This is a genomic window from Pseudomonas sp. NPDC079367 (assembly GCF_044542195.1).
In the GTDB taxonomy this organism is placed as follows: domain Bacteria; phylum Pseudomonadota; class Gammaproteobacteria; order Pseudomonadales; family Pseudomonadaceae; genus Aquipseudomonas.
In genome coordinates, this window is the sequence record NZ_JBITTW010000016.1 from 1 (window position 1) to 102,528 (window position 102,528).

At 56.1% G+C, this 102,528-nt stretch carries 95 protein-coding genes, 1 tRNA gene and 4 pseudogenes; 55 read left to right on the plus strand and 45 right to left on the minus strand.

The features are described from left to right. From ACIGDJ_RS14775 to ACIGDJ_RS14815, 9 genes and pseudogenes are all read left to right on the plus strand, one after another. A pseudogene (locus tag ACIGDJ_RS14775) lies at positions 1–536 on the plus strand (sigma-70 family RNA polymerase sigma factor); the annotation flags it as partial. A gap of 124 nt (positions 537–660) precedes the next feature. Continuing rightward, the gene (locus ACIGDJ_RS14780) at positions 661–4,407 is read left to right on the plus strand and encodes a bifunctional diguanylate cyclase/phosphodiesterase (protein WP_397479089.1); all 3,747 of its coding nucleotides are present in this window, start codon (positions 661–663) and stop codon (positions 4,405–4,407) included. A 137-nt stretch (positions 4,408–4,544) separates the two neighbouring features. Beyond that, positions 4,545–4,621, plus strand: a tRNA-Ile gene (locus ACIGDJ_RS14785). 163 nt (positions 4,622–4,784) lie between these two features. After that, a complete protein-coding gene (locus ACIGDJ_RS14790; protein WP_034139553.1) occupies positions 4,785–6,200 on the plus strand; it encodes a site-specific integrase in 1,416 nt (471 codons plus the stop codon). Further along, complete coding sequence (locus tag ACIGDJ_RS14795; protein WP_034139554.1) at positions 6,193–9,429, plus strand: hypothetical protein; 3,237 nt, start codon at positions 6,193–6,195, stop codon at positions 9,427–9,429. The genes ACIGDJ_RS14790 and ACIGDJ_RS14795 overlap by 8 nt, the downstream gene beginning before the upstream one ends. Further along, the gene (locus ACIGDJ_RS14800) at positions 9,426–10,094 is read left to right on the plus strand and encodes a hypothetical protein (protein ID WP_034139555.1); all 669 of its coding nucleotides are present in this window, start codon (positions 9,426–9,428) and stop codon (positions 10,092–10,094) included. The genes ACIGDJ_RS14795 and ACIGDJ_RS14800 overlap by 4 nt, the downstream gene beginning before the upstream one ends. Further along, the gene (locus ACIGDJ_RS14805; protein WP_034139556.1) at positions 10,081–10,554 is read left to right on the plus strand and encodes a hypothetical protein; all 474 of its coding nucleotides are present in this window, start codon (positions 10,081–10,083) and stop codon (positions 10,552–10,554) included. The genes ACIGDJ_RS14800 and ACIGDJ_RS14805 overlap by 14 nt, the downstream gene beginning before the upstream one ends. Next, positions 10,551–12,716: an AAA family ATPase gene (locus ACIGDJ_RS14810; RefSeq protein ID WP_038443833.1), complete on the plus strand. Its 2,166-nt coding sequence runs from the start codon at positions 10,551–10,553 to the stop codon at positions 12,714–12,716. The genes ACIGDJ_RS14805 and ACIGDJ_RS14810 overlap by 4 nt, the downstream gene beginning before the upstream one ends. A gap of 115 nt (positions 12,717–12,831) precedes the next feature. After that, positions 12,832–13,383: a hypothetical protein gene (locus tag ACIGDJ_RS14815; RefSeq protein ID WP_044269470.1), complete on the plus strand. Its 552-nt coding sequence runs from the start codon at positions 12,832–12,834 to the stop codon at positions 13,381–13,383. Between the two features lie 336 nt (positions 13,384–13,719). Here ACIGDJ_RS14815 and ACIGDJ_RS14820 read toward each other — a convergent pair whose 3' ends face one another. The 4 genes from ACIGDJ_RS14820 to ACIGDJ_RS14835 all read right to left on the minus strand — a co-directional run bounded on the left by ACIGDJ_RS14820 (position 13,720) and on the right by ACIGDJ_RS14835 (position 17,355). After that, a complete protein-coding gene (locus ACIGDJ_RS14820; RefSeq protein WP_010203400.1) occupies positions 13,720–15,933 on the minus strand; it encodes a hypothetical protein in 2,214 nt (737 codons plus the stop codon). 94 nt (positions 15,934–16,027) lie between these two features. Further along, the gene (locus ACIGDJ_RS14825; RefSeq protein WP_010203399.1) at positions 16,028–16,195 is read right to left on the minus strand and encodes a hypothetical protein; all 168 of its coding nucleotides are present in this window, start codon (positions 16,193–16,195) and stop codon (positions 16,028–16,030) included. Positions 16,196–16,713: 518 nt separating this feature from the next. Beyond that, a complete protein-coding gene (locus tag ACIGDJ_RS14830; protein ID WP_007246723.1) occupies positions 16,714–16,929 on the minus strand; it encodes a hypothetical protein in 216 nt (71 codons plus the stop codon). An 18-nt stretch (positions 16,930–16,947) separates the two neighbouring features. Further along, on the minus strand, positions 16,948–17,355 hold the full coding sequence (locus ACIGDJ_RS14835; RefSeq protein ID WP_038448081.1) for a hypothetical protein: 408 nt from the start codon (positions 17,353–17,355) through the stop codon (positions 16,948–16,950). A gap of 547 nt (positions 17,356–17,902) precedes the next feature. Here ACIGDJ_RS14835 and ACIGDJ_RS14840 point away from each other — a divergent pair. The 5 genes from ACIGDJ_RS14840 (at position 17,903) to chrA (ending at position 21,885) form a co-directional block, all read left to right on the plus strand. Further along, complete coding sequence (locus ACIGDJ_RS14840) at positions 17,903–18,583, plus strand: competence protein CoiA (RefSeq protein ID WP_033898335.1); 681 nt, start codon at positions 17,903–17,905, stop codon at positions 18,581–18,583. 191 nt (positions 18,584–18,774) lie between these two features. Continuing rightward, on the plus strand, positions 18,775–18,984 hold the full coding sequence (locus ACIGDJ_RS14845) for a hypothetical protein (RefSeq protein ID WP_033898334.1): 210 nt from the start codon (positions 18,775–18,777) through the stop codon (positions 18,982–18,984). Further along, positions 18,981–19,457, plus strand: coding sequence for a hypothetical protein (locus ACIGDJ_RS14850; RefSeq protein ID WP_032894812.1), 477 nt, complete (start codon positions 18,981–18,983; stop codon positions 19,455–19,457). Before ACIGDJ_RS14845 ends, ACIGDJ_RS14850 begins: the two co-directional genes overlap by 4 nt. A 132-nt stretch (positions 19,458–19,589) precedes the next feature. Beyond that, positions 19,590–20,534, plus strand: coding sequence for a chromate resistance protein ChrB domain-containing protein (locus ACIGDJ_RS14855; RefSeq protein ID WP_033898333.1), 945 nt, complete (start codon positions 19,590–19,592; stop codon positions 20,532–20,534). Further along, a complete protein-coding gene (gene chrA / locus ACIGDJ_RS14860) occupies positions 20,527–21,885 on the plus strand; it encodes a chromate efflux transporter (RefSeq protein WP_033898332.1) in 1,359 nt (452 codons plus the stop codon). The genes ACIGDJ_RS14855 and chrA overlap by 8 nt, the downstream gene beginning before the upstream one ends. A gap of 104 nt (positions 21,886–21,989) precedes the next feature. Here the strand turns inward: chrA and ACIGDJ_RS14865 are convergent, their stop codons facing one another. Further along, positions 21,990–22,142, minus strand: a complete 153-nt coding sequence (locus ACIGDJ_RS14865; RefSeq protein WP_223817870.1) for a YHYH domain-containing protein — start codon at positions 22,140–22,142, stop codon at positions 21,990–21,992. A 264-nt stretch (positions 22,143–22,406) separates the two neighbouring features. Here ACIGDJ_RS14865 and ACIGDJ_RS14870 point away from each other — a divergent pair, with 264 nt between their 5' ends. Next, on the plus strand, positions 22,407–23,714 hold the full coding sequence (locus ACIGDJ_RS14870) for an MFS transporter (RefSeq protein WP_034139959.1): 1,308 nt from the start codon (positions 22,407–22,409) through the stop codon (positions 23,712–23,714). A gap of 781 nt (positions 23,715–24,495) precedes the next feature. Here the strand turns inward: ACIGDJ_RS14870 and ACIGDJ_RS14875 are convergent. The 7 genes and pseudogenes from ACIGDJ_RS14875 to ACIGDJ_RS14905 all read right to left on the minus strand — a co-directional run bounded on the left by ACIGDJ_RS14875 (position 24,496) and on the right by ACIGDJ_RS14905 (position 32,618). Continuing rightward, positions 24,496–24,825 (minus strand): DUF2790 domain-containing protein, encoded by a 330-nt coding sequence (locus ACIGDJ_RS14875; protein WP_033902240.1) that lies wholly within the window; start codon positions 24,823–24,825, stop codon positions 24,496–24,498. A gap of 232 nt (positions 24,826–25,057) precedes the next feature. After that, a pseudogene (locus ACIGDJ_RS14880) lies at positions 25,058–26,378 on the minus strand (OprD family porin). Positions 26,379–26,542: 164 nt separating this feature from the next. Continuing rightward, on the minus strand, positions 26,543–27,790 hold the full coding sequence (locus ACIGDJ_RS14885; protein WP_033902317.1) for a TolC family protein: 1,248 nt from the start codon (positions 27,788–27,790) through the stop codon (positions 26,543–26,545). Further along, complete coding sequence (locus ACIGDJ_RS14890; protein ID WP_033902318.1) at positions 27,790–28,092, minus strand: DUF3240 family protein; 303 nt, start codon at positions 28,090–28,092, stop codon at positions 27,790–27,792. The genes ACIGDJ_RS14885 and ACIGDJ_RS14890 overlap by 1 nt, the downstream gene beginning before the upstream one ends. Further along, on the minus strand, positions 28,085–31,171 hold the full coding sequence (locus tag ACIGDJ_RS14895) for an efflux RND transporter permease subunit (protein ID WP_186352427.1): 3,087 nt from the start codon (positions 31,169–31,171) through the stop codon (positions 28,085–28,087). Before ACIGDJ_RS14895 ends, ACIGDJ_RS14890 begins: the two co-directional genes overlap by 8 nt. After that, complete coding sequence (locus tag ACIGDJ_RS14900; RefSeq protein WP_051422214.1) at positions 31,168–32,283, minus strand: efflux RND transporter periplasmic adaptor subunit; 1,116 nt, start codon at positions 32,281–32,283, stop codon at positions 31,168–31,170. Before ACIGDJ_RS14900 ends, ACIGDJ_RS14895 begins: the two co-directional genes overlap by 4 nt. 35 nt (positions 32,284–32,318) lie before the next feature. Further along, the gene (locus ACIGDJ_RS14905; RefSeq protein WP_033902319.1) at positions 32,319–32,618 is read right to left on the minus strand and encodes a metal-sensing transcriptional repressor; all 300 of its coding nucleotides are present in this window, start codon (positions 32,616–32,618) and stop codon (positions 32,319–32,321) included. A gap of 513 nt (positions 32,619–33,131) precedes the next feature. Here ACIGDJ_RS14905 and ACIGDJ_RS14910 point away from each other — a divergent pair. From ACIGDJ_RS14910 to ACIGDJ_RS14920, 3 genes are all read left to right on the plus strand, one after another. Continuing rightward, positions 33,132–33,869: a HupE/UreJ family protein gene (locus ACIGDJ_RS14910; RefSeq protein ID WP_033902320.1), complete on the plus strand. Its 738-nt coding sequence runs from the start codon at positions 33,132–33,134 to the stop codon at positions 33,867–33,869. A gap of 12 nt (positions 33,870–33,881) precedes the next feature. Next, a complete protein-coding gene (locus ACIGDJ_RS14915; RefSeq protein ID WP_034139980.1) occupies positions 33,882–34,523 on the plus strand; it encodes a hypothetical protein in 642 nt (213 codons plus the stop codon). Between the two features lie 92 nt (positions 34,524–34,615). Continuing rightward, positions 34,616–34,744, plus strand: coding sequence for a hypothetical protein (locus tag ACIGDJ_RS14920; protein ID WP_256675350.1), 129 nt, complete (start codon positions 34,616–34,618; stop codon positions 34,742–34,744). Positions 34,745–34,787: 43 nt separating this feature from the next. Here ACIGDJ_RS14920 and ACIGDJ_RS14925 read toward each other — a convergent pair. Continuing rightward, positions 34,788–35,099 (minus strand): annotated as a pseudogene (locus ACIGDJ_RS14925) (potassium transporter Kup); the annotation flags it as partial. On the opposite strand from ACIGDJ_RS14925, the pseudogene ACIGDJ_RS14930 reads away from it, so the two are divergent. Continuing rightward, positions 35,094–35,461: pseudogene (locus ACIGDJ_RS14930) on the plus strand (hypothetical protein); the annotation flags it as partial. The pseudogenes ACIGDJ_RS14925 and ACIGDJ_RS14930 overlap by 6 nt on opposite strands. 59 nt (positions 35,462–35,520) lie before the next feature. Here ACIGDJ_RS14930 and ACIGDJ_RS14935 read toward each other — a convergent pair. Then, positions 35,521–36,552: a GlxA family transcriptional regulator gene (locus ACIGDJ_RS14935; RefSeq protein ID WP_034139979.1), complete on the minus strand. Its 1,032-nt coding sequence runs from the start codon at positions 36,550–36,552 to the stop codon at positions 35,521–35,523. Positions 36,553–36,782: 230 nt separating this feature from the next. On the opposite strand from ACIGDJ_RS14935, the gene ACIGDJ_RS14940 reads away from it, so the two are divergent. Both ACIGDJ_RS14940 and ACIGDJ_RS14945 read left to right on the plus strand, forming a co-directional pair. Further along, entirely contained in the window at positions 36,783–37,673 is an 891-nt protein-coding gene (locus tag ACIGDJ_RS14940; RefSeq protein WP_397504567.1) for an MBL fold metallo-hydrolase, read from the plus strand. Positions 37,674–37,773: 100 nt separating this feature from the next. Beyond that, a complete protein-coding gene (locus ACIGDJ_RS14945) occupies positions 37,774–38,316 on the plus strand; it encodes a cysteine hydrolase family protein (RefSeq protein WP_034139977.1) in 543 nt (180 codons plus the stop codon). 235 nt (positions 38,317–38,551) lie between these two features. On the opposite strand, the gene ACIGDJ_RS14950 is transcribed toward ACIGDJ_RS14945, so the two are convergent. The 4 genes from ACIGDJ_RS14950 to ACIGDJ_RS14965 form a co-directional block, all read right to left on the minus strand. Continuing rightward, on the minus strand, positions 38,552–38,830 hold the full coding sequence (locus tag ACIGDJ_RS14950; RefSeq protein ID WP_038443841.1) for a hypothetical protein: 279 nt from the start codon (positions 38,828–38,830) through the stop codon (positions 38,552–38,554). Positions 38,831–38,883: 53 nt separating this feature from the next. Then, on the minus strand, positions 38,884–39,267 hold the full coding sequence (locus tag ACIGDJ_RS14955; RefSeq protein ID WP_038443843.1) for a hypothetical protein: 384 nt from the start codon (positions 39,265–39,267) through the stop codon (positions 38,884–38,886). 90 nt (positions 39,268–39,357) lie between these two features. Continuing rightward, positions 39,358–39,804, minus strand: coding sequence for a hypothetical protein (locus ACIGDJ_RS14960; protein ID WP_038443846.1), 447 nt, complete (start codon positions 39,802–39,804; stop codon positions 39,358–39,360). Between the two features lie 42 nt (positions 39,805–39,846). Further along, complete coding sequence (locus ACIGDJ_RS14965; protein WP_051903165.1) at positions 39,847–40,239, minus strand: DUF6957 family protein; 393 nt, start codon at positions 40,237–40,239, stop codon at positions 39,847–39,849. Positions 40,240–40,466: 227 nt separating this feature from the next. On the opposite strand from ACIGDJ_RS14965, the gene ACIGDJ_RS14970 reads away from it, so the two are divergent. Continuing rightward, positions 40,467–40,946, plus strand: a complete 480-nt coding sequence (locus ACIGDJ_RS14970) for a helix-turn-helix domain-containing protein (RefSeq protein ID WP_050499464.1) — start codon at positions 40,467–40,469, stop codon at positions 40,944–40,946. A gap of 90 nt (positions 40,947–41,036) precedes the next feature. Here ACIGDJ_RS14970 and ACIGDJ_RS14975 read toward each other — a convergent pair whose 3' ends face one another. Next, complete coding sequence (locus ACIGDJ_RS14975; RefSeq protein WP_038443848.1) at positions 41,037–41,498, minus strand: 3'-5' exoribonuclease; 462 nt, start codon at positions 41,496–41,498, stop codon at positions 41,037–41,039. Positions 41,499–41,964: 466 nt separating this feature from the next. On the opposite strand from ACIGDJ_RS14975, the gene ACIGDJ_RS14980 reads away from it, so the two are divergent. Beyond that, entirely contained in the window at positions 41,965–42,300 is a 336-nt protein-coding gene (locus tag ACIGDJ_RS14980) for a hypothetical protein (RefSeq protein ID WP_038443850.1), read from the plus strand. A 117-nt stretch (positions 42,301–42,417) separates the two neighbouring features. After that, the gene (locus ACIGDJ_RS14985) at positions 42,418–42,969 is read left to right on the plus strand and encodes an arsinothricin resistance N-acetyltransferase ArsN1 family B (protein WP_038443853.1); all 552 of its coding nucleotides are present in this window, start codon (positions 42,418–42,420) and stop codon (positions 42,967–42,969) included. 98 nt (positions 42,970–43,067) lie between these two features. Here ACIGDJ_RS14985 and ACIGDJ_RS14990 read toward each other — a convergent pair whose 3' ends face one another. The 10 genes from ACIGDJ_RS14990 to ACIGDJ_RS15035 all read right to left on the minus strand — a co-directional run bounded on the left by ACIGDJ_RS14990 (position 43,068) and on the right by ACIGDJ_RS15035 (position 48,932). Continuing rightward, positions 43,068–43,250, minus strand: a complete 183-nt coding sequence (locus tag ACIGDJ_RS14990; RefSeq protein ID WP_080727717.1) for a DUF1289 domain-containing protein — start codon at positions 43,248–43,250, stop codon at positions 43,068–43,070. A gap of 2 nt (positions 43,251–43,252) precedes the next feature. After that, on the minus strand, positions 43,253–43,624 hold the full coding sequence (locus tag ACIGDJ_RS14995) for a hypothetical protein (RefSeq protein WP_038443854.1): 372 nt from the start codon (positions 43,622–43,624) through the stop codon (positions 43,253–43,255). Positions 43,625–43,663: 39 nt separating this feature from the next. Continuing rightward, positions 43,664–44,578 (minus strand): CDF family Co(II)/Ni(II) efflux transporter DmeF, encoded by a 915-nt coding sequence (dmeF, locus tag ACIGDJ_RS15000; protein WP_038443855.1) that lies wholly within the window; start codon positions 44,576–44,578, stop codon positions 43,664–43,666. A 19-nt stretch (positions 44,579–44,597) separates the two neighbouring features. After that, positions 44,598–44,873, minus strand: a complete 276-nt coding sequence (locus ACIGDJ_RS15005) for a metal/formaldehyde-sensitive transcriptional repressor (protein ID WP_080725266.1) — start codon at positions 44,871–44,873, stop codon at positions 44,598–44,600. A gap of 284 nt (positions 44,874–45,157) precedes the next feature. Next, positions 45,158–45,580 (minus strand): arsenate reductase (glutaredoxin), encoded by a 423-nt coding sequence (gene arsC, locus ACIGDJ_RS15010; RefSeq protein ID WP_038443859.1) that lies wholly within the window; start codon positions 45,578–45,580, stop codon positions 45,158–45,160. Positions 45,581–45,600: 20 nt separating this feature from the next. Then, complete coding sequence (arsH, locus tag ACIGDJ_RS15015; protein WP_397479091.1) at positions 45,601–46,359, minus strand: arsenical resistance protein ArsH; 759 nt, start codon at positions 46,357–46,359, stop codon at positions 45,601–45,603. 2 nt (positions 46,360–46,361) lie between these two features. Continuing rightward, positions 46,362–46,832, minus strand: a complete 471-nt coding sequence (locus ACIGDJ_RS15020; protein ID WP_003395039.1) for an arsenate reductase ArsC — start codon at positions 46,830–46,832, stop codon at positions 46,362–46,364. Positions 46,833–46,848: 16 nt separating this feature from the next. Next, the gene (locus ACIGDJ_RS15025; RefSeq protein ID WP_007247284.1) at positions 46,849–48,132 is read right to left on the minus strand and encodes an arsenic transporter; all 1,284 of its coding nucleotides are present in this window, start codon (positions 48,130–48,132) and stop codon (positions 46,849–46,851) included. Positions 48,133–48,156: 24 nt separating this feature from the next. Continuing rightward, a complete protein-coding gene (locus ACIGDJ_RS15030) occupies positions 48,157–48,513 on the minus strand; it encodes a metalloregulator ArsR/SmtB family transcription factor (protein WP_032894886.1) in 357 nt (118 codons plus the stop codon). Continuing rightward, positions 48,510–48,932, minus strand: coding sequence for an arsenate reductase ArsC (locus tag ACIGDJ_RS15035; protein WP_038443865.1), 423 nt, complete (start codon positions 48,930–48,932; stop codon positions 48,510–48,512). The genes ACIGDJ_RS15030 and ACIGDJ_RS15035 overlap by 4 nt, the downstream gene beginning before the upstream one ends. A 129-nt stretch (positions 48,933–49,061) precedes the next feature. Here ACIGDJ_RS15035 and arsN2 point away from each other — a divergent pair, with 129 nt between their 5' ends. The 4 genes from arsN2 to ACIGDJ_RS15055 all read left to right on the plus strand — a co-directional run bounded on the left by arsN2 (position 49,062) and on the right by ACIGDJ_RS15055 (position 51,730). Continuing rightward, a complete protein-coding gene (arsN2, locus tag ACIGDJ_RS15040; protein WP_038443867.1) occupies positions 49,062–49,526 on the plus strand; it encodes an arsenic resistance N-acetyltransferase ArsN2 in 465 nt (154 codons plus the stop codon). Between the two features lie 72 nt (positions 49,527–49,598). Continuing rightward, a complete protein-coding gene (locus tag ACIGDJ_RS15045; RefSeq protein WP_038443869.1) occupies positions 49,599–49,967 on the plus strand; it encodes a hypothetical protein in 369 nt (122 codons plus the stop codon). A 61-nt stretch (positions 49,968–50,028) separates the two neighbouring features. Next, on the plus strand, positions 50,029–51,201 hold the full coding sequence (locus ACIGDJ_RS15050; RefSeq protein WP_038443871.1) for a DUF3800 domain-containing protein: 1,173 nt from the start codon (positions 50,029–50,031) through the stop codon (positions 51,199–51,201). Then, on the plus strand, positions 51,194–51,730 hold the full coding sequence (locus ACIGDJ_RS15055; RefSeq protein ID WP_038443873.1) for a hypothetical protein: 537 nt from the start codon (positions 51,194–51,196) through the stop codon (positions 51,728–51,730). The genes ACIGDJ_RS15050 and ACIGDJ_RS15055 overlap by 8 nt, the downstream gene beginning before the upstream one ends. A gap of 268 nt (positions 51,731–51,998) precedes the next feature. Here ACIGDJ_RS15055 and ACIGDJ_RS15060 read toward each other — a convergent pair whose 3' ends face one another. Both ACIGDJ_RS15060 and ACIGDJ_RS15065 read right to left on the minus strand, forming a co-directional pair. Then, a complete protein-coding gene (locus tag ACIGDJ_RS15060; RefSeq protein WP_044271727.1) occupies positions 51,999–53,438 on the minus strand; it encodes a hypothetical protein in 1,440 nt (479 codons plus the stop codon). Continuing rightward, entirely contained in the window at positions 53,435–54,421 is a 987-nt protein-coding gene (locus tag ACIGDJ_RS15065) for a nucleoid-associated protein (RefSeq protein WP_038443875.1), read from the minus strand. The genes ACIGDJ_RS15060 and ACIGDJ_RS15065 overlap by 4 nt, the downstream gene beginning before the upstream one ends. A 329-nt stretch (positions 54,422–54,750) precedes the next feature. Here ACIGDJ_RS15065 and ACIGDJ_RS15070 point away from each other — a divergent pair, with 329 nt between their 5' ends. The 12 genes from ACIGDJ_RS15070 (at position 54,751) to ACIGDJ_RS15125 (ending at position 67,625) form a co-directional block, all read left to right on the plus strand. Then, positions 54,751–55,380, plus strand: coding sequence for a hypothetical protein (locus tag ACIGDJ_RS15070; protein WP_034139560.1), 630 nt, complete (start codon positions 54,751–54,753; stop codon positions 55,378–55,380). Between the two features lie 447 nt (positions 55,381–55,827). Continuing rightward, complete coding sequence (locus ACIGDJ_RS15075; protein WP_313005090.1) at positions 55,828–56,568, plus strand: hypothetical protein; 741 nt, start codon at positions 55,828–55,830, stop codon at positions 56,566–56,568. Between the two features lie 160 nt (positions 56,569–56,728). Next, positions 56,729–57,190 carry an Lrp/AsnC family transcriptional regulator gene (locus tag ACIGDJ_RS15080; RefSeq protein WP_101160908.1) on the plus strand — a complete coding sequence of 154 codons (462 nt, stop codon included), beginning with the start codon at positions 56,729–56,731 and terminating at the stop codon, positions 57,188–57,190. 214 nt (positions 57,191–57,404) lie between these two features. Beyond that, entirely contained in the window at positions 57,405–59,087 is a 1,683-nt protein-coding gene (locus ACIGDJ_RS15085) for a flavin monoamine oxidase family protein (RefSeq protein ID WP_397479087.1), read from the plus strand. 12 nt (positions 59,088–59,099) lie between these two features. After that, positions 59,100–59,894: a carbon-nitrogen hydrolase family protein gene (locus ACIGDJ_RS15090; protein ID WP_313005089.1), complete on the plus strand. Its 795-nt coding sequence runs from the start codon at positions 59,100–59,102 to the stop codon at positions 59,892–59,894. 38 nt (positions 59,895–59,932) lie between these two features. Continuing rightward, a complete protein-coding gene (gene pqqF / locus ACIGDJ_RS15095; RefSeq protein WP_397479086.1) occupies positions 59,933–62,341 on the plus strand; it encodes a pyrroloquinoline quinone biosynthesis protein PqqF in 2,409 nt (802 codons plus the stop codon). Positions 62,342–62,497: 156 nt separating this feature from the next. Next, positions 62,498–62,572 (plus strand): pyrroloquinoline quinone precursor peptide PqqA, encoded by a 75-nt coding sequence (pqqA, locus tag ACIGDJ_RS15100; RefSeq protein WP_003444522.1) that lies wholly within the window; start codon positions 62,498–62,500, stop codon positions 62,570–62,572. A gap of 81 nt (positions 62,573–62,653) precedes the next feature. Continuing rightward, the gene (gene pqqB / locus ACIGDJ_RS15105; protein ID WP_397479085.1) at positions 62,654–63,565 is read left to right on the plus strand and encodes a pyrroloquinoline quinone biosynthesis protein PqqB; all 912 of its coding nucleotides are present in this window, start codon (positions 62,654–62,656) and stop codon (positions 63,563–63,565) included. 138 nt (positions 63,566–63,703) lie between these two features. After that, a complete protein-coding gene (gene pqqC / locus ACIGDJ_RS15110) occupies positions 63,704–64,456 on the plus strand; it encodes a pyrroloquinoline-quinone synthase PqqC (protein ID WP_101160923.1) in 753 nt (250 codons plus the stop codon). After that, positions 64,453–64,728 (plus strand): pyrroloquinoline quinone biosynthesis peptide chaperone PqqD, encoded by a 276-nt coding sequence (gene pqqD, locus ACIGDJ_RS15115; protein ID WP_101160925.1) that lies wholly within the window; start codon positions 64,453–64,455, stop codon positions 64,726–64,728. Before pqqC ends, pqqD begins: the two co-directional genes overlap by 4 nt. Continuing rightward, positions 64,721–65,860: a pyrroloquinoline quinone biosynthesis protein PqqE gene (pqqE, locus tag ACIGDJ_RS15120; protein ID WP_178081227.1), complete on the plus strand. Its 1,140-nt coding sequence runs from the start codon at positions 64,721–64,723 to the stop codon at positions 65,858–65,860. Before pqqD ends, pqqE begins: the two co-directional genes overlap by 8 nt. After that, positions 65,826–67,625 carry a S9 family peptidase gene (locus tag ACIGDJ_RS15125; RefSeq protein ID WP_397479084.1) on the plus strand — a complete coding sequence of 600 codons (1,800 nt, stop codon included), beginning with the start codon at positions 65,826–65,828 and terminating at the stop codon, positions 67,623–67,625. Before pqqE ends, ACIGDJ_RS15125 begins: the two co-directional genes overlap by 35 nt. Before the next feature lie 116 nt (positions 67,626–67,741). On the opposite strand, the gene ACIGDJ_RS15130 is transcribed toward ACIGDJ_RS15125, so the two are convergent. Together ACIGDJ_RS15130 and ACIGDJ_RS15135 are read right to left on the minus strand one after the other, a co-directional pair. Further along, positions 67,742–67,900: a YqaE/Pmp3 family membrane protein gene (locus ACIGDJ_RS15130; RefSeq protein ID WP_003228885.1), complete on the minus strand. Its 159-nt coding sequence runs from the start codon at positions 67,898–67,900 to the stop codon at positions 67,742–67,744. A 193-nt stretch (positions 67,901–68,093) separates the two neighbouring features. Next, a complete protein-coding gene (locus tag ACIGDJ_RS15135) occupies positions 68,094–69,320 on the minus strand; it encodes an aspartate aminotransferase family protein (protein WP_397479083.1) in 1,227 nt (408 codons plus the stop codon). 169 nt (positions 69,321–69,489) lie between these two features. Here ACIGDJ_RS15135 and ACIGDJ_RS15140 point away from each other — a divergent pair, with 169 nt between their 5' ends. After that, a complete protein-coding gene (locus ACIGDJ_RS15140; RefSeq protein ID WP_101160935.1) occupies positions 69,490–70,404 on the plus strand; it encodes a LysR family transcriptional regulator in 915 nt (304 codons plus the stop codon). Positions 70,405–70,632: 228 nt separating this feature from the next. Here ACIGDJ_RS15140 and ACIGDJ_RS15145 read toward each other — a convergent pair whose 3' ends face one another. From ACIGDJ_RS15145 to bioB, 10 genes are all read right to left on the minus strand, one after another. Beyond that, positions 70,633–72,411, minus strand: coding sequence for an acyl-CoA dehydrogenase C-terminal domain-containing protein (locus ACIGDJ_RS15145; protein ID WP_397479082.1), 1,779 nt, complete (start codon positions 72,409–72,411; stop codon positions 70,633–70,635). 155 nt (positions 72,412–72,566) lie between these two features. Further along, positions 72,567–74,363, minus strand: coding sequence for an acyl-CoA dehydrogenase C-terminal domain-containing protein (locus tag ACIGDJ_RS15150; RefSeq protein ID WP_397479081.1), 1,797 nt, complete (start codon positions 74,361–74,363; stop codon positions 72,567–72,569). A 90-nt stretch (positions 74,364–74,453) separates the two neighbouring features. After that, the gene (locus tag ACIGDJ_RS15155; protein WP_041476719.1) at positions 74,454–75,743 is read right to left on the minus strand and encodes a GGDEF domain-containing protein; all 1,290 of its coding nucleotides are present in this window, start codon (positions 75,741–75,743) and stop codon (positions 74,454–74,456) included. 190 nt (positions 75,744–75,933) lie between these two features. After that, a complete protein-coding gene (locus ACIGDJ_RS15160) occupies positions 75,934–77,739 on the minus strand; it encodes a phenylacyl-CoA dehydrogenase (RefSeq protein WP_101160943.1) in 1,806 nt (601 codons plus the stop codon). Positions 77,740–78,013: 274 nt separating this feature from the next. Beyond that, positions 78,014–78,310 carry a pyrroloquinoline quinone biosynthesis protein PqqE gene (locus ACIGDJ_RS15165; RefSeq protein WP_071173831.1) on the minus strand — a complete coding sequence of 99 codons (297 nt, stop codon included), beginning with the start codon at positions 78,308–78,310 and terminating at the stop codon, positions 78,014–78,016. Positions 78,311–78,418: 108 nt separating this feature from the next. Next, a complete protein-coding gene (gene bioD, locus ACIGDJ_RS15170; protein ID WP_313005074.1) occupies positions 78,419–79,099 on the minus strand; it encodes a dethiobiotin synthase in 681 nt (226 codons plus the stop codon). Next, a complete protein-coding gene (gene bioC, locus ACIGDJ_RS15175) occupies positions 79,096–79,905 on the minus strand; it encodes a malonyl-ACP O-methyltransferase BioC (RefSeq protein WP_101161782.1) in 810 nt (269 codons plus the stop codon). Before bioC ends, bioD begins: the two co-directional genes overlap by 4 nt. After that, complete coding sequence (locus ACIGDJ_RS15180; protein WP_101160949.1) at positions 79,898–80,629, minus strand: alpha/beta fold hydrolase; 732 nt, start codon at positions 80,627–80,629, stop codon at positions 79,898–79,900. Before ACIGDJ_RS15180 ends, bioC begins: the two co-directional genes overlap by 8 nt. Beyond that, positions 80,622–81,800 (minus strand): 8-amino-7-oxononanoate synthase, encoded by a 1,179-nt coding sequence (gene bioF / locus ACIGDJ_RS15185; protein WP_397479080.1) that lies wholly within the window; start codon positions 81,798–81,800, stop codon positions 80,622–80,624. Before bioF ends, ACIGDJ_RS15180 begins: the two co-directional genes overlap by 8 nt. A gap of 158 nt (positions 81,801–81,958) precedes the next feature. Further along, a complete protein-coding gene (bioB, locus tag ACIGDJ_RS15190; RefSeq protein ID WP_016772860.1) occupies positions 81,959–83,014 on the minus strand; it encodes a biotin synthase BioB in 1,056 nt (351 codons plus the stop codon). A gap of 90 nt (positions 83,015–83,104) precedes the next feature. Here bioB and ACIGDJ_RS15195 point away from each other — a divergent pair, with 90 nt between their 5' ends. The 5 genes from ACIGDJ_RS15195 (at position 83,105) to rarD (ending at position 88,979) form a co-directional block, all read left to right on the plus strand. After that, entirely contained in the window at positions 83,105–83,839 is a 735-nt protein-coding gene (locus tag ACIGDJ_RS15195; RefSeq protein WP_397479079.1) for a ComF family protein, read from the plus strand. A 173-nt stretch (positions 83,840–84,012) separates the two neighbouring features. Next, positions 84,013–84,777, plus strand: a complete 765-nt coding sequence (locus tag ACIGDJ_RS15200) for a TOBE domain-containing protein (RefSeq protein WP_101160957.1) — start codon at positions 84,013–84,015, stop codon at positions 84,775–84,777. Between the two features lie 70 nt (positions 84,778–84,847). Beyond that, positions 84,848–86,749: a PhoX family phosphatase gene (locus ACIGDJ_RS15205; RefSeq protein WP_101160960.1), complete on the plus strand. Its 1,902-nt coding sequence runs from the start codon at positions 84,848–84,850 to the stop codon at positions 86,747–86,749. Between the two features lie 207 nt (positions 86,750–86,956). Beyond that, positions 86,957–87,931 (plus strand): serine/threonine protein kinase, encoded by a 975-nt coding sequence (locus ACIGDJ_RS15210; protein WP_101160963.1) that lies wholly within the window; start codon positions 86,957–86,959, stop codon positions 87,929–87,931. A gap of 160 nt (positions 87,932–88,091) precedes the next feature. Further along, a complete protein-coding gene (gene rarD / locus ACIGDJ_RS15215) occupies positions 88,092–88,979 on the plus strand; it encodes an EamA family transporter RarD (protein ID WP_101160965.1) in 888 nt (295 codons plus the stop codon). A gap of 223 nt (positions 88,980–89,202) precedes the next feature. Here the strand turns inward: rarD and ACIGDJ_RS15220 are convergent, their stop codons facing one another. Further along, positions 89,203–89,721 (minus strand): glycine cleavage system protein R, encoded by a 519-nt coding sequence (locus ACIGDJ_RS15220; RefSeq protein WP_016772854.1) that lies wholly within the window; start codon positions 89,719–89,721, stop codon positions 89,203–89,205. A 546-nt stretch (positions 89,722–90,267) separates the two neighbouring features. On the opposite strand from ACIGDJ_RS15220, the gene ACIGDJ_RS15225 reads away from it, so the two are divergent. Then, positions 90,268–92,445 (plus strand): malate synthase G, encoded by a 2,178-nt coding sequence (locus ACIGDJ_RS15225; protein WP_397504568.1) that lies wholly within the window; start codon positions 90,268–90,270, stop codon positions 92,443–92,445. Between the two features lie 134 nt (positions 92,446–92,579). Here ACIGDJ_RS15225 and ACIGDJ_RS15230 read toward each other — a convergent pair whose 3' ends face one another. Beyond that, the gene (locus ACIGDJ_RS15230) at positions 92,580–93,026 is read right to left on the minus strand and encodes a response regulator (RefSeq protein ID WP_101160970.1); all 447 of its coding nucleotides are present in this window, start codon (positions 93,024–93,026) and stop codon (positions 92,580–92,582) included. 255 nt (positions 93,027–93,281) lie between these two features. On the opposite strand from ACIGDJ_RS15230, the gene ACIGDJ_RS15235 reads away from it, so the two are divergent. From ACIGDJ_RS15235 to ACIGDJ_RS15270, 8 genes are all read left to right on the plus strand, one after another. Beyond that, positions 93,282–95,216: a putative nucleotidyltransferase substrate binding domain-containing protein gene (locus ACIGDJ_RS15235; RefSeq protein ID WP_305881937.1), complete on the plus strand. Its 1,935-nt coding sequence runs from the start codon at positions 93,282–93,284 to the stop codon at positions 95,214–95,216. Next, on the plus strand, positions 95,213–95,920 hold the full coding sequence (locus ACIGDJ_RS15240) for a PolC-type DNA polymerase III (protein ID WP_101160975.1): 708 nt from the start codon (positions 95,213–95,215) through the stop codon (positions 95,918–95,920). Before ACIGDJ_RS15235 ends, ACIGDJ_RS15240 begins: the two co-directional genes overlap by 4 nt. A 177-nt stretch (positions 95,921–96,097) precedes the next feature. Next, positions 96,098–96,574 carry an RNA polymerase sigma factor gene (locus tag ACIGDJ_RS15245; protein WP_256589921.1) on the plus strand — a complete coding sequence of 159 codons (477 nt, stop codon included), beginning with the start codon at positions 96,098–96,100 and terminating at the stop codon, positions 96,572–96,574. After that, entirely contained in the window at positions 96,571–97,545 is a 975-nt protein-coding gene (locus tag ACIGDJ_RS15250) for a FecR domain-containing protein (protein WP_397479077.1), read from the plus strand. Before ACIGDJ_RS15245 ends, ACIGDJ_RS15250 begins: the two co-directional genes overlap by 4 nt. Positions 97,546–97,780: 235 nt before the next feature. Beyond that, on the plus strand, positions 97,781–100,204 hold the full coding sequence (locus ACIGDJ_RS15255; protein ID WP_397479076.1) for a TonB-dependent siderophore receptor: 2,424 nt from the start codon (positions 97,781–97,783) through the stop codon (positions 100,202–100,204). Between the two features lie 74 nt (positions 100,205–100,278). After that, positions 100,279–101,409, plus strand: a complete 1,131-nt coding sequence (locus ACIGDJ_RS15260; protein ID WP_313005039.1) for a PepSY-associated TM helix domain-containing protein — start codon at positions 100,279–100,281, stop codon at positions 101,407–101,409. Beyond that, on the plus strand, positions 101,406–101,585 hold the full coding sequence (locus ACIGDJ_RS15265) for a hypothetical protein (protein WP_101160989.1): 180 nt from the start codon (positions 101,406–101,408) through the stop codon (positions 101,583–101,585). Before ACIGDJ_RS15260 ends, ACIGDJ_RS15265 begins: the two co-directional genes overlap by 4 nt. A 123-nt stretch (positions 101,586–101,708) precedes the next feature. Continuing rightward, positions 101,709–102,338, plus strand: coding sequence for a glutathione S-transferase (locus ACIGDJ_RS15270; RefSeq protein ID WP_101160993.1), 630 nt, complete (start codon positions 101,709–101,711; stop codon positions 102,336–102,338). The last annotated feature ends 190 nt before the right edge of the window (positions 102,339–102,528 follow it).

The window sequence follows — 102,528 nt, forward strand, 5'->3', positions numbered from 1 at the left end:
GTCTGGCGATCTCTCGCTCGATCTCCGACCAGGCCCGCACCATCAGTATTCCGGTGCACATGATCGAGACGATCAACTAGCTCAACGCTATTTCCCGGCTGATGTTGCAGGAAATGGGTCGCGAACCGACCCCGGAAGAGCTGGGCGAACGCATGGAAATGCCTGAGGACAAGATCCGCAAGGTACTGAAGATCGCCAAAGAGCCGATCTCCATGGAAACCCCGATCGGTGATGACGAAGACTCCCATCTGGGCGACTTCATCGAAGACTCGACCATGCAGTCGCCAATCGATGTCGCCACAGTGGAAAGCCTGAAGGAAGCGACTCGCGAAGTACTGTCCGGCCTCACTGCCCGTGAAGCCAAGGTATTGCGCATGCGTTTCGGTATCGACATGAACACCGACCATACGCTCGAAGAGGTCGGCAAACAGTTTGACGTAACGCGTGAGCGGATCCGTCAGATCGAAGCCAAGGCGCTGCGCAAGCTGCGCCACCCGACGCGAAGCGAGCACCTGCGCTCCTTCCTCGACGAGTGACACCAGAACCCCCGGCCCAGGCCGGGGGTTTTGTTTTATGGCAGATTAAATTCCCCGCTCCCCCCTCCCCGCCGCATACCCCGTCTACACTCGAAACAATCCCCCCAGCCCTGACGAGAGCGTTATGCCCAGACTGGCGCCCGTGCTTTTTCTGCTGTCATTGATGATCTGCACCGCCACGGCTGACGCGCTGACTCTCACCGATGAAGAACGCAGCTGGCTGGCGGCTCACCCTGACTTGCGCCTGGGTGTCGATGCATCGTGGCCGCCGTTCGAATTTCGGGATGATCAGAACCGTTATCAAGGGTTGGCAGCCGACTATATCGACGTGATCCGTCAACGCCTGGCGATCAAACTCACGCCCATCGAACCAGTGAGCTGGACGGTAGTGCTGGAGCAGGTGAAGAAGGGCAAGATCGATTTGCTGCCGGGAATCATGTCGACGCCGGAGCGCCAGAACTATCTGTCATTCACCCGGCCGTACCTCGACTTCCCGATCGTCATCCTCGCCCATGTCGGTGGCGCCCAACCGCGCAAACTTGACGACTTGTACGGGCTGAAAATCGCTGTGGTGGAAAACTACGCCCCCCACGAACTGCTGCGCACTCACCACCCCGATCTGAATCTGGTCGCCATGCCCAATGTCAGTTCAGCGCTGCAAGCGCTGGCGACCGATGAAGTGGACGCGGTAGTCGGCGATCTGGCTTCCAGCGTCTGGAGCCTGCGCCAGCTCAAGCTCGACGGCCTCTACGTCAGCGGCGAAACGCCGTATCGTTATCAACTGGCGATGGCTGTGCCCCGCGACAACAAAGTGCTCGTCGGGATTCTCGATAAAGTCCTCGCCGACATGACGCCAGCGGAAATCAGCAGCATCCAGGAACATTGGGTGGGTAATGTGCTCGACCACCGTACCTTCTGGTCGGACCTGCTGATGTACGGGCTGCCCGGCCTGTTGCTGCTGATGACAATCCTGGCCGTGGTAATCCGCATCAATCGCCGCCTGAGCTCTGAAATCACCCGGCGCATCGACCTTGAGCAGGAATTGCGCAGCAGCGAATATCACTACCGCGGCCTGGTGGAGAGCTTGTCGGCCATCGCCTGGGAAGCGCGTATGAGCGACTTCACCTACAGCTATGTTTCGCCGCACGCTGAGGATTTGCTCGGTTATCCCCAGGCTCATTGGCTGATCCCGGGCTTCTGGCACAACATCATTCACCCCGCCGACCTGACCCGCACGCAGAACTACTGCAAGGAAGCGCTGCGCCAGGGCCGCGACCATATCGTTGACTATCGCGTGATCACCGCCGACGGCCGCTGCCTGTGGGTGCGCGATATCGTCAGCCTGATTGAGCATGGCCACGAGCCAGTGATGCGCGGGTTGATGATCGACATCAGCGAAATCAAGCGCACCGAAGAGGCGCTGCGCCTGTCGGAGCAGAAATTCGCTTCGGTGTTCGAGCAATGCCCGGACATTCTGGTGATCGCACGCCTGTCCGACGGCTGCCTGCTGGAGGTCAACGAGGCCTTCGAAGAGCAGATCGGCCTACGGGCCGAGGACGTGATCGGCCAAACTGCCATCAATCTCAATATCTGGGGCATTCCCGGCGTCGGGCCGGGCCTCTTGCAGCGTTTGCAGGCTGGCAGCATCCGCAATCTGGAAATGCCCTTTCGCCGCAATAACGGCCAAGTGTTCACCGGGCTGATTTCCGCCGAGCCCTTCGACCTCGACACCACCCCGGCGCTGGTGGTTGTAGTGCGCGACATCAGCCAGCTCAAGGAAACGCAACAGCAACTGCAAACCTCGGAGGAGAAGTTTGCCAAGGCTTTCCATGCATCACCGGATGGCTTGCTGCTGTCGCGCCAGAGCGACGGGCTGCTGTTGGAGGTCAACGAAGGCTTCAGTCGCATCACCGGCTTCAACAGCGCCATGTCAGTAGATCGCTCGACGCTGGATCTGGGGATCTGGGTCAACCTCAATGAACGCAAACAGATGCTCGACCTGCTGCAACGCGACGGTTTTGTCCGCGACTTCACTTGTCATATCCGTCGCAGCGATGGGCAGATCCGCCTGTGCGAGGTCTCCAGTCGCCCACTGCCGATCGGCGACGAAGACTGCATGCTGACCATCGCCCGCGACATCACCGAACGCCATCTCATGCAGGAAAAACTGCAACAGGCCGCGACCGTTTTCGAGAGCACCGCCGAAGGCGTGTTGATCACCGATACCCAACAACACATCAGCGCGGTCAATCGCGCCTTCACTGAAATTACCGGCTACAGCGAAAGCGAAGCGCTGGGCCACACGCCACGGCTATTGGCGTCGGGGCTGCATGACAGCGCTTTCTATGCGGCGATGTGGCACCAGCTGACCGATGAAGGCCACTGGCAAGGCGAGATTTCCAACCGGCGCAAGAATGGCGAGCTGTACCCGAGCTGGCTGACCATCAGCGCCGTGCGCAATCGTGACAAATTCATCACCCACTTCGTCGCGGTGTTCGCCGATATTTCCAGCCTCAAGCACGCCCAGGCCAAGCTCGATTACCAGGCTCACCACGACCCGCTCACCGGCTTGCCGAACCGCACATTATTCGAAAGCCGTTTGCAAATGGCCCTCACCAGCCAACAGGAAAATGGCGGCCAGGGCGCCGTGCTGTTTCTCGACCTCGATCGCTTCAAACACATCAACGACAGCCTCGGCCACCCGGTCGGCGACCTGTTGCTCAAGGGCATCGCCGTGCGCCTGAAGGAACAGTTACGGGATATCGATACCGTTGCGCGGTTAGGTGGCGACGAATTCATCCTTCTGCTGCCGGGCTTGCAGCAAGCCAGCGACGCCGACAACATCGCGACGAAACTGCTCAACTGCTTCGGTGCGCCTTTTCAGGCCGGCGAACACGAGTTTTTCATCAGCGCCAGTATCGGTACCAGCCTCTATCCACGCGACGGTTGCGACGTGGCCACGCTGGTAAAAAACGCCGACGCGGCGATGTACCGCTCCAAAGCCAAGGGGCGCAACCGCGTCGAAAGCTACACACGCGACCTCACCGCCCAGGCCAGTGAACGCATAGCGCTGGAACACGAACTGCGCCGCGCCATCGAGCGCGACGAACTGTTTCTCTACTACCAGCCGAAAATCAGCTTGGACGACCACCGTCTGGTCGGTGCAGAAGCTCTGATTCGCTGGCGCCACCCGACCTTCGGCGAAGTGCCACCCGAGCACTTCATCCCATTGGCCGAAGAGAACGGCATGATCCTGCAGATCGGTGACTGGGTGCTGGAAACCGCATGTCGGCAGATGTTCGAGTGGAACCGGATCTACCAACCACTCGGCCCCCTTTCGGTGAACCTCGCCGGCGCGCAACTACGCCAGCCAAATCTGCTGGTGCGCATCGAACAGCTGCTCAAGGAAAACCGCCTGCGCCCGGATTTACTGCAACTGGAAATTACCGAAAATTTCATCATGAGTCAGGCCGAGGAGGCGCTGGCGGTACTGCACCAGCTCAAACACCTCGGCGTGCAACTGGCGATCGATGACTTCGGCACCGGCTATTCCTCGCTCAGCTACCTCAAGCGCCTGCCGCTGGACATCCTCAAGATCGACCAGTCTTTCGTTCGCGGACTGCCCGACGACCCTCACGACGCGGCGATCGTGCGCGCCATCATCGCACTCGGCCGCAGCATGCAGTTCACCGTGATTGCCGAAGGCGTGGAAACCCAGGCGCAACAACAATTCCTTGCCGCGGAAGGCTGTGAACAGATCCAGGGCTACATCGTCAGTCTGCCGTTGCCACCGGACGAATTTGCCGCGACATTTCTGCATGTAACCGTATCGGATTTTTCGGATAGCACAGCCGCGAAACCGTCGCTATAATCCGCCGCCTACTGAGGGCCTATAGCTCAGTTGGTTAGAGCAGAGGACTCATAATCCTTTGGTCCACGGTTCTTATGTGGTACGAATGTTGGTGTGGCATTTGAACCTGATTTTTGATAGCTTTGCACCTTCTCAGCGCCACTGTAGCTCAATTGGTTAGAGCAACCGACTCATAATCGGTGGGTCGCGGGTTCGATTCCCGCCGGTGGCCCCATCTCCCCTTACAATCAAACACTTAGCGCACTCCGCAGACGGCCAACGGCCATGCTGACGGAGCTTTCTGCGTTGGCCTGATTCACCCACTTGAGCCTTTTTCCTTGACAAAGGCAAGTGCGACACCCAAAGCTAATAGGGTGTGGTATTTGGAATAAGAGCTCATGAAAAACTTCATCTTGGTCGAAGCGCCCGTTACGAGCGAGGCTAACTACATCCTGCTTCATCTCGACCCTGGCATGCCCGACGAGGCACGCGAGTTCAAACCGTTCACCGACTACACGACGTGGCTGGCACGTAAGGGCTACGCAGGAAACACCGATAAGCTCTACTCGGAGCACGTTGGCCGCTTCATCGACTACGTATATGAGGCGACGAAAACCCAATTTCCTGCAGATGTCGAGGTCACTATCGAGACCGTCATCTACAGCTACCAGGTTTATCTCCTCTTCGGTACGGACGCCACGAACCCGATAGCGAAGACGCTGGCCCATAGCCTAGGGAAGACACGGCTAACCGGTCAAAACTCAATCGCGGAATCAATAGAGTCGTCTATTCGATGGTTTCTTGAGGTAGCCGAGTCAAAAAACATGACAGCACCTGACCATCTGTTCAGTCGGTTCTGCTCGAGCAAGGCCGAATATCGAAGTCAATATGAGGTTTCGGCCCAAAAAGCTAATTCATGGATGGCAGCAGTCATTCGTGGCTCGCTGAACTCAGTTTTGCCTAAACGCAAGAGAGATAAGCTGTTTGCTAAAGCAGGGCGTAGGAACAGCAAACACGACAAGCAGCCGTTCAAGATCCTTCCATTCCCTATAGAACGATCCATCGACTTTCTCAGACAGGCCAAGCCTGCAAAGTCCACGACATTTTACAGGGATATGACGCTATATGCCCTACTTGCCGCGACAGGTTCGCGTACAAGCGAGGCGCTACAAGTTCGAATGTCCGACATCGACGATGACGATTTTGCAGTGTTCCTACGCGACCCCTTTGCGAGGAAAGCGCCTGGTATTACTGAAGAAGAGCATAAGCTTCTCTCCTGGAAAGGTCGGGAGACCGAGGTCACCTTCATGATTGAACCATTCGCTAAAATATTCTGGGAGAGCCTTGAGAAGTACCTGACCCTAGAATACAACTCTAGCGTTGGACATGATTTCTTGTTTCAGAACTCTGACGGCAGGCCCTTCTTCGCAAGCGACAGGAGCAGCCGTGACAAAACCTTCAAGAAATACTCTTTGAAGGCAGGCTTGCCGGACGTCACAGGCATCAGCACTCACTCTCTGAGGCATATGTACGGAACCTACACGCTTAATTACATGCCAGTTCCTGGTCAAACCCTTCCTGGTCTACCCATTACCTACGTGAAGATCCTGATGGGCCATGCCAGCGTTACATCCACGATGAAGTACGCGAAGCACGACACCGACATCATCGAAGCATACATTCAACATGCTAACCAGTACGTCATGCAAAGAGGCGATGCCTCCTTTACCACAATTCGCGAGGAGTTTTATCTGCGCCAGCTCGAAGTATTGAAGGACGAGGCGAATCGCATTCAAGGGACGCAACATGATTAACCTGACTAAGGATATTCAGATTATCAAAACTGGAGCGCCTCTTGATAGCTCCATTAAAGAGGCGATCACGAAAGCCAAGGCTTGCGTCTGCAAAGAGCTGTTTGGCACGAACTATATCTCTCCAAGTAAGGTAACAAGCGGCGCTCGTAACGAATATTACAACGCGTCCATCGTGCGCCTGTTTGATGACCACCTGAACGTGTCAAATGCACCTATTTATGATGAAGTGTGGGTGCGTAATGCTTTAGCTTGCACGAAAAAGACTGCGCCGATAGAAATTGCGAAGCAGGTCGTTCCGAAGGCCTCTATTGACTGGCTCAACAAGTCTTCCTTGGAGAGGCTGAGTAAAGACTGCGTCTTAATTCTTCACTTTCTCTGGCAGGAGCGAGCTGTCCTGCTCCCGGCTGACCTTAGGAAGCCCACGGTTCACAATCAGGACGAAGGAACCAACTTCTATGAGTTTGCTGCAGCATCCTATACCGAGGTGCTTGCATTTGTGAGCAAACCGTTTGTCTCGCATGTTCCCTACGAAGACATTCCGGACATTACCTCCGTAATGAAGCCTAGTGCCGTCAAAAACTTTGGATGGTACGCATGGCGCATGATTCGTTGCACAGACTGGCATAGAATCGAAGACATCAATCCAGATGACATCGCTGACCTCGCCGACCACTTGGTCTTAATGCGAAGAAATGACGTTGACTGGTTCCAGTACCCCATCGCCCCAGCCGCGTTTTGGAACTATGTTCAGAGGCTGTATTCTGACAGATGTAGCCAGGTCGCCGTCCGCCCTAAAAATGATTTGCACGCCAGTAGAAAAGCTCTGGCCTCTGGCGAATATGACTATCCTGATGAGCACAAGGAAAGTGTCGAGTCGTGGTTGAAATATCAGGACAAATACACCGGCTTACAAAAGTCTCGGGGTATTAAGTCTTTCGACGCTTACAGCAAGAGCTTCTCAGTTCTGAATACCTGGTTGTTTGGCGAATACCCTACTGCCACGGGATTGCTTCCTCCTCACCCAAGTGAGCTTAATCGGACGCACATGGAGGGCGATGGATACATAGGCTTCCTCACTTTTCTTCGCAGAGGCAGGTCAAACTCAACGATCCAGCAGATCATGTACCACATCACCAGCTTTTTCAACTACTTGACGGCTCACTCGAGCGCCGACGAGAAACTTTCTGGTTTTGTTTGCCCCATACTTGAGCTCGATTTCCCCATCGTGCGAAGAAGGAATAGCTCTAATAAGCCTGCATTTCATTCTGAGCATTTCCCATACCTTCTCCAATACTGCTACGCGATAGAGTCTTTCACAACTCACCTAGCCGAAAGGGTATATCACGAACAAATAAACCTATTCGACAAACAATTCAGGGCAGATATTGAAACAAAGGATTGGAACAACACCCAAAAAATCGTTCAAACTGAAAAACTTGGGTACGTTCCAATTGTGTTCTACCGGAACCCATCATTTGACGCTTCGCAGCCTAAATCCGAAGATAATCGCCCCATGAAGTATGAGGCGCTGCGACTTCTTCCAAGGTTTGTCGTGCCAATTATTGAACACTCGGTTGAACGCGAAGGGAAGTGGGTGTTCTATCCTCAGCTCAATTACATCAGACATAATATCATCGCACTGGAGACAGGGGTTCGTAGTATTCACATACGTTGGCTAGAGAGGCGAACCTATGATATGCGAATTGATCGTTCAAGACCCCTGCCTGCGCTTTGCAAGTTACGCATCAACACTGACAAAGTAAACGGCCCCTGGGACGCTACTGTTTCGAAGACGGTAATTGAACTGCTGGATCGTCAAAAAGCCATGATCCCTTGGTTTAACGATCCCGCAATGGATGTCGAAACCTGGTATGACTACCATGAAGAAAATGAGCATGGCAAAATCATCACGCTATTTCCGAAGGGAACAAGTCCTGGCGTGCTGACTCCGGAGGCCTATGCGAAATATTTCAAAAGGCTAATTTATTCTTTTGACTTGTTCTGCAGGTTTCAGCTGGGCATTGAGGCGACGAACGCAATGCCAGAGGCTGTGGGGGATCTGGAATCTATTAATGATCCTCACGACTATCTCACCGTGATCAAACTTGAGGGACAGGCCTGCAAATTAATCGAACATACCCCGCACTCCTGCCGAGTATCAGTTGTATCTGAATACATCCCAATTTTGCCGCCACACATCATCGGCGCATTTATTACCGGCCATGCCAGTGATGAACATGTAATGTATTACGCAAAAGTTGACCCTGCATACCTAAAATCGGTTGCCCAGTATCAAAAATTGAGTATTGAGCATGGATGGCTAGTTGACCGCCCAGCAATGTCTAACATCAAAGCAGAAGACGTTGCATCGAAGCTTCAGCAGGCTTTCCGGCGAGACAAGGAGAAGTCTCTGATTGACTTCGGTGCGATCTCTTTTGACCGTGAGACCAAGGATGATGTGGTTTCGGGTGTCAGGGAGACAAGGCAGCGCCCCATCGACTCGCTGGCCTTTATGCCCACTCATATCTGCCCATTTGGTAATCGCTGCCCAGCGGACGTCGTTAAAGACCTGGGTGCCATTCCTGGGATAAGTATGCCGTGCGGGGGCTGCTATTACTCGGTCAAAACTGTCGACCACCTGCCAAGGATATACGGTCACATTCGTGTGCTAACTGACGAGTGTAGCGAGCTGGAGGCCTATATCGCTGAGTCTAAAAGGAATGGAGCATCGCCTGAAAGCCTTGTGCCAAAAGCCAATCGTCGCAAATTCCTCGCCGCAGAGATCATTTCATGGAGCGTTACTGCTCACTGCCTCGAGCAAATGCATAACGAAATCAAAACGCGTGAAAGCTTCCTGGTAGAAAAACCTGAAATCGTTTCAGAGCACCTGGAGCGCTTAGAGCTCAAGAAAGACTCGCTTTCCAACCTGATTGCTCGCACTGCAGAAGCCAAGTCGCATGCGGAGTATTTCACTCCACAGTTAGACACGCAGGTTAAAGTGGCAAGAAACAAGCTCCTTGCATTCACTGGAGACTTTAACCGCATGCTGCAAGAAGCTCCTACAGGATTCACGTTGATCGATGAATTTAGGGGTCTGATTCGGTCTACGTGTGAAGTTCTGGGTCTTTCACTGCATGATTTGAATGATGCAATGAGTAAGCCCATGGCCTTGGAACGACCTACTGCAATCCTGAAGCTAATTTCGAGCCCAAGAGGTGTTCCTGCATGAGCAAAGGTGCAAAAAAGGGCCAAAACCGCTTTGCAGGCTCTCAAAAGCTGAACCGCGACTATAGAATTTCCCGAATTAAAGACGAAGTAATACCTAAGCTGAAGTCTTTCGTAGGAAAAGCATCATTCGATGGAGTTACGCCTTACTCAAGATTCTGCGCCGAACTTTACAACGATGGGCTTCCTGTAAACGAAAAGAAGATTGGCTACAGAACCTTGGTACAGAGCACTGACTATTGGACTCTGCTCGGGCCAATATTCTTCAAGCACTGGGATGCTGCTGGAAACATGGAGTCCAAGAAGGACAAGCTTGTCGGAAAGCTGGCCGTTCAGCGAGCAGACCAACTTCAAGCTGAGACAGAGAAACTGAGGAAGGAGGTCGAAGCTCTGCGCTCAGCCCTTCGTAGCCATGGTGCTCAGCCAGTAACCCTGCCGGACACAACGCATGTGGATCAAGGATTCATGGCGAAGTTTGACAAAACCTGCCGGGCCCTCAAGTTGGTGCTCGATGCAAGTGATGGGATGTTTACAGTTGACATGCAGGCTAAAAAGATTTGCTGCAGTTTTGACGACCTTGAACCTAGGGAGGGTCTTGTCCCAAAAGAGCTTGTCGAACCTTTCGTCCTTTGGATGAAGGCTAAAGGAAGCGCGCATGGCGACCAGTGATCAAAAGCGCTCTCCGTACGACCGCTACAGGGACTATGTGCTGCAGCTTGAACAGGCTGGAAAAAAGTTTCCTGTGAATCAGTTTGGCGCCGTCAACTTCAGCAAAATCGCTGATGAATGTGGTAATCGTAGGCAGTGGTTTTCTGAAAGCGCCAAGAAGATCTTTTGCTCACAGGGCAAAACCCTTGAGCAGGTCATCGCGAAGGACATTCGCCGCATAGGCAGTGAGTTTGTTGCGGCCAAAGATCCTGAGTCTCTGGCGATTGATATGGCGGATTCGAAAAGTCGCGAAGCGAATCGGTTGCGAGTAATGCTTGAGCAAAAGTCGAAGGAAAACGAACTGCTCCGCGAGCAAGTTGAGCAACTCTCTGCCGAGCTGCGGTTGCTTCGCACATCTGCACAGGAAATCAGTAGCCAGCAGGACTTGATGATCGACTCCGGGCGGTCATTCATCCTATGAGCAATCTGTCGAGCGTGATCCAGGTGAGCTCGGTGAAGCCAGGCAGTTTTGGCGGTGCAGTCTTTTCCGGGCGCATCATTGGCCAAAACAAAATTTACACATGCAGAGCAAGCTATAAAGTCATCACCCGCATTCCTCAACCCGGTGAATGCTGGCAGTTCAAAGGCTCGATCACAGGGCATGATCAGTACAGGGATTTCGTTCTGATCGAAAGCTGTCACATCGTAAACCTGCCCATAGCGGCATATGTGGAAAGATTGCTGATAAAGCATCCTGCATTTCGCGGGCTGTCATTCGGCAAAGCGAAAGTCTCGAAACTGGTCAGGGCATTTGGCGCAGAAAACCTTGCTCAGGCATTGACTGCAGGCAGAGTCAGCCACCTGGCGGAACTGATTAATCCTGATCTCGCCCAAAAGGTCGTGGATGCCTGGAGGACACTGCAGGATGAGATTTCAACAATTGAATTTCTCATGGAGCACGACTTCGATCCTGGGCTCGCCAAAAGCGTTCTCAAGGTTTGCCAGACGGATACGGTAGAGCGCCTGAAGCTTAATCCGTACAGCCTCATTGCGTTTCAAGGCATCCACCCAAACATGTGGAAAATCGTAGACGCCGCAGCAGCCAAGCTAGGCATACCTCGTGATGACCCACGCAGGCTGGCCGGCCTTGTGGAGAATTTGCTCTATGTGCGCTTGGATCAGGGCCATACCGCATACGAAATAGAAGAGCTAAAAGCCGCCCTGATGCAGAAGCTTCCATCCGCCAGACTGGTAGACCAAGCTATCGAATGCGCCCTACAAAGGCGTGCTGTATGCGTTAAGAAGTATCAAGGGACGACGCTTATCCAGCCACTGGGAGCGGCCCTTGTCGAAAGTAAACTCGAGCAGCGAGTCGCGAGTCTACTGTCCGCTCAGGCCTCATTGCTTCACGGTTCTCCGCAGGAACTGGAGCAAGCGATTGAAGATTACTGCGCACACGGTAAGAGCGTGCCTGGACACTCACTCACCCGAGACCAGAAAAGCGCAGTGCTGATGGCGCTTACTAATCGCATCAGCACGCTGACTGGATTTGGCGGTACGGGCAAGACAACGGTGCTGAAAGCCATCGTTGATATAGCCTCTCAGCACCGCCCTGTGCATGTCTTAGCACTGAGCGGAAAAGCCAAGGAGCGGGCCAAGGAGTCTGTTGGCCGAGACACCTACACGATCCACAGTTTCTTGATCAAAATCAGCACTGCAAGCTCAGGGCTCAGCACTGGAGGCGACCCTCTGGTAATTATCGATGAATCCAGCATGGTAGACATCGCCTTGATGCTGAAACTGCTGAATGCCTTTGCGAAGAAAGAACTGTCTCTCTTGCTAGTAGGCGATACCGGTCAGCTATCTCCGGTTGGTTATGGAATCTTCTTCCATGCACTGGCCAAATCGAAGGCGATACCGTCGACCCACCTGATCAAGGTTCACAGGTCTACCGGCAACAGTCATCTTCAGAACATCGCCATGAAGATTAGATCTGGTCACCTGGACACCTTGCCATTCTGGAATGGCGAGAGCGATGGGGTTTATCTGATCCCCTGCACAAACACGCAGGACATGCTGACACACCTCGCGAAGATCAAGCAGATCATCCCTGACGCTCAGATCCTGACGCCACACATGTCTGATCGCATGCCGGATTCCGGGCACAAGATAAACAAACACCTGCAAAGCGCCCTCCAGCATACAGACGAGACGCAGGGTATCTGGATGGGCAAATACTGGCTGCGCGTTAACGACCCCGTCATCGTCACTCAGAATAGCTACGAGCATAATCTGTTCAACGGCAACACCGGGATCATGACTGGCATTACGTCAATCGATGGCCAGACTTCAGGTGTGTTTTTCTTCAATGGGCTCGAAGTGACCCTCTCCAGGATGGACTTGTTCGGGCTGGGAATGAAACTTGCCTACGCCATATCCATTCATAAGGCGCAAGGCAGCGAGTACGAGACGTCGATCCTTTGCACTCTGAGTCAAAGCGAATTTGTGGAACGAAGCATGCTTTACACAGCCGTCTCACGATCTAAGCGGCTGGCCTTGATCCTAAGCACGCATGACATCATGCAGCAGGGGGTAGCTCGCCCGAACCGAAGTGACACCCTCTGTGTGGGCTTCTCGGTTTGAATACCAAACAGGTTGTTAGCCCTACAATATTGTGGGCAGGGCTTTCGCTTCAGGCGCCTTACCTTGCTTGTATGATCGCGGGATCCGCGCCCAATGCCTCAGGTAGGAGAATTCATTGAAGTTGCTCACAACGCTTTGGAGCGTCATCCGCCCCGACCGCCGCCCCGAGCGTGAGAAAGCGCGTGAACGCGAGTTCATCCTAGCGGCGAACTCCTTGAAGACCCTCAAGGTGACACCGGAGGGCGGGATGTCCATCGATCCTGAAGAACTCCGAGATCAGATTATCGCGGCACGTGAGCAGTTGCAGCACCTTGTCCACCAACCGGGAAAATCTAGCAGGCCATTTCAATCTGTGGCAGAGATCGAGGTGGGGCAGAAGGCTGATCACGCTGCTGAGGCCCCTGTAGAGCTGCAGGACTGTATTGAGGTGGTGGCTTGGCGTCGGCTCCATAGTGGCGCTGCTGTGCGCTACGTGTGCCTCCAGTCTACAAGTACGGGGCGATTCGCTGTCGCTACAGCCAGTCTGTTCAGAGAGGCCATGGAGAGTCTCCCGACTTGGGTCGACGGCAATACCAACAGGCAAATCGCGAATGCCCTACAGCTCGATGATCTCCAGTGGTACGCGGCTGTGAGCGAGGCTATGGATGCATGGAATGCGGAGCTCTGATGACCCTGAGTTTTCGGTCACGGCGTGCCCCTGCGGGTAGCGGCTGTCGTGAACCGAGCCTTGGCAAAGCCTGCGTCTCGGCCCTTCGGGCTTTCATCCCGCACGCCTGCGCGCTCCGCTTGCGGTATGCAGAGATCAGTTCCTCCCTGGACAGTGCCTGTAGCTCGCACATTCTGATCCATTGAAAAGTCAAACGTGAGTCTGGCACTGGCTTTCTGAAGGGATAAACGCCCAGATTGGATGCAGGCTGAGAAAAGGGCATTCACCAGTGCGGTGAACAGCTTGATAGGAGTGAACCCGACCGAGGGCGATGCCCTGAAGCCGGGTTTATTCGGATTAAGCGAGCACAGCAGCGGGTTCCGCCGTATCGTCACCGCCTCCCTGTGCCGCTAGATCAGGCGAAACCAGACCTTGGGAGGAAGGGGCATAAGGGTAAAAAGCTTCAAACTTGTCATACGGGAAGAGTGACTGAATTTTGTACACGGCGTTTGTAAGAAACTGAGTCTTCTCTATATCGGCGTAATCACCGCTGTACCTTCCAGAGAAGAAGTTGACCTCCCAATAGCCAGCCTTTGGCCGTATTTCTCCCGCAATCCGAGCGGCCTGCATCCCAGTCATACTTGGGTGACCGAGCTCATCAGGTTTTGGAATGTCCTCAGCGACGAATAACACGCCGTCCTTACCTATGGCCCAGATAAGCTTACTCTCAGAGGATGGGTCGTTAGCCACTGAATCGGCCACTTTCTTGTAGGCCTCGTGAACATCAACCAAACGGATTTGTTGCGGATCCCAGAATTTTTTCGCGGTCTTGTTGGTGCCTTTTCCGTTCCGCGAGACCTCGTTCTCTTTAATGTGGTTGGGCGCACGCAATGTCCCATACATGCTATTGAGATGACTTTCGTAGTCATCTCGGCGCTGCTTCACAGCCCTGGTGAACGCCGGGAAGAAGTGCTGATCATCTAGACCGGCGATCTGGCTCTCCTGCCCCTTGAAGCCGGCCAGCATCGCATCTGCATAAATTGGGTCATGAATGTAAATGCCAGATACAGCGTTGCCCAAGGGAATGTCAGTCGCATCCAAGAACACCTGGAAAGCACACTCGGAATCCCAGTAGACATCAATTTGCCACTGTAAGCGTGCGAGGCTGCCAGTCAAGAAACTGAGTTTTTCCTTACGCCAGCGAATCATTCTCTCTTCATCGAGGGTGTAAGTACCCAACACGTCATTGACCTTGCGGTGGGTGTAATGTTTACGGACATCGTCTCGCGCTTGAGCAATCGATGCCAGTTTGATCTCGTACCTGACCGAAGGAACCGGGATCTCAAGCAGAGGACACATTTCATCTTCCAGGTATCCCAATACCTGATCACGAATACGCTCTGCTGTGCCATGAGCGAACTTGAAGTCGATGCGCGTCTTTCTATCTGCCGGGATGATCGAGATATCTGGAACAATAATCTCATGGGGAGCCACCCAGTTAGTGGCATCCGGTTCTCGAATGGACATCGCCAGCCCCCAACGACCTTTTACGGCCTCAGGAGTGGATTCCCCGAAAAATTCGTCAAGCATGACCATTTCTGCTCGTGCGTACGGCCCGAGTCGGTCGTCATGAACGTATACCCATTTCGAATCACCCCGGAAGTCATAACCAAGGGCGGTAATTGCGTGCCCAGCTTTGACGTACTCACCAGCTTCGTTGGGTTCCACGCCGTATACTTTTCCCGTCAAAATGACGGGCAGGTTGCTATTAATGTGAGCAACGAGGGACTCTCGGAAAGATTCAGGAGTTGATTCCTCAAGGCTATTGTTGTGATATCGCAGCCCCTCAATATCAAGCGTTCGCTGGATCTGCTTATTGGTAAGCTCTTTATTTGGGAATCCATTACTGGAACCGTCCACAAAATTCAGGGCGGCGGTGGTGATCTCACTGCAGGATTTAATGTCCTTAACACTACGACCAGGCGAACTGTGCAACGCTGTCCAAATGGCGGTGGTAGCACACGCGGCAACCACCTTGTCCTGTTCTTGGAATGCAATTGAGTCGATTGTCAGCTTGATGCCAAAGAGATTCACATCATAAGGCTTGTCAATTTTCTTCTTGCCCACACCTCGGTCACCACTGACACGAAGGCAGGTTTTCCCCACGAATGTCCTGGTGAGAGGTTTGATAACCATGAAACCGAGGTAGTGCGACTGGAGTTGCTCTAGAGTTTTTACAGCATTGTCATCCTCAGCATCATCTAACATTTCTCCCACGTCACCCGCCAGTAGAGCGTCGAGCCGCTTGTGAGTCAGATCGCAACTGAAGAAGTGAAGCCGAGCGCACTTGTAGCCATCGTTGCCGAAACGCCCCAGGTAAAAACGCGAGTAGTCCTCGAGGAAGTCTCGGTCGATGTATTCGTGCTCAAGCAGGATGCTTCCTACCGTCTTCTTACCCTTCGGAATCTCGGGCATGAAGGACTTCAAGTAGTTATAGATGTACTTGATCTGAGGTTTTTTGAAGATGTCAGCGTGATCATAGCCGTATGGCTCATGAATCAACGCTGCCATCGTCGCCTCTTCGAAGCTGGTGATGAGGTATGGAGTCATTGTGATCGCGCAAAAAAAAGCAGCCCATTAGGCTGCTTTCGGATGAAGGGATTTATTAGAGGCTGCAGGTCTTGGCAAGCAGCGTCGCAGTGACTTCTTGTTTAGCGAATTCACGTGCCAGACGGTGGTTAGTCGCGGCCATGCGATCACGAGCCGCCTTTAGGCTGGCTTCATGAGAACCGTTACGGTTACGGGCCTCTTCGATCATACGCTCAAGAGTCATAGCTCCATCCTCTAAGAATTTTGTTCCACGGTGCATCAACGAATTCCAATGCGCGACCACTGCTTTCAATGGAAAAAAACGTAATACTGCCTCGCTAGCAAAAGCGGTGCGGATTATCGAGCTCGTTCACCAAGCTTCACAAGCAGTACCTGCCGTCAGCCGACAAGCGGCTTTACGACTATAGTTCAGACTTGGCGAAAGCCCCCAAGGTTCAATAAACAAGCAGCCTCAGAACTCGGCAAACGGCAGCCCCGTCACAGCTCCGCTTCTCAGGAACGCCATTAAGGCTCTTCTCCTGCTAGTCGTTACCATAGCGACTAAAACCTCCATCAGGGAGGTGGCCAAGCTGGGCGAAAAATCGTTGATAACCGAGTATGGCATATGGCAATCACCCACTTAAAGTGTATTTTGCCGTTATTTTCGCCCCGTTATAGGGCGCCGGAGCGACGTTTTTTGAGTCTTCCATGCTCCCAGTCAGCGTTTGCTCGTCTGAATGGAAAGGATAGCCGACTAAAGGCTCAGTTATGCGTCGGCCCCCATGGGCCCCACGATGGCGGATTCTTAACGATGTCGATTGAGGTGCTGAGCTCGTCCTGCATGTGTTCAAAAACTCTGTCGAGACTTGGATGAGCTTTCGACTCTCGCAGGGCATTCACTAACGCCAATAGCTCACGCCCTTGAGCCACCGGCATTTGGATGTCGCAATACACGGTGTCATCGCTGTCTCGTTCCACGTCTATTCTCCGTCTGCATCAATCCAGCTTGGGCTTACTTCTGGCAGTTCTGTGTGCCTCGAGGTGCTGCATCTCTGATTCCCAACAAGCCAGGAATTTATACCAGTCCGCAGCGTAAGGCCCATCTAACAATCTGGTCGACCCGATACTCGCCTGATTGAAGCGCTCCCTCCAGGGCTGGGGGATAGTCTGCTCCAAAATGATGTCGATTCCGGAGTTGTGATGCTGCAGCGTGACACAATCCCGAAGCTGGTTGAGATCAAGTGCCTTGTCAGCATTGGGGGAGTATTTCCGTTCTTGAAGGTCAAGGTCATCAAGGATGGATAAGGCATCGAACGCCTTCGAATCGCCTGGAGATATGTGCGCAAGTATCCACAAAGCCTTTCGTCTCTTGGCCTCCAGTTCGCGCAGTTCATCGTCGGGCATTTGAGTTACCTCTTGTTGGCGTTGATGGCGTGCCGCCTGCGGCGTCAGGCTGCCGTAAATCGAGCCCCGCCAAGGCGTGTCTCGACCCTGCGGGCTCGCATCCCTCACGCCTGCGCGCTCCGCTTGCTTGGTGTTTGCGTCTCTGTGAAACATAGATCGTAACGCACCCTCCCTCGTGACTCGCAGCGGAGCATCGCTATTCAGAGCGTTCTGTTATCGTTCTAAAAGTAATTTAGTCGCTCTTAGCCATCAGCCTTCTGGGGAGCCGAGAATGGACACGACTCGACGCGTACCAGGCAGAGCCTACCAAACGGTTCGCGATCCCGAGCGTCTGCTCATTGAAGAGCGCGCCGAAGCTCTATCTGCTGCAGGCTACCCGCTGCCAGATGATGATCCGGCTATGTACGCTGAGCAATTGTTGAAAGAGGCCAGAGCGACACGACGACTACCGTGTTCAGATATTTGTCTTTCGTCCTGTGGGTCACAAGGTACTGACAACTAGGAAGTTAAGAGCTACCGCCCCTCATTTTTATCATCAAGGAAGAAAATGAAATACTCATTGCTTGAAGGCGCTCGTGTAGAGGCCACTCCAAAAGCACGTGGTGTTTGCAGTTTTTGTGGTTCCCAGACTGTCGCTAAATGCGGGAACCATGTCGTCTGGCATTGGGCTCATAAACGTTTGGACAATTGCGATCCGTGGTGGGAAACGGAAACGGCATGGCATCGCGATTGGAAGAATATGTTCCCAACCGAGTGGCAGGAAGTTGTGTTGCAAGCGTCCTCAGGGGAGAGACATATAGCAGATGTCCGAACGCCTTCAGGGATGGTTATTGAGTTTCAGAGATCGACGATACATCCTGAAGAGGTAATCGCGAGGCAAAACTACTATCAAAATATGATCTGGGTGATCGATGGCACGCGGACTGAGTTCGACAGGTACAACTTCAGAATGGGTTTGTCGAAAGTGTCGGAGAATGGACTGGCTTCATTTAGCTGGCATTCCCGCAGCAAGCTTTTTGCTCGCTGGTGGGTTTCCAAACCCGTGTTCATCGACTTCGGCCCCGATTTCGGTATATGGCGCGTCTTAAGATTCGATCCGACTCAAAAACGTGGAGTGGTGGCTTACACTCACAAGGAAAAGCTGGTCGAATGGATCACCAACGGCACCACCGATTTTAGCTTCAATGGAGGCCCGGCCTCTGATAAATCCGGTACGGCGGGTCAATAAAAACCGACCAAGTGTCTAGCGGGCATCTCTGTCCTTCGGGCTTCTTGCTGTTCTAGCTTGCAAATCAAACACCTTGAGACTACTTAGGGACGGGACGCTCATAAGGTGCTCTCAGGGTATGCCTATACCCGCAAGACACTTGCTGACTCATCATCGAGCTATGCTGGGTCGACATCAAGGAGTCCATGTAGATGCCCAGTGAATACTCGCTATCAGATGTGCTGGAAAGGATGTACCAAAACCAGCTGGCCCTTGAGGCTGCGCTCATGGAGCTGACCCTCCAGGTGGAAGCCCAGGGACATGCGGAAGTCGGCGACAACGTCCGTGGTGCGCTTTACACAATTGGTGAGAACGCTGGTCATATCAAACAGGGGCTGGCCCGGCTCAAAACACTCCCATGAACCAGCCGCTTTTCGATTTTGATCTCAAACGCGTTTCCCGCACGCACTACATCACTGGCAAAGCTGCGATCAATTTTCCAGATCCAGGTAGTACAACGGGAGGATGGCATTTCCTGTCTTACTTCGACCGAAAATCCGGCGTGGCCAAGGTGTCCTTGGCAGGTATTCATTATCCAGATACGACCGATTTCTTTGGAGACGCTGGACTCATCGACGTAACCGACGAGCTTGCGATGAGAGGCTGGTCAGAAGACGGCAAAAGGCTGTTCATGGCGGATCACTACCGTGCCGCAGCAGACATGATTATTAAGTGGGCGGTAGGTGACGCCAAACGCTGCAACGTCGAAATCGCTGATTGGTTCCCTTCAACATGCGAAAGGCAGGGATTGTTGGTGATGTTGGATTTAGGGAAACCGGTGCTTTTACGTAGAGGAAGGTTGCAAAAAATGGAAGCTTGGCTTCGCTCGCAATGACCACCGCAAGTCTGCGTGTCTGTTCCTTCTTCCGAATGCCCTCTGAACAACTGCTTTTGTTGAGCACCGCTTCCCAAGCCTTGCAGCAAGGAGTAGCGTAGCGATTACTACATATCGAGTAGATATTCCTACATGAAAAATTGGCTCGCATTGATCCTTGGCTTACCCACCGCCAACGCCACCGAGCGCATGCGAGCCTGGCGTGCCTTGAAAGCTTCAGGTGCCGCTGTACTCCGTGACGGTGTTTACCTGCTCCCTGATACCAGCGCTTGCCGCGAAGCTCTGACTTCTGTCGAACGAGACATATTGGCCATCAATGGCACCGCCTACCTCCTGCCTGTAGTTGATCCCAACGGTGAGCGCTTTATCGAGTTTTTCGACCGCAAGGATGACTACACCAAACTTGGTGGAGAGATCGAAGGCTGCCGTGAGCAGTTGAATGCTGAAAATGCGCTGGCGACGACCAAACAAATCCGCAAGCTGCGCAAAGCCTACGATCAGATAGCGAGCATCGATTACTTCCCAGGTGAACCAAAGCACCAGATTGATGCGGCTCTACAGGAGTTAGAGACGGCAGTCAGTAGAGCCCTGTCGCCGGATGAGCCGCACAGCAGTAATCAACCGATATCGGTACTCAATCTCAGCGATTATCAGGGCCGTATCTGGGCAACGCGTAAACGTCCCTGGGTCGACCGGCTCGCCTGTGCCTGGTTGATCCGCCGCTTCATCGACCCGCAAGCTCAGATCGTCTGGCTGAACACTCCACAGGACTGCCCAGTCAACGCCTTGGGGTTTGATTTTGATGACGCAACCTTCAGCCATGTTGGTAACCGCGTCACCTTTGAAACCCTACAGGCCAGTTTTCAAATCCAGATACAAGGTCTAGGTCGCATTGCTGCCCTTGTGCATTACCTCGATGTTGGCGATATTCAGCCGGTGGAGGCTGCCGGGATTCAGCGGGTGCTTGCTGGGCTGCGAGAGACCATTTCCGACGACGACCAACTTCTGGCTGCCGCGAGCGCCATCTTCGACGGCCTGCTCGCCGGGTTTGTGAAAGAGGAGCAACCCAATGAGTAAAGTTATGGCACCAGAGGTTGAAGCGAATCCGTTGAGGCCTGAACAGATTAGTCTGCGTGAGGCGTTCTGGTTCTGGTTGAAGCTCGGTTTCATTAGCTTCGGCGGGCCTGCGGGCCAGATCTCGATCATGCATCAGGAGTTGGTGGAGCGGCGACGCTGGATTTCAGAACGCAGATTTCTACATGCCCTCAATTACTGCATGTTGTTGCCAGGGCCCGAGGCTCAGCAACTGGCGACTTACATTGGTTGGCTGATGCATCGAACGTGGGGAGGCGTGGTCGCCGGCGCGCTGTTTGTGCTGCCCTCACTATTCATCCTGATCGCGCTGTCGTGGATGTACATCGCGTTCGGCGAAGTACCCGTGGTAGCCGGACTTTTCTACGGCATCAAGCCCGCCGTGACGGCCATCGTGGTGCAGGCGGCGCATAGAATCGGCTCTCGGGCACTGAAGAATAATTGGCTGTGGGCGATAGCAGCGGCTTCATTTGCCGCCATCTTTGCATTCAATGTTCCGTTCCCGCTGATCGTCTTAGGGGCAGCGTTGATTGGCTATTTCGGGGGGCGAATGGCACCCGAAAAATTCAGAGCCGGTGGCCATAGCGCCGCCAAAAAATCCTTCGGCCCGGCCTTAATCGATGACGACACGCCGTCCCCCGAACATGCTCGGTTCAGCTGGTTGAAATTGGCCTCACTCGCACTGATTAGTGCCGTGCTATGGGCTTTGCCGATGGGTGTTTTGACCGCGCTCTTTGGGTGGGAAGGAACCCTGACCCAGATGAGCTGGTTCTTTACCAAAGCTGCATTGCTGACCTTCGGCGGGGCTTATGCCGTACTGCCGTATGTCTATCAAGGCGCAGTCGGTCACTATGGCTGGCTAACCCCGACACAGATGATCGACGGCCTTGCGCTGGGGGAAACCACGCCAGGGCCGCTGATCATGGTGGTGGCTTTCGTCGGCTTCGTCGGGGCCTATGTCTCGCAAGTGTTCGGGGCTGATCAGGTGTTTCTGGCCGGAGCTGTCGCAGCTGCCCTGGTGACCTGGTTCACCTTCTTACCTTCGTTCCTGTTCATCCTTGCGGGTGGCCCTCTGGTTGAGTCGACCCACAACGAACTCAAGTTCACTGCACCGCTTACCGCCATCACCGCCGCCGTAGTTGGGGTGATCCTCAATCTGGCGTGCTTCTTCGGGTATCACGTGCTTTGGCCGAAAGGCTTCAGCGGCAACCTCGACTGGCCTTCAGCAGTAATCGCCATCGCAGCGGCAATAGCATTGTTCCGCTTCAAGCGCGGCGTCATTCAGGTACTGATGGCCTGTGCGCTCGCTGGTCTAGCAGTACATCTGTTGCGCTAGCTATCACGAGCGGATTAAACAGCGTCCGTCAGACACCCAGGCCCCTTCAGATCTGAAGTGACCAGCTCACACCAAAGCCCAGCCTGACGCTGGGCTTTTGCCATTTAATGGCAGTGGTAGTCGTTGGTTTTATGGTTTCGATGGCAACCTTTTGAATCAGTACCGCCGCTGTGCGAGAAGGCAGCAACGGACGTAATCGAAAGTAAAGCGGCGATCAAAATGGCGGACAGCTTCATCAGGGTCTGCTCCTTGCTCATATTTTTATATCCGTGAGAGGTCTCACGCCCGGCAGCGTATGGCTAAGTGCCTTCACCGAGCAAGCGCATCCTGCTTGATTTCGCAAATATTCGATGAGCGACTGATCGGCTGCTTCTTGAGCTAATGCCGGCTCTAGTTTAGGATGACTTCATATCCCCCCCAGGGGGATACGAATCCTCGATAAGCGAACAACTCGTCGCTTTGTTAATTCGAGAAAAGCTCGGCAACCAACTGGGCGCGTGTGTCCTTATGTGAGATTTCTCATGCTGAAAATCTTAGCCAATCGAACCTACCGCCACCTCTTTCTCGCACAAGTGATTGCGCTTGTGGGGACTGGTCTTGCCACTGTCGCATTAGGACTACTGGCGTTCGACCTCGCAGGAGCCCAAGCCGGCGCCGTCCTAGGTACGGCGTTAGCAATCAAGATGACGGCATACATCGGCGTTGCACCGATTGCAGCGGCTTTTGCAGAACGTCTACCGCGTCGGGCAATGCTGGTTTCACTGGATCTTGTGCGAGCACTGGTCGCACTTGCACTGCCGTTTGTAACGGAAATCTGGCAAATCTACGTGCTGATTTTCGTCCTTCAGTCCGCTTCGGCAGCGTTCACTCCGACGTTCCAGGCGACCATTCCAGACATCCTGCCGGATGAGGATGACTACACCCGTGCCTTGTCACTATCGCGTCTGGCCTACGATCTCGAAAGTGTTGCCAGTCCGATGCTCGCCGCTGCACTGCTGACCGTGATCAGCTTTCATAATCTGTTCGCGGGTACGGTCATTGGTTTCCTTGCTTCTGCGGCTCTAGTCGCTACGGTGCTGCTACCCAAAGCGAAACAGGTACCACGACGCAGCATTTATGAACGAACCACCCGTGGTATGCGCATATTCCTAGCTACGCCCCGGTTACGGGGACTGTTGGCGCTCAATCTTACGGTAGCTGCCGCTAGCGCCATGGTGATCGTCAATACAGTAGTTCTGGTGCAGTCGCGCTTCGCTCTGCCTCAGAGTTCCACTGCTTTGGCCCTGGCAGCGTTTGGGGGAGGGTCGATGGTGTCAGCCTTGGTCTTGCCCAGGCTGCTGAAAAACATCAAAGACCGAACTGCCATGCTGTTCGGCGGAGGGATATTGGTCGCGGGTTTAGCGGTTGGCATTAACGTCACCACTTATAACTTGCTTCTACCACTATGGTTGGTGCTTGGGGTTGGCTACTCCCTTGCCCAGACTCCTAGCGGTCGCATCTTGCGTCGCTCAGCACATGCTGAGGATCGTCCAGCATTATTTGCTGCCCAGTTCGCCTTATCCCATGCCTGCTGGTTAATCACTTACCCTCTGGCGGGATGGTTGGGAGCACACTACGGCCTGGCCGCATCGTTCATTGCGCTAGCGGTCTTGGCAGCAGGCTCGCTTATCATGAGTAGCCTCATCTGGCGACCAGCTCATGATCGAGAAATCGTCGAGCACACTCATGATGAACTATCAGACAATCGTGCCCATGTTGACGACACCAACGCAGAAAGGCATGAACACCCGTATGTGATTGATGATCTACATCGTCGGTGGCCACGCTGATGGAGCGAAGAGTTCTCAAGCCTTCGAGTCCAGAGCAAAATTTAGTGATGCATCGACAAGAGCTGTCACATACAACTGGATGATGATCAGAAAATAGGTAAGCGAGAGGCTTTGGGGGATCATGAACCTCACCCGATTGAAACAGTTTTTTTTGATTTTCTTTTGTACCCGCTACATCGCTCGGCACTACCGGCGACTTGCATTGCTGGAAACGTTAGCCCTGGTAGGCGCGAAACGAAAAGTGCGTGCTATACCGGCAAAGTCGGTTGTCGTAGACACGGAGAAATGACACACGCTTATTCTTGAACGGAGGAACCTACACAATTTTGACCAAACGAAAGGACGCGCTTGTTGCGAGGCAGGCCTCCAATCATGTTGAGCACCACATACGAAACCGCTTCCCGCTGCATGCAAGCCTTCTAGCCTGGTGCTGGCTTAACTGGCCGTCATCAGCTTCGACGCAGCGGACATGGCAGTAAGCATTGGCATCAAGCGAATGGTGCTACTCTTTGTACGGTCTATTTGATGGTAGGGGAGGATCAAATTAGAGGGGAATGTGTTTAGGGGGGATCAGTAAGGCCGAGAACTCACGTCTCCATGCTCGAATTCAAACTAGCGCCAACCGGTATATGGCGAGCCGATAGAAACGCACTGTCGGCGTGCATATGAGCAGTCCGCTAACCCTCGGCCTACCACATGCCATGAAAGGATTTGCGATGGAGGCTGATAACGGCGAAATAGGCAGTGAAGCGTAGCCGAGGGGTCATGGTAAAAAATTGCGTTAACGCTTTTGGGGACAGTCGCCCTGCAGGATATATCGAATGGAGTGAAGCTTTCCTTGAGAGTCCTGATAACTCATATAGCTATCGACATTTCCACAATATTTTACTGGTGGGGAAACATGTATAGTCTTGGCAACGTCTAGCTTCATGCCATACACATAATCCTTAACTTCAGGAACTGGTTCGCCGACTTTGCTGGCATAATTCTCGAGCGCAACCTTGTTGGCGCGCTCAACCCTTTCAACGTCTGTCTTCGATTGCGTTTGCGCATTAATAAATTGCGACGCAAAAGCAAGCGCGATAAAAACTGAAATCTTAATAGTCTTCATGTCGTAACCCACACCCTTTAGTTTGAATTTGCCTTAAACCACAAGATTTGAATTAGAAAGCGCCCAAAGGGCGCTAGCTTTAACAGTGATCTAGACGGCTGAAAGATCAATCAGCCCCCAATCAAACTTGCACGCAAACATTCATAGCTAAAAATCTATAAAAATAGCGACGTGCAAATTAGATCAAGGCCAAGTTCACAATCAAATTTTGTTCCGTTTACGTCTAGCCCGCTTACAAAGAAACAAGAGGGTATTCTACAATTAGCCTAAACTCATCCAGGTCAGACTCAAATTGAGTCGCGCGTGTATTAGACTGGCGTATGCGGAATGACATATCTTTCATTTTTCCAGTTTGAACTACATATTTTGCTTCGATGTCGCGCTCCCACCTCTTTTGATTCACGAGCGGACTGCCCTCGGCATCACGGCGCATGTAGACACTATTCGCACTCGAGTAGTCAATATCACTACCTCGGCCATAACGCGTCATAAAGCTGAGTCCAGGAACCCCGTACGACTTCATGCTCAGATCATAACGCAGCATCCAAGATTTTTCCTTGGGGGCGTTGAAATCACTATATTGTATTGAGTTGTCCAAGAAAACAGAGTCGGATTGTCGTAAATAGTCGAAGTCGTTTTCGCCATTGTTTCGTTGGTGGGTTAAGGCGAGTGTGTGGCCACCAAACTGAACACCAAAACGCCCGCTCCAAATATTGGTATCAAATTCACCTAATAACTTCTTGCCTTCGTCAACTGCACGATAGTAATTAAAACCACCGATCAACGCGAGATTATCTGTGAGAGCGTAGCTGAGGTTCGTACCGAAATACGTTTGATTCCATACATCCTGAAGTTGGCCAGCATGCAACGCGAAACTTACGTTCTCATTTAGAACGTAGTCACCACCGAAATAGCTCATTCCTGGTGAGTTTACAGGGCCTGCGTAGAAGGTCGCAAAACCATCCCTCATATCGCTTGATACAGGCTGACTCATAGAATGGAGCCGGCCACCTTGCAATGTCAGGCCTTTGATGCTGTTATTGGAAAATATAGTACCTCTAAAAGACTCAGGAAGTAGACGCGAATCACCGTAATACACTACTGGGCTGGTAGGAAACACGTCGCCTACTTTGAGCTCCGTATCAAAGGCGCGAATCTTCGCGGCGCCTCCAATTTTAGTGTACTCATCACGGGCATCCCCGTTACTGTCAACTGGAAGAACATCAAACGAACTTCGCCCACCATTGCGTCCGCCACCAGTGTCCAATTTCAAGCCGATCATGGCGAAAGCATCTAGTCCGAAACCAATCGTCCCTTGGGTGTAACCAGAATTGAATTTCGCAATGAATGCTTGAGCAGTCGCCTCAGAATATCCCGCCCCCTGGTGCAGTTTCACCATTACGATTATCCCTGTTGAAATAGAATGTTCTGCTGGTAACGGTAAATTTACTACCTTCAACAAAACCTTCTGACTTCTCTGCACTATAGGCGACTGAGCTAAACCCAGCTATTGCCGCTAATACGCCTGTTGAGATCTTGGTTATCCTAGTCATGTCTGCTCCGAAGATTTGGCAGTTTCTTATGATGACGGCCTTTTTTATAATGGTGATTGCAATGACCGCCACTCATTCTGACCTACAAACATAACCTCAAGATGATTGAAGAATTACAAATTTGAAAGAATTCCGGCAGCTGATTGCGCTGCCGGAATGGTGGCTCAACTGTGATCGAGATCCCAGATCCAGTGGGCATCAATCAGGAGGGATAAGTTTGTCTTTAACGTCTCTACTTGTGCCTCTAGGGCCGTTGTGGCTGCCGAAACGGATTGGCGGCGGGCTAAAAGCAATGATTGAAGATCCGCCTCCCCCAACTCATACGCTCGTTGAGTCTGGCTCTTGTTCGTTTCCATCTCCTGAGCTCCGTCCTTGGCAAGCAGATAGCTTTCAAAGGCGCCTTCAGCCAACGCCAGATTTTGTGTAATCAAGGTCGTAAGTTGTCGCTTAACAAGCGCTGAATCGTGCCTAGTAGCGTCTTCCTGCGCCAACGCTTGAGCATAACGCGCACTACGTGACCGGCTAGGTATTGGCATACTCACGCTGACGCCATAGATACGCTCTCTGTTACCCTGCTCAGAGTTCGTAAATACGCCAAATGTGGGGTCGGGTATTTTATCCGCCCGGGCACGTCCGGACAAACCTTCAGCGCGCCTTGCAGTTGCGATGGTGCGCCTCAGCTCATCGCTTTGCTCAATAATTCTCGCCGTCCAGGACTCATCATTTCCAGTAACTTTTACGGGAGCCGGCAGAGCGACTCGCGCTCGCTCAACGCCAGGAAACTTGGTGGTAAGCGCAATCCAAGTCGTAGTTGCCTTCACCTTTGCATCATTACCCGAGCGTAATTGATCGGAGAGCTCTGCCTTAGCGATATTCACGTCAAGCGTAGATGCGTCCCCCGCTCTGTTGCGTTTCTGCACTGCTGCCAGGCTATCTTTAGCCGACTCTACTCCTCTCGCCGCAATATCTCGGGCCTCCTCAGCAGCTTGCCAATCAAGCCAAGCTAACATCAGTTCACGGGCGGCTTCATGCCTAGCTTCACCATAACTAGCCTCCGCAATTTCAAGGGTTGCGGTACTGATATCCGAGTCAGCACTAGACTTTCCAGGGAGCCGTATGGTGCGCTCTACTCCAGCCGTCCACTCGTTATAGTTAGGCCCCCCCTGGACACGACGCTGCTGAGAGGTACCGTTAACTATCCATTCGTAAGGAGATCTTTTAATAATCCCCGCCTCCTGTATAGCCGCATCCAGACTGGCCCGGGCTGACTCTACTCGTGGATCTGCATCCAATAGCTTTGTCGCAATGCTTGCTGGTAAAATTTGAGCAGGTGGCAATGGCATTTCAAAAGACTGAGGCTGAGCCGCTCCACTGGCACCCAGTAGTAATACTAGAAGTAATAACTTTTCCATCACACCAGAACTCCCGAACGGTAAATAGGGGTCGACCAATAGCGAATACCCGAGCTAGTGAAAAGCCTCTCAAATTCACTAATCCAGAGTTCGAAGCGTTCCTCGTCTACCACGACAACGATTTCCGTTTCTTTAGCGCTTCCCATAACCTGCTCCGCAGAGTTCAACATGGAGTTGGATAGTCCATGTACTGAAACCACCCTGCTCGTAAAGACTCCGATGCTAGGATCACAAAGAAAATAGTCAGAAACCTTCTCTTCAAGACTTAGCGGCAAAAGTAGAGTAATTCGCAAGTTAGGCATTGGAGCTCTCCTTTTTCGAATGAGCAAAACGCAAATACAGTATCGGTAAGAGGAGAAGTGTCAATGCCGTAACAGTGATCAAGCCGCCTATCACTACAATAGCCAAAGGGCGTTGAATTTCTGAGCCAGGGCCCGTTGCAAATAGAAGTGGAACCAGTCCAAAAGCAGTAATAGAAGCAGTCATGAGGACTGGTCTTAACCGGCGCCTTGAACCTTGGATGACTACGTCTTTAATAGCCATCCCTTCATGATAGAGCTGATTGAAATAGCTGACCAAGACGATCCCGTTGAGTACCGCGATACCTAACAGTGCGATGAAGCCGACTGAAGCTGGCACTGACAGATATTCGCCAGTAACCCAAAGGGCAACGATACCGCCTACAAGTGCAAAAGGAATATTGCTAAGAATAAGCAGAGCCTGTCTGACGGATCCAAATGTCGAAAACAGCAGCACGAAAATCAAGCCAAGTGCGACTGGAACCACAATAGATAATCTCGCAGCAGCGCGCTGTTGATTCTCGAACTGCCCACCCCAAGTAATTGTGTAACCTTTGGGTAATTCGATATTTTTGGCAACCGAAGCCTTGGCCTCCTCAACAAAACCTACCAGATCCCTGTTACTCACGTTCGCAATTACTACGCCATATCGGCTACCCATTTCACGGTCAATTTTAACGGGGCCGTCCGCACGAACTAACTTGGCGACATCGCGCAGAGGAACAGACATTCCTGAAGGTGTAGTGATAATCAAAGCATCGAACTCCGCCGGTGAGGTACGAACACTTTTATCAGCACGAATCAAGATCGGCGTACGCTGATTGCCCTCGATCACAATGCCAGCTTGCTTACCTTCAATCTGAACTCTAAGTATGTTTTGAATGGTTTCAACATCAAGTCCTAATCGACCTGCTTGCAATCGGTCAATTTCGACTCGCAAGTATTGGACACCGTCATTTTGAACCGTATAAACGTCCTGGCTACCGTTGATTGTCTTCAGTAATTCTTCAATTTGGGTTCCGAGCTTATTGAGTGTGCCAAGGTCTGGGCCATATACCTTCACGGCCAAGTCGCCCCGAACACCAATAATCATTTCAGATACACGCATTTCGATAGGCTGAGTAAAGCTGTATTCGATACCAGGTAAATTATCTAGAACTTTACGAATCTCATTCAGCAAATCTTCCTTAGAGCTCATGCGCCACTGGTCTTTTGGCTTGAGCAGCAAATAGGTGTCAGTCTGATTGAGACCCATAGGATCCAAACCAATCTCATCAGAGCCAGCGCGAGCTACAACTCCTTTTATCTCTGGTATAGCCGTCATCAACGCCATTTGAATCTTTTTATCCAGCTCGGCAGTTTGCTCGAGACTGATGGATGGCAATTTCTCTATACCCACGATCAAGTCCCCTTCATCCATTGTAGGCATAAAGGTTTTACCGACTTGTGTGTACACAATCCCAGCGGCTAAAAGCATAACTGCAGCACCAACAAACACTACTTTTTGCTTCTGCATGCCCCAACTCAAAATCGGGTTATAGAGCCCTAGAAGCTTTCTCGCCAACCAAGGATCTTCATGCTTTACCTCTTTTAAAAAATAAGATGAAAGCACAGGTATAACAGTTAAGGAAAGCAGCAACGACCCTGCCAGTGCAAAAGCAATCGTCAGCGCTACAGGGACGAAAAACTTGCCCTCAAGGCCTTGTAGGGTCATTAGAGGGAGGAAAACAGTAATGATGATCAAGATACCAGAAGTTACAGGAACAGCGACTTCTCGAACGGCTCGGAATATGAGATGAAGCCTTGGAACTTTTCCACGAGACTCATCGGTAGCCAGTCGCTGCACGATGTTTTCAACAACGACCACTGCCGCGTCGACCAGCATCCCGATTGCAATTGCTAACCCCCCCAAGCTCATAAGGTTGGCAGACATATTAAATAGTCGCATAAGGATGAAAGTAATCAGCGCCGCAAGTGGCAGCACGAGCGCAACGGTCAAAGCCGCACGAATGTTCCCCAAAAATAGTGCAAGTAGAATGATGACGAGTACGGTTGCTTCAAGTAAAGCTTTGAAAACAGCACCGACAGCTTTATCTACCAGAGACGAGCGGTCATAGAAACTCGTAATCGATATCCCTGCAGGTAAGGTAGGTGCTAACTCTGCCAATTTGTCCTGCACGCCTTTAACCACCTCACGCGCATTTGAACCAGCAAGGCCTAGTACCAATCCTTGCACTGCTTCATTGGTGCCATTCTGAGTTACTACGCCATAGCGTGTGAGCGTTCCGATCTGTACTCTCGCAATGTCGCTAACTCGAACCGGAGTTCCGGTCGTCGCACTCACCACTATATTTTTTAGATCGTCAAGCGAGTTAATGCTGCCCTCACTTCGCACCAATAATACTTCATCGCCTTCGGCCAAACGTCCTGCACCATCGTTCCGATTATTTATACTTAGAGCATTCGATAGTTGCTCCAGGGTTATTTTATTGGCTGCCATCTTCATAGGGTCAGGAAGCACCTCAAAAGTGCGCACCAAACCACCCAGGGAGTTGACATCGGCAACTCCAGGCACTGTCCGCAGCGCCGGCCTAATTACCCAGTCCAACAAGCTTCGGCGTTCTACCAGCGATAAAGAGTCTCCGTCGACCGTAAACATGAACATTTCCCCTAACGGGGTAGTGATAGGAGCCATGCCACCGGAAATACCCTCCGGTAAACTGTCCGACAGATTTCCGAGTCGCTCAGCAACCTGTTGGCGAGCCCAGAAAATGTCGATGCCATCCTGAAAATCGATGGTGACGTCTACCAGACCATATTTCGTCACTGATCGAAGTGTTTTGGTGTTCGGAATGCCAAGCATCTCAACTTCGACGGGTACTGCGATACGACTCTCTACCTCTTCCGGCGTCATGCCGGGGGCTTTCATAATAATTTTAACTTGAGTGCTTGCAACGTCTGGAAACGCATCAATCGGCAGGCCGCGATAGGCATACCAACCCGCAGCAGAAATCAAAACCGTAACCAAAATTATAAATAATCGTTGGGCCAGAGAAAATTGAATGAGCTTGTTCAAAATCATTCTGCTTCCCCTTCAGCAAGCCAGGCGCCTTTCAGCGCAATCACACCACTGATAGCTACTTGGTCTCGTGGTTGAAAGTCACCTTCAATTCGCACGTATTGGCCTGTACTGGCCATAACTTCGACAGGGCGGACTGAAAAGCCCTGCTCAGTTTTCACAAATACGACTGAGTCTGCCTTATTGCGAGCGATAGCGGACAATGGTAGATCCCAAGTATTTCCTGAAGATGCTACTGGAATATCGACTGAAATATACTCACCAGGCCTCAGCTTACCTTGAACGTTCTCTATTTCTGCTCGCATTATTACAAACTGATTGCCCGACGCTATAATGGGGCTGATGCTTTTAATTTTCCCTGATACATCTTTACCTACAACATTTACAATAGTACCTAAGCTTATATTTTGCGCAGCCGTTGAAGTGGCCTGTATATCTACCCACAGAACCTTGACTTGGGCGATATTCAATAAAGCTGTAGCAGCATCAACTCTCTGGCCGGGCTTCACCGAGATAGACGTGACAATACCGTCTTGAGCCGCCGCCAAAATAATTCCGTCCGAAGGCGAACCCGACTTTATAATTTTATCGGTGTCAGACTTCGAGAGACCTGCAAGTGAAAGTTCTGAGCGCACCTGTGATAGCGTTGCCTCAGCCTCACGTAAGGCTGCCTCCGCTTCTTGCGCCCTCCGTTGAGGAATAATGCCCTCTTCAAAGAGAGTATTTTCGCGGTTGTAGGCTTTTCTAGCGAGGCTTGCTCGAGATGAAGCCTGTAGCAATTCAAGCTGCAATTGGCTCATGGCGGGGCCTGTCAACCGCACCACCGGGTCACCTTTTGTTACAACCTGAAATTCCGAGACGAGAAGCTGCGAAACCATAGCCTGCATCGGTGACGTAACGATCTGTTCTGCGCCGGGAGGTACGACCACCTGAGCAGGGTAACGATTTTTTAGATCTCCAGAGTTACTAAGAACTGGTGCTGTCTGGATTCCCATCGTCTTCATCTGATCGGTGCTTATATTAAGCTGTTCAACCGCCCAGGCTTGACTTCCTAAAAAACAGGAAACCAAAAGCGTGATGTTCCGGCGAAGTTTGAAGCTAGTGGTTTTCGTCATCTTCTTTCCTAATAGCGAAGTTTGGCATGTTTAACCTAGAGGTATTTGGTGATTTGTTTGAACGCTTCCAACGGTGCGCGCTCGCCATTACCCAGTGCCGAAACGGTGTCCTCTAGACAGTGATCAATGTGATCCTGGATGAGCGTCCGCTTGGCTTGGCACACCGCTTTTTCTACAGCATGCAACTGCTGTGCGATGTCCACGCATTGGCGCCCCTCTTCGATCATGGTGATGATGCCTCGCAAATGACCGTCCGCCCGCTTGAGGCGCTTGATGATTGCCTCATGACTTTGGTGAGTGTGGGGATGGCTGTGTTCTTGTTCGTGTTCACTCATGACTTGAGGCTCAGGCTTCAATGAATTATGCTGGCATCCTATCCCCCCTAGGAGGATATAGTCAAACGTAAGAAAGCCCCATTCAACAGGTAGAAAACCGAACTCCATGTTCAGCAGGACACTGACAATAACGGTGGTAATCGCGCTTGCTCTCGCTATGTTGGTGGCTTGGGCCGGGCATACCTATTCGGTATCAGTGACGTCGACACAGCCAGCCTGGGAGATCACACAAGACGCCAATCATTCCCACGGCGAAGAGGCCTCATCCAGCTATTCAAGTCTTTCAGATCACTACCATTCGCCATTGACCCCTGATCATCAGCACGAGACGCCGCAACTCACTGCCGCGTTGATGCTGGCGACATCCCCTATGCTAGCCATCCGGGTCGATGCGCTTCGACACTCTGTTCCGCTGCCGCCGATATTTTTGATCGAGCGTCCACCCCGTCCTGCGTTCGCATCCTGACCATGGCCGCAATGCGGCCCACGATCACTGCAACGTAGGATTAATTCATGCATTCGTACTCAATGAGCGGTGTTGGCGCATTCTCTGCGCCCTCGCATCGCCCGCTATTACTGTTGTTTTTGTTTTTGGCGGCACTTTTCTTCGGCATGCCCGAAGCGATGGCGCATGCCGTCGCTGAAGGTGACAAGGGTTTCATCCAAGAAAGCACCGGAATCATGTTGTTGCCGTTCATCTATATGGGCGCCAAGCACATGATGACGGGCTACGATCACTTGCTGTTCCTGTTCGGAGTAATCTTCTTCCTCTACCGCCTGAAAGACGTGGGCCTCTACGTCACGCTGTTTGCGGTGGGACACTCGGTCACGCTGCTGCTTGGCGTACTTACAGAGGTCAGCATCAGCTCGTACATCATCGACGCCATCATTGGCTTCTCGGTGGTGTACAAGGCGCTCGACAACCTGGGCGCATTCCAGCGCTGGTTCGGTTTCCAACCCAACACCAAAGTGGCCACGCTGATCTTCGGCTTGCTCCACGGTTTTGGTCTGGCGACGAAGATCCAGGAGTACGAGATCTCGCCTGATGGCCTGATTCCGAACCTGATCGCCTTCAATGTTGGCGTTGAGATCGGTCAATTACTGGCCCTCAGCGCGATTCTCATCCTGATGGGGTACTGGCGTCGCACTGGTGGTTTTTGGCGCCACGCCTATACCGCCAACGTCGCCATGATGAGTGCCGGGTTTCTGCTAATGGGTTACCAAATCACCGGCCTGTTTCTCTCCGCGTAAGGAATTCTGACCATGTTTAATACTCCGCTTCCAACTGTTAATGAATTGCCAAGCACTCGCAAACTGGTGCGCTCGACTGTCATTGCACTGCTGACTGCTGTCGGTCTGCTGGTGACTGTTGTCATGCCTTCGGAATACGCCGTTGATCCAACAGGTGTGGGCCGAGCATTAGGGCTAACCCAGATGGGCGAACTGAAGATCATCCTGGCCCAAGAGGCTTTGGCGGATGCAACTCCGCCGCAAGCATCAGCTCCAGCTCCAGCTATGCAGGTCGCGCAAGTCCAGCCTGTTGCGAAACCTGTTGCTCAGCCGGCACCCACGCCAACTTCAGCTTTGAAGACGAATCAAATGAGCGTCACGCTCAAGCCAGGTGAAGGGACGGAAATAAAGCTCGAAGTCTTGAAGGGCAAGTCTGTTAGCTACGAATGGACTGCGGTTGGTGGGCCTGTGAACTTCGATACCCATGGCGAACCCTACAACGGCGAGAAGGGTTACTTCCACAGCTACAGCAAGGGCAAGCAGGTCAAAAGTGACAAGGGTGAATTTACGGCCATTTTTGACGGCACCCATGGTTGGTTTTGGCGTAATCGCAGCAACAACGACGTGACCATTGCACTTAAAACCAACGGCGATTACTTGAGCGTCAAACAGTAATTCAAAACAGCGATGGCTGTCCTGCTGCCGATAATTCAGCGCTCAGCCAGCACCAGACCATTTATTTCATCCAAATTTTGAAGAGTCCTTCCATGAAAATCCCAACCACCCTGTTTCGTTCGATGCTCCTGATCTGCTTCTTCGGCCTGATGACGGCATGCGGCGGTGGTGAGAAAGGAGAAACCTCCGAGTCCGCTGCACACGGACACTCACACGAGTGACACCCTGAATAGAACAAGGCCGCAGTTGCGGCCTTGTTTGTTTCTACATCTCAACCTGCGTACCCAGTTCGATCACTCGGTTCAGCGGCAAGTTGAAATATTTAAGGTTGCTGTTGGCGTTCTTCAGCAGAAAAGCGAACAAGCCTTCTCGCCAACGAGCCATACCGATCCGCTTGGTCGGGATAACGGTCTCGCGGCTAAGGACGTAGGTCGTACGCATCGGACTGAAGTCCAGCTCACTCAAATGACAAACACTCAAGGCTGCGGGTACGTCAGGCTCCTCGATAAAGCCAAAGTGGAGACTGACTCGGAAGAACCCTTCGCCGTAAGCTTCAACCTCAAACCGTCGACCCTGGGCGACAAAGTCCCCATCGTATTACTACCTCAGGAGTGGCTCGCCGGAGCGCTTCCACAGACTCAAAGCGTCAAAGATGCTGCCCTGTATTACTTCCTTCCCCACTGCACTGAAAAGACAAATGAGCCAAACAGCATTGGCCTTTGGCAGCAAGTCTATGAGCGCATGGGACTGAATTTACAGGTTCAAGCGAGCGGGTGCTGCGGCATGTCTGGTACTTATGGGCATGAGACAAAAAACGCCGGTACTTCAGAGGTGATCTACAAGCAGTCTTGGGCGCCGCTCGTGCCCCTGGCCGGTTATTGGCTGACAGATATTCTTGCCGAAGCCAAGTGAAACGGCAAGATGGTGTGACCGTCTAGCATCCCCTGCAGGCGCTGCGCGCTGTTGTCAGGGATAATGCAGCCTGAGCTCATGCGCATCAGTAAACTTTTGCCTGAGACTCAGTAAATGACTCGGCAGTGGGCCCACTTCCGTCTGCTTTTCGGCCCGGACTCATCTCACGAAAAAACGTACGCCGATATTCAGACGGCGACGTGCCAAGATGAACGCCGAATTGCTGCCTCAAAGATAAGGGCGTTCCGAACCCTGCCTCACCCGCCACACACTCAATAGGCAAGTCAGTCGTCTCCAACAGCTCTTGCGCCCTGACAACGCGCTGGGCGTTTAACCATTTTGAGAATGTGCTTCCGGTGGCTTCCCTGAATCGCCGAGTAAATGTGCGCCGACTCATTCTCGCCCTGTCCGCCAGCACGTCGAGCGACAGATCACTCGAAAGGTTCACACGGGCCCACGTTAGAACATCAGACAGATGAGTCTCGCTGGACAGTTGTGGCACAGGATGCTCCACGTACTGAGCTTGGCCGCCCTGCCTGTGCGGCGGCGTCACCAGCATCTTCGCGGTGCGATTCGCCACCCCAGCGCCGAGTCTCTGGCGTACCAGGTGAAGGCAACAGTCGATAGCCGCTACGGTTCCTGCAGAGGTTATGATATTGCCATCACTAACATAAAGCACGTCGGGTCTGAAACGAACGGCGGGAAAACGTTGGGCAAACTTTTCTCGGCCTGCCCAGTGAGTGGTTGCTTCTCTCCCATCCAGTAGCCCTGCATCCCCTAGCACAAACGCGCCCAAGCACAGCCCTACGATGAGCTTACCCTGCGTGTGGGCGAGCTGCAGCGCGTTCACAAGTTGCGCAGATGCAGCGACCGATGGATCAGCCCACGCTGGAATGACGATTACATCAGAGGCCTCCATCAGCTCCAGGCCTTGAGCAACCGCTAAGTCGAGACCTTGGTCGCTAGTAACCATACCCGGCGTCTCTGCGAAGTAATTGACCTCATACTGAGGTTCACCAGGTGCGGACTGCGCCGTCCCCAGCACCATTCCCGGCACGGAAAGATGGAACAGGCTGACGCCGTCAAAAGCCAGAACAGCAACACGTATGGATTGCATCAGTGATCCTCGAGGTAGCTGTGTGGCTTGCATCGAGCGCGCACAGGAATATATGAGCAACGGTCAACGGTGATGCATCGCGTGGGCGGTATAAGCAACTGATCCCGTGGACTCGCGGACAAGGCTGATCGTTTGGCCCGATTATATCGAAATATGTCATTCAGGCCACTGTTGACCTTTATTGCATTGAGCAAGAATTGAGGCATCAATGTATTAACAGGATTCACCCCATGAACTTCAAAGCTCTTCCCCTCGTCCTTAGCATTGCTTGCGCGGCAGGGGCCACCACGGCATTCGCGGAAACAACTACGCCGAAGCCGTCTGATGCATCTCATAAAGTGGGTTTGCAGGAAATTCGTAACGCCACCGTAAAAATCTCCTACGGCGGCACCACCTTCCTGATCGACCCGATGCTTGCCAAGAAGGGAGCGTATCCAGGATTTGAAAATACCTATCGGAGCAACCTTCGCAATCCATTGGTTGATCTGACCGAGTCGCCCGAAAAAGTGATCTCTGGTGTTGACGCCGTCATCGTCACTCATACGCATCTTGACCACTGGGACGATGCCGCACAAAAAGCACTGCCGAAAGACATCCCTCTGTTCACGCAGCATGAGGACGATGCGAAGTTAATTCGCTCCCAAGGTTTCAGGAATGTGCGCGTACTGACTGACGAAGCTGAATTCGGCGGCGTCAAAATCACCAAGACCGGTGGTCAGCATGGCACCGACGAAATGTATGCAGTACCCGCTTTAGCGAAGCCTCTTCGCGAAGCAATGGGCGTCGTTTTTCAAGCTACAGGCTACAAGACCCTTTATCTAGCCGGTGACACTGTCTGGCGTAAAGAGGTCGACCAGACCATTGAGAAATATCATCCCGAAGTCATCGTACTGAATGCTGGGAAAGCAATGATGACCGGCTATACGGGATCGATCATCATGGGCGAGGAAGACGTTTTACGCGCCTCAAAGGCTGCGAAGGACGCGAAAATCGTCGCAGTGCACATGGATGCAATTAACCACATGTCCCTGAGTCGTGAAGAGCTGCGCACATACGTCAAGAAGCAAGGTATCGAGAGCCGGGTCGATATTCCGGAAGACGGCGCTTCACTGGAGTTCTGACTCAAACCTTTTAGGTTCGGAATAAGGCAGGTGCTCTACCTGCCGACCTGAGCCTTCACCACCAATCCCTATGCTCGGATAATTTGACCGGAGATCGTTCATGAAACGTGGCCTTGTAGTAGTTGATCTGCAAAACGAATACCTGCCCACTGGCAAGCTGCCTTTGACCGGCATCGACACCGCTGTCGAGAATGCTATCCGGGTGATCAGCCACTCCCGTGATAAGGGATTTCCTGTTTTCCACATACGACATGAGTCCGCTGAAGGTGCTCCGATCTTTGCAAAGGGATCCACTGGTGCGGAAATTCAACCAGATGTAGCTCCACAAGGTAATGAACCTGTAATCGTAAAAAAACACATCAACGCCTTCAGGGAAACTGATCTGAAGCAGCAGTTGGAAGCCGCTGATGTTCAGGAAATCGTAGTCATAGGCGCGATGAGCCACATGTGCATCGACGCAGTAGTACGTGCGGCGGTGGATATGGGTTATCCGGTTACTGTGCTGCACGATGCCTGCGCCACTTTGGATCTCACATTTGGTGGTGTAAACGTTCCAGCCGCTCATGCACATGCAACGATGATGGCAGCCTTTGAGTTCGGCTATGCCACCGTCAAATCGGTGGACGAGTACCTGTCGGTCTAACCGCGCAACGACTTAACTTTGCGGGGCCCCATGGGGCCATCGCTTTCATCATCAACGCACTAGCAATTTGGTGGTTTAGATTTACTTAACTTGACGGCGTAATAATTGGCTGAAGCATCGACAGAGCCAGGGCCACTTAAAATCAGTGGCCCTGGGTTCGGGAAGCTTTCACAGCTTTAGTGCCTTGTCCGCCGCGATGCCACCGGGGGTGAGCACCCCCGAATCCATCCAGACTTCAGAAGTCTTCCTTTTCTTCCCGGATGTCGACCTCGCCCATAGCCCCCAAATAGATCTTTCGACAGGGCAACTCGGTGATGAATCCGATTTCGAAAAGCATCCTGGGGATATCCCTAAACATGCTCGACACCTCCCATTTCTCAGTGAACGGCTTCATTGTCTCTGCAACGAATGAGTCTAGGTCGAAGTCCTGCGTTGCGACAAATGGCCCTGCGCGGGCGTACCCTTCGAAAATGCCGGATGATATGCAGATGACTTCTCCGGCCTTCACGATCATAACCCCACCTTATGATTGTTCATGGGGCTTCATGGCCAGGATAAACACGACCATTACTGCAACACTTGCGGGGTGAAATGGCGCATCCCCTGTGAAAGCCGCAGAAACTCCCGCAAGCTCGCACGCCCATTGCCGCGCTGAAACGTCGCGATTACGTACCGCGAGTTCACGGTTGTCAGTACCCAAAAACGGCCCTCGCGCTCCGCTTTAATCACGTCAGAAGTGCGGATCAAGTGCCCGTCGCCAAACCGCCCATACCGGTCTTTACGCTTGTGACCAAACACGACACCTAATCCAGCACGAGCCTTTATGGATACTCCGCAGAGATAGGCTGTTATCGGTTTGTCGAAGCCTTGCGCTTGTGCTTTTAGGATTCGTGCGAGATCGAAATCTGTATGTCGTTTTCCATGATAATCCACATCCAAAGTATTCAGCATAATTGTGCTCCTTTCGCAGCCCGTATGGGGTTACCAGGAAATCCGCACGAAACCATCTGCCCTGATATCGTGCGGGACTCTTGGAAAATTTCAGGCTGTACGAATCATGTTCACGTGATAGATCGGACGGACGTTGTTCAGTGCATCGCTGCTGAAGCCAGGTTGGTGAGAGCTGTGGTATTTGGAGCCGGTCTCCACCTCCAGCAGGCACACAACACACTCGTTTTGGTCTTCACCAAGCGTCACTTTGGTCAGTTTCTCCATTCGCCAAACTCCCGTGCCATTCATGTGGGCAGGTGTGACTACTTGCACCTCTGTGATGATCGTCTCAGCGTCTTGGGAAATCAGGAGTTGCTGAAGTCGAGGTTCGCTGTCGACCATCAGAACCGCCTCTGAAATTCGGCCCTTGGTCTTGGCCTGGACGGTTACGTGATACCAGTGATTACGAAGCACTTTGGATACCTGATGCCATTGGTACTGACCCTCACCGAACATGCCTGGTAGGCCCAGCATGTCGGCGTCGTGTGTTCTAAACATCGTATGTCCTTGGCCTGAAGGGGCTCCGATATAGAGCGCAGGTTAGAAGAGGGAGAAAACGTCTTTCAGGCTTGCGAGCTGTTCATGACCAGGGCCAATCAATACGTAAACAGAGTTTCTGGTCTCGAACGCAATACCGTCGTGGAGACCGGTGCACATGCTTGAACGAACCCAATCGCCGCGTTCGAAACGGCCTTGGCTGTCCTCGGCCACGTTGTGAGCAAACAGGATCATCGGGAGCTGGCCCGCTGCATGACATTTGAAGAGTTCGTCGCGGGTGACTTCAATGCGAAATATTGTCCAGTCGCGGACTAGGCAGTAAGGCTTTTTAGGAAAGCGTTCGACTGCTAAAGCTCGAGCTGCAGAGGTGCTCGACAGGCCCTCAAGTGGTGTCCGTGGCGCATTCATGAAGTCGGGTTCTTCGACGCTAGCCATAGGGCTTCCTTTCATTAATAACCGGGAAATTGACAATTCAATCCCGCTTGTTGTCGCTCGCACTCGAGCAGATGGCTCCCGCAAGCAAGGTGCTTAGCTCCGCTTACGGATGTATATGCATCGAAAAGCAGGCCTCAAAAACGCTGATGGCACCGTAATACGGATCATAGCCCGTGTTATGGTGCATCGCAATATGGCCTTATCCTCGATTTGCGTGGGGAAATGTCATGGAGGCCGCAGAAGCCCTAGCTGTAGTGGTGCGAGCACTGCGTAGAAAAAAAGGTCTTACGCAAGAAAACCTGATCACTATTGACCGTTCCTATTGGGGCCGAATTGAGCGTGGGGAGGTGAACATCACGATTGATGTGCTCATTCGTCTCGCAGCGCTGCTTGAGGTTGAGCCGGCCTCATTGATTCTCATGGCGACGTGTCTACAGTCCAACGAGCCGCTTAGGGAGGGGCTGAAGCGTTTGAATAAGCAACTAAATAGGATAAAAAAGGACAGCGTAGATATTGAGATGGAGTCGTTGGTAAGTGCAGGGAAGCTTCCTCCTGGTCGACCGGCGCGATCCGGAGCAGCGCAGAAAGCCGCAGAGGCAAATCGCCTGAACAGTGAGGGAGTGTCAGTGACTGAGATATCGGAAGCGTTGGGTCTGTCTAAAACTACTATTCGTAGGTATTTGACCAGCAAGTCCGAACAGGCCTGATTTTTGAATGACCAGCACCAGGCTGAAGATGCCTCAGGAAGGTATGCTGTGGAAGACAGCTTTAGCTCACCTTGGCCTCTTAGGACTTCATCACCCTTTCTTCAGATCGCTTTCGGTGAACATGCTAGCGATGATACGGGCGTCAAGAAGAGCGTGATGCGGAAGCGGAACCCCGTCACTTGTGGCATCCAGAGTGGTGCCGTCAGTGGGGTAATTCCGGACGTTCCTTGGCCATTTACCATCGTCATATGCGAGTTCGCAGAAAAGCTCCCAGTCGTACTGTGGAGCGTCTGTGACAATCTCCAGAACTTCGTCGAACGAGGCTAGGAAATCGAGCAGTGCACTTCTTGCCCCGATAGTAGGTTGTGCATTGCCACCGCCCCATAGCTGCGGAAGAACGATCTCTACGACGAAGTCGCTGCAATCTTCCTCTCGCCATGTGTCGACCAATTCCACGTAGAATTCGCGTCCATCCTCAGCTACCAGTGCGAGTGATATCAGCTTCGCTGTGGCTGAGAGCCGGGTAAACTCGCAATCAAGAAAGAGCCTCATGTTGGAACTCCGTTATGACTAGGGCTCGCCTGGATATGGCGCAGGAGGGTCAGTTATGGGAGATGGCCCTCGAGCATCTCGGCTCAGACGGACTCCTCCAAGCGGTCATAGAAATGTGGAGCCGCGCCGGGTGCCCGTCCAGACCAGTCGTTGAGCATCTATCCCACGACAAGGTTAGCCAAGAAGTCTTGAATATACTGAAAATTGCCCAGGAACGAGTCGGTGCCTTCGTACCGGGTCGAATTCGGGCTGCAGGCACAGTCACCTTATACGCTCGTCACGCCAGCAGCTTGGTTGATGGGCTCATCACATTGCTACCAAAGGCGCAGCTTTCGCGTGCCCTGCGAGGCTCATGTATTGAAATCGAACTGGGGATTTAACGTCCAAGCAGTTTCCCGATGGACGCCGGTCAGCAGCAATCCTTGTAGAATTTTACCAGTGAAGTGCCACCCCTTTGAGATGCTCTATGAACTCTGAATTAACCGAAGAAGAAATGCGTCGTGCCCTTTTTGGTACGCCTCAGCCAAAGGAGCAAGTTTCTACTCCGCTAGTGCTGGAGCCTGTGCCAGAGATCGTTTTCACGAAGCCCGCAGAGGCTCCACTAGCCAAGAAGAAAGTGACGAAGGCGTTTACGCCCAGGCTGCGGGTCACGCTCCGGGTTGGGAACGAGTTTGAGGGGAAAATGACCGAGTTGATTCACGAGGCTGATACGTTGAGCTCGTTGCTTGCGGAGCAGGAGGCCGTGAGGGCTGCAAGGAAGAAGTACAAATATGTTGAGGTCGTATCAGTCAGATCGATGTAGAGGCCTAGCTGAACTACTCAGGCGAATGGTGGCGCTCATAACATCTTCACATTTCGACCATGTCCAAGGCTGATCTAAAAAGGGTAATGTTCAGCTTTCGAATCAGGGACGACTTGCATGGCTTTGAAAATCCGTACGGCGACGGTAGCAGACGCTGTAGCCATCCAGCGCATTTACGCCCCCATCGTTTCGACAACGGCCATCTCGTTCGAAGAGATTCCGCCAAGCGCTGAGGAAATCGCTCAGCGAATAGCGACAACGCTTTTGACATATCCCTACTTGGTGGCCGAAGAAGGTGGGGAGATCAAGGGCTATGCCTACGCAAGCCAGCATCGCGCTCGTCCGGCCTACCGATGGGCTGTGGACGTGACGGTGTATATAGCCGAGTCGGCTCGCCGGCAGGGCGTTGGCCGTGAACTCTATGAAACCTTGCTTCCGATTCTCGAAAAGCAGAGGTTTCGCGCAGCTTACGCCGGAATTGCGCAGCCCAATGAAGGAAGTGTCGGTCTGCACGAGTCGCTAGGATTCGTACACATTGGGACGTATCCAGAAGTGGGCTTCAAGCTTGGAAAATGGCACGACGTCGGTTACTGGAGGCTTGGGCTGTGTCAGGCAACCCCTCCGTTGGAACCCATTCTTTTCCCCAAGCTTGAGGTTGCATCGCAGTAGGTTCACTCGCTGTGCGTTGTGACTATCAGACTTCGGCAGTGAGGTGGCCTTGCAGCTGCTTGAGCACAGCTCGGGCAACGGTCATCCTGTGGAAGTGACTAACCTTGCGCTTTTTTCAGCCCTTTCAATCGCACGTTCGCTCTTTGCACAGCTGCCATTTTTTCAGGCCGCTTCATGCGTTTCCACTTTCTAATGTCTTCCTTGCTGCGCCCGCAACTCACACAGAGATCACCACTTAGCTGGCAAGTCGAGATACAGGGATTTTCGATTTCTTTAGCCATTGTCAGTCCCCTTTAGTCGCGCCTGATTGAGCAAGGCGATTTTTCCAGTTGCCACCATGCGTGCGCTGGCACTCCTCCTCAGAGTCAAAGCAGACATAGCGGTCTGAAAGGTTCAGATCGATGTCGGCCTCGTTCAACGCGATAGAGGTCAACTCAACAATGCGCGCCTTCGCTATAGCCTGGGCGAGCTTCTTGTCAGCCAGTGTTTCGAACACCCAGACTACCTTGAGGGTTTCACTCAACGCATTCAGGTCGGCGGTGTGAGTGAGCCACGTAAATCCTTCGATCTCCCCTTTTGCTGTTTCGCACGCTTCGGTGAGGGTAGTAATTAATCGACGTTCGATACGCGCAAGCTCACGTTTCCCTAGTGGCATTAGGAGTTCCTATGAAGTCGAGGTTGGGGAGCCGGTGAATCAAACTAATCGAAACTCGACCGTAAGGTGGCTGACTTCGTGGACAGGCTTCAGTCGTTCACGAATGCTTTCAGCGTTCAAAGTGGATTCGCCGAGGACGCTGACAATAGCCGCATGCGCCTCTGGCCCGACCCGCCAGACATGCAGGTCTGTAATGGTTGCATCACCCGGCTTCTCAACCAGCTCGCGGATTTCATCTGCAACGTGCTCATCAGTTTGATCCAGCAGTACAGCCGAGGTGACGCCCATCAAACTCCATGCCCAACGCGCAATAACTATGGCACCCACAATGCCCATTACCGGATCCAGCCACACCCATCCGAGATACCGGCCAGCGAGCAGTGCTGCAATTGCCAGGACGGAGGTCAGAGCGTCCGCTATCACATGGACGTAAGCTGATTTCAGGTTGTTATCGCCGTGCCCATGATGATCATGATCGTGCCCATGACTGTGACCGTGGCCAAGCAGAAGCGCGCTCACAATGTTTACGATCAAACCCACAATCGCAATGAGCGTAGCGGTTCCGAATTGAACCTCCGTCGGCTGCAAAAGACGCATGACCGACTCTACGGCGATTACCAAGGACACCATGCCGAGAATGAGCGCCGATGCAAATCCACCCAGGTCTCCAACCTTGCCCGTACCGAAGCTATAACGACTGCTGGAGGCGTGGCGTTTTGCGTAACTGTACGCAACTGCAGCGATGCCCAAAGCGCCTGCATGGGTTGCCATGTGAAAGCCGTCGGCGAGTAGAGCCATCGAGCCAGTGATATAGCCGGCGACGATTTCGCCGACCATCATCACCACCGTTAGCGCCACAACCCAAAGGGTACGTTTGGCATTTTCTTCGTGTGCTGACCCGAGGAACACATGGTCATGTACGTGATTAATTTCGATGTTGTGGCTGCTGCTCATGAGCATGTACCTAGATTTTTCACTTGGAATAGCGGCGAATGGCTTCAAGAAGCTCTTCGACACCCTTGTTGCGCTCTTCATCGCTAAGCGTTGGGCTCGCTACATGCTCTCTGGCGTGATCCTCAATAATTTCGTCCATCAATCCGTTGATAGCTCCACGTGTGGCAGCTACGAGATGCAATGTTTTCGCGCAATCGGCATCCGATTCCAGTGCACGCTCAACGGCTTGGATTTGCCCCGCGATGCGTTTCACGCGCTTGAGAAGATCGTCTTTGTTTGAAGCTATATGGCCCATGGGAGAACCCCCTTTGACTGTGCATACGCGCATCATAGGTATACCCCCTATACCTATGTAAGCGCCGTTTGACGGAAAGCTCATAAACAGCTATTTGCCGAAACTGGCTTCAGATAGGAGGAAGGGCGAAACAGGATGATCAGGACTCTGCTATTGGCCGCTCTTTGCTATGATGTTGACAAAGCGAGCAGGTCAAACGAGATGCAATTGCTGGTTAGGTCGAATGCAGACGGTGGCCAAGTGGAGTGCGAATGGGACTCCAAGGCCACGTACTTCGGGTGGGATCAAACCCTGTTGCCATTCTCATCAATGACGACTTGTCCGTCTTCCTTGACGAAACTGCCGCTCTGCTCCTGAGGCAGAAGGTCGAGAACGGCCTCTGACGGGCGACACAAGCGTGTGCCCAACGGCGTCACGACGATGGGGCGATTGATCAGGATAGGATGAGCCATCATGGCATCGATGAGCTGCTCGTCAGTCAGCGATGCATCGCCCAATCCCAGCTCCTCGTACGGAGTGCCTTTGATACGCAAAAGAGCCTGCACTCCGATACCCATATCCCCAATGAGTCTGACAAGTGTGGTGCGATCAGGCGGGGTCTTCAGATACTCGATAACCGTCGGTTCTTCCCCGCTGTTACGGATCAACTCCAAGGTGTTGCGAGAGGTGCCGCATTCGGGGTTGTGGTAGATCGTGATCTGGCTCATATCGCTTCCTCGTACTGACGTTAGATGGAGCGCTGGTTGACGCGTTTGGAAAGCTCTTCGGCGGACTCTTTACGCTCGGAGTACCGATCAACCAAATAATCCTGGCGATCCCGCAACAGTAGGGTGAACTTCATCAGCTCTTCCATCACGTCCACGAGACGGTCGTAGTACGAGGACGGCTTCATACGACCTGCCTCGTCGAACTCGGTAAATGCCTTGGCAACCGAAGATTGGTTTGGGATGGTGAACATCCGCATCCATCGGCCCAGTACGCGCAGCTGATTAACCACGTTGAAAGATTGAGAGCCACCGCAGACCTGCATCACTGCAAGGGTCTTTCCTTGCGTAGGTCGTACAGCACCTATCGCCAGCGGAACCCAGTCAATTTGGGCTTTGAATACTGCACTCATAGAACCGTGACGCTCAGGGGAGCACCACACCTGCCCCTCAGACCATTGCATCAGCTCGCGCAGCTCAGCGACCTTGGGATGTGTATCGGCAGCGTCATCCGGAAGCGGCAGACCCGATGGGTCAAAGATCTTGGTTTCAGCGCCAAACTCATTCAGCAGGCGTGCCGCCTCTTGCGTGACTAACCGGCTGAATGAGCGCTCTCGCGTTGATCCATACAGCAGAAGAATGCGAGGTTTATGGAGCGAAGGCGTGCGAGGCGACAGTTGCTCCAGCGACGGAATGTCGATCAGGTCGGCGTGTACGTTCGGCAATGTGTCTTGCGTATAAACTCCTACGGCGGCGCCTGGTTGGGTGCCGCCTCGGTTGATCTTTAAAGCGAACCGATGCGGTTCAGTTCAGCTTTCAACTGTTCAGCGCTGATGGTCTTCAGTGGCAGCGCAAGAAATGCGCTCACGCGCTCGTGAATTTTGGCGAGTGTGGTTTCAAAAGCTGCGGTGATCTCGGCTTCCGAACCGCTAGCGTCAGACGGGTCGGCCAGACCCCAATGCGCCTTCAAAGCTGGCCCAAAGAAGATTGGGCATGCCTCACCCGCTGCCCGGTCACAGACAGTGATCACGATGTCTGGAGGTGAGCCTTCAAAAGCATCCGAAGCCTTGCTGCTCAAGCCCGCCGTAGAGATACCCGCCGCCTCCAGCGTTTGCAATGCCCGTTGATTCACCCGGCCACTGGGAAAGCTTCCTGAGCTGACGGCTTCTACACCCTCGGGCGCCAAGTGGTTGAAAAGCGCTTCGGACAGAATGCTGCGGCAGCTGTTGTGGGTGCACATGAACAAGACTTTCATCAGACGATTCCTTGATTCAAAAACTGAGGCGCAGTGCCAGGGCGGACAATGTGGCGACGAGGATGGGCACGGTCAGCACGATCCCGGTCTTGAAGTAGTAACCCCAGCTGATCGTTATATTTTTCCGGGCGAGCACGTGCAGCCACAACAGAGTTGCCAAGCTCCCAATTGGGGTGATCTTCGGGCCCAGGTCGCAGCCGATGATGTTGGCGTAAACCATCGCTTGCTGGACAACACCATCGACTTCGGCGGCATGAATGGATAAGGCGCCTACCAAAACGGTGGGCATGTTGTTCATGATCGAAGACAGCAACGCTGTTAGCAGCCCTGTACCAAGGGACGCGCCCCAAACGCCATAACCGGCGAACACGTTCAGGATCTGCGCGATGTGGTCGGTCAGGCCGGCGTTCTTCAGGCCATAAACAACCAGGTACATACCCAAAGAAAAAATCACCACCTGCCATGGCGCCTCTTTGAGCACCTTGCTTGTGTTGATGGCGTGACCACGAGCCGCGATGACGTAAAGAATGAATGCACAGACCGCTGCAATGGCGCTGATTGGCACCCCCAATGGCTCAATGACAAAGAAGCCGATCAGCAGTAGTGCCAGCACCCACCAACCGGCTACAAAAGTGGCCCGGTCGTGGATTGCCTCGTCCGGATTGTCCAGTTGGTTGAGGTCATAGGTCTTTGGTAAATCTTTGCGGAAAAACCACAGCAGCATGGCTAACGTCGCCGCCACGCTGACGATGTTTACCGGCACCATGATCGAAGCATATTCGTTGAAGCCGATATCGAAGTAGTCGGCAGAAACGATGTTGACCAGGTTGGAAACCACCAGCGGTAAGCTCGCCGTATCGGCGATAAAACCGGCTGCCATAACGAATGCCAACGTAGCAGCAGGAGAAAAACGCAGCGCCAGCAACATCGCGATCACAATGGGTGTGAGGATCAATGCTGCTCCGTCATTGGCGAACAGGGCCGACACCGCTGCGCCCAGCAGGACGATAAATGCGAACAGCTTGCGGGTGCTCCCGCCTCCCCATCGGGCGACATGCAGCGCAGCCCATTTGAAGAAGCCTGCCTCATCAAGCAACAGACTAATAATAATGACCGCGATGAACGTTCCGGTAGCGTTCCAGACTATGCGCCAAACCTCCGGTATGTCGGCAAGGGTAACGACACCTGCCAGCAACGCCACGATGGCACCGAACATCGCACTCCAGCCCACCCCCAGCCCCTTGGGCTGCCAGATGACAAGGACGATGGTGGCGATAAAGATCAATACGGCAATCAGCATTTCATTAATCCGGTTGGGCGTGAATCAGCTACACACGGCTTGGTTGATCGGACGGTCGTTCATGCCGCAGAGGCGCTTAGCCTCGGTTTCCAGCCATTGCTGATTGGCGTCTACCACTTCCTTCAAAACTGCAGTCACCCACGCGGGCAAATCAGGATTCAGTCGGTAGTACACCCATTGGCCTTGGCGACGATCCAACAACAAACCGGCAGAGCGCAGCAGCGCCAAATGACGAGAAATCTTCGGCTGACTCAGGTCGAGTGCTGCCGTTAGCTCGCATACACACAGCTCACCTTCACTCACGACAAGCAGCGAAATTTTTGCTCGGGTGTCATCCGCCAGGCACTTGAATAAGGTGGTGGGGTTCAAGGGTTCTGTCATAGATCCTCCAGGTGTTTGGTCTTGACCAAAACGAAGAGCTTGATGCGCTCGTGGATGTCGTGGAGCGAGTGGCGAAATGCGCCAGGATCATCGCTAGTTACTGGGTCAGGAAAATCCCATGCAATGACTTCACCTGCGCCGGGCATTGGTAGGCACTCGCTTGCGGATTTATCACAAAGAGTGATTACGTAATCGAATCGATCAGCTTGAAATTCGCTGAGGGACTTGCTGCGCAGGCCCGTTGCGTCTACTCCAACTGCCTCCAATGCCTGAGTCGTGCGCGGATCAACCTCAGACGGTTCAGATCCTGCGCTGAAGGCCTCGAAGCGCGGGTCGGTGTGCCGCAGCAAAGCCTCTGCAAGCAGGGAGCGGGCTGAGTTGGCAGCGCACACGAAAAGCACTTTGATAGCAGGGCTCATGGTTAAACTCGATGCATATGGAAAATCGAATATACGCTTTGGCGAATATTTGGTAAAGCGAGTATGATGGCTGCTGCTTCGGCTTGAGCCGTGACAGTTCCTACAAAGCGGCACCAAGGAGATAAGGGGATGGGCAAGGAGATGATGATCCAGGCAACGAAAATAGCCGGAGGGCAGTCGCAGCGATTTCGCGATGCGCTGAAATCTGCTGACCTTCCAGCAGACGATATTGATCTTCCAGGCCGAACCTTTTTTGAGTTCTCACGGAATGGTGAGACTGTTGGATGGGGAGGGTTTGAAACGCATGGGACAGATGGATTGCTGCGCTCCATGGTCGTAGAGCCGGCGTACAGATCGAAAGGGGTTGGGGCTGAGGTGCTTCGAGTCATTGAAGCAATAGGCGCCGAGCAGGGAATCGCTCGTTTTCATTTGCTGACAACAACTGCATCAGGCTTTTTTGAGCTGCAGGGCTATGCAGCAAACCAACGAGGCTCTGCGCCGCTTCTGATTTCTCAGACGGAGCAGTTCAGGAGGCTTTGCCCTGGCTCGGCTTGCTACATGTGCAAAGCATTATCTGCGAATGCACGAAAGTAGCTGATCACCTTGGTGATGGCTTTTAGCCTCGATGCCAGCTAGATTTGGAGCTTCCTACGATCAAGGATGGATATGAAAAAGCTCATCGCAGTAATGGGGATCTGTGTCGCACTTGGCGGTTGCGCTACGTCCCACTACACCGCAGGGCGAGACTTTCCGTCGGCCAGTGTAGCGAGCATCACCAAAGGTAAAACGACGACTACTGAGTTGAAGTCGCTGTTTGGTGAGCCCTACGCTAAGAGCGCAGTCAGCGAGACTGACGAGAAGTGGATCTACACCTACACCAATGGCTCAGCGCATGCCCAAAGCTACGTGGTCACCATGAAGGTGACGACTACGGGCACTCAGAAGACCCTCGACGTCTTGATCCGAAATGACGTGGTCATCAACTACACGTTCAGCGAAGGCCCCGCTCCAGGCACTACCACTGCGACGAACTAAGTTCGCCACCTTGTCATTGGGCGACCCGCCGCGCTCAGTACGTTGTTGATGGAGCAAGCTCATGGACAGAACATATGCCTTCGTGGATGAGTCCGGGAATTCCGACCTAGATACGTCAAAGGGTGGAAGCTCGGGCTTCTTCATCGTCTGCTCCATTCTAGTGGCAGAGAAAGACCTGGAGGCTGCTTATGCCCAAGCTGAAGCACTCCGCGAGCGGCATTTTCAAACGGGCGAGATCAAATCCAGCAATCTTAAGCCCAAGGATTCAGATCGCCGTGCCCGGATCCTAAACGAGCTAGCCGATCTGCCATTCAGGCTCTATTTCACCGTCGTTGATAAGTCCCAAATTCGCAAAGACGGTGGCCTTCGTTTCAAGACCTCATTCATAAAATATGTGAATGGGTTGCTCTATGAACGTTTGTTCCGCGCATACCCAGACCTCCAGATGATCGTAGACGAGCATGGTGGCCAGGAATTTCAGGAGAGCCTCAAAAGCTACGTTTCAGAACGGTTCGTCGATGACCTATTTGGCGATAAAGATGCCTTCCAGACGATGGCCAGTAAGGACAACGTCTTGGTTCAGGTTGCAGATTTTTTTGCTGGCTCAGTCGCTCAGATCTACGAAGAGAAAGCATCGGAAGAAGCAGTTCTTGCCTACAAAAAGATTCTACGAAGCCTGACCCTTGGAATGCTTGAGTGGCCATCCAAGTACCAGTCTCTTCTGCCGCCGCCGGCGGATGAATCTGGGTATGCAGACTACCAGGTACACCAAGAAGCTCTCCGCCAGGCTGACCTTTTTAGCGAAAGGGCTGGTGAGCACCCTAATGAGGATGAGCGCCTGCAGCTGAGCATCTTGCGGTTCCTGAGATTCCAAAGCGAATTCGTCACCAAAGACTACGTGCCAACCGCAGAAATAGTCGGCCACCTAAAAGATAGCGGCTTCGGAGATATCAACGACCAGAGGATCCGCTCCAGCGGCATCGCCAAGCTTCGCGATTCGGACGTGATTATCACAAGCGCGGCCAAAGGCTACAAAATTCCTCAGACACGGGCTGACATCAACGAGTTTCTGGAAAGGGCGTCAGGCATAGTCGTCCCTCTGCTGGAACGTGTCAAAAAGGCTCGAGAGGTGTATCGGCTGAGTAGTCGAGGAGAATATGACATCGTGACTGCAGCCAACCTGACTGAGCTAGCCAAGCTGCTCGCTGCGCTCGAGGCATTTGCAGATGACTGAACTCAGTCATGGCCAGGAACCTCACCAGGCTGCATTGATCCAGGATGAAATCCTAGAGATCTTGAAAGAAGCCAAGGTGCTTGCACGTAGCTTCTATCGCCTGACCGGCAAGCCGCTGGGCATAACAGGCGAGGTCGCAGAGTACGAAGCTGCTACTAGACTCGGCCTGTTACTACATCCTGCAAGGCAGGCGGGTTACGACGCTACAGAGGCGCTGGAAGATGGCGTCGCGAGAATCCAGATAAAGGGCCGCTGCATCCTCAACCCACGAAAGATTACGGGCCGAATGGGGGCAATTGATCTACGACAACCCTTCGATACTGTGCTCTTGGTGCTGCTTGATTCTGAGTTCAACGCATTTGCAATGTACGAAGCGAGTCGTGCCAAGGTAGAGTCAGCACTGACCCTGCCTGGCTCGAAAGCCAGAAATGAACGGGGAGCGCTGGCGATTAGGCAATTCATGTCGATAGCTACCTTGCGCTGGGCTCGCCATGAGGCCAGCGAATCAGAGAATCTACTTCCCTCCTAGAATCGAGCGCTAGTGGTATGTTGCTCTGAGATACATATTTAATGTCCCCAATAAGGCACATTAACCATCATTTTTAGGCTTAATGGCCCTATTTGGGGACATTAAACTGAGCAAAGGAATGCGGACAATGATGGCTATAGCCCCCTACCTCACCCGACTATCTTCTGATTTGGAAGCAAGCCCCTAATGGTTCCTGGCATAGCTTCTAAATATCCGCGTAGTAATACTGCACCATAAAGATTCAACCGTAGGTGCATTTATAGTTTTACTAAAAAAAAGCGGCGATGTAGTTCCAGACGCAGAAAAAATAATAATCGATGTGATTCGCTACAAAGTTAGGTGCCGCAAGCGATAGGAAGTAGTGAACAATGGCTGCGTATAGACAGAAACACACAGTCCAAGCGAGCCAGTAAACGGTGCGTCCGGACGATATAGGTTTTTCAACCAAGCGCTTCCAGTCTTCGGCAGACATAAAGTTGTAGATCTTCTTCCGCCACCCTTCTCTACTGCTGTCAGCAAGACTGTTAAAACGCAAGGTTGATAGAGTGTTGATAACTATGCTCAATATGAGAAGTGCAGAGACACCAAGATACAGAATCGTGGTAGCTGTATCGGCCACGCCTGCAGTCGCTATCGGAGTCTTGAGAGCTAAAACAACACCCGCAACCGCGAAATCACGCCAAAGAGCTGATATTAAATCCCTTGTCGCAGTTTGTGTCTTATTAACCTCGTCCTGCAAACCCTTGCGCAGATCCCCTAAGCTTTTGACAGCCTCCTTGCTTTGATCCTGGAGATGAAAGGCGAACGCTTCCTTGGCCCCCGAGAGGCTATTTTTTAAGAGTGGCGTTGAGCCAGAGGGCCACGTCGTCCCACTGTTCCAGTTGATAGCAATGTGGTTGTTGAAAAGTTGGAATTTCGTTTCACACTCCCTAGGGGTGGAGTAGATCCACTGGCAGGTGTCGTGAAGCATCTCAAAATTGATATCAGCCCAGTTAATAGGCTGGTCTATAGCTATGGGGAGTGAGCGCCCGCCTCGAAATATTACATGAGCCTCATCATCTTCCTTGCGAATCTCGGCTGGCAAGCAAAAGGAAAGCTTTTCCACCGCCACGCGTTTCCAGGCTGTAAAAGGTTCGCTTTCAGCAATTGGCTCAGCAGTCAGCAGCCATGGCTCAAGCGACGGGGGGGTAAGGGAGTGGGTAAGATCCCGTACCATTTTCCAAGGTTTTTCAGGATGTTGAGTGGCGGTCGGTAAATTTCTATCTCCACCCATTTCTTTCACTAGGAACTGATGAGTGGAAAATTCAAAGGTTTCACCTGCAACCCACACGCACATTTTTTTCTGTGAGTTCTGTGCTGAAAATTGGTTTGTCCTCAACCAGTTTTCGAAACCTTTTAAAGTTAGGAAATAACACCAGTCATCATCCGTTGGCTTCTCCAAGATGACTGTCAGTCTGTCATTTTCCACATCCTCCAAATCGAAATCTTTGATCTCGATGCTGTCGGAAACTTCTCCAAAAAGCTCCATCTTTCCGATGCCCACAGAACAAACACGCTGGGCAAGATCTTTCAATTCTCGAACAAACCCGGAAGATGTAACGCTTACTTCATCAATTCGAAAAATATGCGTAGTTTCAACCTGCGCAGAACCACCTGACGCCGTAAGTCGCTCAAAGAAGCTGCGAAGTTCCAGCGCTAGCTGTTTCATGATTCACGCAAGCGACTTGTACGAATAGTAATAACAGTTTCATCCTTTCCATTTTCTATAGTTAAGCTTCCCTTTGCCCGCGCAGGCATATTGATGGTTATGCCTTCACTTGTTACGTATTTCTTTGCCTCATTGGTAGGTAGCTCTTCCTCATCATAGGAGAACACCTCACCAGTCAAATTTAGGCTTTCCAATTCTTTGTCAAAGGTCGCTCGGATTTCATCTTGGCCATTGATGCCAAAAAAATCTGTGAAGAATTCGTCGACTTCAAAGTCTTTACGCTTTTTCGCAATCTCAACGACTTTCTCAGCGACCTTCGATGTGATAGCAGGCGGCAGATCACCCAGATGTGTCCTTACAGTTTTTTTGATTGCCTTAACCAAATCTACCGTCATTTCCTTTGAGTTCCGGAGGCGCTCTACTCCCAGGAATTCTTTGAAGAAATCACTGATTCCTGAGCGGCTCATTTTATCAATGATCACTACTTCTGAGTCTTTGGAATCCAAATCAATAAGAGCTGATTTCTGCAACGCTTTTGGTGATTCAGTAAAGTTGTTAGTAACTGCCTGAAGTATTGCCTGGGCGCCCTTAGTTTCAAATGTCACGACTTTTTCAGAGTCGTACTTGATTAAGGAATAAAACTTTTTAGCCCCTGTAATTAAACCAATTACAATCAACACGCCTGACTTCATCCGTTTATCACCAAGGCGATGAAATTGCCGCGCCAAGCTCTTGGAGATATCGACAAAATTCGACTCGCCCTTTTCCCAACTATTCAATTTGGCCTTTACTTGAGATATTTCAGCGAAAGAGAATTTATTGCCCTTGAGGGTTTCTTTGATGCGGTCAATGAAGAACGGCTCGAAGGTGCTTAAGGGGGTGTCGTCAAAAAGGATCGGATCATCGGCTCGATGATGCACCACGTGAAAAATGAAATTCTCGATTTTCAGGGCTTCGATTTCTTTATCCGTAAGAGTGGCCAAGTTAAATCCTCATCCTTGCTGGTGGCGACATGACATTAAGCATTGATGTAAGCACCTTTTCAGCGTTATGCCTAGCGTCCCCCGCAGGGCATAGCATACGAATCACTGTATGAATATACACCTACAGAAAGCGGCTGGCTGCCGTTTGGCCCCACCCAGGATCACTTGTCCGATGGAAGGCTCACTGGTAAGCGTGTTTAAGCGTGCATGAACGCTGAGCACTGGGTTACATTTTTCGAGAATCTTTTTATGCTTTTATAGAAAAGCAATAATTGCTTTTATTTTATTGCTATGGGATGCTTCTTAGCATCTGACAGGAGATCCATCCCATGAACGACATTATTTCGCTCATCGAAAACGCAGCAAAGACGAAGAATGACCTGGCGTCCGCATCTATCCGCATGCCCAAGGAGCTCTACTCATTTATCGAAGGTCTGGCTGATCAGCTCGATCTGAGTCGCCAGGAGACAATGCTGAAACTGCTAGAGAAGGGGGTTGAAGCTGCCAAGGCGGCTCTGAAGCTTGATGACAAAGAGCAGGCGGCAGTAGACATCGAGTTACTCGAACCGTCGAGCTTCCACCTTCTGAATACGAACAAGCGTCACTCATTGGAAGACCATGACCGTATGCTGAGCGAGGGTAGCGCAGCAGCTTTTTATGCCCCTTGGAAGTACAACATTGACCGTATAAAGAAAGGTGACGTGGTCTTCTTGTACGAAAATGGCAAGGGGATCGTCGCCTTCGGCCAAGGTACTGGCGAAACTGAAAAACGTGAGCATCACGGCTATCTCGAAGAGTGCCATTTTCAGCGACTGATGGATTTCACCATCTTGGATAAGCCGATTTCGGCTGCGGAGATCAAGAAAGCGGTACAGAAAAATGTCGTCTTCTTGCGCACGATGTCTCCCATGCCCGATGGCCAATTGCTGCTGAATCTGATCCAAAAGCGCTCCGCATGAAGCCTGGTGGGCGTAGTCAAAACAACCATCCCAACAGGGGCTAGGATCGGCTCAGTACGCTGCAGGGGTAGCCAACCGCACAGGCTCAATCTCTCCCTAAGTCCGCTCAGCCCATCTCTGAAGGATGGAATGATAGGAAGTCGTATAAATACAACACTCGGGTTGTATTTATAGAAATATGACACGACAATAAATGAACGCCAGCATTCCCCAGTGTCTACTGACGATTGACAAGATCAAGACCGGACGGACAGTATCCGGACGAACAATTCACGCACCACATAAGGGTTCGAGTCCGTGTGGGCCCACCAAACAAACAAAGGCTTGTGCTTGATGGCATAGGCCTTTTTTGTTTTCGTGTTTTGTGGGCCATTCAGCCGTACCCGTCACCAGGATGTGAGTGGCGCATGCGGGACATACCCGACATCAATTGCAATGGAGCAGGCAATGAGCGTAATGGAAAAGGAACTTCCGGAAATACACATCGAAGACACCATCAAAGTTCTTGAGCACTTGAGTACCTGCAGGCCCCTGAAGGCATCTGCGAGACGCAGCAGGCTCGAAGTGAACGCAGAGAAGTTTGCCAATTGGTGTCTCGCTCTTGGCGGTGCCGGAATGGCCGTGGCTGCCTGCATGGCCTACTGGCATACACCGCAGACTCCGCTGCCGGAACAGGCCAAATATCTGGCTCTCCTTCTAGTGTTCGCCTCGACAATATTTACTCTGCTGTCGCTGCTTACACCTATCCTGGCATTGATCCACGCGCTCTTCCGATGGGAGACCATTACCTTGAGAAGCATGATCGCCGATGTCAAACACGAGAATGCGTTAGTAGATTCACTTCAACCTCATACGGAAGTGGCGCTTCTAGATGCAAAATATTGGCTCGAACTCAGAATCAATCGAGCAGAAGCCCGAGTTGCCCTGTTTTTTGGCGAAAAAGCTGCAGCACTTGCTTTGCTGGGAACGGCCTACGTTTGCGCGGAAAAATTCGGCGGTTTGCCCTGGATCAGTCAGACCCTGTTGACCGGACCTGTGAGCGGAAACTGGGGAAATAGCGCCTTATTGATGATCATTGCTTTGGTACTTGGCCTATCCATAGGGGCGGTATTGCTCAAACATGTAAATCTCCGGTACCGCTTTCAGATCGAGCTTATCGATCGGGCATTACGCAGAATGGCCAGATAACCGACAATCCAATCGAATAAAGCAGCGCAATTGCGCTGCTTTTTTGTTTCTCCTCTTCGCTCCCCAAGGTGGTAAACCATTCGATTTATCGCCCACAAGCGCCTGGCCGGTTGAGCCTGTAACATGCTCGCTCCAAGATCCGCGCCCTATGGAGCCCCCCTTGTCAGACACCCGCCCTGCTGCGCTCGACGAAATCGACCGCCAGCTGATCGCCGCGCTGCAAATCAACGCCCGCGAAAGCGTGGCCATGCTCGCCCGTCAGCTAGGCATTGCTCGCACGACGGTGACGTCGCGTCTGGCCCGGCTGGAAAAGGCCAAAGTGATCACCGGTTACGGCGTGCGCCTCGGTCAGCGTGTCGTCGATGGAGGGCTGCAAGCCTACGTCGGGATCAAGGTGCAGCCGCGCTCCGGCAAGGACGTGCTGCGGCGCTTGAGTGCGATGGCGCAGGTGCAGCAGCTGTGTGCGGTGAGTGGCGAATTTGATTATGTGGCGTGGTTGCGCACCGATTCGCCGGAGCAGCTTGATCAGTTGCTGGATCAGATTGGCAGCGTCGATGGCGTGGAGAAGACCACGACGTCGATCATTCTGAGCAGCAAGATTGATCGGGGGCAACCGGTCTGAGCATTGGCCGGGCATTCCAGTTGAGCCGCTTCGCGAGCAGGCTCGCTCTCACTTTTTGGTCGGTATGCAGCCTGCAATCGTCAGTCTGCACAACAATCAGGCAAAACGACGACACATTGCGTCTTATTAACGCGCTCCGCTCTCCCTAGAATGGCTGGCATCTTTTTCTATACTCAGACGCGAATCCTGCGTCGAGTCGCCAACAAGGTCAGCCATGAACAACAACAATCGCCATCCTGCAGACGGGAAAAAACCAGTCACCATTTTCGGTCCGGACTTTCCGTTCGCGTTTGACGACTGGATCGAGCATCCCGCAGGTCTGGGCAGCATTCCCGAGCAACAGCATGGCGCTGAAGTGGCGATTGTCGGCGCGGGCATAGCCGGTCTGGTGGCTGCCTACGAATTGATGAAGCTCGGTTTGAAACCGGTGGTGTACGAGGCGTCGAAACTCGGCGGACGTCTGCGCTCGCAAGCCTTCAACGGCACCGATGCCATCGTCGCGGAGCTCGGTGGCATGCGCTTTCCGGTGTCCTCCACGGCGTTCTACCACTACGTTGACAAGCTTGGCCTCGAAACCAGACCTTTCCCCAACCCGTTGACCGGCGCTTCTGGCAGCACCGTGATCGACCTGGAAGGCGAAACCTATTACGCCGAAAGCCTGAAGGATCTTCCTGCATTGTTTCAGGAAGTCGCTGACGCGTGGGCGGATGCGCTGGAGGCCGGCTCGCAGTTTTCCGAAATCCAGCAAGCCATTCGCGAGCGGGATGTGCCGCGTCTCAAAGAATTGTGGAACAAGCTTGTGCCGCTATGGGACGACCGGACTTTTTATGACTTCGTCGCCACGTCGAAAGCCTTCGCCAAGTTGTCGTTCCAACACCGTGAAATATTCGGTCAGGTCGGTTTCGGCACCGGCGGCTGGGATTCGGACTTTCCCAATTCGATGCTGGAAATCTTCCGCGTCGTAATGACCAATTGCGACGATCATCAGCACCTGGTGGTCGGTGGCGTCGAGCAGGTGCCGCAGGGCATCTGGCGCCATGTGCCGGAACGCTGCGTGCACTGGCCGGCGGGTACCAGCCTGAAATCCCTGCACCGTGGCGCGCCGCGCTCGGGCGTGAAGAAAATTGCCCACGCGCCACAGGGTCGTTTCGCCGTCACCGACAACAATGGTGACACCCGTGAATACGCCGCTGTGCTCACCACTTGCCAGAGCTGGCTGTTGACCACACAAATCGAATGCGACGAAACCCTGTTCTCGCAGAAAATGTGGATGGCCCTCGACCGCACCCGCTACATGCAGTCGTCGAAAACCTTCGTGATGGTCGACCGGCCGTTCTGGAAAGACAAGGATCCGGAAACCGGCCGCGACGTGATGAGCATGACCCTCACCGATCGCCTGACCCGTGGCACCTATCTGTTCGACAACGGTGACGACAAACCCGGTGTCATCTGCCTGTCCTACTCGTGGATGAGCGACGCGTTGAAAATGCTCCCTCATCCAGTGGAGAAACGCGTTGAACTGGCATTGAACGCGCTGAAAAAGATTTATCCGAAAGTCGACATCGCCGCACGCATCATCGGCGATCCGATCACCGTGTCGTGGGAAGCCGATCCGTACTTTCTCGGCGCCTTCAAAGGTGCCCTGCCCGGCCATTACCGCTATAACCAGCGCATGTATGCGCACTTCATGCAGGACGAGATGCCGGCCGAGCAACGCGGTATTTTCATCGCTGGAGACGACGTGTCGTGGACACCGGCGTGGGTCGAAGGCGCGGTGCAGACTTCGCTCAATGCGGTGTGGGGCATCATGAAGCATTTCGGCGGTTCGACACATAAAGCGAACCCCGGCCCGGGTGATGTGTTCAAAGACATCGGCCCTATCGCCCTGCCCGAGTAAGAGGATTTCCCGATGCGTGTAGCCGTTTACCAATGTCCACCGCTGCCACTGGACCCCGCCGCCAACTTGCATCGCCTGCATCAGGTTGCGATGGAGGCCAAAGGCGCTGATCTGCTGGTGCTGCCGGAGATGTTCATGACCGGTTACAACATCGGCGCCGAAGCGGTCGGCACGCTGGCCGAGGTCTACAACGGCGAATGGGCGCAGCAGATCGGTCGCATCGCCAAGGCTGCTGGTCTGGCGATCGTTTACGGTTACCCGGAGCGCACCGCCGATGGGCAGATCTACAACGCCGTGCAACTGGTCGATGGCCACGGCGAGCGTCTGTGCAATTACCGCAAGTCGCATCTGTTCGGCGACCTTGACCGGTCGATGTTCAGCCCGGGCGAAGCGGAGTTGCCGTTGGTTGAACTGAACGGCTGGAAGCTCGGTTTCCTGATCTGTTATGACCTGGAGTTTCCGGAAAACGCGCGTCGTCTGGCCTTGGCCGGCGCCGAGCTGATTGTGGTGCCGACGGCAAACATGATTCCGTTCGACTTCGTCGCCGATGTCACCGTGCGCGCCCGCGCCTTCGAAAACCAGTGCTACGTGGCTTACGCCAATTACTGCGGACATGAAGGCGACATTCAATATTGCGGGCAAAGCAGCATCGCCGCGCCGGACGGCAGCCGTAGCGCCCTGGCAGGTCTGGACGAAGCGTTGATCGTCGGTGAGCTGGACCGACAACTGATGAACGATTCACGCCAGGCCAACCGCTATCTCGGCGATCGCCGGCCAGAGCTTTACGACGCGCTCAACCGTCGCTAATCCGCTAGCATGGGCGCTTCACTGTTCTGGAAGTGCCCATGCCTGCGCCGACTCATCCTCGCCCTCACACAGAAACTCTGGCCAACGGCTTGCGCGTGACCCTGCGCCATGTGCCCGCCCTCAAGCGCAGCGCCGCCGCGTTGCGCGTGGCGGCCGGCAGCCATGACGTGCCGTTGGCATGGCCGGGGCTGGCGCATTTTCTTGAGCACTTGCTGTTTCTCGGCACCGAGCGTTTTCCCACAGATGAAGGGCTGATGGCCTACGTGCAACGTCACGGCGGACAGGTCAACGCCAGCACCCGCGAACGCACCACGGATTTTTTCTTCGAGCTGCCTGTGTCGTCTTTCAGCGCGGGGCTGGAGCGTCTGTCAGACATGCTTGCCCGGCCGCGTATGAATCTGGACGATCAACTGCGTGAACGGGAAGTATTGCAGGCGGAATTTGTCGCCTGGTCGCAGGATCCGACAGCGCAGCAGCAGTTTGCCTTGTATGACGGTTTACCCGCGCAGCACCCGCTGCGTGGATTTCATGCGGGCAATCGGGACAGCTTGCAGGTGGAGTCGCCGGGGTTTCAGTCGGCGCTGAAAGATTTCCATCAGCGCTTTTATCGAACCGGGCAAATGACCCTCAGTCTGGTCGGGCCGCACACTATCGATGAGCTTCGGGAGTTGGCGCAGCAATTGACTGCGGTGTTGCCGGTTGGGGATGAAGTTGCCCAAGTCGCCCCGCCACCGCTGACGGTAAAAAGTTATCAACAGGTCGGCGCTCACGCGAACCTGTTAATCGCTTTCGATGGCCTACCCGAGTCATCCGCAGAGGCGATGGCCTTTTTGTGCCATTGGTTGAACAGCGCAAAACCCGGTGGTTTGCTCGCACACCTGCAACAACAGAAATTGGCAGAAAGCCTGAAGGCCGCACCGATCTATCAATTCGCCGGGCAAGCACTGCTGCATCTTCAATTCCATGCCGACGGCGAGCAATTGAACGCCATTGGCGAATACCTGCTGGACTGGCTGAGTTTCTTCACCCGACAGGACTGGACGCCTTTGCGCGAGGAATACGCCGCCCTGCTTCAGCGCCAGCAGCAAGTCAGCGGGGCCTTGCAACTGGCGCGCCTCGACATCGAGCAGCAAGCATTCGGCCTGACCGAATCGGGCGCCGCCGCACTAGAGCACATCCTGAGCGAAATCGGTGTTGTGGATAACTTCAGCGATCATTGGCACCCGCCCGCCGCCAACCCGTTCCTGCACACCAGTGAACCGTTGACCAACGCCGGGCTGATTCGCGGCCAGACCAGCGCCCACCGCGGCCTGCGCACGTTCGCCCAGGATCGCTCGCGCAGCCGTCGCGAACGCTCGCCGATGCAGTTCAGCCAAGCGCTGCCGGACCACAGCGATGAAGGGGCGATTTATTTGCGCTGGCAGGTCGAGGCGGCGGCCGGCGCAGATCTGCGCTCGAGATTGCAGCGTAGTCTGCGCCAGACGCGGCAGGATGCGGCTGAAGCCGGAGTGGATCTGTCTTTCAGCGCCCCAGGTAACCAATGGGTGCTGAAAATGACCGGACTACAGGAACCGATGCCGAGCGTCCTCGAACATGCGCTGCAATGTCTGACAGCCATCGACGCCGATTCGCCGCGCGACGAGGCGCAAACACCCTCGATGCCGATCCGCCAACTACTCGAAGCTCTACCGGAAAAGTCCCTGCCCACGATTGAATCCAGCGATGACATCAAGCAGCTGTGGACCACTGCCCGCTGGGACGGCCTGGCTCTTGGCCTGAACCAGCAAACCCAATCAGCCATGGGCCTGGCGCTCAGCCGCATTCCCGGCACACCGGACAATCAACTGCCGATTGCCCCGCACGGCAACGGCGGATACCGCTGGAGCAAGATCGACACCGCTTCCAGTGAACATGCCTTGCTGCTCATCTGCCCGACCAACCACGATATCGCTGATGAAGCCGCTTGGCGCCTGCTCGCACAGTTGTGCCAGACACCTTTCTACCAGCGCCTGCGCGTCGAGCTGCAATTGGGTTACGCCGTGTTCAGCGCGCTACGTCAGTTGCATGGGACGACGGCAATGGTCTTCGGCGTGCAATCGCCGACGGCCTCGGCGGTCAAGTTGCTCGAACACATGCAAGCGTTCTTCAAGGACATTCCAGCGCTGATCGAAAAGCTCGACGACGCTAGCCTGAAGCAACAGAGCCAAAGCCTCGCCGATCAGTTCGACGACGCCACGCTGTCGGCCAGGGATGCGGCCGAATTCCTGTGGCAGGTCAAACTCGGCGGCCACTCGTCGGATTACCGTGAGCAACTTGTCACAGCCATCCGGCAGGTTGATCGCCAGGCTTTACTGGCCGCTGCGCAACGGCTGATCAATGCGGACGGCGGCCACCACTGCCTGGCCAATGAATCGGTACCGGGCGCGCCGTGGCAAGCGGCAAACTGATCATTACCGGGGCTGCAAGGAGCTTTCTCAAAGATTCACGGGTCATTACGCTGAAATTTTGAGTAACATAGCCGCCTAACTAATTGGAACATCGTCGCGCTGCCGTGGACTATACCTATGGATAGCGCTATCCCAACCCTCAGAAGGAGACATCTCATGGCCTGGACCAAACCTGCTTACACCGACCTGCGTATCGGCTTCGAAGTCACCATGTACTTCGCCAGCCGCTGAGTTCTGCTTACGTAGAATTGCAGTGCAACGCCTCGGCTCGCCGAGGCGTTTTATTTTCCGCGTTGAAATGATGGAGCGTTCATGTTCGTCCAGATTCTGGGTTCGGCCGCCGGTGGCGGTTTTCCGCAGTGGAACTGCAACTGCGTCAACTGCGCAGGCTTTCGCGACGGCAGCCTGAATGCCAGGGCACGCACCCAATCGTCCATCGCCATTTCCGATGACGGCGTGAACTGGGTGCTGTGCAACGCCTCGCCAGACATCCGCGCGCAACTGCAAAGCTTCGCCCCGATGCAACCGGGCCGGGCCCTGCGCGACACCGGCATCAGCGCGATCATTCTGATGGACAGCCAGATCGACCACACCACCGGCCTGCTCAGCCTGCGCGAAGGCTGCCCGCATCAGGTGTGGTGCACGGACATGGTTCACGAAGACCTGAGCACCGGTTTTCCGCTGTTCAAAATGCTCACGCACTGGAACGGCGGGCTGGACTGGAATCGCATCGAACTCGACCAGAGCTTCACCGTAGCGGCGTGCCCGAATCTGCGTTTTACACCATTGCCGTTGCGCAGCGCCGCGCCGCCGTATTCGCCGCATCGCTTCGATCCGCATCCGGGCGACAACATCGGCTTGATCGTTGAAGACCTCAACACCGGCGGCAAGCTGTTCTACGCGCCAGGGCTGGGGAAGGTCGATGCGCCGCTGCTGGAAATCATGGCGGGCAGCGATTGCCTGCTGGTCGACGGCACGCTGTGGGATGACGATGAAATGCAGCGCCGTGGCGTCGGCACCCGCACCGGTCGCGAGATGGGCCACTTGGCCCAGAGCGGCCCGGGCGGCATGCTCGAAGTGCTGGAGCAGTTGCCTGAGCAGCGCAAGGTGCTTATCCACATCAACAACACCAACCCGATTCTCGACGAGGATTCGGCCGAGCGCGCAGAACTCGCGCGGCGCAATGTTGAAGTGGCGTTTGATGGCATGAGTATTGTGTTGTAGCGACCGGCCCCTTCGCGAGCAAGCCTGCTCCCACAGGAGTTTTGTGTACGCCACAGATCCAATGTGGGAGCGGGCTTGCTCGCGAAGGCGTCCGAACAGACACCCAGGATTTCAACGGTTGTTCCCCGGAGAACCGCAATGATCGACACCCCGCTGTCCCCCGCCGAATTCGAAGCGGCCCTGCGCGCCAAAGGCGCCTACTACCACATCTACCACCCCTATCATGTGGCGATGTACGAAGGCCGCGCGACCCGCGAACAGATTCAGGGCTGGGTCGCCAACCGCTTCTACTATCAGGTGAACATTCCCCTGAAAGACGCGGCGATCCTCGCCAACTGCCCGGATAGAGAGATCCGTCGCGAGTGGATTCAGCGTCTGCTCGACCACGACGGCGCGCCCGGTGAAGATGGCGGTATCGAAGCCTGGCTGCGTCTCGGCCAGGCGGTCGGCCTCGACCCGGATCAATTGCGCTCCCAGGAGCTGGTGCTGCCCGGCGTGCGTTTCGCCGTCGATGCCTACGTCAACTTTGCCCGTCGCGCCAGTTGGCAGGAGGCGGCCAGCAGCTCGCTGACCGAACTGTTCGCGCCTCAGATCCATCAGTCGCGCCTGGACAGCTGGCCGCAGCATTACCCGTGGATCGACCCGGCCGGTTACGAATATTTCCGCACCCGACTCGGTCAGGCGCGGCGTGATGTCGAGCATGGGCTGGCGATCACCCTTGAGCACTACAAGACTCGCGAAGGTCAGGAGCGCATGCTGGAAATTCTCCAGTTCAAACTGGACATTCTTTGGAGCATGCTCGATGCCATGAGCATGGCCTACGAACTGAACCGTGCGCCGTATCACAGCGTCACCGATCAAAGGGTCTGGCATAAAGGAATCAGCTTATGAGTTTCGACCGCAGCAAAGTCCCGAGCTGGCGTCCCGGCTACCGCTTCCAGTACGAGCCAGCGCAGAAAGGCCACGTGTTGCTGTACCCGGAAGGCATGATCAAGCTCAACGAGACGGCCGCGCTGATCGGCGGCTTGATTGACGGTGAGCGCGATGTCGCGGCGATCATTGCCAAACTCGACGAGCAGTTCCCAGGCGTGCCCGAGCTCGGTGACGACATCGAGCAATTCATGGAGGTTGCCCGTGAGCAACACTGGCTCACCCTTGCCTGATCTACCGGCAAAACCGCAAGTCGGCCTGCCGCTGTGGCTGCTCGCCGAGCTGACCTACCGCTGCCCGCTGCAATGCCCGTATTGCTCCAATCCGCTGGATTTCGCCGAGCAGGGCAAAGAACTGACAACGGAACAGTGGATCAAGGTTTTCCGCGAAGCGCGAGAAATGGGCGCGGCGCAGCTGGGCTTTTCCGGTGGCGAACCATTGGTGCGCCAGGATCTTGCCGAACTGATTCACGAAGCGCGGCAATTGGGTTTCTACACCAACCTGATCACCTCCGGCATTGGCCTGACCGAGCAGAAAATCAGCGACTTCAAAAAGGCCGGGCTCGATCATATCCAGATCAGCTTCCAGGCCAGTGACGAGCAAGTGAACAATTTGCTCGCCGGCTCGAAAAAGGCCTTCGCGCAAAAGCTGGAAATGGCCCGGGCGGTGAAGGCCCACGGCTACCCGATGGTGCTGAACTTCGTCACCCATCGGCACAACATCGACAAGATCGACCGCATCATCGAGCTGTGCATTGCGCTGGAGGCCGATTTCGTCGAACTCGCCACTTGCCAGTTCTACGGTTGGGCGCAGCTCAACCGTGTCGGCCTGTTGCCGACCAGGGAGCAACTGGTACGCGCCGAACGCATCACTAACGAATACCGGGCCAAACTGGAAGCCGAAGGGCATCCGTGCAAGCTGATTTTCGTCACCCCCGACTACTACGAAGAACGCCCGAAAGCCTGCATGAACGGCTGGGGCAGCATCTTTCTGACCGTCACCCCGGACGGCACGGCCCTGCCCTGCCATGGCGCTCGCCAGATGCCAGTGCAGTTTCCCAACGTGCGCGATCACAGCATGCAGCACATCTGGTATGACTCGTTCGGCTTCAATCGCTTTCGCGGTTACGACTGGATGCCGGAGCCCTGCCGCTCTTGCGACGAGAAAGAAAAAGACTTCGGCGGCTGTCGCTGCCAAGCGTTCATGCTCACCGGCGATGCCAGTAATGCCGACCCGGTGTGCAGCAAGTCCGAACACCACGGCGTGATCCTCAAGGCCCGCGAAGAAGCCGAGACCGCCACTCAATCCATCGAACAATTGGCCTTTCGCAATGAACGAAACTCACGCCTCATCGCCAAGGGCTGAGCCTTTCAGCGCCGCCCAAGCCGTCGCCGCCGGCACCGACTTCGCCGAACTGCAGCTCGGCGCCCACGGCTTGTTCTGGAATGAATATCGCCCCGAGGACGCCGCGTGCCGGATCTGGCATTGGCACGATGGCGTGGCGAAACGTCTGACACCGGATGTCTTCAGCGTACGTAGCCGCGTGTATGAATATGGCGGTGGCGCGTTTTGTCTGACGCCCGACGGCGTGGTTTTCGTCAATGAAGCGGATCAGCAGATGTATCGGCAGGCGCTGGATGGCGAGCCGGCCGCGCTGACGTCGACTGACTGTCGCTACGGTGATCTGCAGTTTGCCGCTGGCCGGGTGTTGGCGGTTGAGGAACAGCAGGATCAGCATCGGCTGGTGGCGATCGATCCGGCGAACGGCACGCGACAGGTGTTGGCAGAAGGCGCCGACTTTTATGCGTCGCCAACGCTCAGCCCCGACGGCCAGCGGTTGGCGTGGATCGAGTGGAGCCGCCCGCATCAACCGTGGACATCGACGCGTTTGATGCTCGCGGAAGGTGATTTTTCTGCGCCCCGTTGTATTGCCGGCGAGCAGATGGAGGAGTCGATTCAGCAGCCGCGCTTCGGCACCGACGGGCGACTCTACTGCCTGACGGATCGTGGCGGCTACTGGCAGCCGTGGGTCGAAACGTCTGATGGTCTGCAAGCGCTGGCCTGTGCCGAGGCGGATCATGCGCCCGCGCCGTGGCAGCTTGGTGGCTGCACCTGGTTGCCTGTCGGCGATCAATATTTAGCCAGCTGGAGCGAGGGTGGTTTCGGTCGCCTGGCCCTTGGCAGTGAAGACTTCAGCGGCGACTACAGCCGCTTCCGTCACTTGGCAATGGACCAACAATTCATCTATTGCATCGCCGCATCGCCGGTCAGTCCGTCGGCAGTCATTGCCATTGATCGCGTGTCTCACGCAGTGAAGGTATTGGCCGGCGGCGTGGCTCCGTTGCCCGCCGAGCACTTCAGCCGCCCGCAGACCTTGCGCTATCCCAGCGGATCCGGCGAGGCGCACGGTTTCTTCTACCCGGCCATGAACGGTGAAGCGAAACCGCCATTGCTGGTGTTTATCCATGGTGGCCCGACGTCGGCGTGCTATCCGATGCTCGACCCGCGCATCCAGTACTGGACGCAGCGGGGTTTTGCGGTGGCCGACCTCAACTATCGCGGCAGTAGCGGTTATGGCCGCGAATATCGGCAAGCGCTGCATCTGCGCTGGGGCGAGGTGGATGTCGAGGATGCCTGCGCCGTGGTCGATTACCTTGCCGGCAGGGAGATGATCGACGGCGACCGTGCGTTCATTCGTGGTGGCAGTGCGGGCGGCTACACAACGCTGTGCGCACTGGCGTTCAGACAGGTTTTCCGCGCAGGCGCCAGCCTCTACGGTGTCAGCGACCCGGTCGCTTTGGCCCGGGCTACGCACAAGTTCGAGGGTGATTATCTGGACTGGCTGATCGGCGACCCCGATCTGGATGCCGAACGCTATGCCGCCCGCACTCCGCTGCTGCACGCAGATAACATCCGCGTCCCGGTGATTTTCTTTCAGGGTGAACTGGACGCGGTGGTCGTGCCGCAACAGACCCGCGCCATGGTCGCGGCGCTGGAGCACAACGGCATCCCGGTCGAGGCGCATTACTACCCCGACGAACGCCACGGCTTTCGCCGCGCGGCCAACCAGGCGCATGCGCTGGAACAGGAATGGATGTTTTATCGGCGGGTGATGGAGCTGACTGACTGAAAACCGTATCGCCCCGTTCGCGAGCAGGCTCGCTCCCTCATTGGATCTGCTTCAATCACAAATTCCCTGTGGGAGCGCGCCTGCTCGCGAAAGCGGTCTGGTAGACGCTACCGGACTCAGCGCTTGGCGATGATATACACCGCATGCACGATCCCCGGAATGTAACCGCACAGCGTCAGCAGAATGTTCAGCCAGAACGCCCCGCCAAACCCGACCTGCAGAAACACGCCCAGTGGCGGCAACAGAATAGCGATGATGATACGAATGAAATCCATGGGGCAGCTCCTGAATGGGGGTTGGCTCACTTGAGCCATACAAGCTAATCGACCTGCGCCGTTCGTCAGGGTTCATTACGCTTGCTATTTGATCGCCAGCACCACAAAAAAAATGCCCCACGCCAAAAGAATCAGGCGTGGGGCGTGCGTTATACCGCGAGACGGTTCGGGAAATCGGTTGGGGGACTTCAGCTCAGACGGCGATACCCTTGCGGCATTGCAATTGGGCGGTGTGCACTCGTGAGAAGGCACGGCCCAGACGCAGGAGCATTTCGTCGATGTTGGCATTGCTGACCGTGAGCGCCGGGGTGAAGCGCAGGCAGTCGGGTTGCGCGGCGTTCAATATCAGGCCCTCGTGCAGTGCGGCGTGCACGACGGCATCGGCGCAATCTGCCGATAGCGTCAACCCATAGAACAGGCCTTGGCCGCGCAACTCACCATGGCCATAGCGGTGCGCCAGTCGTGCAAGGCCTTCGCGCAGATGCTGGCCATTGTCCTTGACCTGCTGGAGGAAGCTTCGGTCGTGCACGCTGTCGAGTACCACCAGACCGGCCGCAGTCATCAGTGCGTTGCCGTGATGGGTGCCGCCCAGCTCCCCAACGGCAAAACAGCAGGCCTTGCCCCGCGCCAGCAACGCCGCCAGCGGCAAGCCGCCGCCGAGTCCTTTGCCGAGCACAACGATATCGGCGCGAATGCCGTAGGACTGCTCGGCGAGCAAGGTGCCGCAGCGGCCGATGCCGGTCTGCACTTCGTCGAGAATGAGCAGAATGCCCAACTCGCGGCACAGCCGCTCGACGCCTTTGAGGTAGTGCTCGGTCGCGGGGATAACTCCGGCATCGCTCTGGATCGGTTCAAGCATGACTGCTACGGTTTGCGCGTCGACCGCCGCATGCAGCGCCGGCAAGTCGTTGAATGGCACCCGATCAATCGTCGGCAGACTGCGGCCATGGCAACCCTGCTGCGCCACGATGATCCGCGAAGCCCCGCTGCGATGCAGTTGGCCCCATTTGCGCGCCAGTTTGATTGCCGCGTCACAAGCCTCGCTGCCACTGTTGAGCAGGTACGCCTGATCGCTGGAGGTGCTGGCGCACAAGCGTTCGGCGAGGCTGAGCATGCCGCGATTATGCAGATTGAAGCCTGGGTTGATCAGCGCCTGGGCCTGATTGGCGATGGCTTTGACCAACGCCGTGGGGCTGTGGCCAAGGCTGTTGGCGCCGCCAGCCTGGGAAAAGTCCAGGTAGGCGCGATCATTGCTGTCCCACAGCCAGGAACCCTGGCCCCGAACGAACACTTGATGCGGTCGTTCAACACTGGGCATCAGGCGTTGGGCATTGAGGTGGTCGGTCATAGCGGATGGCCCCGCCTCGAAGGTGAGGTCGTCCAGACTCGGCGTCTGGCGCCGCAAACTGAACAAATTCATGCGAAAAAACCTCGCTTGAGGTTTTTTGAACTGCCTATGTAAGTACTAACGAAGCAAATGGAATTCATCACGTTTTCTGGCCCTGTAAGCCTTGTGAATGCGTTTAGACTAGGCGCGCAAACGGCATCAGGCCATTTCGATTTCCCAGCCATTTCGATAAGCACTACTTATGGATTTCAAACAACTGCGTTATTTCGTCGCGGTCTACGAAGAAGGACACGTCGGCCGGGCGGCGGAACGCCTGTCGATCTCGCAACCAGCGCTGTCGCAACAGATCCGTCAGCTGGAGCAAAACCTCGACGTGACGCTGTTCGAACGCAGCAGCAAGCGTCTGCTGCCGACCCTGGCTGCGCACACCTTGTATAACCACGCATTACCGCTGCTCGATGGCTTGCAGCGGGCGCGCGAGGCGTTGGGCAATTTCAAGGGGCAGGCGTTGCGGACCCTGGCGATCGGCGTGCTGCAAACGGTACACACCAGCCTCGTGCCGCAAATGCTCGAGCGTGTGCGCAGGGCGCAGCCGCATCTGGTGGTGCAGATCTACGAGCTGACCGGGCTGGAAATCGAACGGCGCCTGCTCAACGGTTCGCTGGACATTGGCATCAGTTATCTGCCGCCGCGCCAACCCGGGCTGCACGGCGTGTTGCTGTATGAAGACGAACTGACGCTGGTCATTCCGGCGGATCATCCGTTGCGCGAGTTCAAGAAAGTCTCGATGCGCCAGGCTGCCGAACTGCCGATGCTGTTGCTCGGTGAGGAATTCCAGATTCGGCAGATTTGGCAGGCGCAACTGACCAGCCTCGGGCGCCGTCCGCAGGTGCAGGCCGAGCTGAACAATATGCTGGGGATTCTCGACAGCCTGCCGCACACCAGGCTGGCGACGGTGCTACCGGGACGTTCGCAAAAGGAATACGACGATGTTGATTTGCTGTGGAAACCGCTCAGCGAGCCTCGCGTGCCACTTAAAGTCGGCCTGGTGTGCCGCGATGTGCAACGCCAGCAGGCCTCGTTGGCACTGCTGCAGACATTGCTTGAGGAGGTGATCGACCGCGAAGCAAAGGCACCGCTCGATCCTATCGCCTGATATTTTTCTTCAGGCAAAAGAAAACCCCGCCGAAGCGGGGCTTTGCAGACTGTTTCCCTGACATCCATTTCACTCCGCCACCCTGGCAGAATCCTACGTGTCCGTGTTGTTTACTTTGCGCTTCCTGCGCGACGTCCATGAAACGTAGATTAGCCGTGGATCCAATATATGCATATGGGAGAACAGCAGCGCGTCATGTAAGCGAATGCTTACAGGACGAGCACAGGATCAGAACTGCGCTGCATCCAGCAGAAACAGCGACTCACTGCCGGCCTTTACCGACGCGCTCAACGAGTGGATGCGCGGCAGCAGACGGGCGAAATAGAAGCGTGCGGTACCCAGCTTGCTCGCATAGAAGTCGTCTTGGGCTTCCTTGCCGAGCGAGGCTTTGGCCATCAACGCCCACATGTAGGCGTAAGCGGTGTAACCGAATGCTTGCAAATATTCGACCGAGGCTGCGCCGATTTCGTTCGGATTGTTTTTCGCCCGATCCAGCAACCACGCAGTCAGTTCGTCGAGAGTGTCGACGGCATCGTTCAACGGCTTGGTGAACTCGCCCAGGTCGGCGCTGGCGGTTGCGGTGAAATGACGGATCTCGTCAGCGAATAGCTGGTAAAACGCGCCGCCGCTGCCGACGATCTTGCGCCCGACCAGATCCAGCGCCTGAATGCCGTTGGTGCCCTCGTAGATCTGCGTGATGCGTACATCGCGCACCAGTTGCTCTTGGCCCCATTCGCGGATGTAGCCGTGGCCGCCGAAGACCTGCTGCCCGTGGACGGTGGTTTCCAGCCCCAGATCGGTGAGAAAGGCTTTCGCCACCGGCGTCAGCAACGCCACCAGGTCTTCCGCGCGCTTGCGGGTGGTTGCATCTTCGCTGAACTTGGCGGTGTCCAATTGCATCGCGACGTAAGTGGAAAATGCCCGGCCGCCTTCGTTCGAGGCTTTCATGGTCAGCAACATGCGTCGCACGTCCGGGTGAACGATGATCGGATCAGCGACTTTGTCCTTGTTCTGCGCGCCGGTTGGCGAACGGCTCTGCAGGCGATCGCGCGCGTATTCAACAGCGTTCTGATAGGAGCGCTCGCCCGTGGCCAGGCCCTGAATTCCGACGCCCAGACGCTCGTAGTTCATCATGGTGAACATCGCGGCCAGACCTTTGTTCGGCTCGCCCACCAGATAGCCGACCGCTTCGTCGAAGTTCATCACGCAGGTTGCCGAGGCCTGGATGCCCATTTTGTGTTCGATCGAACCGCAGTTGGCCGGGTTGCGTGCGCCGAGGCTGCCGTCGGCATTGACCATGAACTTTGGCACCAGGAACAGCGAAATGCCTTTTGGACCGGCCGGCGCGTCCGGCAGCTTGGCCAGTACCAGATGAATGATGTTCTCGGTGAGGTCGTGTTCACCACCGGTGATGAAGATCTTGGTGCCGCTGACCTTGTAGGAACCATCGGCCTGAGGTTCGGCTTTAGTGCGAATGATGCCCAGATCGGTTCCGGCGTGCGGCTCGGTCAGGCACATGGAACCGGCCCAGATGCCGGCGTACATGTTCGGCAGGTACGCAGCTTTCAGTTCTTCACTGGCGTGGGCGTTGATCGACAGGCAGGCGCCGGCGGTCAGCATCGGGTACAGACCGAACGCCAGGCTGGCGGAGTTGACCATTTCTTCGACCTGCGCCGACACGGCTTTGGGCATGCCCATGCCGCCGTAGGCCGGATCACCGCCGACGCCGACCCAGCCGCCTTCGGCATAAGTCTGATAAGCCTGTGGGAAACCCGCCGGAGTAGTGACGGCACCGTCCGCCCAATGACAACCTTCCTCGTCAGCGGCACGGCTCAGTGGCGCGATACTTTTGCTGGTGACCTTGCCGGCCTCTTCGAGAATCGCTTCAACGGTTTCGGCGTCGACGGTCTCGGCCAGCGCAGGCAGCTCGGCCCAGAGTTTGGCGACCTCGAACACTTCATTGAGGACGAAGCGCATATCGCGCAGCGGCGCTTTGTAGTCAGCCATGGCAAACCTCGCAAGATCTAAACAGGTGGTTCGTGGAATGATATTTTCTGAGCCCGAGTGTACCTCAACAACTTTTGCGACACATAGGGTCAACCGGTGACTGGTTTGTTATTTTTGGTCACTGGAAAAATATCGTAGTGATCTTTCTATCTGCCCTACAAAGCAAACGCCTGCGCCGACAGATTCATCAAACAATCACTCCCCGCTTCGATCGCCGCCCGATGCGCCGCTGTGCGCGGCAACAAGCGCTTGAAGTAAAACTCGCACGTTGCCAATTTGCCCTTCAGGAAATCAGCCTCGCCCTCGCCTGCGTCCAGTTGTGCCTGAGCAACCAACGCCATGCGCAGCCACAGGTAGCCAAGGATGATGTAACCGCTGTACATCAGGTAATCGACAGACGCCGCGCCGACTTCGTCCGGATTCTTCATCGCGGCCATGCCGACCTTCATGGTCAGATCGCCCCACTGTTGATTGAGCCCGTTGAGTTGCTCGACGAAGTTGCCCAACTGCGCGTGTCCGGCGTGCGCTGCGCAGAATTTGTGGACGATTTTGGTGAAGCCGCGCAGCAGCTTGCCCTGACTGCCCAGCACCTTGCGCCCGAGCAGGTCGAGCGCCTGAATGCCGTTGGTGCCCTCGTAAATCGGCGCAATCCGGCAGTCGCGCACCAGTTGCTCCATGCCCCACTCACGGATGAAGCCATGGCCGCCGAACACCTGCATCCCGTGGTTGGTCACTTCCAGCCCGGTGTCGGTCATGAACGCCTTGCAGATCGGCGTAAGGAATGCCAACAGGTCTTCGGCTTCCTGACGCGCCTGGGCATCGCTGTTCAGGTGCGCGACATCAAGCATCTGCGCGGTGAAATAGGTCAGCGCGCGATTGCCTTCATTGAAGGCTTTCATGGTCAGCAGCATGCGTCGCACGTCCGGGTGGACGATGATCGGGTCGGCAGGTTTTTCCGGCGCTTTGGCACCTGTCAGCGCGCGCATCTGCAGGCGGTCGTTGGCGTACTTGATCGCCCCCTGAAAACTCGCCTCGCCCAGACACAGCCCCTGCATGCCGGTGCCGAGCCGCGCGTGGTTCATCATGGTGAACATGCAGTTGAGGCCCTTGTTCGGCTCGCCGATCAGGTAACCGGTGGCGGCATCGAAGTTCAGCACACAGGTGGCTGAAGCCTTGATGCCCATCTTGTGCTCGATCGAGCCGCAGGAAACGCCATTGCGCTCTCCCGCTTCGCCTGCTGCATCGGGCAGGAACTTGGGCACGATAAACAGGGAAATGCCCTTGGTTCCAGCCGGTGCGTCCGGCAACTTGGCCAATACCAAATGGATGATGTTGTCGCTCAGGTCATGCTCGCCGGCGGAAATGAAAATCTTGCTGCCGGTGATCGCGTAACTGCCGTCGGCCCGAGGCACCGCGCGGGTCTTGATGATCCCCAGATCGGTACCGCAGTGGGCTTCGGTCAGGCACATGGTACCGGTCCACTGGCCAGCGGTGAGTTTGCTCAGGTAGGTGTCTTTCTGTTCGGCGGTGCCGTGGGCGTGGATCGCCGACATCGCGCCGTGGGTCAGGCCCGGGTACATGCCCCAGGACGTGTTACTGGAGCCGACCATCTCGCTGATCACCAGCCCCAGCGAACTCGGCAGCCCTTGGCCACCGTAAGCTGGATCGGCCGCCAACCCGTGCCAGCCGCCCTCGACGTATTGTGCGAAAGCCTGCTTGAAGCCTGTAGGCGTTGTCACCACACCATTGTCGAAATGGCAGCCCTCTTCGTCGCCGCTGCGATTGAGCGGTGCCAGAACGTTCTCGCAGAACTTTGCGCCCTCTTCGAGGATCGCGTTGATCATGTCCGGGCTGGCGTCATGCGCGCCGAGACTGGCGTAACTGGTGTGGAAGTCGAAGACGTGATCAATCAGAAAGCGCATGTCGCGCAGGGGAGCTTTGTACTCGGGCATGGTGGCTTCTCCGTCAGCAGATTTCAGCAACCTACTGGCGGCCATCCCGCCCGACAATCATTGTGCGGGCGCTGAATGCGCCATCATCACTCAACCCGCAGCGGTATCCATGCGCACCGCGCCGCGACGGTTCTGCCCGAATGCCATGACGCAGTTACGCCCGGCACCCTTGGCGCTGTACAACGCCTGGTCGGCGGACTTGAGCACTTCTTCCGGAGTACGCTGTTCGACGCGTTCGGCGACACCGATACTCACCGTCACTGACACCGCCGACGCGCCGGAACCGCTACGGCGCTGGCGACCTTGCTGATCATCCTGCGGGCGGTTTTCCTGGTTGCGTAACTGAATGCTGTAGGACGCGATCGATTCACGGATCACTTCCAGGTGCGGCATGCATTCCTCAAGAGTTTTGCCTGCGAACACCAAGGCAAATTCCTCACCGCCGTAGCGATACGCCCTACCGCCACCGCTGATTTTCGACAGTTTGCTGGCGACCAGGCGCAGGACCTGATCACCGACATCGTGGCCGTGGGTGTCGTTGAATTTCTTGAAGTGATCGACGTCGCTCATCGCCAACACATAGTTGCGCCCCAGGCGTTGCATCCGTTCGTTGAGCGCGCGACGACCGGGCAGGCCGGTGAGTTCGTCGCGAAAGGCCATTTGATAGGCTTCATGCGCAACTGCGGCTGCGATCATCAGCATCACCTGGCTGCACATGATGTTGAGGGTGAACGGCAGAATGAAGGTTTTCGGCAACATCCAGAACACACCGAGCAAGCCGACCAGTTGCGCCGCGTGCAACGGGCGCGGGTTACGCCAGTATTGCCAGGCCAGTAAAAGGAAGGCCGAAATGAACACCGGGTAGGACAACTGGATCAGGCTCATCCACGCGCCGTGCAGCGCCGGCCAGCGGATTTCCGACAGCCACAACAGCAGCGCCTGCGGATAACTTTGCTCCAGCCCCAGCGCCACGCTGCCGAATGCCAGCAATACGGCGAACCGGGCGACCATGTCCTGAAACAGATGGGTGCGTTCCTGCCATGCGGCGAACAGCCCGAATAACAACGGTAGCAGCAGGCAAACCAGATGGAACACCACCGCAGCGTCTTCGCGAACCTTGCCGTTGTCACGGTAAAAGTCGGTCTGGGTATCGAGCAGGAAATAGGCGATGTACACCGTGAGCATCAGAAACAGTTCGCGCTGACGTCGGTACACCGCGCAATACGCCCCGCCGAGCAGCAGAACCAGGGTCGGCAAGACGTTGAACAGGGACGTGAAAAACACGCTGAGATCTTTGACATACGCAGCCGCCAGCCCCGCAAGCAATAACAGCAGTGAAGGCAGGAAATGACTGAAACGTACAGCGGAAGAACGCGGCAAGGGTAAGCTCCGACCCGTCATAGCAAAGAGATGGCATTGTGCCTGCAAAGTGCGACCAAGCCCACACAATGTGATCCAGATCACACACGTTCTCTGTAACGGCCGAAAGCCCGACTATCTGAGCGATCCGCAAACAAAAAAACCGCTGCTCCCGAACGGGAGCAGCGGTTTCGTCAGACTGCGCTAAGGGTTAGTAGCCCAGTGCGAAGTCTTCTTCTTTCATGTCCATCAGGTTGCCAGCGCCCGACAGCATAGTGGCCACGTGTGTGCGAGTACGTGGCAGGATGCGCTGGAAGTAGAAGCGCGCGGTTTGCAGCTTGGCGGTGTAGAACGCCTCGTCGCTGGTGCCGGCAGCCAGTTTTTCCGCAGCCAGACGTGCCATGTCAGCCCAGAAGTAGGCCAGGCAGGCATAACCGGAGTACATCAGGTAGTCCACGGAGGCAGCGCCAACTTCTTCGCGATCCTTCATGGCCGCCATACCGACCTTCATGGTCAGCTCGCCCCACTCTTTATTCAGTGCAGCCAGCGGTGCGACGAATTCCTGAACGGCTTCGTTGCCTTCGTTGGTCTGGCAGAACTTGTGGACGATCTTGGTGAAGCCCTTCAGAGCTTCGCCTTGAGTCATCAGCACTTTACGGCCGAGCAAGTCGAGGGCCTGAATACCGGTGGTGCCTTCGTACAGCATCGAAATGCGGCTGTCGCGAACGTTCTGCTCCATGCCCCACTCGGCGATGAAGCCGTGGCCGCCGTAGATCTGCACGCCGTGGTTGGCGGCTTCGAAACCGACTTCGGTCATGAACGCTTTGGCGATCGGAGTCATGAACGCCAGCAGTGCATCGGCCTTCTTCTTCTCTTCTTCATCGACGCCGTATTTGACGATGTCGACTTGTTTGGCGGTGAAGTAGACCATCGCGCGGTTGCCTTCGGCGAACGCCTTCATGGTCAACAGCATGCGGCGCACGTCTGGGTGAACGATGATCGGGTCAGCGGCTTTGTCCGGCGCTTTCGGGCCAGTCAGCGAGCGCATTTGCAGGCGATCGCGAGCGTACTTCAGGCCGCCCTGGAAGCCGATTTCAGCGTGGGCCAAGCCTTGCAGCGCGGTACCGAGACGAGCGGTGTTCATAAAGGTGAACATGCAGTTCAGACCTTTGTTCGCCGGGCCGATCAGGTAACCGGTGGCGCCGTCGAAGTTCATCACGCAGGTGGCGTTGCCGTGGATACCCATCTTGTGTTCCAGCGAACCGCAGCTCACGGCGTTGCGCGCACCAAGGGTGCCATCGGCGTTTGGCAGGAATTTCGGCACGATGAACAACGAGATGCCTTTGGTGCCAGCCGGTGCGTCCGGCAGGCGGGCCAGTACGATGTGGACGATGTTGTCGGCCATGTCGTGTTCACCGGCCGAGATGAAGATCTTGGTGCCGGACACTTTGTAGGAACCGTCGGCCTGAGGCTCGGCCTTGGTGCGCAGCATGCCCAGGTCGGTGCCGCAGTGCGGTTCGGTCAGGCACATGGTGCCGGTCCATTCGCCGGAGACCAGTTTGGTCAGATAGGCTTCCTGCTGCTCAGGGGTGCCGTGCTCGGAGATGGTGTTCATCGCACCGTGCGACAGGCCTGGGTACATGCCCCACGACCAGTTGGCTTCGCCAACCATTTCGCTGACTGCCAGACCCAACGACTCCGGCAGGCCTTGGCCGCCGTGCTCAACGTCGTGAGCCAGGCTTGGCCAGCCGCCTTCGACGAATTGCTTGTATGCCTCTTTGAAGCCAGTCGGGGTTTTCACGCCAGACTCGCTCCAGGTGCAACCTTCCAGATCGCCCACGCGGTTCAGCGGCGCCAGTACCTGCTCACAAAACTTGGCGCCTTCCTCGAGGATGGCGTCAACCATGTCCGGCGTGGCATCTGCGCACGCTGGCAGGCTCTGATAGTGCGCTTCGTAGCCGAGCAGCTCGTCACGAACGAAGCGAATATCACGCAAGGGGGCCTTGTAGTCAGGCATAGCGATAAACCTCTGCTGATGTAACCGGGAATGAACGACCGTGTTGAGTTGTTATGACGGTCAAACAGTTGTTTGAAACATACGTTTACGCCGAAATCTTGTCAAGCGCCGTTCTTTTGCCGTTCGTCATCGGCTTAATCAAATTGCGGACACGATAAATCGTCGTGACTGCGCGCAGGCCACGAGCTTTCTGAAAAAGATTGGTTGAGCAAGAAAGACTTAAACGAAAAACGCCGCGACATGCGCGGCGTTTCGATGTTTACAAAAAATCCAATCAGGCGAAGGTGTCGATAATCGTCCCAAGCACTTCGTCGGACGCCTTGGCCACCTTCACACCCAGCTCTGCCTGGATCTTGCCCTGCGACAGTTCGACGATATTGCTGGTCAGATCCGATTCCTGCGCGCGATCCACACCGCGCAGGCGATTGACCTGCACTTCGGACGACTGGCTGGTCACCGAGCGTTCGATGGTGTTGTTGGCGATCTGGCTGGCAGCCTGGTCGACGCGGTTCTGCCCGGACTGAATCGAACTCAGCCCTGCATAAAAAGCTGTGTTGCCGGAGATTTCCATAGTCGTGCTCGTCCTTGTAAAGGATCAATGGACGCCATTGAAGCAGACGCGCCGGCAAAACACCCGTCAAAAACACTAATGGCACAGTGCCTGTTCATAGCGAGAAACTTAATCGAGCAAATCCAGTTGCAAATGCTCGGCCACCGCTTCGGCGCTCAACGCCTTGAGTTTCGGCACTCGGCCCAGGCACGGCGCGGGGATACGCTCGGCCAGTGTCGCAAGGTTTTCCTCCAGTCGTGAAGTCTTTGGATCAATGATGTTGGCCACCCAACCCGCCAACTGCAGGCCATCTCGGGCAATCGCTTCGGCAGTCAGCAAGGCATGACTGATACAGCCCAGCCTCACACCCACCACCAGAATCACCGGCAGCTTCAGCGCGATCGCCAGGTCCGACAGATTGTCCTGATCCGCTAACGGCACCCGCCAGCCGCCCGCGCCTTCAATTAGGGTGAAATCGGCGTTCATCGCCAGAATCACGCGCATCGGCGCCAGCAGCGATTGCACCGTCAGCGCGACACCTGCTTCGCGCGCCGCCAGATGTGGAGCGATCGCGGGCTCGAACGCCACCGGGTTGACCTGTTGATAAGTCAGCGGCAAGGAACATTCGGCCAGCAGCGCCAAGGCATCGGAATTACGCAAGCCTTTGGGCGTGACGTCGCACCCGGAAGCCACCGGCTTGCCCGCCGCCGTGCTCAAGCCTGCCGACCGCGCCGCGTGGAGCAACCCGGCAGCGACGGTAGTCTTGCCGACATCGGTGTCGGTACCGGTAATGAAATAAGCTGCGCTCATAGGGGTTTCTCCAATACGGCGTACACCACCTGATACGTTGCCGGCAGCCCCGCCGGCTGACGGAACCGCTCATACGCATCGATCAGCCCGAGAATCCGCGCGCGTCCGGTCAAACCGCCCGGCCGGCCGGGATTCAGATTGTGCGCGCCCAACGCCTTCAGCTCATGAGTCAGGCTGCGCACATCCGGGTAATGCAACACGTGCGGCTGATTCTCCAGAGCCAAGATGCGCATGCCTCTGCCAGCACATAACTGCTCATAGCGGACGAATTCACGGAAGCGATTGACGTGCACCAGCCCGTCGACCTGCTGCCAACTCTCACGCAACTCGAACAGCGTCCCTGTACACAGACTAGCAAACGCAAATATCCCGCCTGGCTTCAACACGCGGAAGGCTTCGCTCAGCACCGCATCGAAGTCGGCGCACCACTGCAACGCGAGACTGGAGAAAATCAGCTCTAGGCTCGCATCCTGCAACGGCAGCCTTTCGGCATCGCCGGCAATGAAATGCTCAGCTCCGCCCAACGGCCGAGCGTGATTGAGCATGCCCTCGGCAATGTCCAGCGCAACACCGCTACTCTGGGTAAAACGTGCGGCCAGCGCCCGGGTGAAATAGCCGGTTCCGCAACCAAGATCGAGCCAGCGCGACGGCATGGAACTCGCCGGCAACCGTTCAAGCAACTGCGTGCCGACCTCCCGCTGAAACTCGGCGACGCTGTCGTAACTGGCCGCTGCGCGGGAAAAAGACGCCGCTACCTGGCGCTTGTCGGGCAAGCCCCCGGGCAGCACAAAGGACAGATCAGTCATCAGCGCACTCATGTAGAAACGCCTGGATCGCACCCGCGACTCCGTGCGGATCTTCCAGCAGAAAAGCATGGCTGGCCTGTTCGATCAGGCCAATTTCGATATCCGGCAACAGCGCGAACAGTGCGCCGGCCGCTTGCGCCGGAACCAGCGCGTCCTGCCCGCCAAACAGATGAAGCTGCGGGCCGCGAAACGCCTGCAACGCCTGGCGTGTATCCAGCTGCGAGAGCAGCTCCAGACCCGCCATCAGGGCAGTCGGGGCGGTGGCGGGCGCGCCACTGAGCAGCAAGCGCGACAAGCCACGCGGGTCTGGCGAACCTTGCGCACATAGCAGAGCGAAGCGCTTGAGCGTGGTACGCGGATCGGCTTGGCAACCGGCAAGAAACGCATCGAAAGTCTCGCTGGGCATCGCGCTCGGCCACTGTTGATGCGCAACAAACGCAGGGTTGCTCGCCAGCGTCAGCACACCGCAGCACGCCTCGCCGCGCCGTGCCGCCAACTCGGAGGCGAGCATGCCGCCCAGCGACCAGCCACCGAGCCAGACTTCTTGCGCAATGCGCGCATCGAGTTCATCGAGCCATGCTTGGAGGTCAGCGCAATCCAGCTCCGGCAGCGGTTCGATCTCGACCTGCAAATATTCGTCGAGGCCACGCAAAGCCGCCGCCAGCGGTTCCAGCGGTGACACGCCAAGGCCCCAGCCGGGCAGCAAAATCAGACGATCACGCATGGCTTGGCTCCAACGACAGTCGAGCGAAACAATCTGCCAACCCTTCCAGCAACTGTTGCACCTGCGCCTCGCTGTGGGCGGCGGTCAGCGTCACGCGTAATCGCGCACTGCCGACCGGCACAGTGGGCGGGCGAATCGCAGTGACCATCAGCCCGCGCTCGCGCAGCATTTGCGACAAACGCACGGCCCGCCCGGCATCGCCGATCATGATCGGCTGGATCGGCGTGAAGCTGTCCATCAGTTCCAGCCCGATCTGCTCGGCGCCTTGGCGGAACCGGCGGATCAAGGTCTGCAAGTGTTCCCGGCGCCAGTGTTCGCTGCGCAACAGCTCAAGGCTTTTCAGCGTCGCGCAGGCCAGGGCTGGCGGCTGGCTGGTGGTGTAGATGTATGGGCGGGCGAACTGGATCAGGCTTTCGATCAACTCTTCGCTGCCGGCGACAAAGGCCCCGGCGGTGCCGAAAGCTTTCCCGAGGGTGCCGACCAGCACGGGCACATCGTCCTGACTCAGGCCGAAATGCTCGACGATGCCGCCACCGTTGGCGCCCAGTGGGCCGAAGCCATGCGCATCGTCAACCATCAGCCACGCGCCTTTGGCTCTGGCCTCGCGGGCCAGTGCAGGCAGGTCGGCAACATCACCGTCCATGCTGAACACGCCATCGGTGACCACCAGCGTGTTGCCGGTGGCTTTCTCCAGGCGTTTGCTCAGACTCTCGGCGTCGTTGTGCAGATAGCGGTTGAAACGCGCGCCGGACAACAGACCGGCGTCGAGTAAAGAGGCGTGATTGAGCCGGTCTTCCAGCACCGTATCGCCCTGCCCGACCAGCGCGGTGACCGCGCCGAGGTTGGCCATGTAGCCGGTGGTGAACAGCAGCGCACGTGGCCGTCCGGTCAGATCGGCGAGCGCTTCTTCCAGCGCGTGATGCGGGCTGCTGTGGCCGATGACCAGGTGCGAGGCGCCGCCACCAACGCCCCAGCGCTCAGCGCCGGCACGCCAGGCTTCAATCACCTGCGGATGATTGGCCAGACCCAGATAGTCGTTGTTGCAGAACGCGAGCAGCGGTTGGCCGTCGACCACCACTTCTGGCCCTTGCGGTGATTCGAGCAGCGGGCGCTGCCGGTAGAGGTTTTCGGCACGGCGGGCGGCAAGGCGTGCGGCGAGATCGAAAGACATGCAGGCCTCGATTTTTCAAATGACACAGATCCTCTGTGGGAGCGGGCTTGCTCGCGAATGCGGTCTAACATTCAACGGTATGTTGACTGGCCTGACGCTTTCGCGAGCAAGCCCGCTCCCACAAGGTGTTGCATTCCTTCAGATACATTCGCGCAGGATTAAACCGCTGCGTTATAGAATTGCTCGCTGCTCTTCTGCTCCACCAGTGCCTGCTCGATCGCAGCCTGATGAACCTCATCGGAATGCTCTTCACGGGCCTCCGGCTGGATACCGAGGCGAGCGAACAACTGCATGTCCTTGTCCGCCTGCGGGTTGGCGGTGGTGAGCAATTTGTCGCCGTAGAAAATCGAGTTGGCACCAGCGAAAAATGCCAGAGCCTGCATCTGCTCGTTCATCGCTTCGCGGCCAGCGGAAAGGCGCACGTGGGATTGCGGCATGAGGATGCGCGCCACGGCGAGCATGCGGATGAAGTCGAACGGATCGATGTCCTCGGCGTTTTCCAGCGGCGTGCCGGCGACTTTCACCAGCATGTTGATCGGCACCGATTCCGGATGCTCGGGCAGGTTGGCCAACTGGATCAGCAGGTTGGCGCGATCGTCCAGCGATTCGCCCATGCCGAGAATGCCGCCGGAGCAGATTTTCATCCCCGACTCGCGCACATAGGCCAGCGTCTGCAGGCGCTCGCTGTAAGTGCGGGTGGTGATGATGCTGCCGTAGAACTCTGGCGAGGTGTCGAGGTTGTGGTTGTAGTAGTCGAGGCCGGCCTTGGCCAGCGCCTCGGTCTGCTCCTGATCGAGACGGCCAAGTGTCATGCAGGTTTCCAGACCCAGGGCTTTCACCCCTTCAACCATCTTCAACACATACGGCATGTCTTTGGCCGATGGATGTTTCCACGCCGCGCCCATGCAGAATCGCGTCGAACCAATGGCTTTCGCTCGGGCCGCTTCTTCGAGGACCTTCTGCACTTCCATCAGTTTTTCTTTTTCCAGGCCGGTGTTGTAGTGCCCGGACTGCGGGCAGTACTTGCAATCTTCCGGGCAGGCACCGGTCTTGATCGACAGCAGCGTCGAGACCTGCACGCGGTTGGCGTTGAAATGTGCGCGGTGCACCGTTTGCGCCTGGAACAGCAGGTCGTTGAATGGCTGTACGAAGAGTGCTTTGACTTCAGCCAGAGACCAATCGTGACGCAGGGTGGCGGTGGTGCTCGCGCTCATGGGCAATTCCTTGGTTATGCTTGGCTGGCGCCGGGGGAACGGAATACCCACAGGCGCTACACGGATGTTCGGCATATTTAAGGAAGTGTCATGCGCTGTCAACCGCAATACCAAAGACAGGTTTACATCTGTTTAAAAAACGCACAGATCTGTTTGCTGTGCGATGAGCCCGCAGAAGCACAAACGCCAATGTGCGAGGCCTGCGAAACTGAACTGCCCTGGCTCGGCAGCCATTGCCGGAGCTGCGCTTTGCCACTGACTGGACATGGCTTGACCTGCGGCGAGTGCCTGCTAGAGCCGCCGGCTTTCGAACAGGTCGTCGCGCCCTGGGTGTATGGCTTCCCGGTGGACAGTCTGATTACGCGCTTTAAACACAACGCGAAATGGCCGTTTGGCCACCTGCTCGCCGACGTTCTCGGCCAATACCTGCAACATCGTTTTGACGAGGACTTGCCGAGACCCGATGTGCTGCTGCCGGTGCCGCTGGCGAATAAACGTCTGCGTCAGAGGGGCTTCAATCAGGCGGCAATGCTTGCACGCTGGTTGAGTGTTTCGCTGGATTTGCCCTGTGAAGCACAGCTTCTGCGGCGGATCATGGACACCGACGCCCAGCAGGATCTGGATGCCAAGGCGCGCAAACGCAATTTGCGCAATGCCTTCGCGCTGGCGCCTGAAGCGCAGGTAAGCGGTCGCCATTTCGCACTGATTGACGATGTCCTGACCACCGGCGCGACCGCCCGGGCGCTGGCGCGGTTGTTGATGAATGCAGGTGCGGCGCGGGTGGATGTGTACTGCCTGGCTCGTACGCCGAAACCAGGCTCTTGAAGACGAGACATAGCCCTGTAGGAGCTGCGGCACGCTGCGATCTTTTGATTGTAAAAAACAGGATCAAAAGATCGCAACGCGCCGTAGCTCCTACAGAAAACCGTGTTCGGCTTGACTCATGCGCTGCAAGTGGCCAACGTCCCTCTCATCGCCCGAGCCAGAAGCGTTCTGCCATGTCCACGCCCACCCTGCTGTCCCAACACATCGTCCGCCGCCCGCAGCGCATCGCCCTGCTGCAACACATCGCCGAGCAGGGTTCGATAACCCGTGCGGCGAAGAGTGCAGGGCTCAGCTACAAGGCGGCGTGGGATGCGATCGATGAGCTGAACAACCTGGCGCAGAACCCCTTGGTCGAGCGCGTGGTGGGCGGCAAGGGGGGTGGCGGCGCGAGACTGTCCAGCGAGGGTGAGCGGGTGCTGCGCCTGTATCAGAAATTGCAGGCGTTGCAGGCGCAGGTGCTGGAGGCGGCGGAAGACGCCAGCGATCTGGATTTGCTCGGGCGGCTGATGCTCAGGACCAGCGCACGCAATCAACTGCATGGCACGGTGGCAGCGATTCAGGCACAGGGGCGCAATGATCTGGTCCGCCTCGACCTGGCCGGACACATAGCTTTGGATGCGCAGATCACCCACGACAGCACCGTGCATCTGCAATTGCAGATCGGCACAGAAGTGATGGCGCTGATCAAGGCTGGCTGGCTTGAACTGTTCGGCACCGATCAGCCCGCCACGCCCGGGCACAATGTCCTGCGCGGCACCATCGAGGCGATTCTCGAGGCCGAGAACGGCCCCAGCGAAGTGCGCATTTCGCTGCCCAACGGCCAGACCCTTTGCGCCCTGGCCGAACCGCTGCACTTGCACCGCCAAAGCCTGGGCGTCGGCGATCAGGTGCAGGTGCAATGCGCGCCGTCCAATGTGCTGATCGGCACGCCGCTCTGATCGGCCCTTGCCACAAAAGCGTCATCGACCCGCATTAAGGTGTTGCCCATAACCAAGCAGGGAGCCTGATGTGAGCCTATTAGAAGAAAACCAATCCACTGATCTGGAAAAAATGGTCGGCCTCAGCCGTCGCGGTTTCATCAGCGCCGGTGCGTTGTGTGGCGCGGCGATGTTCCTCGGCGGCAACCTGTTGAGCCGCAGCGTCATGGCCGCCAGCGTCAGCGCCGGCAACAGCCGCCTGCTCGGTTTCGAGAGCATCCCGGCGGCGACCACCGACGGCATCAGCCTGCCCAAGGGCTACAAGTCTTCGGTGCTGATCAGCTGGGGCCAGCCGTTGCACAAGAACGGCCCGGCCTTCGACCCGAGCGGCAATGGCACCGCCGCCGCACAGGAAGTGCAGTTCGGCGACAACAACGACGGCATGAGCCTGTTCGCCTTCCCCGACGACAAAAACCGCGCGTTGATGGCGATCAACAACGAATACACCAACTACCGCTATCTGTATCCGCACGGCGGCATGCCGCAATCGGCCGAAGACGTGCGCAAGGCCTTGGCCTGCGAAGGCGTGTCGGTGATCGAAGTGCAGCGCAAGAACGGCCAGTGGCAATTCGTCCAGGGCTCGCGCTACAACCGGCGGATTCACGGTAACTCGCCGCTGCGCATCAGTGGTCCGGCCCGCGGCCACGACTTGATGAAAACCGCCGCCGACAAGCACGGCAAAAAAGTCCTCGGCACCTTCCAGAACTGCGCTAACGGCAAGACGCCGTGGGGCACTTATCTGACGTGCGAAGAAAACTTCACCGATTGCTTCGGCAGCAGCAACGCCCAGCAACAGTTCGATGCCGCGCAAAAGCGCTATGGCGTAGTTGCGAGCAGCAAAGACATCAACTGGCACCCGCACGACCCGCGCTTCGACATGGCCAAGAACCCGAACGAGCTCAACCGTCACGGCTGGGTGGTCGAGATCGATCCATTCGATCCGCAATCGACTCCGGTCAAACGCACCGCGCTGGGCCGCTTCAAACATGAAAACGCCGCGCTGGCCGAGACCGACGACGGTCGCGCCGTGGTGTACATGGGCGACGACGAGCGTGGCGAGTTCATCTACAAATTCGTCAGCCGCGATCGCATCAATCACCGTAACCAGAAAGCCAACCGCGACATCCTCGATCACGGCACTTTGTATGTAGCCAGATTCGATGCCGGCGACGGCAACCCCGATCACCCGAAAGGCCGCGGCCAGTGGATCGAACTGAGCCACGGCAAAAACGGCATCGACGCCAGCAGCGGGTTTGCCGATCAGGCTGAAGTGCTGATCCACGCGCGCCTCGCCGCCAGCGTGGTTGGGGCAACACGCATGGACCGCCCGGAGTGGATCGTCGTCAGCCCCAAGGACGGTCAGGTTTATTGCACCCTGACCAACAACGCCAAGCGCGGCGAAGACGGTCAGCCGGTGGGCGGGCCGAACCCACGCGAGAAGAACGTTTACGGGCAGATTCTGCGCTGGCGTACCGACCGCGATGACCATGCCTCGAAGACGTTTGCCTGGGATCTGTTTGTGGTCGCCGGCAACCCGGGCGTGCATGCCGGAACGCCGAAGGGCGGCTCATCGAACATCACCCCGCAGAACATGTTCAACAGCCCCGACGGCCTGGGTTTCGACAAGGCCGGACGCCTGTGGATTCTCACCGATGGCGATTCCAGCAACGCTGGCGACTTCGCCGGGATGGGCAACAACCAGATGCTCTGCGCCGATCCTGCGACCGGAGAGATTCGCCGCTTCATGGTCGGGCCGGTGGGTTGCGAGGTGACCGGAATCAGCTTTTCGCCGGATCAGAAAACCCTGTTTGTCGGGATTCAGCATCCGGGCGAGAACGGCGGCTCGACCTTTCCCGAGCATCTGCCCAACGGCAAGCCAAGGTCTTCAGTGATGGCGATTACTCGCGAAGACGGCGGGATCGTCGGCGCCTGATCAACCGCTTTCGCGAGCAAGCCCGCTCCTACATTTGATCGCCTGTGTGAATGAGAGGATTGGCACACTGCAGATCCATTGTGGGAGGGGGTTTGCTCGCGAAGAAGCGCTTACAGGCGTCCATATCCAAGGCAAAACCCTCAACCGCCACAGTCTGCGCTACCATGCCGAGCCGGACGCAGCAGCCTGCTGCGCGCAGGAGTCAGCATGGCCCACCCGTTTGAAACCCTCACCCCCGATCTCGTCCTGGATGCCGTCGAAAGCATCGGTTTTCTCAGCGATGCGCGCATTTTGGCGCTCAACAGCTATGAAAACCGTGTCTATCAGGTCGGCATCGAAGACGCCGAGCCGCTGATCGCCAAGTTCTACCGTCCGCAGCGCTGGACCAACGAAGCCATCCTTGAGGAGCACCAGTTCACCTTCGAACTGGCCGACATCGACATCCCCGTAGTGGCGCCGCTGATCCACAACGGCGAAACCCTGCACGAGCATGCCGGTTTCCGCTTCACGCTTTTCCCGCGCCGGGGGGGCCGTGCACCGGAGCCGGGCAATCTTGATCAGCTGTATCGCCTCGGCCAGTTGCTCGGGCGCATGCATGCAGTGGGCGGCACCAAGCCGTTCGAGCACCGCGAAGCCCTGGCCGTGCAGAACTTCGGTCATGCCTCGCTGAAGACGTTGCTCGAAGGCAATTTCATTCCCAAGAGCCTGCTGCCGGCTTACGAGTCCGTCGCCCGCGACCTGCTCAAGCGCGTCGAAGATGTCTACGCCGCCACGCCGCACCAGAACATCCGCATGCACGGCGACTGCCACCCCGGCAACATGATGTGCCGCGACGAGATGTTCCACATTGTCGACCTCGACGATTGCCGAATGGGCCCGGCGGTGCAGGACATCTGGATGATGCTCGCTGGCGATCGCCAGGAGTGTCTGGGGCAGCTGTCGGAATTGATGGACGGCTACAACGAATTCCATGATTTCGACCCGCGCGAACTGGCACTGATCGAACCGCTGCGCGCCCTGCGCCTGATGCACTACAGCGCCTGGCTGGCACGGCGCTGGGACGATCCGGCGTTCCCGCACAGCTTTCCGTGGTTCGGCACCGAACGTTATTGGGGCGATCAGGTGCTGGCGTTGCGTGAGCAGTTGGCGGCGCTGAATGAAGAGCCGCTGAAACTCTTCTGATCAAAGATCAAAAGATCGCAGCCTTCGGCAGCTCCTGCCTTGGAATGCATATCCCTGTAGGAGCTGCCGAAGGCTGCGATCTTTTTGCTTTCTAACACGACACATCTTTACAACCTCCTTACAATTCTTTCTTTGTCAGCTGCCTGAGCAAGGATTCTGCATGCAAGCCGCCAACCCGCGTCGCGGGTACATTCTGGGCCTGAGCGCCTACATTATCTGGGGCCTGTTCCCGATCTATTTCAAAGCCATCGCCGAAGTCCCGGCCGTTGAGATCATCATCCACCGGGTGCTGTGGTCGGCGCTGTTCGGTGCGTTGCTGCTGATGGTATGGAAACACCCGGGCTGGCTGCGCGAGCTGCTCGACAACCCCAAACGTCTGGCGATTCTGGCCCTGAGCGGCACGCTGATCGCGGCCAACTGGCTGACCTACGTGTGGTCGGTGAACAACGGCCGCATGCTCGAAGCGAGTCTGGGTTACTACATCAATCCGTTGGTCAACGTGCTGCTGGGCATGGTGATCCTTGGCGAACGGCTGCGGCGCATGCAGTGGGTGGCCGTTGGCTTGGCTGCGGTGGGCGTGGCGCAGCAGGTGTGGCAGGTCGGCAGTTTGCCTTGGGTGTCGCTGGCGCTGGCGCTGACTTTCGGTTTCTACGGTCTGATTCGCAAGCAGGCGCCGGTCAAGGCGTTGCCGGGGCTGGTGGTGGAAACCTGGATGCTGGTGCCGATCGCGATCGCGTGGTTGCTGTTCAACCAGACTGCCACCAGTGTGCAGCCGGCCTTCTGGACCACCTCCGAAGCCTGGTGGCTGGTCGCCGCCGGTCCGGTGACGCTGGTGCCACTGGTGTGTTTCAACGCCGCCACGCGCCATCTGCCCTACACCACCATTGGCTTCCTGCAATACATCGCGCCGACCCTGGTGCTGCTGCAAGCCGTGCTGCTGTTTGGTGAGCATTTGTCGTCCAGCACGCTGGTTGCGTTCATGTTTATCTGGGCCGGTCTGGCGATCTACAGCGTCGACGCGTGGATAAGTTTGCGTCGGCGCGCCTGATCAAAAAACGCACAAACCTTCACAGGCCACGTTTCTCGTGGCCTGCATCGTTCCTTCCCAAGCTTATCCACAGCGTGATCCCCGCCGTTTGTGTGCAAGTCACTGAATGTTGGCGGTTTTTTGATCAATCGACGCAAAACCACGGCCGACGTGGCGTGGCGGGCTGTCTCTACAGGTTATCCACAGGCAGGTGCACGTTAAACCTGAATAACCCTGTCAGCGTTCATACCTCCGTGCGTAACACCAGTTCGACCATCAGATCGTCAGCCAGGGTTTCCAAGCGCGCCTGCAGAACGTCCAGCGACAAAGTCAGTGGCACCGCCAGAATCGCCTCGGCGTGAAACAGCGGCTCACTGCTCATCGGCGCCGGACGCACTTCAGTGACCAGCCGTTCCAGGTTCACACCCTGCTCGCTCAACAGCCGAGTGATATCGCGGACGATGCCCGGTCGGTCATTGCCGACCAATTCCATGGCGATCGGTTTCCACGTGCAGGACTGCTCCACTCCGCTTTCGGCAATCAATACGCGAATGCCATGGGCCGACAGCGCTTGCAGGGCATCGACCAGTTCATCGTAAGCCTCCGCCGGCACGCCCACGCGCAGGATCCCGGCGAACTGCCCGGCCATGCGTGACATGCGACTTTCCAGCCAGTTGCCGCCGTGCTCGGCGATGCATTGGGCGATGCGCTCGACCTGCCCGGGCTTGTCCGGGGCAAAAACGGTGAGTACGAGATGGTCCATGGCGCAGCCCTCTGTTCATGACTTTTGTTATCGAAGGGCAAGTATAGGCAAGGGCTTGTTTTGCGTTGGATGGACCGGCGCTTTCGCGAGCAGGCTCGCTCCCACATTGGCAATGCGATCGCCCCGTGGGAGCGAGCCTGCGCGCGAATAGCCGCACCAGCGAGATATCTGACCGAACAAATCGTGTACAACTTTCGATATTTAGCTGGAACAATCCAACACTTTTTTGAGAACATCCGGTTCCGCGACGTGACCGCAATGCGTCATGAGGTCGCAGAACGACGTAATTAGTCTGATTTTCACAAGCGCAACTCATCATGTAGTATGCCGCAGCGCGCACTACATAACGCTGGATCGATGTCTGCCCAAGGCCCTTCGCAACCCTGAAAGCCCCGTCAGCAAGGCCTCCAAGCCGTTGATTGGTCCTAGCCCAGCCGCCAGCAATGGCATGTACTGGTCGGCAGGTTTGTGGTTTAAATGGCCAGAAGCTTCATTGTTAAATTGACGAGCTGAAAAGCGAAATAGCTGAGCAGAGTGAGGCAAGCAATGACTGAACACGTTCAAGTCGGTGGCCTGCAGGTCGCCAAAGTCCTGTTCGACTTCGTGAACAACGAAGCCATTCCCGGTACCGGCCTCACCGCCGAACAATTCTGGGAAGGTGCCGACAAGGTCATCCACGACCTGGCGCCGAAGAACAAAGCCCTACTCGCCAAACGCGATGACTTCCAGGCGCGCATCGATGCCTGGCATCAGCAGCATGCCGGCCGGTCGCACGACGCCGTGGCTTACAAAGCGTTCCTGCAAGAAATCGGTTACCTGCTGCCAGAAGCGGCTGATTTCCAGGCGACGACGCAAAACGTCGATGATGAAATTGCCCGCACCGCCGGCCCGCAACTTGTCGTGCCGGTGATGAACGCGCGCTTTGCGCTCAACGCTTCGAACGCCCGCTGGGGTTCGCTGTACGACGCCCTCTACGGCACCGACGCGATCAGCGAAGACGGCGGCGCGGAAAAAGGCAAAGGCTACAACAAGGTGCGTGGCGACAAAGTCATCGCCTTCGCCCGTGCCTTCCTCGACGAAGCCGCTCCACTGGCGGCCGGCTCCCACGTCGATTCGACCGGCTACAAGATCGCTGACGGCAAACTGGTGGTGACGCTCAAGGGCGGCAGCAACAGCGGCCTTCGCGATGACGCTCAGTTGATCGGTTTCCAGGGCGACGCCAACGCGCCGATCGCGGTGCTGCTCAAGCACAACGGGCTGCACTTCGAAATCCAGATCGACGCCAGCACCCCGGTCGGCCAGACCGATGCCGCCGGCGTAAAAGACATTCTCATGGAAGCGGCGCTGACCACGATCATGGACTGCGAAGACTCCGTCGCCGCCGTCGATGCCGACGACAAAGTGGTGATCTACCGCAACTGGCTCGGCCTGATGAAGGGTGACCTCGCGGAATCCGTGTCCAAGGGCGGCCAGACCTTCACCCGCACCATGAACCCGGATCGCACCTACACCGCGCCCAATGGCGGTGAAGTGACCCTGCACGGTCGTTCGCTGTTGTTCGTGCGCAACGTCGGCCATCTGATGACCATCGACGCCATCCTCGACAGCCAAGGCAACGAAGTCCCGGAAGGTATCCTCGACGGTCTGGTGACTTGTCTTGCGGCAATGCACAACCTCAACGGCAATACGTCGCGCCGCAACACCCGCACCGGTTCGGTGTATATCGTCAAACCGAAGATGCACGGCCCGGAAGAAGCGGCGTTCACCAACGAGCTGTTCGGGCGTATCGAAGACGTCCTGCGCCTGCCGCGCAATACCCTCAAAGTCGGGATCATGGACGAGGAGCGCCGCACCACGGTCAACCTCAAGGCCTGCATCAAGGCCGCCAGCGAGCGTGTGGTGTTCATCAACACCGGTTTCCTCGACCGCACCGGCGACGAAATCCACACCTCCATGGAAGCCGGCCCGGTAGTGCGCAAGGCTGACATGAAAGCTGAGAAGTGGATCGGCGCCTACGAAAACTGGAACGTCGATATCGGTCTGAGCACCGGCCTGCAAGGCCGTGCGCAAATCGGTAAAGGCATGTGGGCGATGCCGGACCTGATGGCCGCGATGCTTGAGCAGAAGATCGCTCACCCGCTGGCCGGTGCCAACACTGCGTGGGTACCGTCGCCAACCGCGGCTGCGTTGCACGCGCTGCATTACCACAAGGTTGACGTGTTTGCGCGTCAGGCCGAACTGGCCAAACGTGCGCGTGCCTCGGTGGATGACATCCTGACCATCCCGCTGGCGGTGAACCCGAACTGGACCCCAGAGCAGATCAAGAACGAACTGGACAACAACGCCCAGGGCATTCTCGGTTACGTGGTGCGCTGGATCGACCAGGGCGTCGGCTGCTCGAAAGTGCCGGACATCAATGACGTCGGCCTGATGGAAGACCGTGCGACGCTGCGTATCTCCAGCCAGCACATCGCCAACTGGCTGCGCCACGGCATCGTCAGCCAAGAGCAAGTGATGGAAAGCCTCAAGCGCATGGCGCCGGTGGTCGACCGTCAGAACGCCAACGATCCGCTGTATCGCCCGCTGGCACCGGACTTCGACAGCAACATTGCCTTCCAGGCAGCGGTTGAACTGGTGATTGAAGGCACCAAACAGCCGAACGGCTACACCGAGCCGGTGCTGCACCGTCGTCGTCGCGAGTTCAAGGCCAGGAATGGTCTGTAACTGGCGCTGATGACTGGAATACAAAAGGCCCTGATCGAGAGATCAGGGCCTTTTTTTGTGAGGTGGATTGAATGCTTTGATCGTTCCCACGCTCCCGCGTGGGAACGATCATCTCCTGGGCAACGGGATGTATCTTAGGGCTCAATGCCCAATTCGTGTTTCACCAACCCCAGCAACTTGCCCGTATCAATTGGCTTGAGCAGAAAATCCACTACGCTCAAATGCATCGCTTCGATCGCGTCCTTCACGTCGGCATCGCCGGAGACGATGATGATCGGCATCGCTGCCCGCACCGATTCGCGCACCTGGCGAATCAGGTCGAGGCCATCGACATTGCCCATGCGCAGGTCGGTAATGACCAGGCCGATCGAAGGTTTTTCCTCAAGCATTTTCAGCGCGGTTTCACCGCTGGCTGCGGTCATGCAATGAATGCCATCGAGCGCGAGAATCTCCGACAACAGCTCGCGGGCGTCCTTGTCGTCGTCGACGATCAAGACACGCTGCGGCGGCAGATCGGGTTCGAGCATCACTGCGCTGAGCGCTTCACGCTCGGCGTCGCTCAAAATATCGTGGTCGGACATGGCGCTCTCTAAATGTTCAATCAATCCCTGGCAAGTCGTCAGACATCGCCGGACAGCGCTTCAATGTGCACTTCGTCGGAATTTTTTCCAAGTGGCTAGCCCAAGCTTTTCCGAGCTTTTGCGTAGGTTATTTCCGAAAATCGGCCAATGGTGGCAAAACCTAGACTTACGTCCAATGGGCACCCTGCCCGCCGGGGTCGACCATGGCCGCAACGATCCGACAACAACAATTCGAAAAAGACTGCGGTAATGGTTATGAGCAAAGCGGACGCCTTCACCCAGGCAGGGAAAACCGCGGTTTTGCAGAACATTCAGGGCACCCTGCAATTTCTCCAGCGCTTCCCGCCCTTCAATCAGATGGAACATGCCCACCTCGCCTATCTGGTGGAGCAATGTCAGCTGCGTTTTTTTGCCCAGGGCGAGAGCATCATCAAACCGGCCGACGGGCCGGTGGAACATTTTCATATCGTCAAACAGGGCCGGGTGGTCGGCGAACGCCAGCACATCACCAAACCCGGCACCGAAACCACGTTCGAAATCACCACCGGCGAATGCTTTCCGCTGGCCGCCCTGCTCGGTGAGCGCGCCACCCGCACCGAACATCTGGCAGGCGAGGACACCTTCTGCCTGCAACTGAACAAACTGGCGTTCATCAAACTCTTCGCCCTTTCCAGCACCTTCCGCGACTTCGCCCTGCGCGGGGTCAGCAGCCTGCTCGATCAGGTCAACCAGCAAGTGCAGCAAAAAGCCGTGGAGACCCTCGGCACCCAATATTCGCTGAATACCCGTCTCGGTGAGCTTGCGATGCGCCATCCAGTGACCTGCAGCGCCACTACGCCGCTGCGTGAAGCGGTAAAGCTGATGCACGAGCAACAGGTCGGCAGCATCGTCGCGGTGGATGAGCACAAGGCGCCGCTGGGGATCTTCACCCTGCGCGATTTGCGCCACGTGGTCGCCGAAGGTGTCGGCGATTTCAGCGACGCCATCGAGCAGCACATGACTCGATCACCGTTTTATCTGTCGCCGGATCACAGCGCATTCGATGCAGCGATCGCGATGACCGAGCGGCACATCGCCCACGTCTGCCTGGTCAAGGATCAGCGCCTGTGCGGCGTGGTGTCCGAGCGCGATCTGTTCTCCCTGCAACGGGTCGATCTGGTGCATCTGGCCCGGACCATCCGCAGCGCGCAACGTGTCGAGCAACTGGTGACCCTGCGCGGCGAAATCGGCCAACTGGTCGAACGCATGCTCGCCCACGGCGCGTCGTCGACGCAGATCACCCACATCATCACCCTGCTCAACGATCACACGGTGTGCCGGGTCATCGAACTGACCCTCGCCGAAAAAGGCGACCCGGGCGTGCCGTTCAGTTGGCTGTGTTTTGGCAGCGAGGGCCGGCGCGAGCAGACGCTGCACACCGATCAGGACAACGGCATTTTGTTCGATGCCCGCGACGCAGCGCACGCGGCGGAGATCCGCGGCAAGCTGCTGCCGATTGCCCAGCAGATCAACCAGAGCCTGGCGCAGTGCGGCTTTACTCTGTGCAAGGGCAACATCATGGCCGGCAATCCCGAGCTGTGTCTGTCGCGGGCCGAATGGGCGCGGCGCTTTGCGGCGTTTATCCGCGAAGCCACGCCGGAGAACCTCCTGGGCTCGAGCATTTATTTCGACCTGCGCGTGGTCTGGGGCGATGAGCCAGGCTGCGAGCAATTGCGCCGGGGCATTCTCGACCAGGTCGCTGACAACCGTTTGTTCCAGCGCATGCTCGCCGAAAATGCACTGCGCAACCGCCCACCGGTGGGGCGCTTCCGTGACTTTGTGCTGGCCCGCAAGAACGGTGAGAAGGCCACGCTGGATCTGAAAATCCAGGGCCTGACGCCGTTCGTGGACGGCGCCCGTCTGCTGGCGCTGGCCAACGGCATCGAGGCCAACAACACCCTGGAGCGCTTTCGCCAGCTGGTCGATAAAGAAGTCATCGAACCACTCGACGGCGCGGCCTATGAAGAGGCGTATCACTTCATTCAGCAAACGCGCATGCAGCAGCATCAGCTGCAGACCCGGGAAAATCAGCCGTACTCCAATCGAGTCGATCCCGACAGCCTCAATCACCTCGACCGGCGCATCCTGCGTGAATCCCTGCGCCAGGCGCAGCGCCTGCAAAGCAGTCTGACGTTGCGGTATCAGCTATGAGCCTGTTTTCCTGGCTGCGTCCGGCCAGTCCTGTCGTGCCGGTGGATTTGCAGCAGCGGCTGGCGAAGCTGACGGCGCTTGCCGAGCTGAGCGATTGCAGCCTGCGCGAGCAGCGCTGGGTGGTGCTGGATCTGGAAACCACCGGTCTCAACATCAACAAGGATCGCGTGTTGTCGATCGGCGCGGTGGTGATCGAGGACGGCGCGATCGATTTCCGCCAGCAGTTCGAAAAGACCCTGCAATGTCGGGAAGTGAAGCTCAGCCCCAGCGTACTGATTCACGGCCTCGGGCCGAATGCGATCGCCGCAGGCAGCGACCCGGCCGAGGCATTGCTGGAGCTGCTGGAGTTCATCGCTGACAGCCCGGTGCTGGCGTTTCATGCGCCGTTCGATCAGCACATGCTCGGGCGGGCGCTGAAGGAGCATCTGGGGCACAAGCTGCAGCATGTGTTTCTGGATGTGGCGGAAATAGCGCCGCTGTTATGCCCGCATGCGCAGATTCGCGAGGCCGGGCTGGATGAATGGATCGAGTGGTTTCGCCTTGAAGTGTTTGAACGGCATAACGCGAGTGCCGATGCGCTGGCGACGGCAGAGTTGGCGTTGATTCTGTTCAGCCGGGCGCGGGCGCTGCAGATTGGCAGTCCATTGCAGCTGCAGCAGCGGTTGAGTCAGTGGAAGCGGCGGCAGCAAACTCACTCTTTCTAGCACTACCCCTGCGGCAGCTCCTACAGGGGCATGCGTCCATGTCACCTGATCAGTGGCCAATTGCTAACCATTCCCACCTCTGCCAGAATCGCGAACTGTTCTCGTTAGTTAACATTTCCCAATCGGTGATGTCCGGTGTCGTCAGTGCCCAACCCCCACAGTGAGCTCGTCGGTGCGATGTATCGCGACCATCGCGGTTGGCTGCTGGCGTGGTTGCGGCGCAATGTGGCATGTCCGCAGCGTGCCGAAGACCTGAGCCAGGACACGTTTGTGCGGCTGCTCAACCGCGACGAACTGCTGACGCCGCGCGAACCTCGGGCCTTTCTGGTGGCGATCGCCAAGGGCCTGTTGTTCGACTACTTCCGCCGCGCCGCGCTGGAACAGGCCTACCTCACCGAACTGATGCTGGTCCCGGAGAGCGAACAACCGTCGGTGGAAGAACAGCAAATGATCCTCGACGACCTCAAAGCCATCGATCGCCTGCTCGGCAAACTGTCGACCAAGGCTCGTGCAGCCTTTCTGTATAACCGCCTCGACGGCCTCAGCCACGCCGAGATCGCTGCCAGACTCGGCGTCTCGGTGCCGCGCGTGCGCCAGTATCTGGCGCAAGGCCTGCGCCAGTGCTACATCGCCCTTTACGGTGAGCCGACATGACCGCGGCCAGTTCGCGCCCAGTACCGGCGCATGTGCTCGACGCGGCGATTGCCTGGCAATTGACCCTCGATTCGGGCACCGCGCTGGAACGCGAAGAGTTCGCCAAATGGCATGCGGCCCATGAAGAACATGCTCGCGCCTGGCGCCAGTTGGGCATGCTCGATCAGCGCTTCAACGTCGCCAAGGGCCCCGCCCGCAGTGCGTTGCTGCAATCGCGCGAAGGCATTCGCCGGCGCGTGCGCAAACTCGGCGGCGGGCTGGCCAGTGTCGTGGTGATCATCGGTCTGGGGCTGTTTGTCAGTGAGCGCTATCTGCCACTCGATTACTGGCTCGCCGATCAGCGCACCGCCACCGGTGAACAGCGCACTGTGCGCCTGGCGGACGGCACCGTGCTCAATCTCAATACCCACAGTGCGGTCGACGTGCGCTTCGATGACGAGCGCCGCCTGGTCGTGCTGCAGGAAGGCGAAATCCTCGTCGAAACCGGGCATGGCGATGCGCGGCCATTTATCGTCGAAACCCGCGAAGGCAGCATGCGTGCACTGGGCACGCGTTTTCTGGTCAAGCGCGAGGACGATGGCACGCGCCTGAGCGTGTTGCAGTCGGCGGTCGCGGCCCATGCGCAGGCGAACCCGGAGGAACAGATCCTGCGCGAAGGCCAGCAAGTGCTGCTGCGCAGTGACGGGTTGGGCTCGATTGCCGCCCTCGCCCCCGGCGCCGATGCCTGGACGCGCGGCATGCTGGTGGTGGACAACGCACGGCTGGGCGATCTGGTGCACGAGCTCGGGCGCTACCGGCGCGGCCATCTCGGCGTGACGCCGGAAGTGGCCGAGCTGCGCATTACCGGCAGCTTTCCGCTGCATGACACCGATAAAGCGCTGAGTGCATTGCTGCCGACCCTGCCGGTGCAGATCGAGCGACATACGCCGTATTGGGTCACCGTGGCCAAGGCTGAGCCCTCCTCCCCTTGACCTGATCGTTCCCACGCTCTGCGTGGGAATGCAGCCCGGAACGCTCTGCGTCCCTGCCGAAGCGGACGCAGAGCGTCCATTGAGGCATTCCTTTGCTGCGCATGGGAACGATCAATCCCGCAGAGACGTGGCGGTTTTTCAGTTAATAGAAATAATTTTCATCTGGCCCTATCACTTTTCCAATCTCGTCCGGCACACAGGCAATTGAGAAATATTTCCATTCAGGAGCCGCCGTATGTCCCGTTCGCCAGACAACTTGTTGCGCCCCAGTCTGCTGGCTTTTGCCATCGCTTTGGGCACACCACTGATCAGCAGTCCGTTGCTCGCCGCTGAGCAAGCGTCCAGCGTGCGCGGCTACCACCTGCCAGCAGCGCCGCTGTCGACCACGCTGAACCAGATCGCCAGCCAGGGCGGCCTCGCCCTTTCACTCAATCCAGCGCTGGCCGCAGGCAAGACTTCGGCGCCGGTCGACGGCCAGTACGACGCCGCCGGTGCCCTGCGCGCAGCCTTGCGCGGCACCGGTCTGCAACTGGAACAAAGCAGCGCCGGCACTTACACCCTGGTGGCCGTGCCTGAGGGCACGCTGGCCCTGCCGGAAACTTCGGTCATTGGCGTGGAAAACTTCGAAAGCGCCTGGGGCCCGGTCGAAGGCTACACCGCAACGCGCACCGCCGCCGGCACCAAGACCGACACCGCACTAGTCGAAGCACCGCGTTCGATCTCGGTGGCGACCCGCCAGCAGATGGACGACCGCAGCGTGCACAGCCTCGACGATGCCGTGCGCTACATGCCCGGCATCACCGCCAGCAGCTACGGCAGCGACACCCGTGCCGACTGGCTGCGCGTGCGCGGTTTCGAGCCGACCCAGTTCCTCGATGGCCTGCCGCTGCCCAAAGGCGTGTACGCCAACCCGAAACAGGAAACCTGGAACCTCGACCGCCTCGCCCTGCTGCGTGGCCCGGCCTCGTCGGTTTACGGCCAGACTCCGCCGGGCGGTCTGCTCGACATGGTCAGCCGCCGCCCGAGCGCCGAGGCCAGCAGCGCAGTACAGCTGCAATACGGCAGCGACAACCACCGCCAGATCAACTTCGCCAGCACCGGCAAGATCGATGACGCCGGGCAGTTTCTCTATGGCATCAGCGGCGTCGTGCGCGACAGCGGCACGCAGGTCGATCACATCGACAACAAGCGCTACAACATCGCACCGAGCCTGACCTGGAACATCGACGACGACACCCGGTTCACCCTGCTGAGCCAGTTCACCCGCGACGACACCGGCATCACCAGCCAGTTTCTGCCGATCCAGGGCACCAAGATCAAATCGCCGCTCGGTGATATCTCTCACCACAAGAATCTCGGCGATCCGGACTGGGATTACTACGACCGCACCTATTACGCGCTGGGCTATGCCTTCGAACATCGGCTCAATGACGTCTGGCAGTTCAAGCAGAATTTGCGCTACACCAAGTCGGACCTGTCGTTCCAGGCTCTGACCGTCGGCGCCTATGAATTCAACCCGGTTGATGCCGAGGGCAACGTTGGCCGAACCAGCACTTCTGTCGATGAAGACATCAGTCAGTTTGCTGTGGACAATAATCTGCAAGCCGATTTCTCGACTGGAGACGTTCGCCACACGCTGTTACTGGGGTTGGATCACCAGCGTAACAACAGCAACTTTCTTTCGATCTATGGTGATGGTCTGAAGACCAACGTCAACAACCCGATCTATGGGCAACCTATCGTCCGGCCGGATCGTTCGGCGGCCTATCTGGATTACAACCAGAAGATCAACCAGACCGGCCTCTACGTGCAGGATCAGATGGCTCTCGACCAGTGGCGCCTGACGCTCGGTGGTCGCGAAGACTGGGTTCACACCGCTACCCGCTTCAACAAAACCGATGCGACGAACACCGATCGCGAGAAACATTTCAGCGGCAACGCAGCGATCAGCTATGTGTTCGACTCGGGCTTCGTGCCCTACCTGTCTTACGCTGAATCCTTCCAGACCACTGCAGGCGCAGACGCCAGCGCTACCGGGTCGCTCAAGCCGACCGAAGGCAAACAGTGGGAGCTGGGCGTTAAATTCCAGCCGCCGGGCAGTAAAACCCTGTTGACCGCAGCGGTCTACGACCTGACCCAGAAAAACGTTGCCGTGACGACTACCGTTGGCAACACGCCGATCACCAGCCAGACTGGCGAAGTGAAAGTCAAAGGTCTGGAGCTGGAAGCCACGTCCGACCTCACTGAAAACCTGAAAGTGATCGCTGCCTACACGCTGGCGAAATCCGAAGTGCAAAAAGGCGACTTCAAAGGCAACCGCCTTCAACTGATGCCCAATCAGCAAGCATCGTTGTGGACCGACTACACCTGGCATAGCGGCGTACTCGACGGCTTCGGCATCGGATTCGGTGCCCGTTACACTGGCAACACCTACGGCGATCAAGCCAACACCTGGCTGGGCAAAGCCGATGCCTACACCGTGTTCGACGCTTCGGCACATTACGATCTCGGTCGTCTGGACGAAACCCTCAAAGGTGCGTCGCTGGCGCTCAACGCGACCAACCTGTTTGACAAGGACTACCTTTCCACCTGCGACAGCTACAACTGCTACTACGGCGACCAGCGCAGTGTCGTCGCCAGCGCCACTTACAAGTGGTAAGCCAGTGAGCTGAAACAGGCCCTGTTCCCAGGCCGCCCGCAGCGGGCGGTTTTGGTGTTTTTGAAGGTCATGCAATGAAAAGTAAAACCATCCGCCGCTGGTCGTTCATCCACACCTGGACCAGCCTGATCTGCACAGTCTTTCTGCTGATGCTGGCGCTGACCGGTCTGCCGCTGATTTTCAGCCACGAGATCGATCATTTGCTCGGCAACGCCCCCGAGCTGCGCGAGATGCCGGCCGACACGCCGCAACTCAACCTGCAGCAACTGGTCGACGCTGCGCAGCAGCATCGCCCGGGCGAAGTCATGCAGTACTTCGGTTATGACGACGAAGAGCCGAACGCGGCGTTCGCGATCATGGCCAAAACCGCCGACACCGAGCCGAACTCTTCGCACACCTTCATGCTCGATGCGCGCACGGGTGAAGCGCTGGAAACCCCTTCGGCCAACGGCGGCCTGATGCTGTTCATCCTGCGCCTGCATGTGGACATGTTCGCCGGGCTGCCGGGCAAGTTGCTGCTGGCGTTCATGGGGCTGCTGTTTGTCGTGGCGATCGTCTCCGGCACGGTGTTGTACCTGCCGTTCATGCGCCGCTTGAAATTCGGCACCGTGCGCCAGGACAAGTCGACAAGACTGCGCTGGCTCGATCTGCACAATTTGATTGGCGTCGTCACCCTGACCTGGTGCCTGGTGGTGGGCGTGACGGGGGTGATCAGCGCCTGCGCCGACCTGCTCATCGCCGCGTGGCGCAACGACGCGCTGACCACCCTGATCGCGCCGTATCGCGATGCGCCGCCGCTGACCCAACTGGCCCCGGCCACGCGCTTGCTCGACATCGCCGAGGAAGTAGCCCCGGGGATGAAGCCGGACTTCATTGCCTTCCCCGGCACCCGTTTTTCCAGCGAGCACCATTACTCGGTGTTCATGAAGGGTGGCACGCATCTGACCTCGCATCTGCTGACGCCGGTACTGATCGATGCAACGACCTTGCAAGTGACAGCTGTGGCGGAACGGCCGTGGTACATGGACGCCATGGGCATGTCGCAGCCGCTGCATTTTGGTGACTACGGCGGCATGCCGATGAAGATTCTCTGGGCGACGCTGGACGTGCTGACGATCATCGTGCTGGCCAGCGGCGTGTATTTGTGGGTGGTGCGGCGCAAGGCGGCCAAGCCTGTACTGGAAACGGCGGGGGCCTCGGCATGAAGCCACGTCAGTCGAGTTTCTGGAAAGTCTTCAGCACACCGATCGTGATCGCCCTGCTCAGTGCGGCGGGGCTGTTTGCCGCATTGCTGGGGGATGGAATCTGGGATGCGTTGAGCTGGGTCGGGCTTGGCGTGCCGGCATTTCTGGCGATAACAGGATTAATGCGGCGAAGCTGAGATCCTTGCAGGAGCTGCGGAACGCTGCGATCTTTTGCTGTTGACAGCAAAATCAAAAGATCGCAGCGTTCCGCAGCTCCTACGGCTAATCTCCTGCTCTTCGCCGACCACCGAGGTTCACCCATGTCCGCCCCCAGCATGACCCTGTACCACAACACCCTGTCGCCCTTCGTCCGCAAGGTCATGGTGCTGCTTCACGAGACCGGTCAGCAGGATCGCGTCGCGCTGCAAGACTGCGTGCTCAGCCCGGTCAGCCCGAACCCGGCGCTGATCGCCGACAACCCGTTGAGCAAGATCCCTGCCCTGCGCCTGGCCGACGGCAATGTCATCCATGACAGCCGCGTCATCCTTGAGTACCTCGATCAGCAGCACGTCGGCAATCCGCTGATCCCCCGCGAAGGCGCGGCGCGCTGGCGGCGCCTGACGCTGGCGTCGATGGCCGACGGAATCATGGATGCTTCAGTGATGGTGCGTTATGAAACCGTGCTGCGCCCGGCGGAAAAACATTGGGACGAATGGCTCGATGCCCAGCGCGACAAGATCCGCCGCGCCCTCGCGGTGCTTGAGAGCGAGGCGATTGCCGAGCTGACCAGCCATTTCGATGTCGCGGCGATCAGCGTGGCGTGCGCGTTGGGTTATCTGGACCTGCGCTTCCCGGACATGGACTGGCGGGATGCCAACCCGCAACTGGCCAACTGGTTCGTTGAGGTGAGTCAGCGACCGTCCATGATCGCCACGATGCCCAAGCCTTAAGCCGGCGGCGCCTGTTCCGGCCTTTTCGCGAGCAAGCCCGCTCCCACAGTTGATTTGTGTTGTTCATGCCATGGTTGCAGCAACAAAAATCCAATGTGGGAGCAACTGTCTTAACCCGCCGTCCATCAGCGCCATTCTGTACCGTCTCGCAGCATGGCATTCAGTCTGATCAGCAGTATTCGCATGCAGG

What these genes read in the sequence shown, in the direction of transcription:
- ACIGDJ_RS14780 (WP_397479089.1), top strand. Translation starts at nt 661, where the DNA reads ATGCCCAGACTGGCGCCCGTGCTTTTTCTGCTGTCATTGATGATCTGC.
- ACIGDJ_RS14790 (WP_034139553.1), top strand. Translation starts at nt 4,785, where the DNA reads ATGAAAAACTTCATCTTGGTCGAAGCGCCCGTTACGAGCGAGGCTAAC.
- ACIGDJ_RS14795 (WP_034139554.1), top strand. Translation starts at nt 6,193, where the DNA reads ATGATTAACCTGACTAAGGATATTCAGATTATCAAAACTGGAGCGCCT.
- ACIGDJ_RS14800 (WP_034139555.1), top strand. Translation starts at nt 9,426, where the DNA reads ATGAGCAAAGGTGCAAAAAAGGGCCAAAACCGCTTTGCAGGCTCTCAA.
- ACIGDJ_RS14805 (WP_034139556.1), top strand. Translation starts at nt 10,081, where the DNA reads ATGGCGACCAGTGATCAAAAGCGCTCTCCGTACGACCGCTACAGGGAC.
- ACIGDJ_RS14810 (WP_038443833.1), top strand. Translation starts at nt 10,551, where the DNA reads ATGAGCAATCTGTCGAGCGTGATCCAGGTGAGCTCGGTGAAGCCAGGC.
- ACIGDJ_RS14820 (WP_010203400.1), bottom strand. Translation starts at nt 15,933, where the DNA reads ATGGCAGCGTTGATTCATGAGCCATACGGCTATGATCACGCTGACATC.
- ACIGDJ_RS14825 (WP_010203399.1), bottom strand. Translation starts at nt 16,195, where the DNA reads ATGACTCTTGAGCGTATGATCGAAGAGGCCCGTAACCGTAACGGTTCT.
- ACIGDJ_RS14835 (WP_038448081.1), bottom strand. Translation starts at nt 17,355, where the DNA reads ATGCCCGACGATGAACTGCGCGAACTGGAGGCCAAGAGACGAAAGGCT.
- ACIGDJ_RS14840 (WP_033898335.1), top strand. Translation starts at nt 17,903, where the DNA reads ATGAAATACTCATTGCTTGAAGGCGCTCGTGTAGAGGCCACTCCAAAA.
- ACIGDJ_RS14845 (WP_033898334.1), top strand. Translation starts at nt 18,775, where the DNA reads ATGCCCAGTGAATACTCGCTATCAGATGTGCTGGAAAGGATGTACCAA.
- ACIGDJ_RS14850 (WP_032894812.1), top strand. Translation starts at nt 18,981, where the DNA reads ATGAACCAGCCGCTTTTCGATTTTGATCTCAAACGCGTTTCCCGCACG.
- ACIGDJ_RS14855 (WP_033898333.1), top strand. Translation starts at nt 19,590, where the DNA reads ATGAAAAATTGGCTCGCATTGATCCTTGGCTTACCCACCGCCAACGCC.
- chrA (WP_033898332.1), top strand. Translation starts at nt 20,527, where the DNA reads ATGAGTAAAGTTATGGCACCAGAGGTTGAAGCGAATCCGTTGAGGCCT.
- ACIGDJ_RS14865 (WP_223817870.1), bottom strand. Translation starts at nt 22,142, where the DNA reads ATGAGCAAGGAGCAGACCCTGATGAAGCTGTCCGCCATTTTGATCGCC.
- ACIGDJ_RS14870 (WP_034139959.1), top strand. Translation starts at nt 22,407, where the DNA reads ATGCTGAAAATCTTAGCCAATCGAACCTACCGCCACCTCTTTCTCGCA.
- ACIGDJ_RS14875 (WP_033902240.1), bottom strand. Translation starts at nt 24,825, where the DNA reads ATGAAGACTATTAAGATTTCAGTTTTTATCGCGCTTGCTTTTGCGTCG.
- ACIGDJ_RS14885 (WP_033902317.1), bottom strand. Translation starts at nt 27,790, where the DNA reads ATGGAAAAGTTATTACTTCTAGTATTACTACTGGGTGCCAGTGGAGCG.
- ACIGDJ_RS14890 (WP_033902318.1), bottom strand. Translation starts at nt 28,092, where the DNA reads ATGCCTAACTTGCGAATTACTCTACTTTTGCCGCTAAGTCTTGAAGAG.
- ACIGDJ_RS14895 (WP_186352427.1), bottom strand. Translation starts at nt 31,171, where the DNA reads ATGATTTTGAACAAGCTCATTCAATTTTCTCTGGCCCAACGATTATTT.
- ACIGDJ_RS14900 (WP_051422214.1), bottom strand. Translation starts at nt 32,283, where the DNA reads ATGACGAAAACCACTAGCTTCAAACTTCGCCGGAACATCACGCTTTTG.
- ACIGDJ_RS14905 (WP_033902319.1), bottom strand. Translation starts at nt 32,618, where the DNA reads ATGAGTGAACACGAACAAGAACACAGCCATCCCCACACTCACCAAAGT.
- ACIGDJ_RS14910 (WP_033902320.1), top strand. Translation starts at nt 33,132, where the DNA reads ATGCATTCGTACTCAATGAGCGGTGTTGGCGCATTCTCTGCGCCCTCG.
- ACIGDJ_RS14915 (WP_034139980.1), top strand. Translation starts at nt 33,882, where the DNA reads ATGTTTAATACTCCGCTTCCAACTGTTAATGAATTGCCAAGCACTCGC.
- ACIGDJ_RS14920 (WP_256675350.1), top strand. Translation starts at nt 34,616, where the DNA reads ATGAAAATCCCAACCACCCTGTTTCGTTCGATGCTCCTGATCTGCTTC.
- ACIGDJ_RS14935 (WP_034139979.1), bottom strand. Translation starts at nt 36,552, where the DNA reads ATGCAATCCATACGTGTTGCTGTTCTGGCTTTTGACGGCGTCAGCCTG.
- ACIGDJ_RS14940 (WP_397504567.1), top strand. Translation starts at nt 36,783, where the DNA reads ATGAACTTCAAAGCTCTTCCCCTCGTCCTTAGCATTGCTTGCGCGGCA.
- ACIGDJ_RS14945 (WP_034139977.1), top strand. Translation starts at nt 37,774, where the DNA reads ATGAAACGTGGCCTTGTAGTAGTTGATCTGCAAAACGAATACCTGCCC.
- ACIGDJ_RS14950 (WP_038443841.1), bottom strand. Translation starts at nt 38,830, where the DNA reads ATGATCGTGAAGGCCGGAGAAGTCATCTGCATATCATCCGGCATTTTC.
- ACIGDJ_RS14955 (WP_038443843.1), bottom strand. Translation starts at nt 39,267, where the DNA reads ATGCTGAATACTTTGGATGTGGATTATCATGGAAAACGACATACAGAT.
- ACIGDJ_RS14960 (WP_038443846.1), bottom strand. Translation starts at nt 39,804, where the DNA reads ATGTTTAGAACACACGACGCCGACATGCTGGGCCTACCAGGCATGTTC.
- ACIGDJ_RS14965 (WP_051903165.1), bottom strand. Translation starts at nt 40,239, where the DNA reads ATGGCTAGCGTCGAAGAACCCGACTTCATGAATGCGCCACGGACACCA.
- ACIGDJ_RS14970 (WP_050499464.1), top strand. Translation starts at nt 40,467, where the DNA reads ATGGAGGCCGCAGAAGCCCTAGCTGTAGTGGTGCGAGCACTGCGTAGA.
- ACIGDJ_RS14975 (WP_038443848.1), bottom strand. Translation starts at nt 41,498, where the DNA reads ATGAGGCTCTTTCTTGATTGCGAGTTTACCCGGCTCTCAGCCACAGCG.
- ACIGDJ_RS14980 (WP_038443850.1), top strand. Translation starts at nt 41,965, where the DNA reads ATGAACTCTGAATTAACCGAAGAAGAAATGCGTCGTGCCCTTTTTGGT.
- ACIGDJ_RS14985 (WP_038443853.1), top strand. Translation starts at nt 42,418, where the DNA reads ATGGCTTTGAAAATCCGTACGGCGACGGTAGCAGACGCTGTAGCCATC.
- ACIGDJ_RS14990 (WP_080727717.1), bottom strand. Translation starts at nt 43,250, where the DNA reads ATGGCTAAAGAAATCGAAAATCCCTGTATCTCGACTTGCCAGCTAAGT.
- ACIGDJ_RS14995 (WP_038443854.1), bottom strand. Translation starts at nt 43,624, where the DNA reads ATGCCACTAGGGAAACGTGAGCTTGCGCGTATCGAACGTCGATTAATT.
- dmeF (WP_038443855.1), bottom strand. Translation starts at nt 44,578, where the DNA reads ATGAGCAGCAGCCACAACATCGAAATTAATCACGTACATGACCATGTG.
- ACIGDJ_RS15005 (WP_080725266.1), bottom strand. Translation starts at nt 44,873, where the DNA reads ATGGGCCATATAGCTTCAAACAAAGACGATCTTCTCAAGCGCGTGAAA.
- arsC (WP_038443859.1), bottom strand. Translation starts at nt 45,580, where the DNA reads ATGAGCCAGATCACGATCTACCACAACCCCGAATGCGGCACCTCTCGC.
- ACIGDJ_RS15020 (WP_003395039.1), bottom strand. Translation starts at nt 46,832, where the DNA reads ATGAAAGTCTTGTTCATGTGCACCCACAACAGCTGCCGCAGCATTCTG.
- ACIGDJ_RS15025 (WP_007247284.1), bottom strand. Translation starts at nt 48,132, where the DNA reads ATGCTGATTGCCGTATTGATCTTTATCGCCACCATCGTCCTTGTCATC.
- ACIGDJ_RS15030 (WP_032894886.1), bottom strand. Translation starts at nt 48,513, where the DNA reads ATGACAGAACCCTTGAACCCCACCACCTTATTCAAGTGCCTGGCGGAT.
- ACIGDJ_RS15035 (WP_038443865.1), bottom strand. Translation starts at nt 48,932, where the DNA reads ATGAGCCCTGCTATCAAAGTGCTTTTCGTGTGCGCTGCCAACTCAGCC.
- arsN2 (WP_038443867.1), top strand. Translation starts at nt 49,062, where the DNA reads ATGGGCAAGGAGATGATGATCCAGGCAACGAAAATAGCCGGAGGGCAG.
- ACIGDJ_RS15045 (WP_038443869.1), top strand. Translation starts at nt 49,599, where the DNA reads ATGAAAAAGCTCATCGCAGTAATGGGGATCTGTGTCGCACTTGGCGGT.
- ACIGDJ_RS15050 (WP_038443871.1), top strand. Translation starts at nt 50,029, where the DNA reads ATGGACAGAACATATGCCTTCGTGGATGAGTCCGGGAATTCCGACCTA.
- ACIGDJ_RS15055 (WP_038443873.1), top strand. Translation starts at nt 51,194, where the DNA reads ATGACTGAACTCAGTCATGGCCAGGAACCTCACCAGGCTGCATTGATC.
- ACIGDJ_RS15060 (WP_044271727.1), bottom strand. Translation starts at nt 53,438, where the DNA reads ATGAAACAGCTAGCGCTGGAACTTCGCAGCTTCTTTGAGCGACTTACG.
- ACIGDJ_RS15070 (WP_034139560.1), top strand. Translation starts at nt 54,751, where the DNA reads ATGAACGACATTATTTCGCTCATCGAAAACGCAGCAAAGACGAAGAAT.
- ACIGDJ_RS15075 (WP_313005090.1), top strand. Translation starts at nt 55,828, where the DNA reads ATGAGCGTAATGGAAAAGGAACTTCCGGAAATACACATCGAAGACACC.
- ACIGDJ_RS15085 (WP_397479087.1), top strand. Translation starts at nt 57,405, where the DNA reads ATGAACAACAACAATCGCCATCCTGCAGACGGGAAAAAACCAGTCACC.
- ACIGDJ_RS15090 (WP_313005089.1), top strand. Translation starts at nt 59,100, where the DNA reads ATGCGTGTAGCCGTTTACCAATGTCCACCGCTGCCACTGGACCCCGCC.
- pqqF (WP_397479086.1), top strand. Translation starts at nt 59,933, where the DNA reads ATGCCTGCGCCGACTCATCCTCGCCCTCACACAGAAACTCTGGCCAAC.
- pqqB (WP_397479085.1), top strand. Translation starts at nt 62,654, where the DNA reads ATGTTCGTCCAGATTCTGGGTTCGGCCGCCGGTGGCGGTTTTCCGCAG.
- pqqC (WP_101160923.1), top strand. Translation starts at nt 63,704, where the DNA reads ATGATCGACACCCCGCTGTCCCCCGCCGAATTCGAAGCGGCCCTGCGC.
- pqqD (WP_101160925.1), top strand. Translation starts at nt 64,453, where the DNA reads ATGAGTTTCGACCGCAGCAAAGTCCCGAGCTGGCGTCCCGGCTACCGC.
- ACIGDJ_RS15125 (WP_397479084.1), top strand. Translation starts at nt 65,826, where the DNA reads ATGAACGAAACTCACGCCTCATCGCCAAGGGCTGAGCCTTTCAGCGCC.
- ACIGDJ_RS15130 (WP_003228885.1), bottom strand. Translation starts at nt 67,900, where the DNA reads ATGGATTTCATTCGTATCATCATCGCTATTCTGTTGCCGCCACTGGGC.
- ACIGDJ_RS15135 (WP_397479083.1), bottom strand. Translation starts at nt 69,320, where the DNA reads ATGAATTTGTTCAGTTTGCGGCGCCAGACGCCGAGTCTGGACGACCTC.
- ACIGDJ_RS15140 (WP_101160935.1), top strand. Translation starts at nt 69,490, where the DNA reads ATGGATTTCAAACAACTGCGTTATTTCGTCGCGGTCTACGAAGAAGGA.
- ACIGDJ_RS15145 (WP_397479082.1), bottom strand. Translation starts at nt 72,411, where the DNA reads ATGGCTGACTACAAAGCGCCGCTGCGCGATATGCGCTTCGTCCTCAAT.
- ACIGDJ_RS15150 (WP_397479081.1), bottom strand. Translation starts at nt 74,363, where the DNA reads ATGCCCGAGTACAAAGCTCCCCTGCGCGACATGCGCTTTCTGATTGAT.
- ACIGDJ_RS15160 (WP_101160943.1), bottom strand. Translation starts at nt 77,739, where the DNA reads ATGCCTGACTACAAGGCCCCCTTGCGTGATATTCGCTTCGTTCGTGAC.
- ACIGDJ_RS15165 (WP_071173831.1), bottom strand. Translation starts at nt 78,310, where the DNA reads ATGGAAATCTCCGGCAACACAGCTTTTTATGCAGGGCTGAGTTCGATT.
- bioD (WP_313005074.1), bottom strand. Translation starts at nt 79,099, where the DNA reads ATGAGCGCAGCTTATTTCATTACCGGTACCGACACCGATGTCGGCAAG.
- bioC (WP_101161782.1), bottom strand. Translation starts at nt 79,905, where the DNA reads ATGACTGATCTGTCCTTTGTGCTGCCCGGGGGCTTGCCCGACAAGCGC.
- ACIGDJ_RS15180 (WP_101160949.1), bottom strand. Translation starts at nt 80,629, where the DNA reads ATGCGTGATCGTCTGATTTTGCTGCCCGGCTGGGGCCTTGGCGTGTCA.
- bioF (WP_397479080.1), bottom strand. Translation starts at nt 81,800, where the DNA reads ATGTCTTTCGATCTCGCCGCACGCCTTGCCGCCCGCCGTGCCGAAAAC.
- bioB (WP_016772860.1), bottom strand. Translation starts at nt 83,014, where the DNA reads ATGAGCGCGAGCACCACCGCCACCCTGCGTCACGATTGGTCTCTGGCT.
- ACIGDJ_RS15195 (WP_397479079.1), top strand. Translation starts at nt 83,105, where the DNA reads ATGCGCTGTCAACCGCAATACCAAAGACAGGTTTACATCTGTTTAAAA.
- ACIGDJ_RS15200 (WP_101160957.1), top strand. Translation starts at nt 84,013, where the DNA reads ATGTCCACGCCCACCCTGCTGTCCCAACACATCGTCCGCCGCCCGCAG.
- ACIGDJ_RS15210 (WP_101160963.1), top strand. Translation starts at nt 86,957, where the DNA reads ATGGCCCACCCGTTTGAAACCCTCACCCCCGATCTCGTCCTGGATGCC.
- rarD (WP_101160965.1), top strand. Translation starts at nt 88,092, where the DNA reads ATGCAAGCCGCCAACCCGCGTCGCGGGTACATTCTGGGCCTGAGCGCC.
- ACIGDJ_RS15220 (WP_016772854.1), bottom strand. Translation starts at nt 89,721, where the DNA reads ATGGACCATCTCGTACTCACCGTTTTTGCCCCGGACAAGCCCGGGCAG.
- ACIGDJ_RS15225 (WP_397504568.1), top strand. Translation starts at nt 90,268, where the DNA reads ATGACTGAACACGTTCAAGTCGGTGGCCTGCAGGTCGCCAAAGTCCTG.
- ACIGDJ_RS15230 (WP_101160970.1), bottom strand. Translation starts at nt 93,026, where the DNA reads ATGTCCGACCACGATATTTTGAGCGACGCCGAGCGTGAAGCGCTCAGC.
- ACIGDJ_RS15235 (WP_305881937.1), top strand. Translation starts at nt 93,282, where the DNA reads ATGAGCAAAGCGGACGCCTTCACCCAGGCAGGGAAAACCGCGGTTTTG.
- ACIGDJ_RS15240 (WP_101160975.1), top strand. Translation starts at nt 95,213, where the DNA reads ATGAGCCTGTTTTCCTGGCTGCGTCCGGCCAGTCCTGTCGTGCCGGTG.
- ACIGDJ_RS15245 (WP_256589921.1), top strand. Translation starts at nt 96,098, where the DNA reads ATGTATCGCGACCATCGCGGTTGGCTGCTGGCGTGGTTGCGGCGCAAT.
- ACIGDJ_RS15250 (WP_397479077.1), top strand. Translation starts at nt 96,571, where the DNA reads ATGACCGCGGCCAGTTCGCGCCCAGTACCGGCGCATGTGCTCGACGCG.
- ACIGDJ_RS15255 (WP_397479076.1), top strand. Translation starts at nt 97,781, where the DNA reads ATGTCCCGTTCGCCAGACAACTTGTTGCGCCCCAGTCTGCTGGCTTTT.
- ACIGDJ_RS15260 (WP_313005039.1), top strand. Translation starts at nt 100,279, where the DNA reads ATGAAAAGTAAAACCATCCGCCGCTGGTCGTTCATCCACACCTGGACC.
- ACIGDJ_RS15265 (WP_101160989.1), top strand. Translation starts at nt 101,406, where the DNA reads ATGAAGCCACGTCAGTCGAGTTTCTGGAAAGTCTTCAGCACACCGATC.
- ACIGDJ_RS15270 (WP_101160993.1), top strand. Translation starts at nt 101,709, where the DNA reads ATGTCCGCCCCCAGCATGACCCTGTACCACAACACCCTGTCGCCCTTC.